We start from the raw sequence: 115,343 nt of genomic DNA on the forward strand, positions 1-115,343 counted from the left end.
TTTAGTCTGTTTGGAGAGCTTAATAAATTCAGAGGGCTGCAAAATCATTATCACATCGATGGATATTAGATCATAAATTTAATCAATTTGGTATTAGCAAATCAAAGTGGCAGTGTAATTGTAAATTTACAACCTCGGTTTAGCTTGCTTGATACGCTAATATTTCCTTTTAATAATTTAACGAGCTCGTTTGTGATCGCAAGGCCAAGCCCTGCATTGTGTTTGCGGTTACTTAGGCTATTTTTGGCCTGAAAGCTAGCGTCGAATATATAGGGAAGATCAGCGGCGCTTATCCCAATGCCAGTATCATTAACACTCACTAAAGCAATATCTTGTTGCTGCTGTAATGTGAGCTGTATTTCGCCACCAGCATCAGTGTGTCTGATAGCGTTATCGATGAGGTTTGATAGGATTCTGTCTAATTTCCCGATATCACTGTATACACTAACTTCGCTTGCTTTCGGGCTTATTGAGATGGTTATTCCGCGCCGTTTAGCTTGCAATGTAAATTTAGCCGCAACGTCATACATAAGTTCAAGTAGATTAAAGGATTCAATATGAAGTTTGGTATGTCCAGCTTCTAGGTGGGCGAGTTCAAAAATTTGCGCGATAAGATGATTGAGCTGATTTATATTTTTGCTGGCAATTTCGATGTGCGAAACGATATTTTTGTCACTCGTTTGTTTTTCTATCAGTTCAATGTAACCTTTAAGCGAGGCAAGTGGTGTGCGGAGATCGTGGCTTAGCTGTGAAAGTAGTTCTTTACGTTGTTCATCTTTGAGGTTAAGTGTGGTTAATTGCTGCTGAATTTTATCCAGCATAGCATTGACGCTGCGACCCAGCTGATGGATCTCGTCATGTTCTTCGGGCCAATTTATTTGGGCATCACGACTAATATTAAAATGGTTTTGGCTGACTTGATCTATATATTGAGTCAATCTGGACACGGGCTTGGTGATTTTATTAAGTAGTAGCAGGACAACAACCAGCAAAAAGAACAAAGTGCCTAATAACCAACTTACTCCAAGCATCACCTTGTCTGAATTTTTTAGTTGCTCAATAATGCTATCGTATTTTGACGAGCCGATGATGATATATAGGTAACCCTGTAAAATATCTTGATTAAATACAGGGGCCACAGAGAAAATTTTACTGCCGTTAACGCTTCTCGGATCATCTCCAAATACAGGTAGTTGGCTATTGCTCTTTAGGAGTTTTTTTAACGGGGTAACATCAATTTGCTGACGTTTAACCTCTCCAGGGGCGGCAGAGTAAGTTAATAACTTACCTTCAGGGGAGACGAAGTAAAACTCGAATGAGGGGCCTAAGATCATCAAGGTGTGAAATAGATTACTCAAACCGTCATAGTCGTACACTCCCTCTTTTATCAGGGGATTATCGTCAACAAGATGGGTCGCAAGTGCGAGGTGTAATTGTTGTTCTGCTTGAGACTTAGAGACTTGAGATAGCGCTTGAGTCCACCACACAAAAATCGCTGCAATGACAACGAAAGTGACAAATAAGATCAGTGCGAGTTTTTTGTAGAGTGAGAGCTTCATACGCTTTGCCCGCAAAGAGAGGCTGAATTTAATTTGTAACCAACACCCCATACTGTTTCTATCACCGTATTATTTGAAATCGCTTCAAGCTTTGCCCTCAGACGATTAATATGGGAGTTAACGGTATGCTCGTATCCTGAGTGTTGGTAGCCCCATACTGATTCTAATAACTGGGTTCGAGAAAACACGTGATTTGGGTGTTTAGCAAAAAACTGCAGCAGCTCAAATTCGGTTGCAGTAAGCTCTAATCTAACATTAGCCAACGAAATTTCATGACAACAGGCATCGATAACTAAGTTTCCAACTGCAATTTTATCGCGTGGGAAGTCCACATTTTCAGTCTGCATTGGTTGCTTAAGTTGCCTGACATGGCGTAGCTGCGCTTTCACTCTTGCTTGCAACTCTCTCGTATTAAAAGGCTTGCATATATAGTCGTCCGCACCAACTTCAAGTCCAATGATCCTATCGATATCACTACTTTTTGAGGTGACGATGATGACACTACTCATAGGGTAAAGCGCCTTAAGCTCTCGACAAAGGGTTAGTCCATCCATATTAGGTAGCATTAAATCCAGTAAAATCACCGCAAAATCGTTCGCTTTAGCAGTCGACAATACTTGGCTGCCGTCGGCAACATGCGTTACCTCTAAAGCTAACTCCTCTAAATGCACTTGGAGTAATCTCGCTATGTCTAAGTCATCTTCAACTAGCAACACGGTTTCTAACATAAATAGCCCTTTATGAAAGCGCAAACGCCTATGGCAGACGTTTGCGCATAGGCTATTTAATTCTCTCGATAGTGACTGCAAGCAGCGGGTTATCAAATTTATGGATACTAGTGAGCGTTGAACTTTGGAGTCCATCATCACTACCAACTACACCACTGTGCATCGTCACCATGTTGTGATTATCGTTGCGCTCTGCGTTAAAGCCCTCACCGCTATCTGCTGGGCCTGGTATGGTTCCCGCGGCTTCACTATTCAGCTCAGTGCCAGCATCGTAGGCAAGTGTTCGATACATTTGCACCTCATCTACGGGCAACGCAGAGACGTCTATAGCATTTAGACCGGAGAATCCATCATTGGTATTCACCATCATGGTTAATAGCGATAATTTAAGCTCAGAAAGGTCAGTAGTTTTGATGGAAAGGTTGGTTGTCGCACCGGGGCCTAAAGGTCCATCCGTTGAGACGGATGCTTGTGTCATCTCGTCGGCTATAATGTCGCTGTTATTTCCGCCTTCTGCAAGTTGCTCTAATGCTTCACTGGCTGGCATGCCAACAGTAAAGTAATGACCAGACTGATGAAGCAGCACTGCAATTGGTGACATAGGCTGAGCATGTGTAAGGTTCGTGATAGTGATGGTAAACTCATACTCAACAGGCTCTGGCTCAACCGGAGGCTCTGGCATTACCATATTATTGTCATTGTCTCCACATGCACTGAGTAGGAGCGCAGACATGGCAATTAATGCTAATTTCGCTTTCATAGCTCCCCCTTATTTTACGGTTATTGTTACTTTTGCCACAGGATTTAACCAACGGTGTACGGTATTATGCAGATCGCTATTACCGCCGACTTGCTCGTCGTCACCTACGTTGCCTCTGTGAATATGGACCATGGTGTTTTCTTCACTTGCTGTGACGCCAGCTCCTTGAGTGCCAGGAGCCGCACCTGGCGATGCTGGGATCCCTAAAATACCGGGTGCACCAGAGCCTTCGACAAGCAGTTCATTATTCGCTTCAGTACCTGCATCATAGGCATTAAGGTAAACTTCATAGGTGCCGGCAGCGCTTGGAATAGGCCATGCATTTAATCCTACAAATCCATCATTGGTAGGAAGTAGCATCGCCACAATTGAAAGATGCGTATTTCCTTCACTCGTTGATATCATCGCCATTGTAGAGCCTGCGGGTGCAAGTAGCCCCTCAGCTGGGTTGGCGATCATATTGGCGTTTGAGCTTTCGAGGATTTGTCCTAAAGCTGAAATGTCACCGCCTTCGGCCATGGCTTGCAATGCTTCAGAAGCTTGCTCGCCGAGTTTAAAAAGAGCGGTATCTTGATTATGAGCAGCCACCAGTAAAGGCGTATAGTAAATACCGTGAGTGAGGTTAGTGATTTTTACTTCAAGGTCTTGTGCCAGCGCAGCGCTTGATAAACACGTTGCGACTAATGTTGTCAGGATTTTTGCTTTCATGATGTACTCTTCTTATTAGGATTAACAGTCCCTTTATCATGGCCGCAAGATATTGAGATAGGCTCACGGAGTTATCACGTTTTTATCACAAAAGCGTAGAATACTTATCACAGGGCTCAGATCAGCGGAGCTGGATTAACTTGAAGTACGCCTGAACGGTTCTAGTTGATCGAGAACTACCAATTAGTTCTGCAAGGTGGGGATAATGAGGAGTAAAAAACTCCTCGTTACTAGGGAAGCGGGTTAGGGCTTATCGAAATAACTGAGGTTGACGCCAAGCACACTATTGGCATCAGCAAGTGTTACTTTGTCTTTAGTATTTGGCGAAAAATTAGGATCGATATATTCCATAATCATTTCATTAGCAATTTTTCGATAGGCGATTTGTATTGCTTCTGACGAGCTACAGCCTTGGTCTGTTTCAAAGACTTCGCTTAGTGGCGCTAAGCCAAACCCTTTTTGTAGCACTAAATCTGTCGAACGTAATGCGCCTTCTACCCAGCCCTGATAATCAGAGTAAGCTTCACCGCAGGTAAACAGATTTGGCAACGGCTCTACTAAATCTTCGATGACGTCTTTATCATTCGCTCCAATCGCCCATTGATGTACACCAAAACCAAATTGAAGATTTTCAGGGACATTGAAATTCACGTTCCCTTCCCAAATTCGAGCGCTTGTGAGGGTGGGCTGTGGAACATAATGTGTATTAAAAATGTCTTTAAAGAATTGTGTCGCTTGTCGTACAACCGCTTCCGAGGCTGGAAATATATCACTGGGAATAGATTCAACGAGTTCCGACTCACGAGGGTGATGATAAAGCTCACCTTTATTTTGCAGTGCACTCCAAAAATTAATATTTAAATAATCACAGTAAATAGTCAATGCGGCTGGGCGACTGTATTTAGCTGCTTCTATCCCTTCGAGTCTGTGTTGTGTTTCAGAGTTAGGCTCGGCATGACGCTCGTTATACATAAGCGCGGCTGCGAGTTCATCATCTAAAGCATAAAAGGGATAAACAGAACCTGTTGGTAAATCGGCAAAGTTAGGTCCAAAGCTGACAGCTGGGCGGCCTGTCATGCCGGTTCCCCACCATGCAGTGTCGTAATATAAATTAATCTTCAGGAGCGGTTGGTTGCTTGTGCTTTGCAATGTATCCCATAACGCATCGCGCCGCTGCTTTGGTAGTTGTTTGAATACATCTGACGCTATGAACAACTTTTCAAGCGCGAGCCTTGGCAGCCCTAAAATAAGCTTTTCAGCTTTAAATTTTCCTTCGCTTATCTGTCCGTCTTGCTCGGTTTTGGTGTACTTAAGTACATAAAGATTGTCTGCTTTATCAAAGGCGATGCTATTGATGCTCGTTTGCAGGTAAATCCTCTCTTTACCTATTTTATCCACCAGCGCGTTTGGCAGGGTGCTAAAGCCGTCTTTAAAGGTTCTAAATTCGACATCTGCAGGAAAGTCTTCCAAAAGCTGATAGGCAACCCCCGCATTCATTTTCGATAAGAAGGTGCCATTAAAGCCCAAAACACGATACAGCATGGTGATACATTCTTGGCTATAACCCATATCAGTGAGTAAATCCCACAAAGACCAATTATATAGTGGCTCACCTTGCCATTGACATTGCAGACGGAAATCCTGCCAAAACTCTGGGCCGCGAACCTCTGGCCTTGAATCGAACTGTGGATTCACTTGCAAGATACGATTAAAAACAACATTAATAATGTCTTTGGGGTTAACACCTTGCTCGTTTGGATCGAGGTTATAAAGTGCCGACCAAATATGATAGTCGTCTTGTTCAGCATCGTTTACCGAAAAGCTGGTACCGCGAAAGTAGAGCCGGTTATTGCCGCCGCTATTCATGGGGAACGGGACTATCTGATCTTCTAGGCCTAACTTTAGAAAGAGGGCCATTAGGTTATCCATACCCTCAAATAGAAACCGCATACCACCTTGTTCTTCTTTGACTGTAATGGTGCTGTCAGGCTTTGCTCCTGCGCGGTTATCTCTGAAATGGATAAGATCTGAGTCCAATCTTCCACCTGTGCGGTTGCTGCGCTCAAAAATGGCGAAGTCATCAACGTCTGTTTCGCACTGTAATCGCCAAGCGCTATACAAACCAGACATGCCAGCTCCTATCACTGCGACTTTGACCGCTTCTGGAATGGGTTTTTGACTAATATCTGTACCTATTTTGTAGTGAGTCATGTGAGTTCCTTAGTCGACGATGTCTCACACTTTTGAGGCTGACTGCTTTTATACCAATTGGTATTACTTCCTAGCTCGCTAAGTGATCTATAACGTATCTGTGCACTCCAACCTGTTGAGTGCACTTCCCAAAAATTTGTTGCAACAAGCAAAGTATTGCTTTCTCAGCCTGATGCAAAACCCAGATACTACTTTAGTACACTGGTTAAGTTTGTGTTAATTTTTGCGGCGGGTTTTGCCAAGTATTTATCTAAAAAGTACGAATGGCATGAATTTAATAAGCTTTTATTCTCGGCTGAACATTAATTTGAGAGATGGAACACGTTTGTTCCATACCGACTAAGTCTTTTAGTGTACAAAGAGTTTAGCCAACAATGATATGGGGTAAGAAACGGCTAAGATCTTGGGTGATCAGGCTTTTATCTTCACGAACACCAATTCCAACTGCTTTATCGCCGACAATCCATGAGCCGATGAGCGTATTGAATCCTGCAAATTTGGGTAAAGGTGAGTAAGCTTGATAAATATAACCTTCTTCGCCATATCCACCAGCAGACTGTGCAAGCAGTTGTTGATCTTTTCGGATCTCAATATTCGCGCCTTCGCGAGAAAATAACGGCTTCTTCACATAGCCGGACTCGCAATTTGCAATTTTATGCTTGTCCTGTTCAAAGTATGCCGGTAACAGATTTGGGTGATTGGGAAAGGTTTGCCATAGCAAAGGTAAGATTGCTTTATTGGATAAAATCGCTTTCCAAGCAGGCTCTAGCCATTGCACTTTTGCTTTTGATAATAGTTCACTATATTCATCTTGAAACATAAATTCCCATGGGTATAGCTTAAACATCCATTGAATTTTTGAATCATCAAGGTCGACAAAGTGTTGGTCATGAAATCCGATATCTTCGATAAAAACTTGTTTAGTCTTGAGTCCTGCTTCCATCGCGCAGCTGCGCATATACTGAATAGTGCCCAAATCCTCAACGCTTTCTTTGCAGCAGGAAAAGTGTAGGGGAGCACCACGGTGGAATTTATGTAGTTGATAAAAGCGCTCAATTAGCGCTTCTTGTAGGCCATTAAATTGATCCGCATTGCGAGGCAGTTTACCGGCTTTCACTTGTTCCTCAAGCCATAGCCACTGCCAGTAACCCGTTTCGAATAAGCTGGTGGGCGTGTCATAATTGGCCTCTAGCAGCTTGGCTGGTGACTTACCATCGTAACTAAAATCAAAACGACCGTAGAGTGCTTGGTCGCGGCGACGCCATGAGCGAGTCACTAATTCCCATTGAGATTCAGGAATAGCAAACTGTTGCAGAAGTGACTCATCATTACACACTAAATCGGCAAGGTGTAAGAGCATTTGGTGGAGTTCATCACTTGGGTCTTCCAAGTCTTGCTCAATTTGTTTCAATGTAAATTGATAATAAGCACTTTCATCCCAGTATTTTTCACCATACATAGTATGAAATTCAAAGCCGTGGGCTTTTGCTTGTTTACGCCAGTGTGGGCGTTCATCAATAGAAATTCTTAACATAAGTGTAAAATCGAACTGTCTAAGTCTAATATCAATTGCATAGATATTAAATTAACTAAAGAACACTCTATAAAAAGCCGAGTAGACCTCGGCTTATCTTTTATCAAGCGAAGGTTGGCTTAGCTGCCCCAACTGCCACTACTACGAGTAGCACTACGACCAAATCCACCGCGACTGCGTGATACGGAGCTGGCACGCGGCTTGTAATTGATGGTTGAGCTTTTGACCGAAGTTGTACCTGAAGACTTTGCAGATGCGACAAACCCGTTTTGCGCATTTCGATAGCTAAAGAAGTCATCACGAGAGCGATACAGCGGTTTTGCGCCAGAATAGTAAGTGCCGCCTAAGTAAGCTGCCTTTTTCTTCTTGCGCTTTTTCATCATGTCTAAGCCTTCATCGACGGCCTCCGCAAGCGCAGCAACCATAAAGCCCGCCATAATTGGACGCCAGATCCCACCAATTGAATGCTCACAACGGTCAAAGCCAAAGTCGCTTTCGCACAACTGCTCAGAGGCATATTTGGGGGCTTCTTGGTGGTGGCTGTCGAGTGCTTGTTGATATTGAAACTGGCATGCTTCTTCTTCAATGCCGAATGATGTGCATTCATCAATGTTTTTAAAAAGTAACGCCGATTCGTCGCTATCACCACACGCGGTCAACCCTCCTGTGGCGCCCATTAATAAAGTCAATTTGATTGTTCTACTCCTTTTCATCTTGACTCCTTAATAGGTCATGCAAGCGGCATTCAAAATTCCGGTCGCAAGCGACGCACCACCCAAGAACAAACCTGCGCTGATGTGATTATTTTCGATTTTCTCAGATAGCTTTGGCATATACAGTCTTACCGTGAAGAAGGTAATTAATTGCATTATTCCCGCAATAACACCCCAAACGGCAAAATCAATAAGAGATACCGCATTGACTGCGGCACTGGCGATAGGCAAGACAAAACCAATTAAGGTACCGCAAAACGCAGTTGCAGCAGCAGGATTGTTTTCTTTAACTAGTTTCCACTCACAATAAGGGGTAACTTTGGAGTAAATAAATAAAAAGACTAAGGTAAGTAAGTAGGCAAGGCCGAAGTAGGAAACAAAAGGGACAAATCCTTGTAAAGAATCCAAAATCATAATTTTCTCTTTGTTATAGCATCGAATTTGAAATTCGATAGATATTAATCATCATCATAGGTGAGCTGCTCCAGCTCGCGATGTAGTATATCATCATCTCCAAGGTTAAGTTCAATAAGACGTTTTAAATGCGTCACACTATCAAGATCGATTTGGCGGCAATGTACGCCTAAATGACCTTCTTCAACATGACGAACCTCTACCTCCATTGTAATTTGGATATCACTACCAGGTAGATAAAAGTTTAGACTTGCAGGATCGTTTTTAAGTGGTACATAGCCATCAGGCAAGGTGAGTAACGCGCCATTGATCGATAAATCCAAGATTTCGCAGCTAAAATCACCGCTTGAAGCCATAAACTGTGCCTCGTTTGAAAAAATAACTCTGGAAAAACGTCGACGTTCTTTCATTACTGATCCTAATAGTCCGTATAGATAAAGAATAGCTTATATCATTGTGCTCGCTACTAAAAAATGACAATAAATTACGCCGGCTTGATAGAATTGCCGCTGCAATTTTCTTTGCTACTTGTCTCCGCAGTGCGGCATGAATAAAGCTAAGTAAGTACTAAAAAATAATAAAGGCTCCTAACGGGGAGCCTCAGATTATCTATCGTTGATAGGCTTATTAGCCAATCTTTTTGTATTTGATACGCTTAGGCTCTGCCGCCTCAGCGCCAAAGGTCTTCTTCAGCCACTCTTCGTATTCAGTGTAGTTGCCGTCAAAGAAATTGATTTGGCCTTCATCGCGGTAATCTAGAATGTGGGTCGCGATACGGTCTAGGAACCAACGGTCGTGCGAGATACACATAACGCAGCCCGGGAATTCCAAAATCGCATTTTCTAGCGCTCGTAACGTTTCAACGTCTAGATCGTTGGTTGGCTCATCCAGCAACAGCACGTTACCGCCTGCTTTTAGTAGTTTTGCTAAGTGCAGACGATTACGCTCACCACCAGAAAGTTCTTTTACAAACTTTTGTTGGTCATTGCCCTTAAAGTTAAAGCGGCCAACATAGGCGCGGCTTGGTACTTCAAAGTTACCAATTTTAAGAATGTCTTGGCCGTTAGAGATCTCTTGGAATACGGTATTATTACCGTCCATGTCATCACGGAACTGTTCAACAGTGGCGATTTCAACCGTTTCACCAATAGTGATGTTACCACTATCTGGCTGCTCTTGACCGCTTAGCATTCTAAACAGCGTTGACTTACCCGCGCCGTTTGCACCGATGATCCCAACAATTGCACCTTTAGGTACGTTGAAGTTCAAATCGTCAATCAACAATCTGTCACCGAAGCTCTTACGTAAGTTGCTCACTTCAATCACTTGGTCGCCTAAGCGAGGACCAGGTGGAATGAATAGCTCGTTGGTTTCGTTACGCTTTTGATAGTCGTTTTGCTGAAGCTCGGTAAACTGCGCCATACGTGCTTTAGACTTAGCTTGGCGACCTTTCGGATTTGAGCGTACCCATTCAAGTTCTTTTTCAATCGACTTCTGACGTGCTTTCTCTGATTTTTCTTCTTGCTTCAAGCGTGCATCTTTTTGCTCAAGCCATGAAGAATAGTTACCTTCCCACGGAATACCGTGGCCACGGTCAAGCTCTAAAATCCAGCCAGCTACATTATCTAGGAAGTAGCGGTCGTGGGTGATCGCCACCACGGTGCCCTCGTAGTCATGAAGGAAGCGCTCCAACCACGCAACCGACTCGGCATCTAAGTGGTTAGTCGGTTCGTCAAGAAGCAGCATATCTGGCTTTTCAAGTAACAGTCGGCAGATAGCAACACGGCGTCTTTCACCACCTGATAGGTGCTCAATTTTTGCGTCCCATTCTGGTAAACGAAGTGCGTCGGCAGCGCGCTCAAGCGCATTATCTAGGTTATGACCGTCATGTGCTTGGATAATAGCTTCTAATTCGCCTTGCTCTTTGGCTAGCGCATCAAAGTCAGCATCTTCCATTGCGTACTCAGCGTACACTTCATCTAATCGACTTAGGGCGCGCTTAACTTCGCCAACCGCTTCTTCAATCGTTTCACGAACGGTTTTGCTTTCATCTAATACAGGTTCCTGCGGTAGGTAACCAATCTTAGTACCTGGTTGCGGACGTGCCTCGCCCTCGAATTCGGTATCCACACCCGCCATAATGCGAAGTAAGGTCGACTTACCTGCACCATTAAGACCTAAAACACCAATTTTAGCGCCCGGGAAAAAGCATAAAGAAATGTCTTTTAGAATAGTGCGCTTAGGTGGCACAACTTTGCTCACCCGCGACATGGTATAAATATATTGAGCCATGAGTTTCCAATCTCTCTTTTAAGTTAGATGTATTTTAGAGAAAGCCTTCCAGTGCTGCAATGTTGTGGACTACATGATATTAAAAATATAAGCTCCTTCACTAATTAACTTGAGCTGCGGATAATTGATGCTTTTCTAGCAGGCAGTGTCAGCGCAAACTAAAAGTAATGAGTTAGCTCATTCCTTATCCAAACCTCAGGTTAAGTAAAATATTTTCGTGTTTAAGTTGTAATTCGATGTAATGGTGTAAGTCGGAAATAGCTTCTACACTGCTGTAATGCTTCATGAATTGAACCACAGCAAAAAGGATTACAACATGTCACATCACTGCAATCAAAATCCCATTGTTTCAGCTGCGATCTACCCACCCATTGGTGTAATGCGGGTTGGTAACAGCCCAGATGAATTTTTTATTGGCCCTGAGGTCGATACCGCCATTCCAAGAGATATGAATTACTACCGCGATAGCACGGGGGCGTTGAAGCGCCAAGCTGCGCGATTTCGTATTTATGGGTTGGACGCTGAGGGCAACATCGTTAAAGAACTCACTTGCGATGACGGCGCTTCTATCACTTGGCATGCACGCTTGGCTAATCAAAAAGCGTCTTGGTATGAGTTTCAATTAGCGTTGGATATTCCAGAGGCGATGGAGGCCGAGCCGAGTTTACTGCGCAACCTCAATGTAAACGACCGTAACAGCTTGCTCATTGATGGTGGAGCGCAGCAGATCAGTGGTGTTGCTTCAGGGTGTGGTTGTAGTCGCTTTGAAGGATGCTTTGCCGGTAAAAAAGTGTACTTAGGCGAAATGCGTACCGATGATAAGGGCCGCTTACTGATGCTTGGTGGACACGGGGTGTCAGAAAATCCTCAAGGCCACGAGGCGATCACGTTCGGTAATAATGAAGGCTGGTACGACGATACCTCGGACGGCCCGGTAACTGCTGAGGTGAAATATCAAGGCAAAGCACTTGATGTGAAACCAGCATGGGTTATTTGTGCGCCACCAGATTACGCGCCAATGCAAAAATCTCCGCGAACCATGTGGGATTTAATGCGTCAGGTTGCAGTTGATGCCAAGATGCTACCTGCACCTGAGGGTAACCCCTCCTTTAGTAAAGATATTCTGCCAATTTTCCAAAGGTTAACCGATTTACAGTGGGTTAATGCGGGATTTGCCGCAGGGTTTGGCTGGAATAGCCCCTTTGATTTTACTTCAGAGACTTGGATCAGCCGTTTAAATGACAACTCACGCACATGGCAAGAAGCAAGACGTAATCTCTTTAATAACTTTAGACAGATAGAAAAAGTTACCACAGCGGATGAAAAACATAGTTGGAACCCTAAATTTGCCGCTACCGCACCGCAGCTGTGGCCTTGGTTGTACGGCGATGCGATGAGTGTAGATGCCGATGACTCGCCAAGGCAGTTTGTCACGCTGACAGAAATTCAGTTGAATATGTTACAGCAGTGGTCGAATGGCGAATTTGATTCTGATTACGACCCTTGTTATCGCCCCCCAACCAGCATTGATGAAATTCCGGTTGCTGAGCAACCAGAGATTTTAACTAAAGCGGCGATGGAGTTCTGTTTAGCAGATGCTTTCCACCCTGGATGTGAAATGACTTGGCCAATGCGTACAGCGGGCATGTATAGCGAGGCTTTCCGTCTTAAGCATTCAGAGGATACTGCACCGACCCACGGCACCAATTATGGCGTGGAAATGACATCAGAAATCGCGCTGCATTCGAGCGGCCCATTAAAAACGGGGCAGGTTGCTGGTGGTATTACACGTTGGATGGCCATTCCTTGGCAAACAGACACCGCAAGTTGTCGCGATGGCTACAACGAAGCGTACGACCCTTATTTACCAACCTTTTGGCCTGCACGAGTGCCAAATAATATGCTTAGCGAGCAAAATTATCACCGAGTAGTCGATGAAACAAAGCCATTTGCAGAGCGACAAGCAGCATTTAATGACCGGGATCTGTGGCTAAACGATTTACCGATAGGCCCTTCAACCAACTATATTGAGCAGATCAACAGTATGATCACTGGGTTTGGTCAATTGGCGGTGGTATTACCGAAAACAGAAAAAGGCGTAACTGGTTTTCCAACCACCATGCAAGTAGGATTAACACCAGTCAAAGCGGATCACAAAGCAGAAAAACTGCTGACAGCAAGTCGTAATGAAAGCATGCGAGATTGTCGTCCTGATTTGTCACAAACCGACAAAGCACATCGCCGGAATCGCAAATAATAAGGGCTAATATGGCTGAAAGGAAATCGGATATTGTCATTGTAGGTGCAGGCATTGCTGGATGCATTGCTGCATTTGCTTTGCACCCTCACTACCAGGTGATAGTAGTCGATAAGCTCGCTGCAGCCAAAGACAAAGTGGGCGAGTGTTTACCGCCAGCGGCGTCTAGAATTCTCAAAAAGCTTAACTTGTTGCACTTACTACAAAGCCCGGAACATCTCACTTGTCACGGTATGATTTCGTTTTGGGGCAGTGAATCGCCTACCATAGTGGATAACGTTAAAAACCCCGATGGTTTGGGATGGCACATTCATAGGCAGCATTTTGAACAGCAGCTTCGTGATCAATTAGTGCTTCGTGGTATCCCTTTGTTATCTTCTACAAAGCTTACAGATGTGGTGCAAACACAATCAAGTTGGCAAGTTAGGGTTGAAGGCTGCGACACTGACATGTCTATCACGACAACACTGCTTATTGATGCCACCGGTCGCGCCTGTCATCTGGCGAGGCGACTCGGTGCAAAACTACAACAGTTTGATAAGCAAATGGCACTGTGGCTTACCGCAGAGGTTGCCACGACGAAACAGTTTGCGGTGATAAGCGATGAAGAAAATGGCTGGTGGTATAGTGCGCCGAGCGCGGCATGCTCTTCACTCGACCCCAATATGCAGCCTCGGGTGTTTTCTTGGCAGGCTTGCGCTGATGCGATCAAAAAGTGCAACATTACCAACGCTCAAGATTTTTTAGCCAAAGTAAAGCAGGTGAGGGGATTTAACACCTTAGTGGACTTGGTGAATATAGAAACAGCACACCTGCACCCAATGGTAAGTGCAAATTCGGCCCGTTTGGATAGTTGCGCAGCAAAAGGCTGGTATGCGGTGGGTGATGCGAGCATGAGCTTTGATCCGCTCTCTTCGCAAGGCATGTTGCATGCCATGACCAGCAGCATGCAACTTGCGGATATGCTGCTGTTGCACGGTACGGATTACAAACATGGCGCAAAACTATATCAGTCGCAAATGGATAGAGTGTGGATGCGTTATCTTGAGCATCGGCAGCACTTTTACGAGGGCTCAAAGTTAATCGGTTAACACTTATTATTACTTGTTTGGACTAAAGCAAAGTTTGAATCGAAAGAATGCGACAACATCTATAGTGGTGAAACCAATACCATTGTCGCTGGCCGTCAGTTGATTGCGATGCTTAAAATGTCTGAATAAATGTCGTCTAGAAGTGGCGGTGAACACTCACCTATTCGCTACCGCCAATGGAAGCTGAATATGAGCAATTGCGCCTTGCGCATCCTTACGATTGGTTAAGCTCAGTTTTCCGTTATGCTGTTCAACGATATTTTTAGCTAAGATGAGCCCAATCCCTTTACCCGTTGTTTTGGTGGTATAAAAAGGTACAAATAGGTTGTCTGTGTTCTTTATGCCATGCCCTTCATCGAGTACTTCAATACCTGCGAATTTATGATTGTGATATGCTTTGACGCAAACAGCATTGCGCTCACTTTCAGCTTCCAAGGCATTTTTAATCAGGTTTACAAGTGCTTGCTCAAGTAAGCTTTGATCAATTTGTAGCGTAAAGTCCTGTTCAATGGTTAATCTCACGCGATTGTCAAAAAGCCCTACGAGCGGCGTTAGTAAGTCACTTATTGATATCGCTTCTATACGAAGTTGATGCTGTTTTGCAACGCTTGCATAGCGATTAACAAATGACATCAGGCCATCGCTGCGCTGCACAATCACGCCAAGCGCTTGTTCAAAATCGGCTTGATTTTCTTGCGTGGTGGGAATTTCGATCAAGGTTTGAGCAAGTGACTTAATCGGCGAGAGAGAATTATGAATCTCGTGGCTGAGCACTCTGATCATTTTTTGCCAAGCGTCGCGCTGAGCTTGACTGACAACCGCTTGCACATCGGTCAGGATCACTAAGTGCGCCTGCATGCCTGCAATGGTAAGCTCGCTATAGCGAAGTTGCCACTCATCACCGAGAGTAGGGTGGTTAAAGTGCCAATGACCACTATGATACTCAAGGCTGAACTTATGCGCTTTTAATAAACGTAGGCTTTGCCATGGTTTGCCAATCCAATTTGAGAAGGCTTCATTGGCATGCACCAGTGCAGTGTCGTTATCGAAAATTGCGATGGGGCTGGGCAGTTGTTCAATGAGTCTAAACAGTAATATTGCTTGGTGGTCTCGCTCTGATTTGAATGATTGTAGCTGCTGACATAATTGCTGTGTTTCTTGCTGCAAACTGTGAAGAGTGCCTGAGCTGTCAGAGGTGTAAAAGCGCTGCCCATACTCTTCGTTTTTGATCGCCTCAATGGTGGTTGAGAGGTGATAAAAAGGTTGTATCAGGCGCTGTTTAAAATGATACAACAGCAGTGCGAGCGGACAAAGAACAACGAAAAAGTAGGTGATAACACTGAGTGTTGAGACCTCAAGGGTGACCATAAAAAAAGCGCTGAGTACGGCGAACAGCAACCAAATAATCAGGCAAAAAATCTCGATAATCTGTTCAAAGTTAGGCTTTTTCATAGGCAAGCTCATCGCGTTTTGATATCGAATTTATCAAGACGGCGATATAGGGCACTTTTACTGATCCCAAGTAAAACGGCAGCATCTTCCACATTATCATGGCATTGGCACAGCGCCATTTTAATCAACTTTTGCTCGGCTTGTTCTAGCGTCATCATTTCAGGCTCGCTCTGCTCTGTGGTTGCCACAGATTTTAAAGAAAGCGCGCTTTGTTCAATTTCAGTGCCATCACACAGCAAAAGCGCACGTTCCATCATATGGCTAAGCTCACGGATATTACCTGGGAATGCGTAACTTTGTAGTCTTGTTTGCGCTGCGTGAGACAAGGGTTTTACGTCTAATTCATAGGCCGTTGCGTGCTTTTGAATAAAAAAGTCGGCCAGCGGAATTATCTCAGTGCGACGCAAGCGCAGTGGTGGGATCTCAAACTCCATTGTATTTAGTCTGAAATAGAGATCACTACGAAATTGACCTGCTTGTTGTTGCGATTCTAAATCTGCATTAGTTGCACTAATAATCCTACAGCTTGCATGCTGCGTTTTGCTTGAGCCAACGGCTTCATATTCCCCTGTTTCTAATATTCGTAGTAGCTTCGCTTGTTGAGACTCAGTGAGAGTGCCTACCTCATCTAAAAATAAAGTCCCTTGCTCAGCCATTGAGAAACGGCCTTGTCTATCCTGTTTAGCGTCAGTAAACGCACCTTTCACATGGCCAAACATTTCACTTTCAAACAATGACTCTGGAATGGCAGCCATATTGGTGCTCACAAAGTTGCCTTTGATGTTGCTTTGCTGGTGGATATAGTTGGCAATCTGTGATTTTCCTGTCCCATTTTCCCCTCTAAGCAATATATTCGCTTTGGTTTTGGCAATACGGTCAAGTTGGCTTTTTAGCGCTTGCATCGTGGGACTTAACCAGAGTAACGCTTCTGCTGGCTCTACATTTGACGCTATTTTAGCTATGGTTTGTTGGGAAGAAGCAGGTTGTTGTTTTGCAGCGATTTGCTTTAGCCCTAAATGCTTTTTCACCATCGTTACCACGGCGTGGTTATCCCAAGGCTTGGCAAAAAAGTCTTTGGCGCCGCACTGCATGGCTTCGACGGCGAGTTCGACGCTAGACCAAGCGGTCATCGCAATAAATGTTGTGCTACTTTGACTTGCATACTGGCTCAAAAAAGCGAGGCCTTCATCGCCGGATGTTGTATCGAACTCAAAGTTCATGTCTAGCAGTACAATATCAATGTCGTTCGTATTGAGCTGCTTAGCGGCACAATCAAGACTACTACTTTGGAAAATGGTAAAACCGTGGTTTTTTAGTAAAAACTGTAAGCTAAGGCGGATATCGGCCTTGTCATCAACAATTAAAATTGAACCTTGCATAGTGTGTTGTAGGCAAAGTGAGATTAAACGCCACGCTTTGCCTACGCATTCCTGTTGTTATTATTAACTTATTCGTTTCTTAGCGCTTTAATGGGATCTTGGTTTATCACCCTTTGCACAGGTAAATAGCTTGCGATGAGCGCAATCAGCAGCATGATAGGGATTGTCACGGTAACGGCGAACCAGCTCATGGAAATAGTATCTGTGCTTATCTTTGTCAAAATTCCATACCCGATTGCAATGGCTAATGCACTCACTCCAAGGCCAATCATTACCGGTGTTAGACTTTGCTTGAGCACTTGTGATATCAGTTTGTGTGTATGTGCGCCCAATGACAAGTGAATACCAAGCTCATAGCGACGCATTTGTACACTGTAGTTGAGCACGCCGTAGATCCCAGCGCCAGCTAGGCTTAAGGTAAGGGCTAATAGGGTAACAGTCAACATTGCTTGCAGCCAAGTTTGTCTTAACCTCTGGGTGAGCATGTCATCTACAGGCTCAAAGAAAGCAAAGTTTAGACTCGGATGAATGGCCTTGAGAGCATGAGTTAATTGGACTTTTGACAGTGCAGAATCCCCTTTGATCATAAAGGATGTGCTGCCTTCAGTGACAGGCAAGTAATAGCGCTCTAAGGTATAGCCTCGGTTGCCTGTAGGCACGTAAATATCACTTACAACCCCAACCACTTTTCTTGGCTCTTCTCTGTCTGCATAGAGGGTTTGACCGATTGGATTTTCATCTTTGTACAAACGCTTAGCGAGTGAGGCCGAGAGAATTATTTCATTGTTGTCTGAGCCTGATGCCATGATCGGTGTAAATCGGCTTCCTTGTTCAAGTGGCAGTGAAAGCGCAGTGAAACCGTCCTCGTCGTAAAAGGACAAACTGACGATACCGATCAGCGCAATATTTTGATCATACAAATAGTTTTGCCACCCCATTTGTAGCGGTGAAGTGTAACTTGCTGAGACCGATGCGATGCTTGCTTGATCGGCTAAAAGCTGTTTGATTTGTTTGCCAAGCTCAAAGCTATCTATTTCTGTGGCACTGCCATCAATACGGACATAGTACAAATGCTCAGTATTAAACCCTGTGGGATGAGTCATTTGCGCGTATGCGGGAATTAATTTGTTGGCTGCAAGAAAGAGTAAAATACTGGCAAAGCACACTTGTAATGCCACCAACACTTGACGAGTACGCTTGGAAATTTGCGCGCCAGTGCCTTTACCGCTGCTGTGTAGCGCATCTGTCAGTGCATGATAGTTTACTTGTTTACTGGTAAACCAGGCGATGAGAAGCGATATTATCAGACTCAGTGCACAAGCAACCACTATGGTCGGCCAGTCCAGAGTTAAGCTCTGCATGCGACTAAATAAATAGCTCAAGTCGTTTGCTAACCAAACATTCAACCACTCGGCAAGCAATAATCCGAGTATAGTGGCTGCGCCCACTAACAGCACGCTTTCACAAAACATACTGACAAAAATGTGAGTAGGCTTTGCCCCCAGTGCCGCTTGAATTGCTATGGTGCGCTGTTTTTGCGCAGCTCTTGAGAGAAATAAATTAACCACATTAGTCAGGGCAATGAGCACCAAAACTGCAGCTGAGAATAATAATGTAATTGCTAGTTCATCACTTCGTGCAACGATTTTGTCGCGCAGTGGTGTAAACTTAGCCCCAATTCGCGTGTCGGGCGCTACGTTTTCACGGGATTGGTAAAGCGTGTTAATTTGCTCGCCCAGCGCATGATTCATCTGCTCTATGTTTACACCCGCTTTAAGCCGAGCGATGCCGTTAAATTCACTGCTGATACTATTCCAATGCGAGGTAGTGGTGACAGGCTCCGGAAAGCTACTAAAGCCGCTAACGGGAAAGCCACCAAAGATCTCAGGCACTTCAAACGCTTCTCCCGTTATTCCGATAATTTGATAGCGCTCACGATTGATGCTCGTGTAGCTACCAACGATATCTGGATCGGTATTAAAGTGCGTTATCCAAGACTGATAACTCAGGACTAAAACTTTTTGTTCATCGCTGACGCCTTCGTCTTGTTTTAGCGTGCGACCAAGATGTAGTGGCGTGCCCAACAACTCAAAGAATTCGGGAGTCACTCGAATAATGTCTACCGTGGGCATATCCTTAATGTCCATAAAACGAGATGATACCAAGTGCATCATCGTCATTTTGTCGATAAATTGCTTATCTTGATATAGCTGAAACTGGGTCGAGAGCAGTTGGAATCCATATTGGGTTTCTCCATTAATGGTTTCGCTTTGATCGGTCACCCACAGCTTATCTGCATCAGGGTAGGGAAGCGGTTGCGTGATCAATCTATGGTTGATATTAATCACCACAGTTAGCGCTGCTAAGGTTAATGCTAGGGTGACAAGTACGGTAAGACTAAATCCCGGAAGCTTCCTAAGATTTGACAGTGCGAGCTTAAATTCCTCTTTTATCATCCCGCCATCTCCAAATTCATTTCATCTACCATCACCCCATCTAACAAGAATAGTTTACGTTTTGCCATGTCTGCATACCTAGGGTCGTGAGTAACCATACACATGGTTGTGCCTTGGGCGTTTAGGTCGCTCAGCATTTTCATTACGGCATCGCCATTTTTTGAGTCCAAGTTTCCTGTAGGTTCATCAATTAGCAAAATATCTGGCTGATTGGCGAGCGCACGGGCGATGGCGATACGTTGTTGCTGCCCGCCAGACAGTTGATTGGGCTTATGTTCTGCTCTATGGGTCATTTGTACTAACTCTAAGCAAGTCATTACCCGTTCTTTTAACGCAGTATTTGAGAGTGCAGTGCTACTGTACTTGATGGGTAAGGCGATATTGTCAAAGACGTTCAATTCATCAATGAGGTTAAATGACTGAAATACAAAACCAATATGTTTATTTCTTAGTGTGGCTCTTTGGTTAACGTCAAGGTTACTGACATCGTTACCCGCAATTGTGTAGGTGCCAGTGCTTGGGCTGTCTAATAAACCAAGAATATTTAGAAGTGTTGATTTGCCGCAGCCCGATGGGCCTGAAATTGACAGATATTCGCCCTGAGTCACATTGAGGTTTACGCCACGTAGTGCCAGTGTTTCCATTCCGCCGAGGACAAACTTTTTAGTGATGTTTTTAAGTTCAATAACGTGTCTATTATTCATTGTTCTTCCTTTGGTTTGTTATTTGCTCAAAGTCACTACGGGTGTGTCGGCATAAGATGCCATATCTGACAAAATAAACTGCTGATTTGTCGAAGCGCCACTGAGCAGCTGAATGTGCTGTGACGTTTCTGCGCCATAGTGTACTTGAATTGCACGGGCTTGTTGTTTTTCTTTATCAACAAGATATAAGGTTGCTTGACTATAAGGTTTTGCACCGACGGGTTTGTCGATAAACAGTGCGGAACTCAATTTGTCGATAGAGACTTTCCCCTCAATATTTAGTTCGGGACGAGCACTCGCGGGCAGACTTTTAGGCAGTGTCACCTCAACTTCAATATTGCCATTTTGTACCATTGGATTAATGCGCGACACTTGGCCTTCAATTAAGTCGTTACGAGTATTGATGCTCACCTGCTGAGCCAACTTTATTTGCTGAGCATAGGCTTGTGGGATCTGCAGTTGCGCATATAAATCGGTAGTGCTACCAACTAACACCAATTGAGTGCCAAGAGACACGCTTTGTCCAAGTTCCACATGAAGTTGCTGCAATACTCCTTTGATCCCAGCCCGTACAGTGAGCTTATTCACCCTATCTTGCACCAATAAAAATGCTTCATTACTGGCATCAATATTCGACTGCGCAAGCTGTAGATTGGCTTTGTGTAAGGTCTGTAATTGCGCTATTCGCTGCTGCTCTATATTAATGCGGCGTTTCAGCTGGCGATGGGTAAGTACCGCGCGTTGGTAGTCGAGTTTAGAAACAACTCCATCTTCAACCAATTCTCCTTGAGCGCTAACCTCCAGCTCGGCACTTTCTAACTCAGATCTCAGAATTTCTAAATCCGCTTGATGAGACAGCAATTCTCGTTGTTGATTGATATCGAGCTGTAGATATTGGTCTTGCGATTGCGCCAAACTGCGTTTGGCATCTTTTAAAGATTGGGCCAAGTTTGCATCTTGTAACTTCATGATGATGCTGTCGGGATTAACTTGTGCACCTGGGCGCAACACAATCTCTTCAACCGTGGCATCGCTTGCGGCACTTATCAAACGCGGCGTTTTCGATTTAAGCTGACCATATCCAGATACACTGACCTCTAAATCCCCTTGCTGTACCTCCGCAATCCATGTTTTTGCCACAGGCAAAGATGCCTGCGCTGAGGGCTGTATTAGCAGCCATATAATAACTACGGCGAAAATGGTTCCGCCGACAGCCCACAACCAGTTAACCTTGTTGCGCTTTTTATGTTTGACTTGTATATCCATGTTGATATCTCTAGTGGAATGAAGGTTGTTATTACTCAGTAGATAACAAGTCGCATGCCAAAATATAATTTACTGAAATTATTAGGTTTTTTCTTTTGTCTGTTTGCAGGGAAGGAGTGCTTTTTGCGGTTTCGAAAATAAAAATTGTGGTTTTGGGAAGCACGATTGTATTTGCAAGTGCGCAGAAGAAAGTAGGCTCGTCAATAGAGCCTATGAATTGCAGCGTTATTATTTGTTAAAACACGCGTTCTGGGTTGGTTGGTACGTCTTGTTGCTTTAGAGTCCATTTGGCTATGTCTATCTTGCGCATAAACTTAACCTTTGGGTGCGATTTAGCGTAACGAATAAAGTCGTCAAGTGCTTTTACCCGAGCTGGGCTACCTGCGAGCCTGTCGTGTGCGCTAATAGACATCATCCGGCGCTGGGATTTTCCTTCTTCATAAAGCACATCAAACTCGTCCTTTAACTCTTGCAAATAGGCTTTTGCTGTCATTGCGGAGCTGCCGCCGTAGCGCACGATATCGTTGTTTCTAAAGGTGTAGGGGACAACAACGAAAGGTTTACCATTGACCGGAGTAAACGAAGGTTCATCCCGAGATAAATCATCAATATGATAGACAAAACCAAGGGACTGCAAAATAGTTAATGTCTGCTGTGAATGACGCATCCAAAATGCATTAAAGCCTTGTGGTCTTTGCCCGGTGATCCTTTCAAGCACGTTTGCACTGTGAATATAAGACGCCCGTTCTTCTTCGGGTGTCATTGAGTATTGAGGCGTCCAGTTTTGTCCATGGCCTGAAACTTCATGCCCTTTTTCTGCCACCATTTTGGCAAGTTTAGGATTAAGCTCAGCAGCTTTTCCTACCATGTGGGACGTCACTTTGATGTTGTGCTTATCCCAAAGTTTAAGCAATCGTGGGATCCCTTCGTTCATACCATACTGATACCAAGTAGGAGCGACGGTATCGGGATCGCCCGCTTCTTGCTGAGGAAATGGCCCAGGATCGCTTGGGTCTTGCGCGGTTGCTTCAAACTGCATGGAGATAGAGATCACCAATTGAGCATCATCGGGCCAGTAATGGCCAGGCTCTACTTCGGCGCCGTGGGCTGTGCCTGTAAGCAGGGCGGTTGCTGTTAGTAGTGCTCGAATACTTGTGGTCAACGTGGTACGCATGGTTATTCTCCTGCGGCTCTTGGGCCGGCATACACAGAAAGTGTTGCCTGCGCTAAGCTATGCTGGTGGATAAAAAATCCAGTAAGTGGTGCCGTTGCACCAACTGGCACGGGGAGTGTATCTACATCTAGTGCATGCACGGTAAAGGTGTATTTATGTTTGCGGCCAATAGGCGGGCACGGGCCAAAGTACCCAGGCTTTCCTAAATCCGTATTACCTTCAATGGCTTGGCTTGGTAAAGTTTCTGCAAGCCTAGTCGTGTCTTTGGGCAAGTTATACACTTGCCAGTGCCAAAATCCGCTGCCAGTTGGCGCGTCTTGATCGTAAAACGTCACCGCAAAGCTCTTGGTTTGCTTAGGTGCATTTGACCAAACTAAGGTTGGCAGTGTGCTGTTTCCCTCGCAGCCAAATTGATCCCAGTATTGAAATGGTCGAATAGATTTTTCGGCAACAAGATCTGGGCTTTCTAGTGTAAACTCAGGTGCTGAAATTGCATTGGTTGTACCGAGTAATGCCATAGAGGCTAGGGATAAATGCAGTAATAATGGCTTCATATTGCACCTTTTGCTCTTAATTGTTGGAAATCTGCATAGTCGGTGTAGCCTTGCTCGCTACCACCAAACAAAGGCGCATCAGGGTTGATTGGACTCAAAGGCAATTGATGAGTTAGACGGTATACGAGGTCTGGGTTGGAGATAAACTTGCGACCAAAAGCCACAAAGTCAACTAGACCTTGCTCAATAAGGGCTTCGGCTTGCTCTGGTTCGTAATTTCCCGCCACAATAATGGCACCGTGGAATTTTCTTCTTAGTGCTTGCCTAAAACTCTCCGTCACGACTGGCGCATCATCCCAGTCCGCTTCTGCTAAGTGCACATAGGCAATGCCTAAGCGGTTAAAGTGCTCCGCGGCGAGCAAAATAGTATCAATGGCCTCTTCGTCTTGCATGCCACGTTGAGTAATAAAAGGCGCTAATCGGATCCCTACTTTTTCAGGTCCAATTGCTTGGCTAATCGCGGTGATAACTTCAACCGCAAAGCGAATTCGGTTTTCCTTCGAGCCACCATATTGATCATGACGTTGATTAGAGCTGCGGCGTAAAAACTGGTCAATTAAGTAGCCATTACCAGCGTGGATCTCGACGCCATTAAACCCTGCCATCATGGCATTCTCAGCCGCATGAACATAATCTTCGACTATGCTCTGTATTTCTTGGGTTGCCAGTGCGCGTGGTGTTGGGCAATCGACCATTTCACCCACTCCTTTTTCATTGACCACCCACACTTGTGCGTCGGGTGCCAGTGCTGAGGGGGCGACGGGTTGGCCATCTTCATGAAAAGTGGGGTGAGACATACGACCGACATGCCAAAGCTGACAGAAAATACGGCCACCTTTTTGCTGCACTGCATGGGTGATTTCTTTCCATCCAGCAACCTGCGAAGCAGTATAAATTCCGGGAGTAAATGAATATCCTTTGCCCTGACAAGAGATTTGTGTGGCTTCACTAATGATAAGCCCTGCCGAAGCGCGTTGGGCGTAGTACTTGGCCATCAACTGGTTTGGAATATCTCCCGGTTGTGTTGTTCGAGAGCGGGTCATTGGTGCCATCAAAATGCGGTTTGGTAAGATTAAATTACCGAGTTTTTTCTGCGTAAATAACAATGGATCAGACATAGTATTCTCCTAATTATTGGACAAGTGAGTTGATGTGGCGTGGGAACAGCACTTCAATTTTTAGAGATTCAGGTGCAAAGATAAAAACCTGATGCTCATTGCTAATAGGGACACCTCGTTCCACGTAACGAACGCCAAAATGCTCTAGTCGGGCGATTAACCCGGGGTAATCGTCACCACGAAATGCAATATGATCTATGTTGCTAGTACTCATGCTTGTGTTTTGCACAGAGCCAAGGTATTCAGCCTGTGCTTGGGTATGTGGTGATTGTTCAACCAGATGAATGAAAGGTTGCTGTTGGTCGCCATAAAACCACTTTCCTGGAAATGGAAAAGGTGGACGTAAGCCTTCTTTAAGCCTAAGCACCAGCTCAAAAAAGGTCGCCATTTTTGCCATATCATGGGCTCTAAACAAAAAGTGATCTAACTGCATGGTGTGTTACCTCCATTGGTGTTAGCGATTTATGCGTTGAGAACAGTCTATTTGTTTATTAATATTTGATAATTGGCTTTTATATAAAATTACTTTTCATAAAAGGTGAATAATGAAAAGCAAAGCAGACGATATGACGCTTTTTGTTCAAGTGGTGCGCTCTGATGGCCTGGCTGCGGCAGGGCGAGTATTAGGGCTTTCTCCAGCGAGCATGACCGCACGGATCAATGCACTTGAAGCGCACTATAAAACCCGTTTACTTACTCGAAACACCAGAAGTATTAAACTGACAGAAGCGGGAGAGCGGTTTTATCAGGGCTGTGTGCGAGTCATTGAGGAGGTCGCGGCGGCGGAGGCGCTACTGCAAGATGCCGATCCTGATTTGAGAGGCACACTCAAAATTGCAGCAAGCTCAGACTTTGGCCGTCAGTACGTGGTTCCCGCCGTTGCGGAGTTTGCCACACAGCATCCACAGGTGGTGGTTAACTTGAGCTTGGGGGAGGGCTTGGTCAAATTAGTTGAGTCTGGCACTGATATTGCCATTCGTTATGGTAATTTAAATGATAGCAGCTTGATATCTCGGTCTCTGTTAAACAACCGCAGAATGCTGGTGGCTGCCCCAAACTATCTCGAACGGTATGGTACACCAGATTGCTATCAAGCATTACAGCGCCATCGCTGTTTAGTACTGGAAAGAGCAGGACAGGCGCTAAACGATTGGTATTTTATCGACAGAGACACGCAAGCAACCATCATTGAAACTGTGCCTACTTGTTTAGTGAGTTCAGATGGAGAAGTATTGCGAAACTGGGCTATTCAAGGGCTTGGGATCACCATCAAGTCGTGGTTAGATGTTCACAAAGATATTAAAGCGGGGCGATTGGTGGAGTTGTTGCCAACTCAAACATTGGGATTTAGTCCAACGGACTCAGATAAAGTTGCGCTGCAAGCGATTTATCCATCTAGGCAGTTTCAACCTCGTCAAGTCAAAGCGTTTCTAACCTTTTTTAGCGAGTATTTACAACAAATACAGAATTGATTTTATTTCATTGAAGTCTAGCGAATTAGCCGTGCGTAAGTGATAAAGATATGCATAATAAACGCTCATATTTAAACTAACTAAAGAGGTTCAAGGATGGCAATTGGCAATATTAAACACGTAATTTTTGACGTCGGTAACGTATTTGTGAGGTGGTCACCGGAGGAGATAGTTCGGCTTACCTTTGGCAACCAATGCGACGTTGAGAGTCTAGCTAAGCAGCTGTTCCACAGTGAAATTTGGTTTGCGATTAATCGAGGCGAACTGACTGAAGCAGACACCAAGCACGCTTTTATGCAAACCTGTCACTTAACCTCTGAGCAAGCTGACGAACTGTTCTTTTATATCAAAGAATCACTGATCCCACTTTATGGCACGCTTGCACTGATGCAGCGTCTAAAGGCGGCTGGATATAGTGCTTATGCCCTAACCGATAATGTGCACGAGATTGTGAGCCACCTAAAAGCGCGTCATACTTTCTGGCAACACTTTGACGGAGAAATCATTTCTGCTGAGCTTGGCTGCATGAAGCCCGGCAAAGCTATTTTTACTCACTTACTGGAGCGCTATCAACTAGCGGCAGATGACTGTGTTTTTCTTGATGATGTCTTAGCGAATGTGGAAGGTGCAAAGCAGGTCGGAATGCATGGTATTCAGTTCTTTAATGCGGCGCAAGCTGAGCGCGAGTTACGTGAGCTAGGATTAGTGTTTTAATACAGTTAAAGCAGCTGTAATCGTTTTAGGACTATTTTGATTATTCACTCCAACGCATCGATATTGTTTGGTCTTTTTATTCATGCAACACTGCAATATGAGAATAATTAAAAAACGGGATGAAGATGCGTAAATTAACAGCCTTGGTGTGGTCTTGCTCTGTTTCCTTGTGCGTGAGTGTTGTGTTTGGTAACACGGCGCAAGCTGACGAGTCACCAATATTTAGTTCTAAAGCCACGGCACAGCCAATATGGGCTGAACACGGCATGGTATCTAGCCAAGAGGCACTTGCTAGTCAGGTTGGTATAGAGATTTTAAAGCAAGGTGGCAATGCTGTTGATGCGGCTGTCGCAGTAGGTTTTAGCCTTGCCGTGACCCTGCCAAGAGCCGGAAATATCGGTGGCGGTGGCTTTATGCTAGTGCATCTGGCAAAAGAGAATAAAACCATTGCGATTGATTATCGCGAAATGGCACCAGGCCGTGCGCACAAAGACATCTTTATTGATGAAAACGGCGAGGTAAACCCAAAGCTAAGCCTTCAGCACGGCCTTGCCGTGGGCGTTCCCGGAACGGTTATGGGGATGGAGTTAGCACTCGAGAAATACGGCACCATGACACTTAGTCAGGTTATCCAGCCTGCAATCAAATTGGCGCGTGATGGCATTAAAGTGACCTCTGATTTAGCTAATTCGCTTTCTCATAATTATATTAAAGAACGAATGCTCGATGTGCCGGCATCTAAGGCCGTGTTTTATAAAAAAGATGGTAGCAGCTATAAGCCAAATGAATGGCTGGTGCAAGCAGATCTTGCCCACTCTTTAGCGCTGATCGCTGAAAAAGGCAGCGCGGGCTTTTATCAGGGTGAGACAGCAAAGAAAATTGTTGCTGCGGTAGAAGCAGCTGGTGGCATTATGTCGCTGGATGACTTAAAAGGCTATAAAGCGGTAGAGCGTGAACCAGTAAAAGGTACATATCGCGGCTACGACATCGTTTCTATGCCGCCTCCTTCATCTGGTGGTGTGCATATCATAGAGATGCTAAACATGCTGGAGCAATACCCTATTGGTGAGCTTGGGCATAATAGCGCTGCTACCGTCCATTTAATGGCTGAGGTCATGAAGCGTGCGTATGCTGACCGCAGTGAATATTTGGGCGACCCTGATTTCTACGACGTACCCGTTAAAGCATTGGTGGATAAGCAATATGCAAAGCAGCGCAGTAAACAAATAAACGCAGACAAAGCGACGCCAAGTCGTGAGATTAAGCCCGGTAAATTATTACCTTATGAGAGTAACCAAACCACGCATTATTCTGTGGTAGATAAGTGGGGCAATGCAGTGAGTAACACTTATACGCTCAACTTTAGCTATGGCTCAGGTATTGTCGCGGCTGGCACAGGCATTCTACTTAACAACGAAATGGATGATTTCTCGGCAAAGCCCGGCACACCAAACGGTTTTGGCTTGGTTGGTGGAGAAGCTAATGCTGTTGAAGGAAAGAAGCGCCCGCTGAGTTCGATGACACCTACGATTGTAATGAAAGAGGGTAAACCCTTTTTGGTAACGGGTAGTCCAGGTGGCTCGCGTATTATCACCACCACGCTACAAATCATTATGAATGTTATTGATCATGGCTTAAATATCGCTGAAGCAACCGTGGCTCCGCGTATTCACCACCAATGGTTACCAGATGAAATTCGTATTGAACGTAGCTTAAATGTGGATACTCGACGTCTACTTGAAAACAAAGGACACACACTTTCAGAGCAGAATGCGATGGGTTCAACCCAGTCAATCATGCTTACCGATAAAGGTCTATTTGGCTCCTCAGATCCAAGGCGTGCAGATAGCGCTGCGGTGGGGTACTAATACCAATTGAATTAATTATCTAATCAATTTGAAGGGTGAAATAGCATATTAGCTTCGTTAAAAATTTCTCATTTAGAACAACTAAATAGCAAAATTCTTGCCTTGCCTATATGGATATAGGTACCTTAGCGGTAGCAGGACGCGAGAGCGGTGCTACTAAAGCTATTTCCCCGCTTCAAGATAGATCATTTACTTAATACAACTGGTATAATATCCTGATTTCCATTGAGTCTTAAGTGTAATTTAAATCGAGTAGGGGCGAGGTGCCCCTTTTCTATGCACTTTCTTTGATTAAATACTCTGGCAGTGGCCAATTCATGACGATGACTTCGCCTTGCCAAGTTTCAATCGTCAGCCAAACCTTGTCGTCTTTTGATAATGTTTTCTTTGCTAAAGCATGCACGTGTTGACCGTGTTTTGTGCCGTGAAGGATCCCGAGCTCATGCTCCATAAGCTGTGCAAGTGGCATCGCGTTGGGGCCGATATTGAGATAGCCTTGGCGCACAGATTCAACGTCACCTTTATTGAACAGTAGTAAGAAGTCTTTGACGTATAAGTTATCGTGGATGTATGGCGGCTTGTCGTCAAAAGGCATTGGTGTAATGCTGTACTCTCCAAGTGTTTGCTCCGCCAATGGAGCGGGAAACTCTGGATGTAATGATTGATAATAAAACCAAGCTGGCAACACCAGCAATAGGGCATTTAACCAATATTTATTGTGTTGTATAAAGCGTTTGACTGCATTCATGGCTATTTACCCTTGTTGTGCTTTTAGTTGTCTTGCATTGCTCCGTTCTTGGCTACGCGCGCGTTTGGTTCGAAGCTGATACATGATAAATCCGGTGATCGACATTCCAGATAAAATACAGCCAAAAATAAACCAGATAACTTTGGTCCAGATCCCTCCTATGGTGCCGTAGTGAAGTGGATCTGTGATGTGCATAACCGTTTGTAAACCTGTCATTGAATCAGGGTTTGCATGATGAACGACTGTATCATTCCAAGTGTTGTAGGCAATATTAATGCTGTAATCGTCATAGAGTACGTAGTCGTTTGCGCCACTGATTTTGAGCGTATCGCGGTTATGCTCAGGTAGCATGATGTAACTTGGGCGAAAGTCAGTGTACTGTTGTTGGATTTCAGCGAGCGCTAGGTCAACACTGGTTTCCACTGCATTCGCGTTTATTGTTGAGTTGGGTATATCCGCTGCATTTAATGTTTCATGATGTTCGAGTTCAACACCAGCATGCCACAGCACCGCTTGCGTTAAATACCACAGTCCGGTGAGGCTCATTACGGTCATAAACCAAAGCGACCATACTCCACTGAGTTTATGGATGTCAGCGGCAAGGGTACGACCTCCTTGTGATTTACGCAGCTTAAACTGAAAAAACGCCAACCAAAACTTTTTGTATACCACTAGGCCTGTGATCAACGCGCCCAGTAGGATCAGTGACATAAACGCCACTAAATAGTAACCAACACTGTAGCCGTTTTGCCATGGAAATAGCAGCCAGCCATGTAATGAACGCATAAAGTTAATAAACGTATTGCCGTCATTTATTTCCTGAACAGCCGCTGTGTACTGGTTTACGTATGCAAGCGCATAGGGCTTGTCGACGTCGGTAAACATCACCACATAGGTCAAATAGGGCTCTCTCACATTGAGCCCCATGACATCTGCACTTGGGTGCTCATCCTTAAACGCGCGTAACACTGAGCCCGCTGACATCTCACTTACTTGACTGGGGTTATGTGCCCGAGAATCAGGGTTGGTAAGCCATGTAAGTTCATGGCTGAAAACGGAAATGGTACCTGTGATACAAATAAAGCAAAACAGTAGCCATATTGGCAGTGAAAACCAACCATGCAACTGAAACCAAAACTTGTTGCTTATTTTCTTTGCCATTGTGTGTTCCTAGTTCTTTGAATGACGGCGACAAATTAAAGCTGAGGGAGTATTTGCGCAAAAATGTAAATAAAGTATATCTTTTTAAAAGTGTAAATGGCAATTATATTCATTTGGATGTGCGTTAAATGGCATGTTTTATTCGTTCAGCGGTTTATCTTTTTTGTTTCTTTTATGGGAAAGTTGTTTTAAATTAGTTGGTTACTTGTTTTGGGAACGTTCCTTAAATCGGGTTCGAAACTGGTTGTAATTCACCTTGATGTTATTGCTAATAGTTATCATCTGCATTACTATAATTTCGATTTTTACAATATTAGGATAAATCCAGTGAACACTCTGCCTCTCAAAATGCTCTCATTTGCTGTTATGGCAGCGCTCGGCACGTCAGCATTACAGGTGCAAGCAGCACAGCAAGATAATGAAGAAATTGAAAAAATAGTCGTGACGGGAAAATACACCGTCAATGAAGTGATAGACACTGCGACCGGCTTAGGGTTATCTCTTCTTGAGACGCCTCAATCTGTTAGCGTTATTACCGCTGCACGGATCAAAGAACAAAAACTCGATACATTAACCGATACTGTGTTAAATGCGATTGGGGTGTCAGCGAAAGAAATTGATAATGTTCGTAATACGTTGCAGTCTCGTGGCTTTGACATTACCAACTATCAAATTGATGGCGTTCCTTTGTCATGGAGTTTAGCGGGGGATTCAGGCGAAACCATCGCGGATGTTGCTATATACGAGCGCGTGGAGTTTGTGCGTGGTGCAACCGGGTTATTAACCGGCGCGGGCGATCCTTCAGCTTCAATTAACCTAGTACGCAAACATGCAAATAGCACCGACCTCACAGGTTTTGCTAGTGTCTCTTTGGGGAGCTGGAACAATAAAGAAGTGATGGTGGACGTTGCCAATGGATTAACTAACGATGGCAGTGTGCGTGGACGAGTGGTGGCGAAGTATGAAGAAGGTGACTCGTATTTAGATCTCTTCTCTGACGAAAGTACCGTGCTTTATGGGGTACTAGAAGCGGATTTAAGCACGCATTCGACAATCCGCGTTGGTGCTAGCTATCAACGTAACGACCCTACCAGTCCAACTTGGGGGGCATTACCTACTTTCTTTACCGATGGAAGTAAGACAGACTGGGAAGTCGAAAAAACCACAGCTGCAAATTGGACTGAGTGGCAAACTACTGGCACCAATGCTTTTGTGAACTTTAGCCACAACTTTGCAAATGGTTGGGAACTGGTCGCCAATTACAACAAGCTGAAATACGAGCAAGATACAGAGCTGCTGTATTTATTCGGCACGTTGGATAAAACAACAGGTGAGGGCTTAGCGTCTTGGCCCTATAAAAGTACAGGTGAAAGTAACCAAGACAGCTTTGATATCCAGCTTAAAGGTTTTTATCAACTCGCTGGTCGTGAGCATGATTTCGTAACTGGCGCGCTTTACAGTGAGCAAAGCGCCGATACCCTCACTTTTGCTGCGCTCGATAATGCCTTTTTGCCAGTTGGCAATTTTTACGAGTGGGATGGTAATTTTCCTGAGCCGACGTGGGGCACAGAAACCTCAGTTGCTCAAGATATGGATACCGAGCAAAAAGGGTTTTACGCCGCAACAAGGCTAAATCTTAGCGATGAACTTAAAGTAATAGCGGGTGGTCGTTTGTCGAGCTGGCAGCGCGAAGGCGAAAGCTATGGCGTCATCACTGATTTTGGCGACAATGGCGTATTTATACCATACGCTGGTGCCTTGTACGACTTGTCGGCAACGCAGCGAGTGTATGCAAGTTACACTGAAATATTCCAGCCGCAAAATGCCCAAGACCGTAATGGTGATTTCCTTGATCCAATCAAAGGAAAATCATACGAAGTGGGGCTAAAAAGTACCTATCTAGACGACACGCTGCAAACAACATTGGCGATTTTCCAAATCGAACAAGATAACCTAGCTCAAGATGATGTTGGATACATAGTTCCTGGTTCGGTAAATACAGTCGCGCAATATGCTGCTGAAGGCACAACCAGTAAAGGCTTCGAATTTGAAGTGGTGGGTCAGTTAACTGACGGTTTTGATGTGCATTTGGGTTATTCACAATACAAAGCTGAGGATGCCAACGGCGTTGAAGTGAATACGGATAACCCAAGAAAGCAATTTAAGTTGTATACGACTTACCAATTTGTGAATGCTTTACCTGAGTTGACGATTGGTGGTGGCGTGAACTGGCAGGATGACACTTATTCAGTAACGGGCAACGATAGGCTAGAGCAAGATGCTTATGCACTGGTTAGCTTGATGGCAAACTACGCACTGGCAGACAATATGGCGCTACAGCTCAACGTAGAAAACCTCTTCGATGAAAAGTACTACAGCCAAATTGGCTTCTTTGATCAGTATCGTTATGGCGCGCCGAGAAATTACAGCTTAAGTTTTAGCTATGATTTTTAGCAGACTGTAAACTAACTAAGCGTGGCTAGTGGGCCACGCTGTTGTTCATTGTCTATTTATTGTAAGTTGTGTATGCTTGCAACACATCATTTAAAAGGAATTTATAATGAGTTTATCCCCATTACTGCTGGTCGTTGGCTTATTGGTAAATATAAGTACAGCTTCAGCCACACTCAACAATCAATATGTGATTAGCCAACTACAACCGCTGACTGGTGAACTTCCCACGATACAGAGTGACGTTGATAGGCAAGCTCTTGCGCTGCAGGTTATGGCCGAGTTAGATGAAAGTAATCGCCGACTGCGCAGCAAACGTGAAGAATGCAACAAGGTTACGACTGTTCTAAACAACTCGCAATTTAGCACGCTCAACATTGAGGTAGACTACTATCTTCCTATACTCAGTTATTTTAACTATTTAAACAAATATCAATGTGAATCTGAGGAGTTTGATGATTTTTCACGGAGGTTTGCTGTCAGTTATGTAATGTTAAAAGATGAAAGGCGCTTCGATAGGCTAGAGTTAATGAGCCTAGTACCTTCTCTCAGTTACAAGGAGTTCATGGAAGCCGATGAAACATTCAATACCTTACCCCAATCCGTGAAAGAAGCTGCGCTGAAAGCTGATTTTCTAAAAAACAACTTTAATTATGTTGAAAGCTTATTGCCAGTTTTGACATTTAAGTGATTAAAGGTGTCTGTGGTGAAAGCTCATTTATTCGTTTTGATACTGTTTGGGTTTCACGAATAAGTTGTTGTAGCGTCAAAAATACATGGTTTATCATTGCGGCGACTATATTTTGAAGATCGGTCATTAACAGGAGGGAGTTTTGGAAAGTGACACCAAAAGGACACGAAGCTTAATAAAGCATCTAGTAATAGCGCTAGTATCAGTCGCTGCTATGGGTATTGTTAATGCCAAAACTTCAATGACTTACACTGAATTGTATAACAAGCTACCGTTAAGCGAATCGGAGTTTACTTCTTTACAGAGTGAGTTTGATTTAAAGTCGAGTGAGCACGCGACGATGATGGAGTTATTATCAAGCTATAACTCGCTACATAAAAGAAGAATGAGCTGTCGAGCTGTCGACAACATACTTACAGTAAAACAAATGGATGCATTGAGCATTGACAAAACACATTACGTAACAGTGTTATTTTACGTCGATAGTGTAAACAAAAGTCGGTGTGAGCGAGCAGCGTATGAGCACTTTTTGAGATTGCTTGCAGTCAATTTGGTTGTTCAAAAAGAGCCAAAAAATGTTGAGCTAATAAATTCCATGAACACTTTATCATCTCGCCTTTATGGTGATTTTAGGGAGTTTAAAGCCGAGTTTAATCTCTTACCGGAACAAGTTCGAGAAACAGCTCTTAACGCTGACTACTTAAACAAGAACTTCAATTTATTTGCTACGCTTGACAGTGTGATGGAATAAACCAGGGCTGCAGGCCATGCCTCTGCAGGGCCTGTATGCTGCAGAAACTATAATAATATGATTGAAAAGGAATTTTACAGTGAATTTATTCTCAGCATCCTTAGTCGTGGGCTTATTGCTAAATGTGAGCACAGTGGCCGCTACACCTGATTATCAAGAGATACTTAACAAGCCACCTGTGCAGCCCAGCGAACTCAACACGCTACTGGACAATTTTGGAATAGAAGGTTTTGAACGACAGGCAATGTCAGCGCTTATAGAGAGCTATAACCGATTACAGAGTAAGCGCAAGGAATGTGAGAACGTTGATAATGTATTAAACAAGTCGCAATTGAGCCCGCTAAAAATCAATATGAAGCACTACCCCTTAGTTCTTCATTACTTTGACGGTCTCAACAAAAATCAGTGCGAATCAGCAGAGTTTAGTGAGTTTTCAAAGTTACTTGTCGTCAATCATGCAGCGAAAGGGCAGCATAGTGATTTCACCTTTTTAGAGGCCATCAATGCTGCGTCTTCTTCTCGCTATGCACACTTTATTGAAGCTGAAGCGAGGTTTAATACCTTACCTGAGACGGTAAAAGAGGCCACACTAAAGGCGGGTTTTCTTCAGATCAACTTTAATTATCTTAAAAGCATAGAACAGATCTACGGATTCGAACGATAGAAGGAATAATTGATGAATCGCCAGTTATTCATTTCGATATTGTTTGGACTTGTATTCGCGCAACAAGCGAACGCTGAATCAATGTCAGTAGATCTTACGCCGCCTATTGAGTATCCAGTTGAACAATTAGCACCAGTTCAAAAGGCGCTGCTTAGTGAGCTGTTAAATAGCGTAACACAACTGGGTGATAGAAAAGCGGCATGCGAAAATGCGCGTGTTATTACACCAAAACAATTACACAGTCTTAATATTACCCCGCAGCAGCGAGGTATCGTTTTATCTTATTTTTATATTCACCAAAAAAGAGAATGTGAAGCCGAAGAGTATGGCGAATTCGCCAGACTTGTTGCCGCGAATTTAGCGGTGCAAAAGCAGTCAGATGTCTTAAGGTTCGTCAATGCGCTAAACACGGTAAGCTCCAGCGTTTATTTCGACTATGTTGAAACGGAGCTGGAGTTTAACCAGCTACCAGAAAGTGTTCGCAATAAAGCCTACCAAGCCGAGTTTTTACAACATCCGTTTAGTCTTATGCATACGCTAGAACAGTTTGAATAATTCGGCGCGTTGTTACCGATTAAGTAAAACCTAAGCTAACATAATACGGTTTAATAATTCGTATGCGGTACGCTTTGCATCATCTACGGCTTGATCGGGTACTTGATGATTTGCAATCCAAAGTGCGAGACTCGTTAATCCACCATTGATAAATTGAGCGCTGGTTTTATGCGCTTGAGAGCTCTGTTGCGGTGCGATTACACTTAGTAACTGTGTGATTGATGCCACACACCCTGACGCTGCCTTTTCGAGTTGTTCAGGTTCTAGTACCGACTGCGCATCACGTAATATAATACGTTGTATCTCGGGCTCCGTAGCCATATCCAAGTAAGTTTCTGCACGTTTCAAAAGCATTTGCTGAGGTGAGGTTTCACTACGTTCAATATCGCGGAGCCGGAGATCCATTTCACTGTCTAGTTGCTGTACGACCGCGTAAAACAACCCTTTTTTGTTGCCAAAGTGATGATACAGCGCTCCTCGAGTGAGTCCTACATCCGCTGTTAGCTCTTCTAATGCCGTCCCTGCAAATCCTTTACTTGCAAAAAGCACTCTGGCTTGGGCCAATAGCTCGCTGCGGGTTTTCTCCATCATGCTGCTTCTTGTTGTCATTTTGCGATCCTTATTAAAAAACTACGCAATTTATAATTGACATACAGTGTGTATGTCAATTATTTTTACATACACACTGTATGTGAAAATAATCTCAAGGAGAGATCAATGAATAATCCTTACTCCGAAATTTTTAAGATAAAAGGAACTAAGCATTTTAGCTGTGCTGGTTTTATTGCTCGTATGCCGCTCTCTATGATGGCGATTGGGTTAATCACCATGCTTTCGCAACTCTATGACTCATATTGGATTGCAGGTTCCATTGCTGCGCTATTTACCTTCACCATGGCATTTGCTGCGCCACAGTTGTCGCGACTGATTGATAGGGTAGGGCAACGCAAGGTTGTGATCCCTGCGGCCTTGTTTAGTGCAGTATCTGCGCTGGCATTGTTGCTATTAAGCTACTTGCAAGCACCACTTTGGAGCCTCTATGTTTTAGCCATGTGTGCGGGCATTATGCCAAGTGTTCCGGCTTTAGTTCGGGCCAGGTGGAGTGCGATACAATCAGATCAAGGCTTACTTAATACGGCATATTCTTTTGAGTCGGTACTGGATGAAATTACCTTTGTGATAGGACCTCCACTTGCGATTGCACTGAGCAGCTTGCTCTTTCCTCAAGCCGGTCCGTTGCTAGCGGTTATTTTGTTTGTGATAGGCTGTATCTGGTTAGTGTCGCAACAGGACACCGAACCAAAAATAGAACAAAGTGAAAATCAGACCCGAACTTCCGCACTGGCTAACTCCACGGTTAAGTTGCTTAGTTTGGTGTTATTGGCACTTGGTGTAATTGTTGGTGCTATCGATGTATTAAGTATCGCTTTTGCTCAGCAGCAAGGTATGCCAATTGCGGCCAGTTTAGTATTGTCGGTGTACGCGCTTGGTTCTTGTATCGCTGGGTTTGGATTTGGGGCCATTAAGTGGCGTCTGTCTATGCCAGTACTGCTTGTACGTTTTGCGATGTTCACATTGATCGCGAGCGTGCTATTACTCAGTGTTAACCACGTTTATGGTTTGGCAGTAGTGATGTTTATTTCGGGACTCGCGTTTGCTCCAACCATGATCATTGCCATGGGTCTGGTTGAGCAAAGCGTACCAAAACACTTACTCACTGAAGCCTTAACTTGGCTAATTACCGGGCTCGGTGTGGGGATTGCAGGTGGGGCTGCGTTGACCGGATGGGTCGTTGAACACTTTACCGTGGATCTTGGATTTGGGGTTGCAGTGGTCGCTGCTGCTACTGTGGTGTTACTCGCCTGGTATCAAAAACACGATGATACAAGGCGAGCAACTCAAGTTGTCAGTGATTAAGGATGTAAGAGTCGCGCTTACTTCGCACGACATACCGCTTGTTTATCTGCAGTTTCGCTGCTGCAGGTTAGAAAAGCGGCACCATCTACTTCGAAAGTAGTGAGGCTGTGTTAATATAGTAGATGTGATAACTATTTATTTACACTCGGTTTCGATGAAGATGCTAATGACCTCTTTAGATTGTTGAAAGTTCAATGGAGGAGAGTATTTTTTAACAAAATCGCCTAAGCTATTGATAGTAGTTTAAGGCTGGCAGCGCCGGTGGAAAGCCCCAACGGCATATTGAATTGTCACACCTTTTTCGGTTTGTTATATGTCAGGAAGTTAAGCTGCTAGTGTACTCTCTGTAGTTCTTTCTTGCTCACTCACAGCACCTATGAATCCCATCTACCCTGATAAGTTAGGGTTATCTTCAGCTACGAAAAATTACAATGTTAATTAATATTGATTTATGTTAACTGTTGTAGGTTTATCCTGTTTGGGATACCATTTTCTAAATGATAATTATTTTGATTCTATTTGTGGGTAAGGAACTGAGTGAGCTATTAATATAGGAGAAGTCCAACCAATGAGCTGTACAGTGGCGGCTGTATGCATTGCATTTGTCGCCGTTGGTGTGGCTATTTATGCTGCGGCTGCTGTCAATGCTGTTGCTGGACTGAATGTTGCAGCTGCTATTTCTGTTGCAGTCAGTATTGCAATTACGGTTGATGGGGGTGAGCATGATGGCAATTGCAATAGCTGTCACTCACAGGGGTTGCTCGGCAGAATAGAGCCAAAATTGATGGATAAGCTAACTGTAGTTGATACTTTTTCACGACATTTAAGTATACCTGAGTTACATAGCAAAGCAGTGGTTGATTTTAAACGAAGTGAAGCGAGAGCGGTCTTGAATGTTGTGATTAACGTGGGACTTATAGAGCTCAATGAAGAGCAAAAATCTGAAGCGCTTGAAGCGTTAGAACGCTTGGTTTTGAAATCTCTAGGTGCCAATAGTCTAGAAATAAAAAAGGAGGATGAACACTATGATTTTTAGTGTTCCACAGGAATTAAGTAATTTAGCAGTTCTAGTGATAGTGGTCTTGATTGTTCCAGTACTGTTGACGAGTGGCATAGAGTTCTTGTTAACCAAAAAAGTGACTTGGCTGCTAGCTGGGTTTGTTTTTTCGGTCAGTGTTTTAATATTAACCTTGTTGCTTATTCAACTTAATTCATCCAAGGTTCTTGTTTCTAAAAGCTCAATAAAGTTTGAAAGTCTATTTTATTCCAGAACCATTGAACACCAGCAGGTTGAGCAAGTTTCTCCGCTTTATGAGCATGGCTTGCCAAATAGATATCAGCTGAGTATTAGAACGAATGGTGTTAGCTTAAACGGCTACCATGCTGGAAGCTATCGACTTAAAGATAATACCGAAGCATTTGTGTTGATGTCAGCCCCACCATACGCAGTTGTAGAGGTCAAAAACAAGCAATATATATTCTCGCTTAATGAGGATATGTACAAATTAATTGTAGAAGAATTAAGCAATTAAGCGAAATACATGGCTAGAGAATGGCAGCAGCTAAAATAGTGGCTGCCAAAATCAAATTACAAGCGCTACCTATGTAATGTATATCCTCAGTTCCGGCGGCATACCGCTTGTTTATCTGCAGTTTCGCTGCTGCAGGTTAGAAAAGCGGCACCACTTTCATCCAAAAACTCTCCTTGCCACGCGCCATCTTTGCCAAGCTTAATTGATAAAAAGCCAAACTTACCTTGTTCGTTAACGATTGCGTTTTGGCTATCAAGTGCATAATCAAATTCGCTAAAGGCATTGGTATCACTGAGGCTGACGCCGCTATTGCCGACAACGATTTGCGCAGGGCGCGCGGTACTGGCTGTAAAGGTTGAAGACTGATAAATATGCATGTGTCCTGCGAGTGATAAAGTTACGTGAGCAGGCAACTTACCTTGTCTGGTGTTCTTCAGGGCGGTTTGCAACATTACGTTTAATGTGTCTTTGGTTGTCGGGTCTTCAACGCCCCAAATGGGTCTGTGGCTCATAATCCACATGGGTTTGGCTTTGAGTAGTTCGCTTCTGACATTAAGTCGTTGATATTGCTGTTGGTAGACTTTTGTCAGGCCATTATCAGCACTGGCATCACAGGCATTGGCGCTATCCATTACCCAAATACTGAGTGGTTTTAAGTTGATGGTATAGGAGTTTTGCACAATGATATGGGCACTTGCAGATTGTGGCGGTTGATTATAATCCCCCTGTGCAGGACATTGCTTTTGCTCAATGGCATCAGGAAGGTTGGCTCCCGGACCAAAAAAATAAAACCAGCCAATTCCTGCGCGGCTACAAAGTTCATGATTGCCTCGTGCAAAAATCCATGGTGCGGTTGCTGAAAGATCCGTTGTTGCGGCAAAAAAGTCGGCTTGCCAGTTGCTCCATGTATCTGGTCTTGGGCTATTTAACGCGTTTTGACTGTAGTAGGTATCGTTAAGACCGCAGCTAGTACCGCCATATCCACCATCGCCTGCGTCATAAGCATAGGTATCACCGGAAATCGCACCTCCGGTACCTCGATAGTTGAAATCCCCCATATGGAGCAACAATTGTGGTTGTTGCTTTGCCCCTTGCTCTGCGAGGGTCTTAAACGGCTCGGCGGCAGTGTTGTTTTCGCAAACTGATGATTTACAACCCGTGTCGCCAAAAACCGCAATTTTATTCGGATCGAATGTCACTGGCGCTAACGAGAATTGGCTGCCACTGACGGTATAAGCCGTNATTTTCGCTTCGCATACAGAGATTGGAAAATGTGTTTGGTTCGGACGCATTGCTCGCAACTGCATCGGCATAGATTTTTTACCAAAGAGCAAGCTTGGGCATTGGTTGGCGTCGCTGAGCACGCCGTCAACAACGACGCGCGCGTAGATATTTGGGGCTTCTGTAGTGGAAGGCGCGAACATTGAGTAAGCGCCTAATACTTTGGTATTCGCTTGTTGGACTGCAAACGTGCTGCTACAAGCAATTAAATTGAGCGTCGCAATAGCGATGATGATGCGCATGACTTCATTCCTTTTTGAACAGTTGAATGAAGTTTAATGCATTGTTAACAATTTGCGAGTTTCGAATACGAATATCTTGCTTCTGCTGGTTATTGGTGGCTGCAGCGGTAGAAGCCGGTGACTGTGTCTTGGCTAAAGCGTGTGCCGTTAACATAGGTGTCTTGGTTGATTTTACCAAACTGCGCTAGGTTAAATTGCAATCGTGCAAGCATTTCAGCACTCGAGGCCTGTTCAAAGATTTCTGTTACTGGTGGATCGCCAACAAAGTTGGTATACCAAGGAAACCAAGAATTATCCTGCCCACTGACTGTTTGATTCGGATAATAATTCCCTCCTTGCTAATGGTCGAAGGTAAGATCTTCGAGGCTAAATAGACCAAAACTTGGCTGTGTCATACAAGCATCAGCTGTAATTGCTGCCGCTTCCTCAACTCCAAGTTTTTTGTGTTTATTAATATGGTGACAAGTATACATAAATTGAATAAATAACTTGACGTAATGGTCTCCTTCCACACTCGACATCGCAAAAAATATTTTTCATTTTATTGGATGTAACCTATCCAGTAAAATTGTAGTAAAGAAAGCTATTAAAGGTAGTCAACTACTGACTTATTTGGCACAAATGCCAAATTGTAATTTAGTCATGGGAGCGTGTGGCACCTTTAATTATTGGGGGTGTGAAATTAGCCAATTAGGTTTTCAAATTGAACTTATACCACCACAACACGTGAAGCCATTTTTGACGGGGAATAAAAATGATTACAACGATGCGTATGCAATTTTAATTGCATCACAGCAGGCACATATTCGCTCAGTTCCAGTGAAAACATTAGAGCAGCAAGATAGTCAAACAATCCATAAAATGAGAGAGCTTGCAATTGGTCAACGAACAGCACTGAGTAATCAAATTCGAGGTTTGCTACTTGAGTACGGTATTGCCATTACTAAAGGTATCGAAAATGTTCGCAAAGAAGTGGCTGCTTTGTTAGGTGAGGAGCGAGTATTGACCGCGAGCTTTAAACAAGTGCTTAGCCAACTCTATAAACTCCTACAAGTGCTTGATGAAAGTATTGAAACGTACAATCAACAGATAAAAGAGCAAGTTAAAAACAATGAGATATGCGTCAATTTACAGAGTATTCCGGGCATAGGGCCAATAGTTGCAAGTAGCTACTTTAACGAAATGGGTAATGGTAGTGGTTATACAAAAGGGCGAGATGTTTCAGCCTCATTGGGGCTAGTGCCTAAGCAACGCAGCACGGGTGGAAAATCAGTTTTGCTCGGGGTAAGTAAGCGTGGTAATCGATATTTGAGATGTTTACTGATTCAAGGAGCTACATCGGTTGTATCGAGAGCAAAGTATAAAACAGACCAACTGAGTCTTTGGATAAATCGACTTGTACAAACGCGAGGGCATGGCAATTACAGTATCAAAATAGGCATATCAAGCAAGATAAATAGATTTCTTTCACCGAATTGCGAAAGTGACTGAAGTAGATGACATAACAGGTCAAACCGACATATTGAAAACCTGTCGAGTTCAGGGGTAGCTAAATACCGATAACCTGATTAGGACAATATGCGCGATTTACATCTAGGTTAGAGTTTGTAATAGAACTCATTAACAGACCGTATATATGACAGCAATCCTGTCCCTGTTATTTGCTAAAGAAACCTTGCAATAAGGGAGTAATTTAATATGTTTTTAAAACAATTAGTTAGATAATTCCTTATTCAAACTTCGGGTTAAATAATGAATTAGGGGTGAGATATAAAATTATTACCATGAGGTTTAGACGTCCATACATCTAGAGGTTGAAATTTTCTAGTTTTTGTCCATAATAATGCCATTCGATTAGTCTGGAGCAGCGCATGCCAATCACCGTCACCGACGAACTCCCAGCCATTGCCCAATTGCGTCATGAAAATGTGTTCGTGATGCCACAAAGTCGTGCATCAACTCAAGAGATCCGCCCAATGCGGCTCGCCATATTAAACTTGATGCCGAATAAGGTGGAGACTGAGGTGCAATTTATCCGATTACTGGCAAATACCCCTTTGCAGGTGAATGTTGATTTGTTGCGACTAGACACGCACCGTAGCTCTGAAAACTCAGAACAACATCTAGATATGTTTTACCGCTATTTTTCGGATGTGAAAGATCAAAACTATGATGCGTTGATAGTCACCGGCGCGCCGCTGGCGCATCTTGAATATGACGATGTGGTGTATTGGCAGGAATTGCAAGCGTTTTTTGATTGGGCTGAGCACCATGTTACTTCAACCCTGTTTTCCTGTTGGGCCGCACATGCCGGCTTGTATCACCATTATGGGTTAAAGCGAGCGCTCAAAAATGACAAACTTTGCGGCGTATTCAAACACCGCTGTTACTTTGACCACGGGGCGCTCACTCGCGGTTTTGATGATGAGTTTTTGGTGCCACACTCACGCTATGGCCACATCGACATCGATAAAATTAACGGGTGTAAAGATCTCGTGGTATTAGCAGGCTCTGAAAAAGTGGGCGCTTACTTAATTAAAAATCACTCAGGCAGCCAAGTCTATATTACCGGTCACCCTGAATACGACGCCGATACGCTACAAAAAGAATATCTTCGCGATTGTGAAAAAATGGCCAACGCACCGCAGCCTGAGAACTATTTTCCTGAGAATGACACCAGCAAACGTCCATCTAAGACATGGCAAAGCCATGCATTCTTGTTATTCTCAAATTGGTTAAACTACTATGTTTACCAAACCACACCTTATGATATTAACTTAGTTAGCCAAGATGTAAGGACTAACAATTATGCCGAATAATGTAGCCGTAAACGGTGAGCAAATAGCAGAGCAGCTTAAGCAAGCAATGCAGCAACGGATTCTGATCTTAGACGGTGCAATGGGAACCATGATCCAAAAGCACAAATTAGAAGAACAAGACTATCGTGGTGAGCGCTTTAAAGATTGGCATGTCCTTATCAAAGGCAACAACGATCTACTAAGTTTGACGCAGCCTGAGATAATCAAACAGATCCATCGCGATTATCTAGCTGCTGGCGCGGATATCATTGAAACCAATACTTTTAACGCTACCACCATCTCGATGGAAGATTATGACATGGCAAGCCTAAGCCGTGAGATTAATCTTGAATCGGCGAAGCTTGCACGTGCGGTGTGTGATGAATTTACCGCCAAAGATCCCAGCAAGCCTCGCTATGTGGCAGGTGTACTTGGCCCAACGTCAAAAACCTGCTCGATTTCTCCAGATGTAAACGACCCTGGTTTTCGCAATATCACTTTCGACAAGTTGGTTGCAGCTTATGTTGAATCAACGCTTGCCCTTATTGAAGGCGGTGCGCACCTTATTTTGATTGAAACTATTTTTGATACGCTCAACGCCAAAGCCGCGTCTTACGGCGTAGAAGAAGCATTTGAGCAAGCGGGTGTCACTCTGCCTGTTATGATCTCGGGCACAATTACCGATGCTTCCGGTCGCACGCTTTCAGGGCAAACCACAGAGGCGTTTTATAACTCCATTCGTCATATTAAGCCAATCTCTATCGGCCTCAACTGCGCGCTAGGCCCAGATTTATTAAGACAATATGTAGAAGAGCTGTCACGCGTTTGTGAGACGTTTACCTCAGTGCATCCAAATGCAGGGCTTCCTAACGAGTTTGGTGAATACGACCTAGAAGCCGACGACATGGCAAAAGAGATTATCGATTGGGGTAATGAAGGATTTATCAATATTGTTGGCGGCTGCTGTGGCACCACGCCTGAACATATTCGTGCCTTCGCGATAGGCCTTGCACAAACCCAGCCGCGTAGCTTGCCTAACATCGAAGTGCGGATGCGTTTGGCAGGTCTTGAAGCCTGTAACTTAAATTAGGAATTCACCATGACACAAACAGCAGTATTTACCAATGTCGGTGAACGTACCAATGTAACGGGATCGGCAAAATTTAAGCGCTTAATTTTAGAAGAAGATTACGAAACCGCGCTGGATGTTGCCAGAGAGCAGGTTGAAAGCGGCGCGCAAGTGATTGATATCAACATGGATGAAGCCATGTTGGACTCAAAAGCTGCGATGGTGAAATTTCTCAATCTGATAGCGTCAGAGCCAGATATTTCAAAAGTCCCCATCATGGTTGACTCGTCTAAATGGGAAGTCATTGAAGCGGGCCTGAAATGTATTCAGGGTAAAGCCATTGTAAACTCAATTTCTTTGAAAGAGGGTGAGGCACCATTTATCCATCAAGCTAAAATCATCAAGCGCTTTGGCGCTGCTGTGGTGGTGATGGCATTTGATGAAGTTGGTCAAGCGGAAACCGCAGAACGAAAGTTTGAGATCTGTCAGCGCTCTTACAAAATCTTGGTTGACGAGCTAGGGTTTCCGCCAGAAGATATTATTTTTGACCCCAATATTTTCGCGGTCGCAACGGGTATCGAAGAACATGATAACTACGCCGTTGAATTTATCGAGGGTACGCGCAGAATTAAGCAAAACCTGCCGCATTGTAAAGTGTCAGGGGGCGTGTCGAACGTGTCCTTCTCATTCCGTGGTAACAACCCGGTGCGTGAAGCGATCCACTCTGTGTTTCTTTACCATGCGATTAAAGCAGGCATGGATATGGGGATCGTCAATGCCGGTCAGTTAGCCGTGTATGACGATATTCCAAAAGAACTCCGTGATGCCGTTGAGGATGTGATCCTCAATACCGACGCCGGTGCTGGCGAACGATTGGTTGAGATCGCACCGAAATACTCGGGTATGGCGCAAGCCGAAAAGCAGGAAGATTTAGAGTGGCGTTCTTGGCCGGTTGAAAAACGCTTGGAGCACGCCTTAGTTAAAGGGATCACCGAGTTTATCGACGAAGATACCGAGGCCTGTCGCCAACAGTTTGATAAGCCAATTCAAGTGATTGAAGGGCCTCTGATGGATGGTATGAACGTAGTTGGCGACTTGTTTGGCGCAGGCAAAATGTTCCTGCCTCAAGTGGTGAAATCTGCTCGAGTGATGAAGCGCGCAGTTGCCTACCTTGACCCTTACATTGAGGCCGAAAAGGAAGAAGGCTCTAGTAACGGTAAAGTGATCATGGCCACGGTTAAGGGCGATGTACACGACATTGGCAAAAACATTGTGGGCGTGGTACTGCAATGTAACAACTACGAAGTCGTGGACTTGGGTGTGATGGTGCCAGCAGAGAAAATTCTGCAAACGGCCATTGACGAAAACGCTGATGTCATTGGTCTGTCTGGCCTTATTACGCCATCCCTTGATGAAATGGTGCATGTTGCGAAAGAAATGACGCGTCGCGGCTTTGATATTCCTCTACTCATTGGTGGTGCAACCACATCGAAAGCGCATACGGCGGTTAAAATTGAACCTCAGTACGACAAAGGTGTGATTTACGTCAATAACGCCAGTCGTGCGGTTGGTGTGGTATCTAGCCTGCTAAGTAAAACCCAAAAGCCAGAGCTTTTAGCAAAAACAGCGGACGAATACGTCAAAGTACGGGAGCAGCAGGCGCGTAAAAAGCCACGTTCAAAACCGGTTACCTTGGCGCGTGCTCGCGATAATGCGGTAAAACTTGATTGGCAAAGCTACACGCCACCGGTGCCAAATAAGTTGGGGATCACCGAGTTTAAAGACGTGAGCATTAAAACGCTACGCGATTATATCGACTGGACGCCATTTTTTATGACCTGGTCATTGGCCGGTAAATATCCACGTATTCTACAAGACGAAGTAGTTGGTGAAGAGGCGCAAAAACTGTTTCATGATGCCAATGCCATGTTAGATCAGTTAGAACAAGCGGGCACTTTACAGCCACTGGGTGTGATTGGATTGTTTCCTGCTAACCGTGTGGGTGATGATATTGAAATTTATACCGATGAGTCGCGCAGCGAAGTCTTGGTTACGTCATGTCAGCTGCGTCAGCAAACCGAAAAAACCGATTTCCCTAACTATTGTTTGTCGGATTATATTGCACCTAAAGGCACACCTGATTATTTTGGTGCATTTGCGGTCACTGGTGGCCTTGAAGAAGATGACTTAGCAGATGCATTTGATGCCAAGCAAGATGACTACAACAAGATCATGATTAAAGCGGTCGCAGATCGTTTAGCCGAGGCATTTGCCGAATACTTGCATGAGCAAGTGCGTAAAGTGCACTGGGGATTTGCAGCGGATGAGGCGCTAAGTAACGAAGAGCTTATCCGTGAAAACTATCAAGGGATCCGTCCAGCGCCAGGGTATCCTGCGTGCCCTGAACACACCGAAAAACAAAAAATTTGGCAGCTGTTAGATGTCGAAAACCGTATCGGTATGAAGCTGACTAGCTCATACGCCATGTGGCCGGGAGCAGCGGTGTCGGGTTGGTATTTCTCGCATCCAGATTCTAAATACTTTGCCGTTGCGAGTATTCAAAGAGACCAAGTAGAAGACTATGCAGCGCGTCAAGCGATGTCGCTAGAAGAAGCGGAGCGTTGGCTTGGTCCTAACTTAGGATATGAACCCGCATAATAGCTGAATTGAAGCCTAGCTTACCTTAATCTAAGGCTAAGGTAAGCTAGGCTTTTTATTGCTTTCACTTTGTGAGTTTTAACGTTTATTTGCAGGCTGATAAATTTCAAATCCAAATTCATTAGAATATGTTGTTTAGTGGTTAACAGAGCGCGCTAAATTCAAGTATACTGAATTGAATAACTGTTAATAATAAGGCTTTACTCAACAATGAAGATGAAGTGGCTGTTTTCACTCCTTTTTATTTCCAATCTCGGTTGGGGGAGCAATCAGCTGGTTGTTGATATAATCAGTAGCGAAAATTTCAGTCAGCGTTATGAGCACTTTCTTGCGGGTCGTGACGCCTTAGACGTTGATTCTTTCTTTCCTACCACCAAAGGTTCCCATATTGAAATCATCGAAATGGTGCTATTACAGCAGGCTCTGTTTCTTGGTGGTGAAACACGTAAAGTCGTATTTAATCCAAAACCTTCGGTTAATATTCTAGAGTTTTCTGATCTGATCGCTGGGGAAAGCCTCATCCTTGCTCGCAGTGTTTGGCATGAAAACATCGTGGACTATCGCGGCTCATTATTTATCTCAGATCCGATTGTTGAAGTCGGAGATTACGCAGCAGGGTTTTACGTCACCAAGCGTAATGTCGCACTACAGCAAACACCGCTTTCACAGCTTCGGCAGCTAAATGTGGTGTCGAATCCGCAATGGGAAGTGGATTGGCGTGCGTTGATGAATACAGATTTACACATGGTGAGCTTTATTGGCCCGTGGGAAACCATGTTGGCAATGGTAGAAAGCGATGTAGTAGACACTATGTTGATTAATTTTAGCGTGAGTGACTCTTTAACTTTAAATTTTGAAGGTAAAGAATATGTCCCAATCGAAAATATTAAGGTTGTCTTGCCAGACTCTCGGCATTTTGTCGTCAGTAAAAACCATCCTGAAGGTGTGCAAATATTTGCGGCACTCAATCGTGGGTTAAAAATACTTAAACGACGAGGTGTGATCAAACAGGCGTTGACAGAATCTGGCTTTATCAACAAAAAAGTGGCGAATTGGCAGGTGGCTAACGCTGAAATGCTGGTGGGAGGAGACTAATGCAGCCAGCTGTGGTATCGCTTTTCATATTGGTGAGTACGCTAATTACATTTTGTGGGTTTGCTTACGAATCATCGGAACAAATACAGCGCAATTTAAATGCGCTACAAATGTCGGCTGAACAAGATTACGACTTGTCTTTATTACCGGACATCAGAGCACTTCGAGAGCAAGCGCGTGCACAAGGCAATAAGCCGTTGCAAATCAAAGCATTACTGTTGGAGGGGAGTATAGTTCAACACTTTGGTGAGTTTGAGGTTGGTCTCGACTTGCACCAACAAGCGTTGCAGTTGGCCGAAGCCGATGACAATACATTTTTAAAGGCGAACACCTATCTCGCTATCGCTCACCTTGATATTGACTTAGAAAGCTATGAGTTAGCACAGCGCTATTTAGATAAAGCGTCATTGCTGGCTGAGCAAATTGATGATAATGCCCAAATAAAAGCTGATATCAGCTTATGGCAGTCGCGCTTGAATATGGATAGGGGCGCGTATCGTTTAGCGCTTAAGTCTTCTTTAGTTCCAGAAATTTCAGGTATTCGCCAGGAGACGCTTGCACAGCTAAAGCTGACGCGTTCTTGGGCTCATTTACAGCTTGGTGAATACTTACCAGCCAAGCAAATTCTAGATGAGTTAGACGATGCGGGTTATCTGGTTCAAAATCGAAGAATGCGGATAATGTCGACGGTGCAGCGTGCCAGGGTGGCTTTACAAAGCGGTGATTTTGCCACTTCAATTGATGTAGCTCAGGCTGGGCTGAGAGATACGCTTGGTACACGTTTTTTACTTTTTCAATCTCAGTTGCAGTGGATATTGGCTTCAGCCTATGCTCAGCTTGGAGACTATCAGCAAGCGCATCGTTATTTAAAACGCTATGCCGTTACCGAGCAGTCACTGAATTTGCAAAAGCGTAATAACAAACTACTTAAGCTAGAAGCGCAATATTCTCTTGCCCAACAAAAGCAGGCACTGAACGAGCTTGAGCGAGACAATGCCCAGCAGGCAAAGCAGATTATGGCGCATCAGCAACAGATAGAAAATGCAAGATTAAGCCAGCAGCGTTGGTTGTTGATAGCCTTGCTTGCATTTACTTTGTTGCTGGTTTTTTATTGGCGCTGGCAGAATCGTCGATACACTAAACTGTTAGAAAGTCAGGTTGCGCAACGTACCGAGGAACTGGCGGAGCGAAATAAGCGGTTACAAACCCTCAGTTTCACCGATAGCTTAACTGGGCTGAGCAATCGGCATCACTTTTTTAGCGTCATTGATGGCACAATTGAAGTATACAAACAAAGATGGAAAGCACCTGAATTACAACAGAATACTGATCTGATTTTTGTGATTATTGATATCGATCACTTTAAAAATATCAATGATAATTTTGGTCATGCAGCAGGAGATATCGTGCTGCAAGATTTTGCTGAAATCCTTAAGCAATGTACACGTGAGTCAGATATTATAGTGCGCTGGGGTGGAGAAGAGTTTCTGCTGGTGATGCCAGATATGGACAGAGCGGCTGCGCACGAAGTGACAGAACGGATCCGTCGCCAAGTGGAGAGCTATCCATTTGTGGTGAACGATCAATCTATCAACTGTACTTGCTCAATCGGTTTTGCGCCATTCCCGTTTGACCCAACACAACCAGACAAGCTTAGCTGGGAGCATGTGTTAGAGTTAGCTGATGGTGGCTTATATCTTGCGAAAGAATCTCATCGCAATGCTTGGGTTGGCGTGCACACTGGAGACGAGGAAGTACAGAGTCCAGCCGATCACGTGGTGCAAAATCTACGCTCATATTTACAAGCAGGCAAACTAAAAACGTGGTCAAATCTATCCGATCTTATTTATGCTCGTAATACTCGATAAGCGAATTCGGCTATTTGGAGACATCCAGTTTAGGTGTATCATATTGAGCAAGATAGAATAATAAAGCGCTATAGTTTTGCTGCCGATTGAAGCCTTCATCCCCGAGATTATTTCCACCTTAACCAATGATAACCGTCTGGTATTACAGGCCGAACCCGGCGCAGGTAAATCGACCTTAGTGCCGCTGCGTTTACTGCAAGCTGATATTTTTTCGGGTAAAAAAATAATTATGCTTGAGCCACGTCGTGTGGCGGCAAAATCTATTGCGACCTATTTAGCCAAACAGCTGGGAGAATCGGTCGGCGAGCGAGTAGGCTATCAAATTCGAAACGAGCAACGTGTTTCATCCAACACCCGCTTGGAAATCGTCACCGAAGGCGTATTGACTCGCCGTCTTCAAGCGGATCCTGAACTCAGTGATGTTGCGCTTATTATCTTCGATGAATTCCATGAGCGTTCGATTCATGCGGATTTAGCTTTAATGCTCGCGTTTGAAGTGCAACAAGCATATCGCGACGACCTCAAATTGCTGGTGATGTCCGCCACCATAGACACTGAGCTATTATCGAATTATCTGGATGGCGCACCAAGGTTATCTTGCCCTGGTAAAACCTATCCTGTTGAAATTGAGTACGTCGGTAAAGCGAGTCGTTACTTGGCAGATCAGGTGTTAAGTGCGCTGCGCCATGCTTTCACTCTACAAAGCGATGGCGATGTATTGGTATTTCTCCCCGGGCAGGCTGATATTCAGCGCAGCATTCAGGCGTGCCAAGAGCTTGAACAAAGTAATATTGAGCTTCTGCCTTTGTACGGCGGATTACCCCTATCTGAACAAGAAAAGGTGCTGAGTAAAAGCGCTAGTGCATCAAGACGTGTTATTTTTGCGACCAATATTGCTGAGACCAGTTTGACTATAGCCGGGATCACTATGGTTATAGATTCTGGCCTTGAAAAACGCTTAACCTATGACGTTAAAAGCGGTCTCTCGCGGCTCGATACGGTGATGATCTCAAAGGCATCAGCAACACAACGCGCCGGGCGTGCTGGTCGTCTACGCGCAGGTCACTGTTTACGTCTTTGGCGCGAAAGCGAGCATAATAATTTACGTGACTTTCAGCCAGAAGAAATCACCACCACTGACCTTTGTGACTTAGCGTTAGAGCTCAGCGCGTGGGGAGTGACACAATACAAGGACGCGAATTGGCTAACACCGCCACCGATGCAACATTTTTCGGTGGCCTGTCAATTGAATCAGTCGCTTGGCTTGGTAGATGCGCATAATAAAGTGTTAACTGCTGGGCAGCGTGCACTACAACTGGGTGTTGCGCCTCGTCTTGCCAGCATGCTGCTGCGGTGTGAGACGCCAATTTCGCAACAACTAGCTTGTTTTTTGGCGGCGATATTGAGCGAGCGAGATATTGTAGTACAAGCCAACACAAGCGATATATGTGAGCGAGTATTGGCATTGATTGAGTTTGTTCAAGACCGTACCCGTGCCGCCAAAGCATATCGCTTGCACAGAGCTGCCGCAGAGCAGGTCGTAAAATTGGCCAAATCATTTGCACACAAACTGGGAATTAAGCTCAAGAGTGAAGCAATCACCCTTGTAGATATTCAAACCTTAGTACCTACTTTATTGCTCCATGCCTTTCCTGACAGAGCTGCACAAAAACGTCCTTTAGGGGACAACCGCTACTTGCTTGCGAATGGTCGGGGGGTGACATTACGTGACGGCGATCCGCTGCAAGGTCAGGCTTATTTGATTGTTTGTGATGTGGATGGCAAAAATAAGGATGGCTTGGTATTTCTGAGCTGCGCAATCGAAAAGAGCACATTACTTGAGCAGCTAGCGCCATATTTGAGTGAGGTGGTGCAGTATCAACTGGATAGTAAAAAAGAGGCGATTCAGGGCCGGCAACAAGTTAAATATCATGCTCTGGTATTAAAAGAGCAAAATTTGAGTCAAATCCCCAAAGAAGCGTTTGCCCAATGTGTGAAGGATATTCTCACATCGGAAGGGCTTGGTCTGCTCAATTGGTCGGCAAAAAGTCACGCTTGGCTCGCTCGAGCTAAATGGTTAAGTGAGCAGCTGGATACCTTCCCACAGCTATCTGAGGCAAGTTTGATAGCGCAGCTTGATACTTGGTTATTGCCCTATTTGACGGGCGTAAACACTATCAAACAACTGAAGCAAGTGGATATTTTTAACCTGCTTCAAGCAATGCTCACGTGGGAGCAGCAACAGCAACTTGAGGCGCAAGCACCTGAGTTTTACATTACGCCAAGCGATAAGCGAGTCGCGATCCGCTACGATGAGCACCAAGGGCCAACCGTTTCTGTGGTGTTACAAGAAATGTTTGGTCAATTGACGTCGCCAACGCTCGCCAACGGCCAAGTCCCAGTGCGATTCGAGCTGTTATCTCCAGCGAAAAGGCCAATCCAAACTACCAGTGATTTAAACAACTTTTGGCAAACTTCTTATTTTGAGGTGGCCAAAGAGATGCGTGGTCGATATCCAAAACTTGTGTGAAGTATTTTGGTTGACAACAGTGTGGGAATAAATATTTCTGTTGACAATTTCATTTAANAAGAAGGTGAACAAAAATTAGTTGACATTTTCTGTGCGAACTACGATTCTGTTGACAGCAGTTCAAGTTTTAGGATCAATAAAATTATGGAATTATCCAAATCACAGCGAATTACCTTCATTAGAAGAACTGCAAATGTAAGTGCTGATTTATATTTTGACAGAGCACCTTTAAATGCACTTACTCATATCGTCTCACATAAGTTTAATGGTCAAGAAAAAAAGTACACATACTCATATACACCTGTAGAGTCACGAGTTGCTCATGATGACTCCATATATAACTTCCCATTCCTTTTACACAAAAATGGACAGCCTTGGAAAGAGGCAAATATGTATCTTTGGAATATTGCTTCTGGTTTTAAAAAACTAGGTTCGGAAACCGACGATATTCAATCCACAGCCACTCAGCTTCTCGATTATCTTATTTTTTGTGAAGATAAAGGAATAGATTACTTAGATTTTTCAGCACGCAGGGCTGTAAATCGACCATCTTATAAATATTTTAACTGGCTAGTTGAAAGTGGAAGAGTAGCCGCAGGATCAGTCAATATAAAGACAGGGAAGGTTTATTACTTTTTTGAATGGTTATTTAAGCAGCACGGATATGAAAATGATATTGACAGGGTAGATCTCGCTGAAGATTATAATCATTTTTTTGATACGAGTACTGGTTCTGGCTCTGTTACAAGAAAAAAAAGGTCTCAAAGAGTACCTGTAAGTAAAGAGGCTGCACCTATTTCCTTCGGCAAAGTAAGAGATGAAGGTGAAGATTTAAGACCTCTAACAACAGGTGAGCGCCAAGAATTAGTTTCTATATTAAAGCAACGTGAGTTTAATGTAGATGAGCGGCTGATAGCTCAATTGTCACTATACACGGGCATACGTAAGCAAACAGTATTAACAATTCGAATGAGACATCTCGAATTATTCAGACAAGAAGCTTTAATTGAAAAAGATGGAACTTATCTGATTACAGCAGGTCCCGGCACTGGAATCGACACAAAATTCGATAGAAAGTACAAGTTTTACATCCCAGCTAATTTAGCAGACGAATTGAGAGTCTATGCACATAGTAAAGTTGCTAAAAAACGCAGACAGAAATTTCAAGAAAACTATTCAAAAGAGCATCCTGATTTAGAGCCAATTTCAGAAGATGATATGTACGTTTTTATTTCTGAAAGAGGTAATTGTCATTATATGGCTAAAAATGACCCTAGATATAAAGTAACGAGGAAGGATGCAAGACCGAAAGGAAAAAGAACTGATGTACTATGCAGGAAAATTGAAAAGTACGCATCAACCAATTTCCCAAAAGATTTCGTGTTTCATTGGCTAAGAGCAACATTTGCACTTCGTTATTATGACAATTTGATAATGATTGAACAGGCAAAGGTTGAAGCTGGAATTCAAGAGCGACCAAGGCGTTTTGACATGATACTGCGTGATGTTATGAGAAGGCTTTGCCATAAAGACATTACAGTTACTCAGTCATATCTAAATCTTTTTGAAAATTTTGACGAACGTCAAGAAGCCCAAAATGCATTTGAGGACTACATTTTTAGAGATTTTGATGATGAATTTTTTAAAGATGGAGCGGAGCAGTAGTAGTGTCGGTAAACGAAGAAAATATGGTTGTCCGAGAGACAGTTTCACTAACTCCCGCACAGTTGAGAGAGGATATTGAACATCCTGAAAATGTAAGAATTAAGTTTGATGATTCTGTAAGAAAAGCTCCTTTCGACATTGGCAGCTTAAGCTATATTAGAAGACGGTTCTCATCAATAACGTGGAAGGATGCTGAAGAACCTACTCCGGTTATTTTAAATTCATTTAGGAAAGAAAGGCGAGATATGTTGATTAATATATTTGATCACATATCAAGCAGTAAATATACCGATTATTCTAGGCTTACTAAATTAAATGATGTTAAATCTGTCGTTGATGAGTGTGACCAATTTGGGTGTTCAGAATTTATGGAGAACCCTGAAAAATGCCGTTTCGCATACAAGGCATTAAGTATTGAATGGCGACATCAAATCAAAATAGGTAAAATTTCTAACAATAAAGGCGCAATTTTACAAAGGACTTTTGCATCACTAATTGCGTTATGTTTTAGCAGAGAGCAATCGACTTATATCTTAGAGCGGATCAATAGAATTAAATACCTGAGAAATCCATCTAAGCCACCTAAAGAGCAGCATTTTAACCAATATATTAAAACGACAATAGCTTTAGCAAGACAACTTAAATCATTTGTAGTTGAAGAAAACGATTTCCCCATAAAGCTTAAAATGCCAGATTATGAAACATTCGTATTTCATTCTCATGGTGGAAACCTAAAAACACCATACACATCGAAACAACAAAATATTTACAACTTTGAAGAAGGGCGTTTAGCAACGTTTGATGAATGGAAAGGGACTGTAAAAGGGGGACTGAAATCAGATTATGATGCGTCCGTTTCCAATTTTGAGGAAAAAAATAGAAATAAGAGGCATGAAAGGCGAATCGATTTTGCAACCTTGAGTATGCAAGCTTATATGAAAATATTTATCCTTTTGACGGGAGCGCAACCAACAGAAGTTAAGCAACTAGAGTACTCAGACTCATTTGTGTTAGAAAAAGACAGTTTCAAGAATGATTTTAGGGCGATTAAGTTTCGGGCTAGGGGAAGAGAAGTTTCCTATAGTTTGGGTGATAGCTACGGGTATGCGCTATTTAAAGAATATCTTGATCTACGCAGTTGGATTTTGAATGGTACTAAATGTAAGTATTTATTCTTTAGTGTAATTCATAAACAAAATGAGCGTAAAGAGAGGTCATTAGTTTTTAGGCAGGTTGGATCAGGACGAAATTTCTATAGATATTTTGATAGAATCAAAGGTGTCTATGTTCCAAAAGATTTCGGGGATATTACTTCGTGCCCTGCACGTAAATATAAAAACCTCATACTTAGTGAGCTAAAAGTTAGTATAGAAACGAGAGCGTCTGTTCTTAATCATACCGAAAACACTAATGCATCAGATTACACAGAAACCACGCCTGAAAGACAAGCTGAAGAATTTCAAGCGCATTGGGATGCAGTTAAAAAAGCACGACAGCATCTTGATTTAATTGGTAAGGAAAATAAAAACATCACAACGGGTCACTGTGTTGAAGAAGGTGAGCCAGAATCTGAAATAGACAATCCTCCAATTGAACCTGATTGCAAAAACCCATATGGATGTCTTTTTTGCACAAAGTATAGTTGTCATGCAGACGAAGAGGATGCTCATAAACTCTATAGTCTTCTGTTTGTTATAGAATTAGTAAGAGATGAATCAACTAACTTTGCTCATGCTGAAAAAACTTTTCAGATACTCGCTATTCGTGCGAAGGAAATTTTGAAATCAATGGCAGATAAGTCTGAAGTCCACCAAGTCATGATAAATAAAATAGAGAAAAAAGTGATGGTAAATGGGGTATTAACTACGTTTTGGGAGCGCAGATTAGACCAATATGAACGGATGGGGATAATTGCTAGTGCCTAATTCGACTAAAAACCTCATAACTCTTGAAAGTACTTGCTTTAACGAAGATGAGTTAATAGGGGCGCTAGCCCCGGATTCATTAACATTTAACAAATCAGAAGAGCTTGACGTACCGCATGATTTTGTATTGTGTAGAGATGAAAATAACAATGTTACGGCCATGTATGGTGAAAACAAATGGGACTTTAACCCTTATCGTTTAAGTGCAGATAAGATAAGTACTTTCAACTTTGAAACGATTTCTGAAGACAATTCTTCACCACAGAAAAGCGTAATTATTTCGGAAATGAAAAACATTCTGTTTCACCTGATGTATTCAAGACCTGCTGGACATACTGGAATGCTTGCTGTCAGCACGTTGTATAATTATTACATTGTTTTATCTAAAGCGGCTAAATACTGCTTTAGCTTAAGTAATACATTATCCCTTGATAAAGTGACATTAAAAGATTTGTTTTCAGATGAGCGATTGTTCACAGCATTTGTTATAAAACATCAGAAACCTTCATTTAATAATAAAGCGAAAGCATTAGTTGGTGGTCTATTCTATCTTGGGGAGCCAATACTAAAGTTTGATGTTTCAGGGATAGTAGATGTTGATATTGAGCGATTGGATAATGATCAAACAGTTATTATTCCACAGCGCATTTATATGTTGATTGGAGATCATTTAGAAAGCAGTATTAAACACATATTCGAACACTCTAAAGAGCTACCTAAGTTCCTTACTAAGTTAAAAGATCCATTTTATGGGTTAAGCCATGAAAGACAAAAGTCTCAAGGTGTCGGTGGTAAGGCTTTTTGGCGGTCAGATATGCCTCAAGCGATCAAGGAACATGGTTTGGATAAGCTATTTAGCGGTGAGTACAAAGTATTAAACCGTAATAGTCTCCAATTACAACTAACTAAAATACAGTATCTTTGTAAATTAGCGCTTCACTATTACACTGGAATGCGTAATCAGGAAGTACAGCGCATGAAGCCTAATGCAATTAATGAGACAATTGCATCAAAAGAAGTAAAAGACCAAGATGGTAAAGTAATAGACAAAGCTAAAATCGTGGAGGTAGTTTCATCAACTACCAAGTTTACAGGCCAAAGAATAAAAGTTTCTTGGTTTGCGCCAAAAGAAGTGAAAATGGCTGTCTCAGTATTGGAACGAATCCACAAAGGTTTAAGTGAATTACATAACTTACAACTTAAAGATGATTGGTTGTTTGTATCTTCTTCAATTCTGAAATTAAATAAAACCTATGATGGCACTCCCGTAACCTTTAAGACGAAACATAAACCATCTTGGCTCAAAGGTCTTCTCATAACCGAATTAGATTTCAAGGAGTTAAATAATAGTGATGATGAAAGGGACTTTTTATTAGAAAAAAAGTATCAAATAGGTAACGTTTGGCATCTTCACAGTCATCAATTTAGGCGCTCATTGGCTTATTATGCCAGTAATGCTGGATTTGTATCAGAAGCTTCTCTCAAGTCACAGTTGAAACACATTACAAGAGCAATGTCACGCTATTACAGCAATAATTTTGAAAAAGCTGAATCTATATTTGGTTATTTTGATGAAAAGACTGGTAAGTACCTATTACCTCCTGAACACATAATTCATGAATTCCGTACAGGTATTCCTTTTAATATGGCTGACCATGTACTCAACGATATTCTTGGTAGTGAAGAACCGCTATATGGAAAAACCGGCTCATACATAGAAAGACAAAATGAACAACTCCGAAAGGGTGAAGTGCTTATTGACAGCGTAAGAACTGAAACAGCTATGAAAGTGGAAAAAGGGGAGTTCGCGTATAGAGAAACCCTGCTAGGTGGTTGTACCAAAGTCGGTGATTGTGACAGTTTTATGCTAGGTGATTTCACAAGTTGTTTGCCGTGTGAAGGAGCAATCATTAAAGAAAGTAAAGTTGATAGAGAGATCAAATATACCCAAGAAGAGCTAGCTTTATATGAGGAAGGATCAGGAGAGTACCAGATAACTAAAGCAAATCTAGACGCACTCTTAAAATACAGAGAACACAGAATGAATAGAAAACCTTCAGAATCAGAAGAGATAGTTTAATGGCAGTAGATAAGCTCAAATCTTGCGAAGAAGCTCTTGATCGCCTAATTAATCGTGAACCAAAGATAATTGAAGTTGATAGCTACGGTGATATCACTTATGGTCTGATAGAGCGCGAGGCTGGAAATGTTAGTAAAGGCTATATCAAACCAGAAAGAAACAAATTCAAATCAATAGTAAATAGACTTGAAGAGCATAAATCTTCAGTTAAACGTAAACCTACTAAAAGTGTTATTGAGCAACTAAATGAACAACTACAGAAACAGAAGGAAAAAGACAAAGCTCAAATAAAAGAGCTTACCAACAAGCTTCATATCATGATGGCTGACAACTTAAAACTAGTAGAGCGCTGTAGAGAGCTTGAACAAGAAAATCTGGAATTAAACAGCGGAAAGGTAGCCCATATACAAAACATATCAAAGCACTAAAAGTACAATTACCGATAATGATTTTTAATCTATCAATATTTGAAATTTTAATGCTTCTCTTAATAAGTCATTTCAATTAGTGGTAAATAGTAACGTTATTTCTATTAAAGTTACTTGGTAACGATAAATGATCGACTATAATGCTTTGGCAAATTTTAATAAGGAATACCCATGAATAGTAGTAGCAAACGTGGTCGCCCAGCACGCCAGATGAGTGAAGATAAAATCATCAATATGCTTGAAGATATTTATCTTAACAAAGAGTACTTTGAAAAACTCTTCAGCGTATTAGATTCTGAAGAGGAAAAATTCTTTACTGATTTTTTTGAAAACTTTCATGAAAAAATAGCAGAGACAACTGTTAAGAAATCTAAATTTTTAATAAGTGCTTCTGAAGCAGAAAGCAGAATAATGGAACTTAAAGGTTCTAATTTAAGTGAATCTGAAATAAAGAAAAGAATCGAAGAAGTCGAGGCTAAAGTAGCCGCATTTGAGGATGAGGATATTAAAGAATTTCAATCTGTGATCGAAAAGCTTCCAGAACAGTTATGGAGACGTTATAACAATCGTTTAAGACAGCAAGCGTATAAAAAAAATAACAGATGGTCGAGACAAATTGAATTTAGTGAAGATGCTTATTTAGATCTTAAAATTTTAAAAGACTCCTTGAATGCAAAAACTTGGAATGACCTGCCACTTCAATTGAAGCGTGACTACTTACAGATAGAAAATATTTGTGCAGCATTACGAGTTGATAGTCTTGATGAGGCTTTGGTAAAAATTAAAGAAGATAAACTCATGATGAGTAATAAATAATGACTAACCCTAAAGATGAAGAATGCTCTGCTTGTCATAAGGAACATATTGATGTCAGAACAGAGGTAATCACACCACCACTGAATTCTGCACCGGGCCATATCAGGAAAGCTATCTTTTATCGTTGTGAAGCTCACATAAACTGCGATGCTGATGAAATGGAGTACTTAGGCTTATTGAAATCAATGAATGTGAAAGCACAGGATTTACAGTTTGATACATGTGTATCACCTCATGACATACTAGGAAACGCTCAGAAAGGCGTTACAGTTACTCATAAGCCTACGGGGAAAACTGCTAGCTATAACAAAGAAAAGTATCAGTCGTTTAACAAGGTTAGAGCTGTTCAAAAGCTTAAACACGAACTTAATTGTTCGAGCATTAATTAGTATTACCACATAACAATAAATATTGGAGTGATTATGACAAGAAAAGAAGTTAGACAATTAACATTTGAAGATTTAAAAGAACTTTTAAGAAACCCTTTTCAAGCACTTGTTGAAGAAGGTGACACGACTCATATATGTGAATACGGTGACGAAAAAAATAAAGTTATTGAAGAAGTATCTTTAAGTTCTGAAGTTCATAAATTACTTAGACATTTAGGCTCTAGCAATATTATTCACAAAGGAAAATGGGGCAATAACATCGTATCGGATCTTCCTGACTTTGCTAGTTTCTATGACATCCATCGTGGCGATATCTACTCTAAACAGACGGATGAACAGTATGCGCTAGCCGTATCTCTTGATTTAGCTGAATCAAAATAATCTTGAGGTCACAATCTGAGTATTAAAGTTTCAATTCACAGCCTTTGTGCTATTTAATTTTACTAAGTAACAATATGATTTAATTCGATATGAAAACTGTTAAATCTGGTGATAATAGCAAAGCAATATGTCATAAATGCGAATGTGTTGTTGAGACTACATTTATGAAACGTGACGTAGCACTAAGTGATAAATCAGCTATGGTTGAGAATGTATTAGTGTCTGTTTGCAATAACTGTGATTCGGTTGTCGCATTACCTCATCAGTCTTCTAAGCATGTGAATAAAACTATTAAAGCGAGTGCAATTGTGGCTAGAAAAGATAGAACAGATAGGAAGTTTAAAGGTGTAACATTGGCTCATGAAAATGTCAGTAGGCTACCTCCCGAACTAGAAGAACTTAAGGTTGGTGAAGTGGCATTTATAGATGATAAAGCATTTATGCGTGTTGACGTAGAGATTGATAAAAATGATAAAGAATCAAATTAAATGTTACCTACTAACAATAATTAAATGGGGGAATAATGAAAACTTTAGATGTTCGAGATGTTGAAAAATACTTTTGATGAAATGCTATCTAAAATACACAATGAGCATGTTCAAATTATGGAAGATGGTAAACGTGTTGCTGTTATGATTTCTGCTGAAGAGTATAAAGAAACTATAAAGTTTTTGAGTAGCCACAACATTATCACGAGCTTGCATAACAATTAGCGTTAAGTGGTAACATTAAATGTTATTATCATTCCTCGCTTGGCCTTTTGGAGCCAAGCTTCAATTTTGCTATGGTTTTTATACAGCCCTAACCATTAATTGAATTTATTCATACTTATAAAAGTTTCTGAATTAAAATTACTGTTACCACGTAACATTTAATTCCGAGATAGTTTTACTCTTTATCGGCACTCGACTTTAAATTTGGAAAGTCTTGCTTAACCTTTTCTTCAAACCACTCTTTTAAAGTCTTGCCCTGCATCTTTATTGCTTTATGCAATTGCTCTTTTAGTTCAGGGTCAATTTCGACAACTACGCGACCTGATTTACCAACAGCCATAATAAGATCTCCAATATTATTAATTTTATTAAATATATTTGTTATGTTACATAACATCACTTGACATAACAAGATTAATTTTGTAATGTAATTGGCAGTAAAAAAGAATTTAAGTTACTGTGACTTAATAAGATTAAATCGGATTTAATGTCATAGCACAAACAAAAGGTAAAGTTTCTTATGGTAAAAAATATAGGCGGTAAAGATTTCTTCGAAATGCTTTGGCAATCAGCCGTTAAACTGCGCGGTGCATTAGAACCGGGCGAATACAAGCATCCCGTTTTAGGTCTTCTTTTCTTAAAATACGTTTCAGATTCTTTCGTTGAAATGCAAGAAAACTTAAAGCAGTGGACAGCAGATCCAAATAATGAAGATTATTACGAAGAAGATGAAGAAGACCGCCTAGCGATTATTAATGATCGTGATGAATACAACGCTGAAAACGTATTTTGGGTTCCTGAAAATGCTCGCTGGGAACATGTCGCCAAGCAAGCTAAAGATACCAACATTGCTAAGATCCTTGATGAAGCAATGGGTGAAATCGAAAAATCTAACCCTAAAGTTAAAGGCTTGCTATACCGAGGCTTCAGTCTATTAAAGCTTCCTCCTGCCAAATTCGGTGAGTTAATCGAATTATTCTCAAAAATTGGCTTCAATAGCAAAGATCACAAAGCGGCTGACGTACTAGGGCAAGCTTACGAGTACTTCTTAGGTAAGTTTGCATTAGCAGAAGGTAAAGGCGCTGGTGCGTTCTACACTGTTGACTCAATCGTGAAAGTACTTGTTGAGATAGTCGCACCACATAAAGGCCAGTTATATGAGCCAGCCATCGGTTCGGCAGGTATGGTTGTATGGTCTGAAAAGTTCATGGAATCGCATGGTGGTCAACGCGGTGACATTTCAGTATACGGTCAGGAATACACTCACACCACATGGAAGCTGGCTGCGATGAACTTGATCATCCGTGGCATCGACTTCGACTTAGGCGAATCAAACGGTGATACCCTTTTAAATGACTTACACAAAGATTTAAGAGCCGATTATTGTATGGCGAATCCACCGTTCAACCAAGATGATTGGGGCGCTGAGAAGGTTCGTGGCGATGTTCGTTGGAAATATGGTGAGCCATCTAACGGCAATGCTAACTATGCATGGATTCAACACATGATCCATCACCTTAACGATAAAGGTAAAGCTGGTATCGTTATGGCGAATGGTGCTATGACTTCGAATAACAGCAATGAAAACGTTATTAGAGCTGGTATCGTTGAAGATGATTTAGTTGAGTGTATGGTCGCTTTGCCGCCAAAACTATTTATCAATACTCAAATCCCGTCATGCTTATTCTTCTTGAATAAAAACAAGAAGCATAAAGGTAAAACACTATTCATTGATGCGCGACACTTAGGGCGTTTAGAAACAGCAGCTCAACGTGTATTTGATGATGAAGATATTAAAAAAATCGCTGAAACCTACCATGCTTGGGCTGAAACAGGCGAAACTGATAAAACCTACGAATGCATTCCGGGTTTTTGTAAAGCTGTAGATAAAGAAGATATTGCAGCTCAAGGCTACAACTTATCTCCGGGACGTTACGTTGGTGCAGCCGAAGTTGAAGAAGATGAAGCCGAATTTGAAGAAGAAATGGCATTATTAACAGAAGCTTTGTCTGGTCAAATAGTTAAGTCAGTTAAACTTGATGTTGAGATTAAAGCCTCTTTGAAGGAGGTTGGGTATGACGTTTGATGATTTAGATATCCCAGATGGTTGGAGTGTCTGGACCGTAGAAAGTCTAATAGAAAAGGGAATCATAGAAAAGCCCCTTGATGGTAATCATGGAAATATTCATCCAAAATCAAAAGATTATGTAGATAATGGTATTCCATTTGTCATGGCTTCTGATATGGAAAATGGAGAGATAGATTTTAAAGGATGTAAAAAAATAACAATCGAGCAAGCTAAAACCCTTAAAAAAGGATTTGCGAAAGCAGGTGACGTTTTACTTTCTCATAAGGCCACTATTGGCCGTACAGCCATTTTGCAGGAGCATAATCACGATTTAGTTCTTTTAACTCCTCAAGTTACTTATTATAGAGTTAAAGATTTTGAAAAATTAAATCCCATTTATTTAAAAACTTATTTCGATAGTCCAAAATTTCAAGCATTATTTAAACTTTGGGCAGGGGACGGTTCTACCAGATCATACTTAGGAATAACAGCACAGCGGAAATTACCAATTGTTCTGCCCCCAGTGGATGTTCAAAATGATATCTCAAAAGTTATAGATAACTTTAACCAAAAAATATCGACGAATCTTTTAATGAACGCAACATTAGAAAAGATCGCCCAACGTATCTTTAAATCATGGTTTGTTAATTTCGATCCCGTTAAAGCTAACGCAGAGGACTTACCATTTGATGGGCTTTCACCTGAGATTCAAGCTTTGTTCCCAAACGAGCTTGAAGAGTCAGAGCTAGGGATGATTCCGAAGGGGTGGGAAGTTAAGAGTTTAGATGAAATTGCACATTTTCTTAATGGATTGGCCTGCCAAAAACATCAACCAAAAGATGGAGAGACACCATTACCAGTAATTAAGATTGCTGAGATGAGAGCTGGCTATCAAGAAAAAACGAATGAAGCATCTCCTAGCGTCGATCCGAAGTACATAATTCAAGATGGTGATTTTTTATTTTCTTGGTCAGGTTCATTAACAACATGCTTTTGGAGTCATGGTCCCGGTGTATTAAATCAGCACTTGTTTAAAGTAACATCTGAAGATTATCCAAAGTGGTTCTACTCAATGTGGGTAAATAGACATTTGGCAGAGTTTATTCGTATCGCAGCCGATAAAGCTACTACTATGGGGCACATAAAAAGAGAGCATTTATCTCAAGCTAAAGTAGTTGTTCCAAATCTAGAAGAATTAATTTCAAAAGGTAATGATATATTTGGACCATTAATTGAACGTAGCAATCTATGTTTAACTCAGGCTAAAACATTGATGAAAGTAAGAGATAAACTACTACCTCATTTAATCTCAGGCAAGATTACAATTCAAAAAGCAGAGGAACTACTCGAAGAAGCGAGTTAACGCACAGGGAAATAAAAAAATAATAAGGTGTAAAAATGGTAAACGAAGATCATTTAGAAACAGAATGTATGGAGTGGTTTGATAGCATCGGCTATCAAATTCTTCATGGTTCTAAAATAGACCCAACGAGTGCATCACCAGAGCGTGATTCGCTAAGTGAAGTCATGCTGCTAGGCAGACTCAGAAAAGCAATAGAAGACATTAACTCAGGGATACCTGAGTCGGCTCGTGAGGATGCCATAACGAAGTTAAGGCAGTATCACGCCAATACTGCTGTTGCTAACAAAACATTTCATCGTCAATTAATCGAAGGCATTCAGGTTGAATATCATAATGATAAAGGCGAACTTGTTGGTGATCGCGTTTACCTCATTGACTTCAAAAACAAATATAACAACGACTGGTTAGCCGTTCAGCAGTATTCTGTTGATGGTGTAACCCACGGTGAAAAAGATAATCGCAGACCTGACATTGTTGTTTTCATCAACGGTTTACCCATATCAGTAATCGAGCTTAAGAATCCAAAAGACGAAGATGCTGATGTGTGGGCAGCGTATAACCAGCTTCAAACGTACAAGAACACGATTAAAGACCTCTTTGTATGTAATGAGGCAATGATCATCTCTGATGGCACAGTAGCGCGTATAGGCTCTCTAACGGCAGATCGTGAACGATTCATGCACTGGCGTACTATTGATGGCTCAAAAGACGATACAGAGACCATGCTAGAGCTTGAAGTAATGATCCGTGGTTTCTTTGATAAAGATTTACTGCTCGATTACCTTCAATTCTTCGTGACCTATGAAGCAACTAAAGATTCATTCATTAAAAAACAAGCTGGCTATCACCAATTCCACGGTGTTCGAGATGCAGTAGTCAATACTGTTAAGGCAACAAGGCCAGATGGCGATCAACGCTGTGGTGTTTTCTGGCATACACAAGGCTCTGGTAAATCATTATCAATGGTTTATTACAGTGCGAAGCTAATGGCTACGCCTGAGCTAGAAAACCCTACAATCGTTATCGTAACTGATAGAAACGACCTAGACGATCAGCTTTTTGAAACCTTCTTAGCAAGTGAAGATTTATTAAGGCAAAAACCTATTCAGTGTATGGATAGAGACGATATCCATCTGCATCTAAATAATAAACCAGCAGGTGGTATATTCTTCACCACAATGCAGAAGTTTCAACCAAAGAAAGGTGAAACTGAATTTAAGGCATTGTCAAATCGCCACAATATAATCGTTGGTGCTGATGAAGCGCATCGTTCTCAATATGGTATGAAAGCGAGAGTTGACCAAAAAACAGGTCAAATGAAATACGGCTATGCCCATCACCTTCGTACTGCATTACCAAATGCAGGCTTCATTGGTTTTACAGGTACGCCAATAGAAACTGAAGATAAAGATACTCAGCATGTATTTGGCTCTTACGTTTCAATTTACGATATTGAACAAGCACAAAAAGATGAAGCAACTAAGCCACTATATTACGAGAGTCGCTTAATTAAGATAGATCTTAGTTCACTAGTGAATGAAGAAGATATCGAAGATGAAGTTTATGATGCGACAGATGGATATGATGAATTTGATCAAAGTCGATTGAAGTCAAAAAATGCTGCGCTCGAAGCCCTAGTTACTGAAGATAAACGAATTGAGACATTAGCAACAGACTTTATTCAGCATTTTGAAAAACGTGAAGAAGTCATGCTTAGTAAGGCCATGATGGTTTGTATTAGTCGTGAAGCTTGTGTGAAAGTTTATGATGCTATAAGAAAACTTCGTCCTGATTGGCATGATGAAGATCCACAAAAAGGCTCAATGAAAGTCATTATGACGGGTAGCTCATCTGATAAACAATCATTTCAAGAGCATATCCATAAAAAGCCTATACAAAGAAAGATTGCAGAGCGAGTTCGTGATCCTGATAGCGATCTCAAGCTAATTATTGTTTGTGACATGTGGCTAACCGGGTTTGATGCACCTTGTCTTAACACCATGTATATCGACAAGCCACTTAAAGGCCACAACCTCATGCAATCTATTGCTCGTGTTAACCGAGTATTTAGAGATAAAGAAGGCGGTTTGATTGTTGATTATTTAGGTATTGCAGAAGACCTTAAAAATGCATTAGCAAATTATACCGCTAATGATGGTAAAGGGAGACCAACAGTAGATATTGACGAAGCTATGTCAGTATTTAAAACGAAACTAGATGTATGCCGCAGCATTATGCATGGTTTTGACTACTCAGACTTCGAGAAAAGTACGTTGAAGTTATTAGCTGGGGCGATGAACCATGTTCTTAAAGGTGATGATGGTAAGAAACGCTTTGACCGGGCTGTATTGGCGTTAAGCAAAGCGTTTAGCTTGTGTAGCACTCATGATGAAGCTAATGATTATAAAGAAGAAGTCGCTTTCTTTGAAACGGTTAGAGCGGCAATAAAAAAATCAACGATGGCTAAGAAAAAGCTTGATGCAGATACCGTCCAACACGCCTTGAGACAGGTTGTGTCTAAAGCTATTGTGACGGGTGAAGTTGTTGATGTATTTAAGTCTGCTGGCCTTAATAAGCCAGAAATAAGCATTTTAGACGATCAATTTTTAGATGACGTTAAAAAGATGGAGCATAAGAACTTAGCCGTTGAAATGCTGCAAAAGCTTATTGAAGACGAGATAAGAGTCAGAACAGCGAAGAATGCAGCTAGCCAAAGATCGTTCATGGATATGTTGTCAGCTTCTGTTGCTAAATATAAAAACAAAGCAGTGCATACAAGCCAAGTAATTGAAGAACTGATTAGGTTGGCTAAAGAACTTAGAGAATCAGCAGATCGTGGTGAAGAAATTGGGCTAACGAAAGAAGAGTTGGCCTTCTATGATGCACTGCTTGAGAATGAAACGGCTAAGGAAGCAATGAAAGACGAAGATATCGTTTTAATTGCTAAAGCACTAGTTCAAGAAATTAGAAGTAGTTCGCAGCCGGATTGGGAAAAGCGTCCTAATCTTCGCTCAAAAATGCGTAGAAATATTAAAAAAATTCTTAAGCGCACAGGCTATCCGCCTGATCAACAAGCCGAAGCTGTTGAGGCGATATTAAGGCAGGCTGAGGTGATGGCTTAGGCTCGTATTGAAAGGATGCAAAACGATGACAATAAAAATTAGAGAGCTTAAACAGGCAGCCAAGCGGTCCGGTAGTGTTGCTATTGCAAAATCGTTTAACGAAGCTTCAGACAAGAAGTTAAAAACTGCGTTTTTATGTCATAGTCATCTTGATCAAGAGTTAGCAAAAGGACTTCAAATTTTTCTTAAGGAACAGGGCTTAGAGCTTTACATAGACTGGGAAGATTCAACTATGCCCAGCGAACCGAACAAGGCCACAGCAGATCAAATAAAAAATAAAATTAATGAAAGTGATTTATTTTTCTTTTTAGCGACTAACAACTCAACACGTTCTCGTTGGTGTCCGTGGGAGATCGGAGTTGCTGATCAGTTAAAGGGTTATGAAAACATAATAATTGTCCCCACAATGGAAGATAACGGCAGTTGGTATGGGAATGAATATCTTCAACTATATAAGCGTTTAGATGAAGGCACACATCAACTAACTGGACTAGATATGTTTGGTGTTTTCGAAGCTGGGACAGATAAAGGTAAATGGATTAAATATATTTAAAGGGCAATTAATATGGCGAAAATACCAGTATTTTACAGTTTCCACTTTAATAATGACGTAATGCGCGTGCAGCAAGTTAGGAATATCGGTTCCATTGAAGGGAACTCGCCAACAACTCCTAATGAATGGGAACGATTAAAAAGAACGGGTGACAGTGCAGTCAAAACTTGGATTGACAATAACATGAAATACAAACGCTGTGTCATCGTGCTGATAGGTTCTGATACATCGACACGCCCTTGGGTTGAGTATGAAATCAAAAAAGCTTGGGAGGATGGCAAAGCATTACTAGGTATTTATATTCACAATCTTAGATGTCCAAGAAGTGGTACATCGAGGAAGGGTGCTAACCCTTTTGACAACTTTACTTTCAACGATGGAAGCCGATTATCTTCTGTAATTCCTTGTTATGATCCAAATCCTATCACTGCATACGCTGATATTGCAGCCAATATTCGTGGATGGATAAATTCAGCTATTGCGAATAAAAGGAATTAATACATGCCTGATGAATATATCAATATAGAACCAGAATCAGTATCAATTCAGGCTCATCTAAATATTATACAAAATGTGATTCAAAGAATGTCTGCCAATAGTGGCAGTTGTAAGGCTTGGTGCGTTACTCTAGTTTCAGCAGTGTTAGTAATTGTAGCTGATAAAGGAAAGCCAGAATATGCATGGATAGCATTACTCCCTACCTTTGTATTTGGTGCATTGGATGCTTACTACTTGGCTTTAGAAAAAGCGTTTAGAAATTCGTACAACGAATTTATTTCAAAAGTGCATAAAAAAAAGCTTAAAGAGGCTGATCTATTTTCAGTAAATCCTTCTGGCGATATTAATAAGTTGCAAATAGAGGCATGTAAATCTTTTTCAGTATGGGGGTTCTACTTATCATTGATTGCTCTAATAGCGATAACTAAGATGGTGGCGCTGGGATAACTCTTTATTTAAATTGGAGGTATTGGATGAACCCTGAAAAATATAACAGAACAATAAGATTATTGTGCCCAACGTGTGGATGTCCTGATTTTTCATATGATGAAGGTGTAGACGAAACAATTCAGATAATGACTTGTGCTTCATGCGAGAGAACATTTAATAAAGATGAACTAATCCACGAGAATAGCGAAAATATTGACGAACATCTTTCAGAAATAAAGAAAGAAGTTACTAAAGATTTCACTGACGAAATTCGTAAATCGCTTAGAAAAGCATTCTCTGGTAACAAAAATATAAGGTTTAAGTAATGTCTTTGACTATTGATGCGGGAGATATTATTGCTGGTTTGGCATTTTTGTTATCAGGCTATGCCACTTGGCAAACAGTTAGCTTTAACAAGAAACAAAAAACGCTTGTTGAAAGCCAAGAAAAGCTTAATAACCTACTTTTGGAAAAAGAAAATGAAGATGCAGTAAGAGAAAAAAGAGCTGACCTAGGGGCATCTTTCATTAAATTGGGCAGCAGTAAATATCGTTTAAAAATATGGAACAAAGGCTCTGCTACAGCTAGAAATGTAAAAATTGAATTTCCAGAAGGAAATGAGTTAATTGTTGATTCTGAACTGAATGATAAGTTTCCAATGGAAAGTCTAGAAAAGCATCAATCAGTCGAATTGATGGCCTCTGTTCATGCGCAGACAAAACGTAAACATGTTGTTCGCCTCATATGGGAAGACGATGCTCAACATCATAACGAAAAGTTGTCATATCCTACGCTTTAAGTGTAGTAGTGTGATTACCAAGGGATTATGTCGGTCTAATTACCGAGCGACTTTGTCGTAAATAGCATATCAGCCAGTTGCTAAACTGGCTACCTTTTATGCCGATTCAGCCAGAGCATTAGATTTTTCGACTCGCAATGCGGTGGTATTCATATTGTTTCTTAGCCACATGCTGCGCACACCGCCCGCGCTAATATCAACACCTAGGGCTTCACTGAGCTTTATCGCGACTTTCTGCTGACCAAGGTGAGGGTGTTCAATTGAGAATTGCACAACGGCGTCTTCTATCGCCTTATCCACACAGTTTTTGTGCCGTAGATTAGGTGTTTCTTGGCGTTTTAATGCTTCAGGGCCACCTTGCTTAACCAGTCTTAAGTGCCGATGAATAGTGTCTCGTGATACGCCACTTTGGCGTGATGCAGCGCTGACGCTTCCGAGTTTTTCGATTAACGCTAATACTTCAAGTTTCTTCTGTACTGCCAAGTCTTCTGATGCCAGTTTGCTTGGTTCATTAACTTCCGAGATCTTGAGTTTGCGACCAGCGAAGTGAGCGGTAAACCCTTTTTTACTCGTGTTCCTTATCTCGATTTTCTGATTGGCAATGGAGTGCTTGAGCGGTGAATCTATTAGGTAGAACTTGTTGCCATAACTGAAGGTATGGTCGTTACGTATTTTACGATGGTCTTTAATGACGCAGATATCATCAAGGTTGATGTGTTTCGACAGAGGCGTAAATTCAGGTACTTGCTTTGATTTCACTTGAACTTTCGACTGCCAGAACTGCGGAATGAAGACATGCTTAAGGTAGGCATTGGCAGCGGCAATATCGTTAATATTGTTCAACCTAAGCTCGGGAACAAGACGGTCTTGGAAGGTATCGAATGCTCGCTCAATACGGCCTTTGCCTTGGGGTGAATTGGCAAAGATGATTTCAATGCCCAGCTCCTCACAAGCCCTCTGCATCTGTGAGAAGTTGCAGCGTTTAGGGCCGCCGAAGATACCGGCTCTGTCCACATAAAGCGTTTTAAACACACCTTTCGTTTCGATACATTCTCTCATGACTTTCAGGCATCCAACGGTGGTCTCTGACGGGAAGAACTCAGCATATACTTCACTGGTCGCATCATCAATCATGGCAATTAAACAGTGCTTTTTATCCCCAAACCAGCGATGTGGACTGCCATCCATTTGCATCATTAGACCCGGTGCTTCCATCCGCTCTCTGCGCTTTCGAACATTGCTACGTCTTCGTTTGGCTCGTTTAACGTGATGAATATCATGTGCCCAACTGCGAAGGGTTTCACGCTTAATAACAATGTTCTCATTCGTAGCTAATTGTTCAGCCAAGTGCAACAGATTCAAATCGTAATATTTTTCCTGAATCAATTTTTGAACCGCTTTTTTTATTGATACCGGCGTTTTGTTGGGTGGGGCTTTGCCACTGTTACCATGAACAGCGAATTGAATACCGACTTGCTGATATTGCTTTACGTAGCGTTCAATAGTGCGTCGAGACTTACTGAGTAACTTAGCAGCATTGGCAATTGTTATCCTGCCTTCAACCACTTTAGCTATGATATCAACGGTGAGTTGAGCTTTAGAATCCATCACAATCATCCTCAACATGCCTTCTAGTATTCCAAAAACAAAACACTAACAGACACGTAAAAAAGTGACCGACAAATTTCCTTGGTAATTAGCGATTACGACAGAATCGCTTGGTAATTAAGATACGACAAAGCCGCTTGGTGTTAACAGCTTTAAGTGTAGTAGCTCATATCTGATCTTACAGTTTTTATGAATAGGTTTGGAATTAACCTGACAGGCAGTTATGAGCTAAAAACTGACAATCGAAATACCGTATGTTAGTTTGGGAAACGTTCTCTATCGACTCAAGCCTAACTTTAAAGGGAACTTCTTTTTAACACCACTGGTTAATATTTCTATAGGGAAATGAAATGGCAAAAATTGTTGAGCTTGAAATACATAATTACCGGGGGATTCATTCCTTCGTCCAGAGATTTGATCGTGATGTTGTTTGCCTTGTTGGTCGAGGGGATAGCGGTAAAACTACTATCCTTGAAGCTATTAAATCAGTTCTTTCTCCTGCATGGAACCTTCCTTTTTATGATACGGACTTTTATAAACTTAATTCTGAACAGCCTATCGAGATAATTGCTTCTATTGCGTATGTTCCTGAAAGTTTAATTTCTGAACACAAGTACGGGTTATGGATTAGAACACTTTGTCGTGACACTGGGATTGTTACTGATGAAATTACCGCTGGGGACGTACATGTACTAACAATTAAGTTGACTGTAGGTACTGATTTAGAGCCTAAATGGACCATCGTTAACGGCAGAAGAGAGCAAGAGGCTGAAATTACCGCTGGTGATCGCTCGAAACTTAACTGTTTTATGATTTCAGATTTTATTGATAGTCATTTTTCGTGGAATAAAGGAAATCCACTTAATTCGCTTCTAAAAATGCATGAAGTTGAAGCTGGTAAAGAAAAGGTTGTTCTAGATGCAATCCGTGAAGCTAAAGAAAAAATAGATAAAGCAGATTATGCTCACTTTAGTGGAGTGATGGCAGCCATTAAAAATCAGGCTGCGAGCTTAGGGTTGAATTTGGATGGAATACAGACAACTCTCGATTTTAAAGATGTTAGCGTTAAAGAAGGGAAAGTAAGCCTTCACAAAGATGATGTTCCTTTTCGCTTGATGGGGAAAGGCTCTAAACGTCTTGCGTCTATGGCTATTCAAACAGCAATTTCAAGAGATGGTGGAATTGCGTTAATAGATGAAATTGAGCAAGGGCTTGAGCCTGATAGGATAAGGCAAGTGGCTAGAACACTTAAAGATGACAATAAAGGACAAGTATTCATTACTACTCACTCTCGTGAGGTAGCAACAGAGCTGGAAGCTAAAGATCTTTTGGTTGTAAATGGCAATCGGGACACTGGAGATATTAGAACTGAGTTTTTAGATCTTGATGATAGTGCATTACAAGGTGTTATTAGGGCGTGTCCAGAAGCGTTCTTCTCGCGAAAAGTTATTGTGTGTGAGGGAGCAACAGAGGTCGGGGTATGTAGGGCTTTAGATGCTTATAGGCGCCAACAAGGTAAAGGGCCTATATCTTTTAGTGACTGTGCATATGTTGATGGTACAGGGCATTCTTTTACCGAAAGGGCTTTAAAGACCCGACAAGCTGGGCTAAAGGTATCTGTCTTGTGTGATTCTGATGTTGATGATGACTTAAAACCTTCTAAAGATGAATTAGTTGCTGAAGAAGTGGTGATCTTTGATACTAGCGAAAGAAACTCATTTGAGGATCAAGCTTTTAATGATCTTCCGTGGAATGCTATCAATGAATTGCTTGAATATGTCGCTAAGGTTCATGGAAAGACAGAAGCTGCTCTGACTGATGCTGTAAAGGCAAAATACGAGGGAGACTTTCCTGAAAATTGGCAACAGGCCGATAATGAGGCAATGAGGAAAGCTCTTGCTAAAGCCTCCGTTGTTAAAAAGAAAGAATGGTTCAAGAGTGTCGGTCATGGTGAGATGCTAGGTCAGGTAATATTTAAGTATTTTGATGAAATAACAGATACAAGGCTGTATCAGGCATTAAATGGGCTGGCTGAATGGATTGACTAGATATGGATTATGGAACATTCATAAATAGTGAGAAAGCGCTGCTCATATCTCCTGCTGGGTATGGAAAAACCTATACGTTATCGCGATGTCTTCAATATGCTGAAGGAAAGAGCTTGGTGTTGACGCATACTCATGCAGGGGTTGCTTCGATAAAACAGAAACTGAAAGATGTTGGTATTCTTTCCAGCAAATACTCTGTAGAAACCATTACTAGTTTCGCTCAAAAGTATGTGGATTCTTTCTATATAGGTGATGAAAAGCCGCAGCAAGAAGACACCACTAATTATTATCCTTTTATCATCAGGGAAGCGACATCAATCCTTTCGAATTCGACGATAAGAAGGGTTTTGCGATCCTCGTACTCAGGAATGTTTGTAGATGAGTATCAAGATTGTTCGCGTGAACAGCACTTGATGCTTAGGGAAATGATGAAGTGCTTTCCAACTAGGATTCTAGGTGATCCCCTACAAGGAATTTTTGATTTCAATGGCGAATTAGTCGATTTTGATGATGATCTTTCTGATTTTAAAGTTTTTCCTCCGCTGGATGTTCCTCATAGATGGAACCAAGTTGGTGCTAATGACCTTGGGGAGGCCCTAGCAAGGATCAGGCTGAAGCTTGAAAAAGATGAGCATATAAATCTTTCTGATTTCACTGATTCAATTGATGTTGTCGTTGCAAAAGAGCAAGACTTATATGATTTTCGGTCAGAATATTTCCGAACCCTTAATGCAGTGCGACGTGAAGAGAGCTTGTTGGTTATACATCCTGACTCGATGAATAAGGCTCCTAGGATAAACTTCTCTAAAAGGTTTAAAGATATTCGCTCTATTGAGAGCATTGATGATAGGGATTTTTATAGTTTAGCGAAATCAATTGATTTGCTTGATAGAAATAAACTCGTTTTGGAGATACGAGATCTCGCGTACAAGTTGTTTAGTAAAAAAGGATTAAATGACTGGTTCAATGATAATGGCTTTAAAAATAAAAAAGATAAAGATTCTAAAGAGCGTGTTTTGGCGGTATTGGATTTAATTGACGGGTGTAATTCTGTAAATTCCGTAGGAGAAATTCTAGGCGAGATAGAAAAACTCCCTAACGTGAATTGTCCAAGAAAGGAGCTGTTTAAGTCACTTTTGAAAGCTATTGAAATTTCCTCGCTGAATGGTATTTCTGTGCTAGAGGGCATGAGGGAACAAAGGAACAATATAAGGAGAGCTGGCAGGAAAGTTGAAGGTAGGCATATTGGAACAACTTTGCTAACTAAAGGTTTAGAATTCGATGTTGTTGTAATCCTTGATGCTCACAAATTTAACTCTCCTAAACATTTATATGTGGCTTTGACTCGATGCCGGAAAAAGTTGGTGGTGATTACCAAATGTTCTGAGTTGAAGCCTTATGAGTAAATAAGGCTTCAACTGGAAATTCAGGTATTTTAGGTCCTTATCTTAGGATATGCTTTATGGCCGATAGAGGAAGCTTGCATTTAATGTGTTAAGTTATTTTGTTAAGTTTATTTGTAACCTTTCTAGCAACAATAATACTAATTCTCTTTGAAAATACTGATATTTGTCTTCAATGTCCAAATTAGAAATTTTATGAAGATTTTTTTCGCCAGTATGTTTTCTGATTCTGTCTATATGTTTTTTCTCAAAGACATAGATTTTGTCAGCCCAGTCTAACAACTCTGCGCTACAAAGACTTGTGCCTGCCTTGCTTACATATTTTTCACTTAAACCTGCTGATTTATAATTGTTCGACTTATCAATCGCTAGAAAAAGTTCTTCAGCGGTTTTACTGCGCTGAACATTAGCTGTACATAGAAATAATATGTTCATCTAACGTCCTGCAAAATATTCATTGAATTCATTTGCTGAAAAAATTTTAAAGTTATGCTGATAGCCTTCGTCTAATTCAATTTTTTGCCAACATCCAAAGCTTAATCTCGATATTTCTTGATCATTAGCTAGCCTCTTTGCTGAATAAAATGATTCACGATCATGGATGTTCACAGCAACAAATAGTTTTTGGCATAAATGTGAAACTAATTTTATTTGTTTTTTCAATTTTGAACCTGCGTTTGAACCACTCGCAAAAATCACTATACAACTTGCTCCCACTAAACCGACTTCGTGCAATAAATTCTTAAGGTTGGATGGCTCTGTCCAGTCGAGATTTATGATACCGCCTTTCACGTTAACTAACTCATCTATTGAAACCATCTGTTCGATGGGACTAGGGTAATTTTCACGAATAAAACTAGGGCAAGCTAAAAATTCATTTTGATAGCAAATGAAAACTTTAATAAATGGAGGGATTTTATTTATTATTTGATTTATTAAAAGCTGTTCGCCTGATCCTAAAGCATTGCCAAGAATTACGTACCCTCGTGAATTTGGCGGCATTTTTAAATCAGCGTGAGAAAGTGTTGAGTTATGGTATTCAACATGGTTGTTAAGGTCGTTTTTAGACTTTTCAAAATTAGCAATAGAGGACGGCTCTACCGCAATGCTACTGTTTGTCATGCATTAATCATATTGTTTATTATCACGTTATAGGGGTTTACTATAACTAATTGTTTTATAAAGTAAATAATACACAATGAGCACTGACTTTGAACAGGCTAAACATTCTGGAACATAACATTCTAATTTTATTGAAGTTAGTAAATTTAAGACCAATTAGAATTAAATATAAAAAATGTTCAATTATTAAAAATAGTATTTACAGGATGGAATTAACTGCTTAGTTGCGAAAATGTAAATTAGCAATTTGGTGGTATGGGAAAGGAGTTAAGGAACGCAACTGTGGAATGCTAGATCGTGATACAATCGAAAAACGCATTAAACCACTCTACAGCTTGCTATCAGACAAGCGAAAATAGTTTGAAAAGGCAGAAAATTGGAACAACGAGATAAATCATTGCCAATCTATTCGGTGTTGGCAAGCTTATTAGAAAAATTAAAGAACAATAATAATGTTGTCCTGCAAGCTGATCCCGGAGCTGGGAAGTCAACAGTCATCCCTCTTGAGTTATTAGAAGCAAATGTTTTGAAAGCCCAAAAAATTGTAATGCTTGAACCAAGACGAATGGCTGCAAAATCAATAGCCCGTTTTCTGTCTAAGCAACTTTCAGAAACAGTTGGTCAAACTGTCGGGTATCAGATAAAAAATGATACCAAGCTCTCGAACTCAACTAAGATAGAAATTGTTACTGAAGGGGTTTTACTCAGAAGGTTGCAAACTGATCCTGAATTAACTGACGTTGGAATTCTTATCTTTGACGAATTTCATGAACGATCTATCAATGCCGATTTATCTCTAATGCTTTCTCTAGAGTCACAACAAGTACTCAGAGAAGATTTGAAAATTCTAGTTATGTCAGCAACTATTGATACTAGCTTTATATCTTCTTATTTGCATGGAGCACCAGTGATTAAATGCTCTGGAAGATCATTCCCTGTGACAGAAACTTATATGAAGCCTGTGAATAGCAGAATCGAAATTAATGTTCTAAAAGCAATTCAAAATGTTATTGATGACGAGGGAGATATTCTAGTTTTCTTGTCGGGTATTGGTGATATAAAGCGTTGTATAAACAAAGCTGAGGAGTTTTTTGGTAGCAGGGAAGATATAGATTTGCTACCCCTTCATGGCTCCCTTCCCGCAGAACAACAAGATAGAGCTATAACAAAAACGTTTAAAAAGAAGATTATTTTCTCCACTAACATCGCTGAAACAAGTTTGACTATAGAAGGTGTGACTTGTGTTATTGATTCAGGCTTGGAAAAAGTACTCGCTTATGATCCATCTAGTGGCATGTCTAAACTTGTACTTTCCAAAATATCAAAAGCTTCGGCAGAGCAGAGAAAAGGCAGAGCTGGAAGGCTTAAAGAAGGTAAATGTATAAGATTATGGACTGAAACCGAACATGCCTCGCTTATCGACTACCAGCGAGAAGAAATTTTGGTTTCAGACCTTTCTGGAGTCGTGTTGGAGTTAGCTAACGCAGGTTTTCATAAATACAGCTCGATTAATTGGCTAACACCTCCCCCGGCCTCACATTTTGATTCAAGCCAGAGTTTACTAATTAAATTAGATCTTTTAGATGATGAAGGACGGGTCACTTCTTTAGGTAAAGCAGCCTCTTCATTGCCAGTCCACCCTCGGTTAGCCAAAATATTGCTGTCAGCGAGAAATAGCTTTGAATCTCAAGTTTCTTGTTATTTAGCAGCGATGCTACCTGAAAGAGATTTAATAAAAGATTGTCATAGTGTTGATTTATTATTGAGATTAGAGGCTTTAATAGAAGCCATTCAAGGCAATGGCGTGCAAAGCGGATTAAACCAACAAGCTTTAAAGGTGGTTGGGCAAGATTTTAAAGTTTTACGTAATAACATTCCTAAAGTCGATGAACAGTTTAAAGCTGAGGGGATACAGGACTCTGTGGGGTATTTATTGTTATCAGCTTTCCCTGATAGATTGGCAAAGCGCAGGGGCTTAAACAGTTGTCGATATAAATTAGCAAATGGTAAAGGTGTTACTTTACAAGAATCAGACCCACTCACTTCATATGAATATTTAGTAGTGATAGATAGTGACGCACAAAATAAAGAAGGAAGGATCTATTCTGCGGCTCCCTTTGATATCAATATTCTATCTAAGCACTTCTCAGAGCAAGTAGTTACAGACACCGATTATGAAATTTCCTCTAGTAATAAGATATATGCACACCAACGAAAGAAGTATGGGCAACTTATAATTGAAGAAGACAAAAGTGAAAATGTTCCACAAGAGTTTATTCATGATTCACTGGTTAAACTTATTCCAAAGGATTATAAAAAGATCTTAAACTGGACTCCAGAATGTGAAGATTGGCTTAATCGTGTTGCTTGGCTAGGTGGAAAGCTAGATGGATTTCCTTATTTGAATATTGATTTGATAATGGGGGATGTTGCTAACTGGTTATTACCTTATTTGCCAAATATCCGCAGTATTTCTGAATTGAAAAGCATTAATTTGTTTCCATTACTTTCATCTATTTTAACCTATAGAGAGTCTAATTTACTTGATTCAGAAGCCCCTCAGTTTTACCTAACTCCGAGCAATAAAAATGTTCGAATTATCTATTCAACAGTGCAAGGTCCCACAGTTTCAGTGATTTTGCAGGAGTTATTTGGTGAAGTTAGATCTCCAATGTTAGCGGGAGGCACCATTCCTTTGCGTTTTGAATTACTTTCACCTGCCAAAAGGCCAATTCAAATCACTTCTGATCTGGAGAAATTCTGGAGTGGGTCTTATGTTGAAGTTGCAAAAGACATGCGTGCTAAATATCCTAAGCATAGATGGCCTGAAAAGCCTCTTGAAGAAAAGCCGGGAAGGTCAATTAAGCCGAAGTAAAAATTTGTGCTTATGTGAAACCTTGCTTTCTAATTAACTTGTTTAATTGTCAACGTGAGATCGTATTGATTTGTCAACATGGTAATATAAAGTGTCAACCATAGGGCAAATAAGTGTCAACAAATGCTATGAGATTGACTTGTCAACGAATGGAAGTCTAATTAAATTTTAGTCATTGAATTTAATAGGTTTATGATGCTGTCAACGAAATATATAGTTCATATTACNGAAACACCGATGGCCAGATAAACCGCTTGAGGAAAAGCCTGGTCGCTCCATAAAACCGAGAGGAAAGTAGGCTGGTGGAGCAATAGGCTTGTAAAGAAGTCATAATGGCTATAACGTGAGCAATCTAATAATATAAAGGAGTGTGAAATGCGGTCTATTATGGCGTTCATCTTGTTGGGCTTAATTGTTGCTCAGCCAACTTATAGCGGCGAGTTTGAAGTGCTTTATCAATCTGACACAGCAAAAGTCGTTAGAGATAAAAGTTATGGCACAAACATTGGGATCTTTGCAACGAAAAGGGGAGTGGTGATCATTGACCCCACCGCTGAAGATATAGATTTGCCAAAGCTCAATGATTTGATACAAAATAGCTTTCAGACCGAGAAAAAATACCTGCTAAATACGCATAGTCATTCGGATCACACAGGTGGTAATGCTTTTTTCCAACAGCAAGGTTTTACACTTATTGACAGCCCGCGAGGGTTAAAGGAGCTTGGGGTGATAAAGCATACTCAAGCCGTTTCACATACCGCCAATGACAACATTTTCTATCATCCCACGAGCAATATTTTGTTCACCGGAGACATTTACACCACAAACTGGCATCCAACATTTTATGCTGGGGGCTTAACGGGTTTTAATGAAGCAGTCGATTTGATTTTGTCGATTGGCGATCAAAATACGCTGATTGTGCCAGGTCATGGCAAACCCACAACGAAAAGAGAACTCGAACAACATAGAATTCAAACATTCGCTTTAGTTGAGCGGGTGAAGATTTTGAATCAGGCGGGTAAGTCGGTTGAGCAAATAAAGAACGATGAGGAGATTAAGCGCTTATTGTCACTGTTTAATCTTGAAGGGCGACAACCTTTTCTGCCAGAGCGGGCGCTTACCCGCTTCATTGAGCGCACTATCACCGTGCTAGAGCGAGCAAACAAAGCTTAATAAAACTACTAAAAGGCTGAGGTTGATATGCAAACAAAAAGTGGAAAAATAGCATTATATTTTCTGTTAGCCATCCTTATGGTAATAAGTTGGTTGCCAGAGTTTAACACCGCTATGATGACGTTTATTGATGATGCGCTACTACAGTCTTCGCTTGTCTATGCTTCAGCACGTACGGTAAATGGCGCTATTTCTTTACTGCAATCTGCCGAGGTTGGGATTGGTGTTGCAAGCATTCAGCCTGCGCAGCTACTCGACCCTATCAATGATTTAGCCGAATACATTTCTGATGTGATGCAATTAGCCATTGGCTCTTTGTTTATCCAACGTATTCTCTACACTATTTCTACTCATATATTATTCAGTGTTGCTTTTACCGTCACCGTAATTGGATATTTCGTGTGTTGCTATCTAGGATTTTGGCAAACGGTAAGGACTAAAATATTAGCCACGATGCTACTGATCCGTTTTGTGGTTCCCTTTGTAATTTTATCGACGGGTCTCACTAGCCAACTGTTACTGGACCAAGAAATAAATAAACAAAGTGAAGTGGTGTCGAGCAGTGTTGACCTCTTTCAATCTCAAGCAACAAAGACCAGCACGCAAAGTGCAAAAATAAAGGCCCAAATCACCGGTCAAAAGCAAAGCCATAGTGAACAAATAGCGTTATTGACAAAACAACAGATCCGTCTTCATGGTGAAGCGACTGAGCTACATGCTGAAATTACCGCTTTGGAAGGTGATATTGAAGCGGCTCAAGCGAACCGAAGTTTATCCGAGTGGTTAACATTTACCAAAAGTGAAGAGGCAAAGCCACTGATTGAAAAGCAACAAAGGTTGGCCAGCGATAAAACAAAACTCGACACTCAAATAGCGCTTATCAATAGAGAAAAAGATCAACATCAACACGCAATCGAAAAGCTCAATGAGCAGCTTCACGGTAGCAATGAGGGGACACTAAGCCGAGCAGTAAAAGCCGTTTCTAGTGGTATTAACGATATGCTCGACGCTGCTGAGTCACTCTTTATCGACTTCTTAAACGTGGTATCGCTTTTGCTACTGAAGTTAGTATTGATGCCGCTGTTATTTTTCTATTTGGCGAGCAAAACCTTTAAAGCGATTTGGCGAATTAAATAGGTACCTAAACCAGTTGTTCTTTACTGAGCGGCGGGTTTCCCATAACTGATATTGCGTAGTCCCAAGTTAGGGAAATTTCATAAAGGCTAATTATATTAACTTGATAAAAATCAAAAGGTTAAATTTGGCCTGAATATCGTATTGCCGTATAAAAATAATAATATGGTAATTCGATGGATATTCACACTAGCCTTACCAAAACGACTAAAAAGCCACTTCGTCGCTGGTGGCTGTTAACGACCCTTATTGTGCTCGCTGCAATGGGCGTATGGATTGTGCCTCTTGACCCGCAAATAGATGCTGAAAAGCTTAAATTTGCCACCGTTCAATCCGGACCGATACAGTTTAGTGTTAAAGGTTATGGCCGATTACGCTCAAAGATCAGTAGAGAGATCACGACCGCATTTGCTGCCCAAGTTGAAACCGTACTGCACCTTCCTGGCAGTAGGGTAGAGCCAGACACCATTATTTTACAGTTAACCAATCCTGAGTTAACTCAGCAACTCCACCGAGAAAGACTCGTACTCGCTAGGCAAAAAGCCAATGTTGAAGCGTTAAGGCTAAGCCAAGAAAGTGAGCGACTAGCATTGAAAGGACAAAATACCCTACTCAGCAGTGAGCTTGAAAATGCCAAATTGCGAGAACAGGCTGAGCGCCAATTAGTTACTCAAGGCATAGTTTCAAGCTTAGACCATCAGCGCTCAATCTTAACGGTCGCTCAGTTAAGCGAGCGAGTAAAGCTCGCTCAGCAGCAATTTAGCCAAACCAGTGCATTACACAAGCAAAGAATTGAGATTGAGCTAGAACTATTAAAAGAATATGAGCTGAGCTATCAGGTCGCGCTTCAGGCGGTGGAGCAATTACAAGTCACTGCGGGGATCAGCGGCATGTTGCAGCAAGTACATGTCAGTCAAGGTCAAGCAATTACACGCGGGCAGGCGCTAGCTGTGGTGGGCAGTGAGCGAACTTTGGTAGCCGACTTACTGGTGCCAGAGCGAGGGGCAAGCGAGATTATCTTAGGTCAACGAGCAGTAGTAGACACCTTTGTTGGTCAGGTTGAGGCAAAGGTTAGCCGCATTGTGCCCATCGTACAAGACGGGCGTATTGCGATAGAGCTGGCATTGCTTGGGGAGCTGCCAAGCAATGCTCGCCCACTTTTGACTGTTGAAGGGCAAATTTTTACAGCAAAAAAGACCGCCGCACTTTCACTTATTAAGCCACCGCGTGCAACTCCACAATCTCAGAGTCAATTATTTGTTTTAGATAAACAAAACAACATGCTTATCAAAAAAAGTTTCAAGTTTGGTAAACTAGCCGGCAATGCCATAGAAGTACTCGAAGGCGGTGTATCCGGTGAGCAAGTGGTGGTGTCAGACATGTCTGACTACCAACACCTAGAAAAAATAACAATTAAATCACTCAATCGGTAAAGGAAGAACAAATGGACAAGACAATTTTGGCATTACATCAAGTGAGCAAAGTGTACTTTGGCGAGGATGTTGAAACTCACGCCATTAGCAACATTAACCTTGAAATTGAAACGGGCGATTACGTTGCGATAACTGGCCCGTCAGGATCGGGAAAATCCACTCTATTGAGCATTCTTGGACTATTAGATGACATCACTTCGGGCAGCTATCGCATCCAAGATATAGAAACCAGTACGCTAGACGCAGACACGCAAGCAGAGCTGCGTAATTTGCATATCGGTTTTGTCTTTCAGTCATTTAATCTACTGGATGGGTTAACGGTATTTGATAATGTGGCTTTACCGCTTCAATATCGTGAGCCTGCGCTTGCGACTGGCGAAATTGAGCGCCGTGTGATGGGCGCGCTTAAGCAAGTTGAAATGTCCCACCGAGCAAAACATAAACCAAACCAACTATCTGGTGGACAGCAGCAGCGAGTGGCTATTGCGCGTGCGCTTGCAGGCGAGCCAAGTATCTTATTAGTCGATGAACCAACTGGAAACCTCGACTCTAAAAATGGTGATGCGGTAATGGCCTTGCTGGGGGAGTTGAATAGGCAAGGTACAACCATTTGCATGGTGACGCACGATATTCGCTATGCAGGTTATGCCAAGCGGCAAATTCAGCTTTTAGATGGGGTACAGGTTTCATCAAGCGTTGTAAAACGTGATAGTTGTACTGCGGAGGTGGTGTAATGGGGTTTTTGCAACTTCGGCGTCAATTAGGGCTGGCAATTAAAAGTTTGCTTCAGGTGCCGAATTTTTGTATCACGCTAGTACTGACGTTGGCACTCGCGTTAAGCTGCTTTTTTGTCGCATTGAGTCTGTTTAGTGGCTTTTTTATTAAGCCGCTTGAGATTGAAAATGAATCACGATTTGTGGTGGTAGAACAAAAAAACGTATACCAAGATAGGGCGTCTGAAGGGCTGCAAAGCTTTCAAAATATGCTGAACTGGTATCAGATCCCCTCCATATTTGAAAAACGAGCTTTGATCAGTAGCTTTTCCGATGTGGTTGAAAATCTAGCTGGCAAGCCAAAGCTTACGCTGACTTTTGCAAGTTCGGATTATTTTAGTATGGTGAAAATGCCGCTAGCACGGGGGCGATACCTAACGCCGACGAAAAGCATTAGCCAGAAAAATCCAGAGGTCATTATTTCCTATAAACTTTGGCAACAATACTTCAATGGTGATGACAATGTGCTTGGGGAGAGTTTGCGGATTGTTGGCAGACTGTACACCATCGTCGGTGTTGCTGCGCGTACGCATATTGACCCTTACTTTTTAAGTGAAGGAAATGGGGCGCTGTGGCTTAGTTTCTCTGAAGATGAGCGATTTTTTGGTGATCAGCGCGGCGAGTATCATCCGTGGAGTAGCAGACTAAACAACTTGAAGTTACTGGCGATATTACCAGTCAATAGTGGTCAGGATATCCTCGTAGAGCAGCTATATCAAAATGCTCAACTGCACCAAAGCGAATGGAAATCGGCTGACGAAGCGTTACTTGATATTGAACCTATAGTACGTTCATATCGAGAAGTAGAGCTGGCGGGACATGACAAGCTTGCCATTATCGTGTTGTTGAGTGTGTCATGCTTGGTACTCATCGCAATTTTTAATGTGAGTAATTTGTTTATCTCTCGAGCTCACACTATCCAACAGCAACTAGCCTTACAAGCTATGCTCGGTGCGAAGCGTAAGCTGTTGTTTCGTGGCATTTTGCTAGAAGCGCTGTTATTGGTGTCAGGCGCGGTGCTGGTGGGGTTATTTATCGCGGCGTGGGAGCTGAGATTAGTTAAAGCGCTTACCAGTGGTTATTTGCCGCTGATTGATACCTTAACCTTAGATGCCACAGTGCTGCTCAGTGCTATCCTAACCGTACTGTTATTGGCTTTATTGTTTGCGTTTGTCACCTCACGCATGATTGATTTTAGCCAGCTTAAGCAAAGCATGCAGTCGTCAGGTAAGGGCAGCGTAAAAGCGGTACGCATAGCGACGACAAAAACACTGGTTGCAGTACAGCTGTTTTTTACCACAGTGTTGGTGCTTGGGGCGACTTTGGTGTTGTGTAAAAGCGCCGATACCTTGCTTAGACCGCTCGGAACAAAGTTGGACAATATGTATAGCGTGATGCTACATATTCCCGCAGATCCTACTCCATTTCCCGCGCGTTACGCCAATATTGAAGGATTCAAACTCGCGTTGGCTAACATTCCGGGCGTGTTAGGCGTCGCCCATGGAGAAAGTCCATTACAAAGCGATGTCCCTGTGGTTGCTATGCAAGATATGGCGGGTGAATGGACACCGAGTATGGTTAGAGGTAACGTTGGGCCGGATTATTTTGCATTAACCGGGCTTGAGCTCGTTGCCGGACGCACTTTTAGCGAAGCTGCAATTCGAGGCGAAAAGGAAGAGGCTATTGTTTCTTGGGCTGCGGCGCAGGCGTTAAAACCAGATGGTGATGTGATTGGTGAAACATATTTTATTTTTAACCCAGATGTACCTGCTGAAATCGTAGGTATTTCAAAAAACTTCAATCACCCTAAACGTCATCATGAACTTCAAGGTAAAACCGTTTGGCTACCCGCGCTGCCTTTGGGATATCCATTTATGATAGAAATGGAACCGGGAGCATCACTTACTCGCGCTCAGATCCAAAATGCCATCAGCGCCGTGAATGGTCAGGCGGGAATATGGCGTTTTTCAAACTTAACAAAGACATATCAGAGCATTACCTATTTGGAGCGCCTGACTTTACTGCTAAGCTTTGCGCTTTGTGGTTTTTGTTTGTTGTTATCTGGGGTGGGCATTTACGGTGTGCTTAACTATAGCTTTCAGCAAAGACGCTACGAGTTTGGGATGCGAATGGCACTTGGTGCCAAACGACACCGTTTATATCGGTTGTTATTGTCAGATACCATCTCGCCTATGTTAGTGGCGATGTTGGCTGCCATTATGGTTGTTGCGGGATTTTATATGAGTGTTTCGTCAGATTGGTTGTTGGCAAAATCTAGCTGGTTGCTTGTGGTGATTGTTACCATGTTGGCTTTTGCGTTAGCCACGGCAATTTACCCAATGAAACAGTTAATAAACTCGACACCAATGCGAGCATTAAAACATTAAAGTTTGGGCGTAAGCCCAAACAGGATATAAGTAGGAAGTGATGACGCCAATTTTAATCATCGACGACAACCCTGACGTGCGAATGTCAGCCACCATAGTGCTACAAAGTCATGGTTTTATGAGCCTTGAAGCCGCACACCCTGATGAAGCTAAAGCTATTTTATCGCAGCAGCCCGTTGCGCTTATTTTGCTTGATATGAACTTCAATAGAGATACAACCTCAGGAAAAGAAGGGCTGCAACTTCTTAGTTGGCTGAGACAAGCGCAAATAAGTGTGCCTGTGGTGGTTATTACTGCGTGGGCCAAAGTTGAACTTGCGGTCCAAGCAATGCAGTTGGGCGCATGTGACCTCATTGAAAAACCTTGGCACAACCAGCGACTGCTGAAAACCGTTAGACGCTACACTAAAAGTGCCGAAGCACTATCGTCATCACATGAACCACACGCGGACAATAACGCAACCTCTCAGTTATTTCAGCAAGCTCAGCGCGTTGCAAAAACCAATGCCAACGTACTTATTCTGGGAGAAAATGGCTGCGGAAAAAGTCAGTTGGCTAAATATATTCATGATAATAGCGGTCGCTCTGAGCACGCTCTTGTGAGCGTGAATATGGCCGCTATTCCAACGGAATTATTCGAAAGTGAGTTATTTGGCCATCGCAAAGGCGCATTCACCGATGCAAAAGCAAACCGTACTGGGCGGTTTGAAATGGCTGAAAATGGCACTTTGTTTTTAGATGAAATCGGCAGCTTGCCGCCGCCACTGCAGGGCAAGCTATTACGCGTGCTCGAAACGGGTGAATATGAAGTCGTGGGAGATTCTGAAACGCGCCGCAGTAATGCGCGGATTGTTTCCGCTACTAATACGGATTTGTCAGAAGCGATTAACGCTGGGCAGTTTCGCCAGGACTTACTTTATCGCTTAAATACGGTGGTGCTAAGGGTACCGCCACTGAGAGCGAGATTAGCAGAGCTTCCAAGCTTAGCAGCCCATTTTTTAACAAAGCACACCCAGCGCCATGGTAATGATACCGGGCGGGAGCGCACGCTAACTGCTGCGGCGCTAGACAAATTATTGAGTTACAGTTGGCCTGGTAATATTCGTGAGCTATCTCATGTCATTGAGCGGGCAGTGATCTTAGGGCTTCAGCCTGAGATAACTGCGGATGATATTGAGCTTGAGGAAGGTGTACCAGAGCAAGAGCTCCCACTTTTGAGCCTGGAAGAAGCCGAAAAACGCATGATTGCAAGAGCGATCCGCCATTTCGATGGCAATGTAGTGGCCGCTGGAGAATTTTTAGGTTTGAGTAAATCTGCAATTTATCGACGCCTAGAAAAGTACGATATTAGCCCGAAGGCAGAGCTTGATGGCTAAGCTGGTATCACTTGAGCACAAGTTACTGGTGGGCTTTGCGATACCTATAATTACACTTGCTATGCTCGCGCTTGGGATGATCTACTATTTTGAGCTTACGCTGTTAAGTGCAATCACTTTGTTGCTCGGTATGATGCTCCCCTCTGTATTCGCACTGAGTTACGGCTATCGGGCAGTAATGCAGGTACTTGAAAATTTGGCTGTCCAGTTGGACGGTGTGACCAACGAAGAGTTTGGTGTATGGCAGTTAGCGCAATACCGCAAGGGTCGGGTTGAATTGCTCAAGGTTGAGCTCAAGGAAGCCGCCAAGCGATTACGGCAAAAGCGTCAAGAATATGGTCAGAATGAAGCTTTTGTATTTAATTTTATTAGCGAACTCTCCCTGCCAACTGTGGTACTTGATGCGCATCATCATGTGTATTTTGCCAATCATGCCATGAATACCGTGTATCCAGAACAGGTGTTACATGGTGCACATGCTAAAGCTCTAGCGCTTCAGTATGTGGATGAACAATGGCAGCATACGCAGCACATCTCTCGATTTAGCATTGCGGCTCATAAACTATATCGGGGGCAGCGAGTCTATCAATTATTGGTGTTTTTCTCGGTGGAGCAAGCGCTGCGAGATAATGAAAAGCAGGTATGGCAAAAGCTACTATCGGTACTCAATCATGAAGTGCGAAACGCCTTAACTCCGGTGTACTCAATGGCGCAATCCCTACAACAAGATGGCAATATCATTTCACCTGAGATGCAGCAAACTATGCTCGGTGTAATAGAAAGTCGTGCAGCTCATTTACAGCAATTTGTTGCAAACTACGCACAAGTAGCGCAGCTTCCACCCGTTGATATGCAAAACATTGAGGTAGAGTTGCTGATATCGCGCTGGCAAGCTTTGTTTCCTAATGTTGAGATAAAGGCGCTTAATAAGGGCTTGGTTTATTGTGATGAAGATCAGCTAACGCAGGCTATGATCAACCTTGTCAATAATGCTGAGCAAGCAAATCAATCTGCGGGGAATGATGGCATAACACTAACCATAGATAGACCAAAAAATTGGCGCTTTACCCTAGAAGACAACGGCGCTGGTATTGCCAATCCAGAGAACCTTTTTGTACCATTTTATTCTACTAAACCAAAGGGATCGGGTATCGGCTTGGTGTTGAGCCGAGAGCTTATTCGTAATCAGCAAGGGGAGTTGCATTTAGCCAATTTACCGGACAATAAAGGGGCTCAAGCTGTGGTTACTTTGCGTTTCTAGTAAATTGAGAACAACTTCGCAATATTTGAATATTTATCTTTGTTTGTAATTTGTAACCTCAGGTTAAGTAGTTTTACCTTGCCATATTATGGCAACTGAGGATTCGTTTACATGAAAGATAAAAATCAATTAGGACTCGAGCAGCTCGCCGAGATGCCCATATTAGCGCTGTTTATTCGAACCTGTATTCCCATTTGTATCGGTTTACTCGTTGTGGGTTTATATGCCTTGGTCGACGGCTGGTTCATTAGTCGCTATGTGTCAGAAATGGCATTTGGTGCCGTGGCAATGATTTACCCGCTACAAGTGTTAATGATAGCGCTAACTGCTATGGTATCTGCAGGCATGGCGGCCACAATGACAAGGTTAATCGGTGCAAAGCAAGTAGATAAAGCCGCAGAGGTTATCGGTCATGGACTGATAATTGGCGGTATAGTCAGCGTGGTATTCTTGGTACTTGGTTGGCTTTATCCACTTGAGCTCTTATCACTTTTGCAAGTGGAAGCGGTTTTTGTAAAGGATGCGCTTAGCTACTTACAGCCACTATATCTTTGTGCCATTACCGGAGTTTTATTACCTATTGTGGCAGACATGTTCCGTGGTCAGGGTAAACCGCAGTTGATGATGCTGTTGTTATTAGTCTCCGCTGTGCTCAATATACTGCTTGATTATCTATTTATCGCGCAATTTGGTTTGGGGGTTGCTGGTGCGGCATATGCGACAATCGCAGCGCAATTGGGGGCATTGATTATTGCGCTTCAGCTCAAAAGAAAGCGTACTGACTTGCTTGCGGTTAAGGTGTGTTGGAAACCTCGAGCTTGGCTACCGATCCTCGCAATCGGGATGCCTATCTTGATCACGCAATTTTGCCTTGGCGTGCAAACTGCGGTGGTTAACTGGCAGCTGTTGTCGTTTGCAAACGAAAATTGGGTAGTCGCCCACGGCATGCTGGGACGTATTATTAATTTCGCAATTTTACCCGCGATTGCAATGTTGATCGCATTTCAAACTATTGTTGGCTATAACTTAGCGGCAGGACATAGTGGGCGAGTAAAAGCGTGTACGCGTGTTGCTTTTTTAGGTATGACAGGATTTGCGCTGTTATTGACGCTAGGGTTGATGGGATTGCCGAGGCTATGGCTGAGCCTGTTTACCGAAGCGAGTGAATTTCTCGAAATAGGAGAGCGCGTTTTTCGCTCAGCCCTTTGGGGGATGCCGCTATTTGGCGTGGTAATTTTAGCATCTGGATTTTATCAAGCAAAAGGTGATGCCAAACGCGCTTGTTTTTACAGCGCCTTGAAGGTGATGTTTATTCTAGTTCCATTAATCGTTATTGCACCGCACTACTTTGGCTTAAATGGTGTATTTATGGCACTTGTAGGGGCTGATTTTATAGCCGCAGGGTTAACACTGATACTGTGTTGGCGGCACTATCAACAGGCTAAGAGCCAATCGGGAGAGATACAGCTTGCATCAATCAACTGAGCAAAAGTTAAGCGCTGAAGAGATATATTTAGGGCGGTTACAACCTGTCATTGAGTGGGTGCATAGTAATCCAGAGTCGCCGCTTTCGTTACAGCAAGCGGCGAGCCTGAGCCATTTTTCTAAGTTTCATTTCCAGCGCATTTTTGCAGCTGTGATTGGTGAATCTTTGAGCCAGTACACTAATCGCGTGAGGTTGGAGCGCGCGGCCAATATGTTGTTGCTAGCCGAAGAGTACAATGTGACAGATATTGCGCTACAGTTTGGTTTTTCTGGTAGCGCAAACTTTTCGCGAGCGTTTAAAGAGCACTTTGGTGTGACTCCTTCAAGTGTGCGAAAAACAGAACAGCTAAGGAAGCTGGTGGCAAAAAATAACATTGAGCCTGCCCTTAACACGACACAACTTACCCGGATACACGCATTAAGAGCTGAGCGACACAGTGTTATTCAGCCTGTTAAACTACACTCTATTTCACAGCTATCCTTATGTACATTACGTGCGTCACAAGGCTACCAATTGCAAGGAATTAGCGCCTGTTGGCAGCAGCTTGCAGCGTGGGCTAGTGCACATGGACTGGATTATAGCCAAGTACAAAAGTTTGGTTTTGGTCATGATAATCCCGTTTTTACGCCACTAGATAAAGCGCGTTACGATGGCGCAATTGTGATTAACGACAAGTTAAAATCTGCGGTGACTCGGCCATATCAACTCAATGTGCTCAGCGCGGGAATATACGCAATTTTTGATTACCGTGGAGCAATTAAAGACTTGTTGAGTTTCCAATTAGATATTTTTGCAAAGTGGCTGCCACAAAGCGGATACGNCCTTAATTGAACATTATCCGGAAGTAATTTCACAAGAAAATGGAGGCTCGCCAAGTGAAAAGGTGATTGCGCTGGAAATCTGGCTAAAGGTCAAGCCGCTAAAATTTACTAAATCAATCTAAAAACTTCACAATTCGCCCACAAACTTTAAGCATGATCAACCGTACACCTAGCGGGAGATTAAAAAAGTGGTTGAACTAGAGTTAATTCGAGTTGATAAATACAGCGAGCAGACTTTTACACATTTGCTAGAAGCGAGTCATTATCAAAAGCAGGTGGGCTCGTTTGAACTGTGTAGCGCAACCAATATCGCTTATCTTTTTTATGCTGATGGTAAGTTGGTTGGCTTTACCGTAATTGGTATTTCAAACCGCCGAGAGTTTGAAGTCAGTGCACTGTATATTACTCCTGCCGAGCGCAGAAAGCGTTACGCCACCGAGTTTATGGCACACATTTGGTCGGTATACAAAGGTCGTTGGAAAGTGCGTATGCAAGATAAGGTTGAAAGCTCGTGTGGCTTCTGGTGCAAAACCTTGGCTGACATGACCAATCGCATGGACGAGAAAGCGAGTTTGAACGTTTAGTACCATTCCTGTTTTTCTAACCAAAATGCACGGCCAAAACCGCCTACATATCGAACCCTAGCCACTTCAATTCGCCATAGGTGAAAATCACCGAGCATGGCATATTGCTGAGCTTTTTCGTGTTTTATTACGAATTGTGCAATCAGGCTTTCGCTATCTGCTCTTGGCAGTTTGTGTGCATGCCCAAGAATAGTAACTCGCGCATTTTCAACGTCTTCAACCGTACCATCACCGAGCACCATAAACGAAAGTGCCGGGTGCTTGGCTAAATTCTTGGTGTGCTGGGCGATATCACTAATGAAGAAGTAAAAGTGATTATCTTCAAGAAAAACATATTGAGCGATAGAAGAAAAGGGAAACCCCTTTTGGTTGTTAGAAAGGGTAGATAAAAATGCGCTCTTATGGTTTTGGCATAGGGCCTTTGCTTCGTTGATTGCGGTTTCTCTCATCTTGTTATGCGCTTAAATAGTAAAACACCTAACTGCTATGATCGCTAAAACTAAAAATAAAATCAAAAACTGAGTAAGCAAAATCGCAAATTTGAAGCTACCTTTTTAAAAGGTATGTTGGTAATTTTTAGAGTATTTACTTGGTTTTTTATCTCGTTTGTAACATAGTTTGTTTACTCAAAACAGAGCAATGACATTATGCTAAGTAAACTAACAATAAAACAAAAAATTACTTTAGGCTTTAGTGCATTAGGCGTGCTGCTGCTACTTGCGTGCGCGCTTGCTTATTTAGCATTGGCGCAAATAAAGTCCGCTAATCAAAATATGGGGCAAATTACTTTGCCTATTCAGCGCAGTGCTGACGCCTTGCAACTTGAGCAGCTTAAGCTCAGCAAGTTGGTTTCTCAAGCTTATACCCTCGAAAGCGAGCAAGATATCAATCGGGCGCGACAGCAATTTACCACACAGCAGCAACTGTATGTTGAGCGCCAGCGGCACTTAACGTCATTGACGCAAGCCATGCCTGAATTTGTCACACCATTAAAGCAAACTCTGGCGCTGGGTGAGCAGCTCAGTCGTGCCGCAGAACAAATGTTGCAGGCTAAGACAGATGTTGTACAAGCGCAGCAACGGATCCAATCACAATATCAAGCACTTAAACAGGATAAAGAACAGGCCAGCAATGCCATGCTGGATCTTGAGTTAATCGAGACAGACAAAACACGGCAGTTGGAAGAAATGGTCGGGACTGGCGTTCGTATTGATGACATGTTGTTTACTTTGGAAAACAACAGTCAGCGGATCAGCGGGTTAACGCTAGAGCAAGTAGAACAGCACCAGCAAGACATGCTGTTTTTATTAGATAATATTGAAAATAACCTAACGTTTTTGAAGCGCCAAGCCTATGGCATGGATGCAGATGATTTGTTAAATCAGTTTAGTGAGGGCATGACTAAGCTCAGGGAAAAGCTGGGTGAGCCAGGTCATCTTTATGTCGCGGTACAAGAGAAACTGCGTCAGCAGCAGCAAGCGGCGATGTTATACAAGCAGTCAGAGCTGCATGCGTTTGCCATTTTAACCGAGCTTGAGAAAATGCAGCAAAGCGCCAATGCGGCGTTTAATCGTTCTCAAAATAATGCTGAAACCCTTATCGAGCGGGCGCAAAATACCGCCATCTTATTGGTGATTGTCTTTATCGCTTTAGGTGCGTTTATCTCGGTTTCAACCAGCCGGGCAATGCTTGGGCCGTTGGCTGCGGTGAATAAAATGCTTAAATACCTTGCTGCTGGAGACTTTTCGAAGCAAATGAGTAAGCGCAGTGATGATGAATTTGGTCAGTTAATTGATAATATCAATCAGGTTAAAGACAATCTCCGTGCTTTGCTAGAGTCAATCAATAATCAGGTTCATGAGTTAGAAGGACTATCGGAATCATCATTAAGCGAAAGTAAACAAATAGCCCATAATGCGACTGAGCAAATGCGCCGCATGGATAATGCCAATCGCTTAGCACAAAGTATATCAGCTAGTGCTTTGGCGGTTTCTAAGCGCTCGTCAGATAGCCTCGCGAGCATCCATACCGCTAACCAGCATAAAACCGAAGTCAGTAAATACACACAAGACAATAAAGAACATATTTTATCGCTCAGCACGCGCATGAGTGAAGCGGTAGAGAGTATGACTCAATTGACCACACATAGCGAAAATATCGGCAGTATCTTGGATACCATTGTTTCTATCGCTGAGCAAACCAATCTGTTGGCGCTAAACGCAGCAATAGAGGCGGCTCGAGCTGGTGAGCAGGGAAGAGGGTTTGCGGTGGTCGCCGATGAGGTTAGAACGCTTGCGTCAAGGACGCAAGAGTCGACTAATGAAATTAACCAAATGATCGCAGCACTGAGACAAGATACACATAGCGCCTCAGAGGCCATTAATTCCGGCCAACGTGATGTTGCCTCATGTGTTAAACAAAGTGAGGCGCTTGCCAGTGCCATGGATGAAATTGCCAACGCTATTTTACAGGTTACGCAGTTGAGTGAAGAAGTCAGCCAAGCCGCTGATCACCAAGCGACGGATTGTCAGCAAATTGAGCAGGTGATGCTAGATGCACAAAGTACCGCAAATGAGAATGCTCAGGCGATGCAAAGCTTGGCGAAAGGCAGCGAGTCACTAAGCAGCTTCTCGCATCGTCTAGCAACACTGGTTGAGCGTTTTAAATTGTAAAAGTGTAAACCGCTATTCAAATACGCTTTGATGGTCTGGAATAAATATAAGACATTACTGCGATTTTTATACTGCCAACTACACAGGCTAACCAGGCCGCTGGTGAGAGCAAAATAAGTAACGCATAGCTTGCTGTCATGCCCACTGTTGCCATGACTTTGGCCTTGAGCGGAATAACCTTGTATTGCTTCCATTGCGTTAATGAAGCGCCAAACCTTGGGTGATTTAGCAGCCACAAGGCAAGCCTAGGAGAGGCTTTTGAAAAGCACGCCAAAGCCAGAATAAAAAACACAGTGGTTGGCATGACGGGCAAAACAATACCAATAACACCGAGGGCTACAAATAGGTATCCGCATAGCAGTAGGGCTATTTTTTTATAGTTGGCTAAGGCGGCTTTAAACATCATGAATAAACGTGTGCCTGGAATGCTTGGAAACGGGTGAATGCCTGACGAGCACCTTCAATTAGCGCCTGTTCTTGCTGTTCGCTCAATTCAATTGAGTCTATGATTTGCACAAGCTCTCGCCAAGCGCTGCCGCGGCCAGCTCCTGGGCCTGCTAAATATCGAGCGCCGTGCTGCGCATTAAAACTAAGCTTGGCCCCAACTTGTTTACCTAGCATGGCTGCACCTACCTTTGAGCCCTCAACCACATACAGCCAGCCGAGCGCTTTGGCGGTGTCGGTATTATTGGTTACTTCTGGCATTAAGTAGGGAGTAGGGATGGCGGTTTCAAGGTCGATAAAGTCTTGCTCAAGCAAGCCTAAGCGGCGACGCTCAGCCAAATCAGGAATAAGCCCTAACAACTCTGGGTGTTCATAAAGGGCGCTCACATCTTTTAAAAAATAAAACTGTAATCGCAAGAAATCGAGATAGCTTTGTGTATTGACGAATGGGTTTTGCGCCATAATGGATTTGTCTACATTGTCGTGGGTATCTGCAGTTGCATGTTTTAAGTTTTGCGCTCGAGAAAGTGCAGAGGTAACAGTAGTCATTAATGCTCCAAGGTGATGTAAAAATATAGCGCTGTCTTTAAGCAAAAGTACAGCGCGTAAGTGTTTATTAAAGTTTGATTTCTAAGCCAATCGACATGGTTTGCCCAGGTTCCGGCATTGCGACGATTGAGCCGGTTGAAACCTTATATTGATCGGTCAAGTTGGTGATCGCTAGGCTGCCTTTGATGCTGTCGCTAAAGATATAATCAAGATAAAAGTTGAGCTGATAGCCTGCTGGAATATACTCAAGTGCAGTTACCCCAGTCCCTGCCAAAAAGCCGCCCGGGTGATGTTTCTCAGAGTGCTTTTTGTAAGTAAAGCCCATATCAATTGTGTCGTTAAAGAGTGTCATGCCAAGCGTAGCGATATAGCTTTTTTCAGGGGGCACACGAAGTGGTGTTAAGCTGCCTGAAAAGCCCGTTGTGTTACAAGTCGCGGTGCCTTCAGCCTGTGCAATTAAACGTGAACACATCTCTACATTTGTGTACTTGGTGTAAGATAACTTGCTGTAAAATAGGTCGCTTTGGTAATGAATACCAAACTCTGTGCCAGGCAGTTTAAACTTGTCATAGTTGGTAAAGGTAAATGTTTGTTCCCATGAAGGTGCATCGGGTTTAGGTAAAAAGCCGGTGGCTAGCATGTCTTCAATATGGGTGTAGAAGTACTCCGCCGAGATAATTAGCTTATCCCCGTGGCTGAGTAAGTTGCTAAAGTCACTCTCAAAGCCAATATCATACGATTTCGTTTTTTCAGGGGTGATCGGGTAGTCACTAGAGTAGGAAAACACCTCATTAGAAACCGTTGTTTCGTACAGGTTTGGCATACGATATGCGTTGCTGTATTTGGCTTTAATGACTGTATTATCAAGCAATTGGTAATTTGCTTGCACAGTCACATCCGCTTTGGCATCAAATGTAAGCTTCTCGCCTGCTTGATAGTCCTCGTTTGCCGAGTCATGAAGATTTAAGTTCAGTGCAAGCTCTACTGGCGCAAGATCGATAGTGGCATTGGCAAATAACGCTCGTTTTGTTTGCTTGCCATGTCGTGAAGTCGCTTTTAAATTGAAGTCAGCAGGGTACCAGTCTCGATTAAAGTTGTCTTTCCAGTCTTTATGTGGGCTTAATTTTTCAACTTGCCAGGATAGGCCATAGGTCAAAATAATCGGTGTACTTGCCAGAGATAATGCAGAGGTATTGAATGCACTTATCCCATGACGCTGATTATTATAACGGTGAAAGTATTGTCCCGCATTTGCTCCTAGGTTGCTACCTAGTGCATTATATTGCTGTAATCTCGCGCTGGTACGCCAAACGTTAATACTGAGATCAACTAATGAGTTATTACTCGGTAAAAAATGGTATAGCGCACTGGCACTATTTACCAAAGCAGAACCCGGAGCCCACTGCGGCATGGTTTCTACACCTTCTGGAATTTCTTCGGACATCCATTGTTCTTGGCCACTTTCATCGATCACCTTCCAAAACTTGGTGTCACCGGCTCGTTGTTTGTACCAGTAGGTGGCTAACATTTCTCCCGCTTCTTGCTTATGGTAGCGTGTATTCACCTCTAACGATTGTTCATCCGTAAATGCATAAGTTAGTTTGGCTAGGTATGAGTCGCTTTCAAAGCTTGTATTGACGACTTCTCCATTTTGATTAACCGGCGGTGGAATAAGGTCGACTACTGTGACTTCGTCATATTGCCCTTGGTGTTCAGTTGAAGGCTCCCAACGCACGTACTCCTTGGCTTCAACAAAGTCGTTAAAACTATTTTTACCAGCAAAATAGTTACCAACCTTTTTCTTACTGTAAGCGAGTACCACTTGCAAATTATCTTGTTGATAAGCGGCCGCTAGCGTAAACCCACCGCCTGCAAAGTCGAGTGTGTCATTGTGGTTGCTGATTTCGTAATAACTTTGCAGGCCAAAGCTCTCAGGTACTTCAGGTGTTTTATTATTGTTGTGCGTATTTATCTTAACTAAAGCGCCAAGATTCTGACCGTCTTGGAGAATATCTTGCGTGCCTAAGGTACGGATATTGACTGTTCCGCCGATTGCGCCTGAGCCAAAAGGAGATGCTTTGGCTGATGCGCCTTTTTCGACATTTACCGAGCTTATCAAGTTTGAATCGATATAGGTTCTGTCAGACGAACCCATATAGCCTCGGTTTGTGTGCGTTGATTGCAAACTTCCGTCGATGAAAATCGGCACTCGGCCTTCGCCTTGAACGCCACGAATACCGATATCAAGTGCACCCGCTTCATTTCGAATATTGTTTGCCTCTACACCAGAAAACGTTGAGAAGATATCCGAGTTAGATAAGCCCTTGGTTCGAGCAATCTGTTCACGATTAAGGTTGAGTTTATCGCCTTTGACAGTGATAACTTCAATATTATCTTGCGGATTTGGTGTTTGGTTGTGCTTAGCCAGAGTGTTATTGAATTTGCCTTTTGCTGGCGTTAACCCGCTAATCGCCGCTTTAATAACAATGTTATTGTCGATAATGCTCGCTGTTAACTGGCTACCTTTTAGCGTACGCTCTAGTGCTTCGGTTAAACTGATTTCACCTTTAAGTGCAGGGGCTTGCAGGCCATTTAATAGTTTCGCATCGGCAATTAGATTCATGCTCGCAGCCTCAGCTACCTGCGTTAAGGTATGACTAATAGGTTGCTGTGCAAGATTAAATTGATATATAGCAACTTGACTCTGCGCGGCTGCAGGCAGGCTCAGGCCAAGCCCGAGTGCAAATGCTAAGGGAGTGAGTTTTGTGTTGAAAACAGAGCGAGTTCTCATTGTTATGCGTCCAAATAAATTACCTAAGGTGAAAACGAATGAGAATGAGAACTCCTCAATAAAAATTTAAATGTTTTTATCTTGTCATCGAGAATTAACTATAACTATATGATTATTAGACTCTTTAACTTCTACAGGGAGAACATGTGGAAGTAAGTTTAAAAAGCTTTTTAGCTCTGATGCTAAAAAAGTACCCGAAATTACTAATTGCTCAGTTGATTGAGCGGTTAAGGTGTAACTTATCGCATGATGTCGTTTAAATTCCTCAAATACTTCGTTGAGTGGCGCATTGTCGAACACGAGTCGTCCTTGTTTAAACGCATCAACGAGATTGAGGTTTGGATCAAACTCAGTCTTGACAATGCCGTCACTGCCCACGACCGCCATTTGACCTTTTGTTAGCGTTATTTGCTGATTTTGGCTTTGCACGTTTACACGGCCATGATCCACCACAATGCGAACGCTATCGGCTTTTTTATCAACGGAAAAGCGGGTACCTAATACGGTAATTTTTGTGCTGCCGGCACTGATAACAAATGGTCGGCTTTTGTCACTGGCAACGTCAAACAGCACGCGACCACTGAGTAGCTTATTACTGCGCCGGTTGCCATCAAAATCAATAGCGAGGGAAGTTTTGGCATCTAAGGTCAGTAGCGAGTTATCGGGCAGTGAGATATTGCGCAATTCGCCTCGTGATGACTGATAGCTGGCGTGAAAGGTGTCGTTGTTTACTTGAAAGAACCACGTTTGATAGCCAAAGAAACTCAACGTAAGAAGTGCAAAGCATGCAGCAATGGCGAAGTACCGCTGAGTTGTCTTTGATTTAAGCTTAGAGTGTGTAACTGGGTTCTCTAATTGTGCAATGTCTTGCTCTGAAAATTGCGATAACAGTCGCTCAACCTGTTTACTTTCTTGATAGGCTGTTTGGTGCGCACGGCTTTCACCAAGCCAACGATCGAGCGCTTGTTGCTGCACTTTATTGAGCCCTTGCCCTTCGAGTTTCAGCCAGTGGTTTACTTGCTGTTGTATTGATACATTATGACGGTCCATTGTGATTCTCTTATTGTTTTTGTAATGCGTTACGGCAAGTGAGCATGGCAGTTGCCAAGTGTTTTTCGACCATGCTGACAGATATCCCCATTTGCTCTGCTATTTGTGGCTGATTTAAGTTTTTAAATTTATAGAGCACAAATGCTTGTTTGGTTTTTAGGGGTAAGGAGTCGATACTTCGATTAAGTAATGCCAGTTGCTGTTGACTTGCAAGCTTAGCCTCGGGCTCATAATGACTTGGCGCGACTAATTCGACGTCGTCGGGCTCTGCAATGGTTTGATTCTTTCGATACTGATCAATCACAATGTTTTTCGCGGCTTTAAAAAACAGCGCGCGCTCTTGCGTGTTATCCTGCTTTGGATTGCTGCTTTTATAACTTAGTATTCGGGTATACGCCTCTTGAACTATATTTTGAGCCTTGTCTTTGCACCCCACTGAACGAGCGATATAACTTAATACTTCTGAGTAATAACGTTCCAAAATACACCAGTTTGCTTTTCAAAAGTCGCGCATACTAGCATTAAAAATTGTTATTGAGAATTGTTTTTGTTTGCGTTTGCTGGCTTTGAACTGTTCGTTAATAGATTTTATGTTTTTAGTGTTTTTACTTGAAAGTTGATTGTAAGATCATGAAACAATTAGCTTTACTTTAATTTTGTGGATCCAACCACCAAGCGCAGTGCTTATTAAGGCGTAGGAGCGATACCTTTGATAATGCGCTGGCAGGCGCTGGGATCCATAAAATGGGGCACCGGATAATCCGGATGTGCTTCTTTTAACGCCAGCTCTGCGAGTAGTGCTGCATCATCAGGGAGTACTTCGGCGAGCGTGGTTTGGATTTGTAAATCAAGCAGTAAGCGCTCAATGTGCTCTAAAAGATCATCTGCTTGGCGCTCGACGGGATAGTCTAACGAGGTTAATCCACAGTATCTGGCGATGAGCGCGAGTTGCTGGTTAATGCGCTCGCCATACCAGGTTAGCACGGGCATGAGTAACACTGCGTTGGCAAGCCCGTGCGGCGTACCATATTGAGCGCTCAATTGGTGTGAAATTGCATGCACGTAGCCGACAGAGGTTCTGGTAAAAGCTTGTCCTGCGTAATGAGAAGCGAGTAGTAGCTGTGTTCTTGCTTCTAAGTTTTGTGGGTCTTGTTGCGCTTTGGGTAGATATTCAAAGATGGCTCTACAGGCTTCAAGAGCACGTTCGCGGCTAAACTTAAGACAGTTAATGCTCAGTAGCGCCTCAATGGCGTGGGTTAGTGCATCAATTGCCGTTGTCGCAGTGATATGTGCGGGCATACTTGTGGTTAATTCTGGTAATAACACGGCATGGTGTGGCACTAAACAAAAATCAGTCGCGGCATATTTGGCGTGATTAGTAGGATCGTTAACGACGGCGGCAACGGTGGTCTCCGAGCCGGTTCCTGCGGTTGTTGGGATCGCGATATTCGGCGGTAGGCGTTTTAATACTTTAAACAACCCTTTGAGTTTAGTCACCGGTTTGTTCGGCTTGACAGCCCGAGCACCGATCAGCTTGCCCGTGTCGAGTACCGAGCCACCGCCAAGCGCGATAATTGCTTTACACTGATGCTGTTGGTAGACCTTTAGACCATCTTCAACGTTTGTTATGGTTGGGTTGGGTAAAACATCTGCGTAATAATGCGTGACTAACTCTGACTCACGTAGTGTGTTTTCCACAACCTGATGCAAGTTGAGCTTGAGCAGCACTTGGTCGGTCACGACTAAGACGTTATCTCCACTTTTTAACCCCAGCGCCTTAATGGCGTCTAACAGCCCCGTTTTTCCCTGATGTAATTTGGGATTCGGGATCCCGATAAAAATAACAATGCACTTTAGGGCAAAATGGTAAATACGGTAAAACCAACTCATTGCGATCCGTCTAATTTTGTTTTTGTATCATTTAAAAAATGTAGACGGATCATCACTGAATTGCTAGCAAATTTTCGGCTAGTTTGTAGTGATTTGCTGTGAAACTGGCTTTTCTTCTTTAATTGGTGCTTTGGGCTTGTCCATCTCAAATGCTTCTATCATTAGCAAAATATGGGCCGCGCTCCATGAAAAGTTCGGAGCACCTTGCTGCTCGCCGGTGAGTGGATTATAGTTTTCGCGAATAGGCGCGTTTTTCATCAGACCATCCGCATTTTGCATAAATCGATCAAGCAAAGTGTTCGCTTCAGTTACATAACCATAATAACTTAGTCCCATCAAGCCAAAATACAATTGGTCAAGCCAGACACGACCACGCCAATAGATGTTTGCGCCAAATGCAGGGTTGGTCTGGGATGAAGAGCCTAGAGGAATATAGGTGTTGAATTCACTGGGGCTGAGCATTACTTCAGAGACGCGTTTAGCATGATACGCTGTTGCGACCTGATTAAAGAGCGGAGCCCAACCCTCCGGGCCGCGACCACGTTCAACGATTGGTTTTCCTGCACAGCCATTTTCAAGCGGTGATGGGGCAATGCGAATGTCGTAGTAGTATCCGCTGTGATCGTCGAACATGCAGCGGTTAATATAATCGGCGATCTGCTTTGCTTGTGCTGAAAATGCTTTGGCTTCTTGTGGTTTTGCTAAGATATCGGCGATGGTACTCAAGTTTTTGGTATCAGAATAAAAATAACTGGCCCCATCAACCGATTCTTGCATCAAAGAGTAGCCTAGTAGATGGCCTTGGGCGTCCTTATTGCTAGCAAATTCGACTTGCCAGTCTTTAGCATCACCACCTTGCTTCACATAGGTCTCAAGCTGCTGTGGTGAGATAAAACCAAAGTTAGCAGCATCGTCTCTTCCAGACTCCCATGACGCTGCGGTCTGGGCGGGAATACTTATCTGTTTACCTTGCGCCTGCGCATCGCGATAGGCTTTTAGCCCAAAGTGGGCATGCTTTTGTTTTCCTTCATGTAGATAAAATAACAGCTCACCCGCTTGATTATTATGGTGTTTATCTATGGTTGCACCAAATTCAGGAATGCCATTTTGGTTGTGATCGCGGTTGTGCAGCCACCAATCACGATAGGCGACAAGTTTAGGGTAAATTTGTGCAAGCCAAGCTTTATCTTTGCTGGCATGGTAGGTATTCAACACCGCCCAAGCGGCCAGCGAGGGTTTTGAATTCCGTTCACTCCAATTGCCCCCATCGCCACCGCGTTCTGGTGGCAGGTTATAACCAATTAAATCGGGTAATAAGCCTTTATCTTGGGGTCGCACAGGATCGTTAGCTGCTATTTGATAGGAAAATACGGCATCAATGTTGGCCTTGGCTAAATCTGGTGCAAATAGTCTCAGCGCTGACGCTTGTTTCCAGCTGTCCCAAGGCCAAGTTAGATTGCCGGAAAACCAACGGGCAGTAACCGAAGGCGATACGGTATCAAACGCGATTGCCCCTGCGGGAGATCGCCAGTTACCAATAAGGGTTTCAACGGCTTTTATCGCCAATGTTTGTTTATCTCGTGGTAAGGTTTGATAGCGTGCTAAATAGCCCATCCAGCGAGCTTTAGAGCGTTGCCAATACGTAACAGGGGATGAGAGAATTTCGGCAACGGCCTTTGCTGTTTGTATGCGTTCCTGTTGATTGTGTACATAACTTATGGCGGTATAAAACTGCAGATCACCAGAGATTTGCGTCTCGCTATAATAACGGTTTTTTTCCACCACATTTTTGAAAGGGATTGTGCGAGTGAGTGAGTACTCGTTGCTACCAGAGGTCAGAAGCGCCCACGGATCGCGAACACGACCAAAAGTGGTACTAATACCACTTTCATTGGCAACCATGGTTGGTGCGAGCTTAGGGTATTGTTGGTCCAGTGTTTGTTGTTCATTAAGCTGGTGGAGTAATTTGCCGTCCAATTTTAAAGTCAGTTGTTGCTTTGTATGAATAGTGGTTTGAATAAGAGAAACACGCTCACTTACAAAGCGTAATCGGATTGTGACCGTTGCCAGTTCATGTCTGAGTGTTTGCACCAGCTCTCCGGGCAGGCTGTACTGCGCTGCATCAAATTGCAACTTGGTCTTACCATGAAAAACCTGTAGACGCTCAATACGTTCAAATAAATACGTTAAATACTCTTCGGTGATAATCGCGTTACCCGTGAAGCCGCCAAACTCCGCAGCGCTATGAGGAAGTAAGTGACCATGCCATGCGCCGTTATCAAAAAGTGGTGAATATGGACTATGGCCAAACTTGTCTGCGGGCTTCATCACCTGAGGATGACCAAAGCGTGAAACCGCATTGATGATCTTTGGGCTTGCGTGTGTTTTGCATGCTACAAAGAGCACGAGTAATAACATTCCTGTGAGTACTTTCATTTGTTATTTTTGAATAAAGTATACAATTTTGGAGATGCTATCACAGCGACGTGCAAAGTTCAGTAGCAAACGATGAATTACTCGTCAATGGGGCAGCCGACATCAACCTTTTTGCGTTGCACCTGTACTCGTTCAGCGGCGGCGCGTAGCCGACTTATATATTCTGGAGGGGCGCTGGGATTGGCGGTTAAATAAAGGGTTTTACTTAACTCAGGGACTTCTAGCACTTTGTCCCATTGCTCCACTAAACCCATTCTAGCAGCCATTCTATCTACAAAATTTTCGGCACCAAAAATAAAGTCTATTCTGTCTCTTTCAAGCAGCTCACCTGCACGACTCAAACTGGTTACTGATAGCATGTTCTTATCGGCGACAAAGCCTTGTGCCTTTAAGTAGTTTTCGGAGAGTTGATCAGCCGCAACAGCGACAACATGTTGTTTGATTTTCCATATTTCCCATACTTGTTGATTGGCAATATCAGCACGCTTATAAAATGCGACCTTTAGCTCACAAAGTGGCGCAATCCAGATGTGGTTTTCTTCACGTTGTTCTGTTCTGGCGATCGAGTAGAGCAATGAGTACGGGGATTTTTTGGAAAAGGCTTTTGCGCGAGCCCAAGGCAACATATAAATTTGATAACTTAGCTCTGCTTCCCACATAATGAGGCGCACAATATCCGTAGCAGGCCCTGTAATGGTGCTGTTCTTTTGCTCTATCTGGTACGGAGGAAAATGCTCTGTGTAGATATCTACTTTTGTTGGTGCTGTGGCTAAGGCACTGAATACACTAAATATCCCTATAACGCTCCCAATTATATACAGCATATCACATTCTCAAGATCGTTTTTAACAGTATAACTCATAATGTGTTATTGGTTTTGGGTAAATTAATGTACCAGTTTAAATTCTATATTGGTGTGTTATTGGAAATTATTATATGGTTTTTTGGTGTCTTTTAAGAATCAAATAATGGCGTAAAATTGCTCTCGTTGTAGAGGAGTCGTTATGCGCTTAGTTTTATTCTTGCTTATGTTGTTTGTGTCTACTTACTCACATGCTAGTGAAGTTGCAGTTGATTATGTGATGGGAGAGGGGGATGTAAAAGGGTTGCGGCTTGGGTATCGTCCCTTGCATTATAGTTTAGCGGATTATGGTTTTGGAGAAGGGGCCTATGTTTATTTTGAACTAAGCACCAACTATTGGGAATATGGCAAACCAAAACGCTCAGACACGACGTTTGCCATTGCATTGTCACCAGTGCTTAGTGTTCCACTGACCGAGTTTGCTGGCAAGCCGGTAAATTTTGAGTTTGGGATTGGTATGACCTACGTCAGTGATACCCGATTTGCGGGCAAAGACATTGGCGTTCACTATCAGTTTGAAGACCGTATTGGACTTAGTGTTAATTTGAACCCCAGTACTAAAGTTGGGATCCGATATCTGCATTATTCTAATGCTGGTTTGAGCGACCACAATCCCGGTCTTGATTTTTTTAATGTGTTCTACGTTAAGCGGTTTTAACGCTTAATTTCATTGAGTTAGTTTTATCTCCCTTTGTGATTTCAAGGATGAAATTTTTCTTACTAAATAACCTGAGCTGCGGATAATTAATGCTTTTCTAGCAGCCAGTTTTAGCGCTAACTGCGTTGAATTCACTTCCAATAGCCAGCTATTGGTGCGTAAATTCGCCTTGCCTACAGGATGTAGGTACCTTAGCGAGAGCAGGACGCGGAAGCGGTGTTTTCCCTAAAACTTGCTGGCTAGACAAGGAAAAAACTAAGTTGTGCTTTAGCAACAATGAGTTGGAACATTCCTTATCCAAACCTCAGGTTAAATAACGTCATTTTTTCTTTATAGAGTTCCAGTTTCCGAGATAATAGAATGCAGTTAAACGCTTGACCTAAACTAAGGTTTAGGAGTTAGGGTTCTGCGTAAATCAATAATAATCAAGGAACATCAATGGAGAATAGCTCTGCAATTGAACGGTTAAAGCGTTTTACACCTTTAGTTTGGGTCATGCTTATTGGTAACTTTTTTGTTCGCGCTAGTTACTACATGGTATGGCCTTTTTTGGCTGTTATTCTGTACGAGAATTATGGACTGAGTGCAACTGAGGTCGGTTTATTGTTGACGGTGTCCGCTACTTTTGCCGTATTTTTGGGGTTTTATACGGGGAATCTTGCTGACCGCTTCGGTCGCACCAAAATGCTCTACACGGCAGTGTTTGTTGGTGTGATTTCTTTTTCACTGTTGGCTGTGGCTGAATCGTTGTGGCTGTTTGCAACGTCAGTGTTCTTAGCTTGTCTACCCAGAACGCTGTGGGATGCGCCTAGTAAAGCGTTACTTACTGAAGAGCTTGCCGACGCAAAAGACAGGGAACTTGCACTGCATTTACTCTATTTTCTCGTGAATGTGGGAGCGGCTTTAGGACCATTGTACGGTCTATGGGCGGGGCTTAATGGCGAGCAGTTTAGCTTTATTTATACTGGCATTTCGTATATTGGTTTGTTGCTCGCGTTGCTTTACTTTAGACCTAAACAGAGTAAAGCGCAGACTTTTGCTTTGCAATCTGCCGCTCAGTCAGTGCCGAAGTTTGCACAGTGGCTGGGTATCTTGCGAAAAGATAGGGTCTTTTTAATTGTGCTAATTGCTACAACTTTAGTGTATTTGGTCTATGCGCAATGTGACTCTAGCCTAGTGCAGTATTTGACGCGTGCAGAGGTCCCCGATTTGGCTTGGCTAATTTCTAGCTTAATCATCGCAAATTCTAGTGTGATCATCGTTTGTCAGTTTCCATTACTACATCTGATGCGTAATTGGCGCATTGAAAATAGGCTTTATGCGGGTGGCGTGATATTGATTATTTCACAAGTCATGATGGCCTTGAATGATGTACAAAATATTTGGGGATGGATTGCAGCCATGATGGTGTTAAGTCTGAGCGAAGCAATTATGTTTACTAACATCAATGTCTATATTGACAGATTGGCACCAGATAATCTGAAGGCTAGTTATTTTGGTGCTGCTGGCTTATGTTCATTAGGGTACGCATTAGCGCCTATTTTAGGCGGACTTATTTTAGATTTTTACTCCGGCATGATGCTGTTCATCATCATGACCTTAGTATCTATCACCGCACTTGGGTTTTATCGCATCGCTGAGCTGAAGCCTAAGGCGACGTCAGAAGCGATATAGCTTAGCTAACTCGGTGACCTAGAAAGGGTCACCGACTGTTTGCTTTTATATTAATGATCCTAAGCAAAGGTTAGTTACTTTACTTCCCCGCCATTTTTTGCAAGTAATCCAGACGTTGACGCTCCGCAGCCGAGGGCTGATATGGGCGCTTCTCTAGCGCATCAAAGTAGAAATCAGTGATGTGGTATTCGGTTATTTTGCTATCACCAAACTGCGCGAGCTCTCCAGGCATTGGCGACATTCTCTCAATCACAAATGTCTTTAGCTTGAACTGGGACGGGCCGGACTTTTCTGAAAAAGGAGCAAGCACCGACTGATGTGCTTTTAAGTTGAATACCTGTTTCCCTTCGCTTAGCTTTTGCTTTTCAACCAAATGACTGATTGGTGTGCCATCGGAAGTAAATAGGTTTGCACGGATACGATAAGTACCACTTTGCTTTACTTCAAGTTGCAATGGAATTATCAGGTCTGCTTGCTCGGGGTAAGGTTCAGCAATGGCGAGCAGTGTGGCGCTAGGTTGGTAATAGCGGATACTTGCCGTTAATGCAACGGCCTTAGCCGAGCTTGGCTTAGCACGCACGACGACATTCAGCTCTTGAGGCCATGTTGTCTCGCCATCGACTGCACCAAGCCAAATACCATCAGACTCTTTGAGGCGGGTGGTAGATAGGGTTTGCTGTGATGTAGGGTTAAGTATCGTTGCGGTTGCGTTAGAAAATTGACTACCAGATAAACTTATCTCGATAGTAGCAGGGTGCACAAAGCGATATTGATTCAGCGACAAAGACACTTGTTCGTTGTTTTCTTCAATTGGCATTTCGATGGCATAGAAATGATTTGGATTGAGCCTATCAAAATCACCTTTGCCAAGGGGCTGTGAATAAGGAGGTAGAGAAATACTATACTCATAATGTGCCGCAGCTGATTGCGCAGCTTGTGCCAGTGGTAGCGATTCAATCAGTGATTGTTTTTGTGCTATCGTAGTCTTAGGTATGGCTGGTGGCGTCAAAATAGGAGTGGTGACTTGTGGTGTTGTTGCTAACGCAGGTGAGGGCAGAACTTCGCGCTGCAAGGCAAAATATCCTGCAGTGATACAGATCACAATAAGAATGACACTAATCAACAAAAACTTTTTCATAGCAATACTCGGTTAATATAAGGAACTGCATGGAGCAGTTCCTTGGGTATAGAAATTAGCAAAATAACCGTTAAGTTATAGTGAGTTCAGTATTAACTGTGAAAAACTTTGTGAGTTAGACTCGCTAACATAACGGTAAGTCTTTTTCCAAAACCAGCTACCCGTTGTTTCTTCATAGGTGTTGTAGCTAATCGTTTTATAACCCGCGTTAAACTGAGTACGAGCCGCTGTTACTTTGCCTTGGTATCCTGCATCTGGCAGGTTACCGTGGCTATATTCCGCGCTCATTAGTAGTGGATAGTGATATGGCATAAAGCTAGTTACAGCATCATCTTGAGCGGCTAACTGACCGTTGATAGCAACGCTTGTGCTACAACTACCAAAGTCACCTTTTGTCGATGCACCACAAGAAGAGTGTGTTGACACAACACCATCATCATTTCCTGGTAAGAAACCTGAAGTGAGGCCGTAGTAATCGCTTGCATCAGCAACAAAACGTAGGCGAGGCGCATTGTCACTTGGGTACTGAGCAACTTGTCGCGCGTTATTTACTTTTAAATCCCACATGATACCAAACTCTTCAGGCATACTGCCAAGCCATGCCTCAACTGCTTGGCGAGTAAGTTCACCGACTACACCACCAGAAGTCGCAGCGTTGATAGCAGTGTCTGCGAGTTCGCTTCCGCCACCTGCACCTGCAAGGTCAAAAGTAGCAATGATATTGAGTGGTTGAAGACCCGCATTTTCAAGCCAGGTTGCTTGGTTATCTAAGATATAGCGCGCAACCAAATCACCCGTTGAGTGGGTAATAAAGACACAGCCAGAATTACAAGTTCCATTTTCTGCAAATGCTTTTAGTTTTGGCCAAATATAATCTGTTGCAATTTTGCCTTGTAAGCGTTCATAAGAAGGCCAATCAATACGCTCATCAGCGTGGTTTATCCAAAAAGATGACCAGTATTCTTCACCCTCAAGCTCGACATTAGTACTGTTAGGGCGATTAAGTTGGTCCGCTTGAAAGCCATGAATTAGAATTGTTTTATATTCATCGGCCTGCGCGGGAGTTGCAAGTGCAGCACTTGTTAATAACGCTGAAAGTGCAGCAGTGTATACAAAGTTAGTTTTCATTGTCTAAGTCCTTTAAAGCGCCAAGTGCTACATCTATGGTCGGCCTACAACAAAATTCCCTACTTTGTTTAATCGTCAATTCGGGAAACTATAGGCATCGCACAACTACTTTCACTACTACTGAAACGCATCTTTGTTAGTATATTATGTGGCGTGAAAAGCTATTCCCACGCCGGTCTAAAAAGCTAAAATCACGCCATTTCAGGGTTGTTATGGAGTTCAGATAGCAGGTTCAGGGTTTTCTCGCTGCGGTTTACAAATGGATTAGTCTCATCCCATACATAGCCCGCAAGCACAGAAGTGATTTGGCTCTTAATTCTTTCAGGCTTGTTGTCTGAGAAAAATAGGCGGCGCAAACGCCCGTCGTACCAGCCTTCAATGTAGGTGCGCATGACAGCAATCCCTTTAAGCATATGCGCTTCATAATCTTGCTGCCAATCGGCTTCCTCGCCATTTAACTGAGCGACAATGAGATCAGCTGCGCGAGCGCCTGACTCAATCGCAAACATAACGCCGGCTGAAAATACGGGGTCAATAAATTCACTGGCGTTACCGGTTAGCACAAAATTTTTGCCGAACAGTTGTTTAATACCTTTTGAGTAGCCTTTGATCTCCTTTGGCTCCATACACAGCGTCATTCCTTCCAGCATTGCTAACACATGTTGATCGCGAGCAAGGTAGGTTAAAAAGCGCGCTTTAGCATCGCCCTCTGCACTTTCCAAATACTCAGGGTTACCAACAAAGCCGACTGAAACACGACCGTCAGAGAAAGGTATTAGCCAAACCCATACATCCTCTTCGTGAACCAGAATCGTTACTTTATTGTTTTCAGTCCCAGTCTCCATGCCATCAACTGGTTTAAATTGCGCGAACAAAGTTGCCCGAGTCGGTGCGGACGAAGGTTCATTTAAGTCAAGTAGATTTGCTAGTACTCGGCCATAGCCGCTTGAGTCAACAACGAATTTGGCTTGTATCTCCTGCACATCACCGACCTCATTGGCTACCTTAATGATAGACTCTGCTAGATCCATGTTGGCATCGACTACGGAAGTGCCAAATTCGATAGGGACTCCCATTTTTTGCACTTCTTCAGCCAGTACATTGTCAAAGTCATCTCTCGGTACTTGCCATGTCCACGTCCAGCCATCGGTGTAATTTTGAGAGAAATCGAAAAACTCTTGGAAGTCATCTTGTTTAAAATTAGCACCAATTTTCTTTTGGTAATTGCGTGCGACTAATGCATCCATAAATCCAGCATCTTCCAGATGCTGCATACTTTGTGGTAGAAGACTTTCACCGATCACATAGCGTGGAAAGTGGCTACGTTCAACGATCTTCACGGTTAATCCTGCTTGGATTAGCTTTGCAGCGGTCATTGTCCCAGCAGGTCCAGCGCCGATAATAAGTACATCTACATTTTCCTTAGCCATTTTGTAATTCCTTAATCATATATTGTGAGAAAATGTGGCAATTAATTAATTCTAGAGTGAAGAGGGAAGCTCCCTTTAATGTCCCACTTTAGAAATGTAATTTAACATTGTATTAACGAGTAAAATGTTAAAGAGTGTTCATAATTTCTGACATTTTTATTAAGTCGTCCGGTGTTTTTATCCAGCTGTTATGCGACCCTTTCATGGTGAACACTTGAACCTGACTGGGCTGCATTACTTTTTCTATAAGGTTTTGATTCTTATCAAGGTAGCGGTTGATTATGTGACTGGAAAGTTGCAACTCTAGGCTATCTGACTGAGCCACTTCAACCGCACAACCAGCACTAAATAGCGTCACCTTCGCGGTGCTAGAAAATACCGGAGCATTTTGATAGTTGTAATTAATTCTATCAGGCTCAAGATGACTGAACTCTGGATGTAGAGCAAAAATTTCATCATGCATCGCGGCATAGTCAAAGCAAGGGTCGACGAACACGAGATGTTCGACTGTCTCTCCCTCATTTTGCAGCAGTTTGGCAACCTCAAGCGCCAGCGTTGCGCCAAAACTCCAACCAAAAATCCGATAAGGACCACAAGGCTTTAGCTTTTTAAGATGAATAGCATACTGCAACGCCAACGTCTGGAACTGATAATAGTCATAGGCGAGCGAACCCTTTGGTTTTTCCTGTGCGGCATAGATGTTATTGAAACAATAACAAGGCGTGGAAATCTTGGGAGCAATGGATTGCAAGTAACTTTCAGCACCACCGCCACCTGGAGGGAAGAAAAACCATTCAATAGGTGCATCGGCTTCATTCACCAACACGCCGATTTCAATATCGCTCAGGGTTTTTATCCCTTGGGGGTTTGCTGCTGTAATTGAATGTGAAACGATGGCTCGAAGGGCTGCATCGAACTGATCGATGAACGCAGTGGTTTGCGTCTCATCTAACTGACTCGCAATGCTCACTTGCAGTCGCATTTGACGCACTTCGGCGTTCACGATGAGTGCCATTTCATCGTGATTCTCTTTGCTGCTGGCATCGCCTGAGTGTGTATTTAGCATTCGGATGCCCTGATCTTGTGCATCACTATTGCTATCAAGTTGTCCCAAATAATTAAAGCTAACTTTAGGTAATTGATTGAAGGAAAATTCCCCACGTCTGACCAATTCGCTGAAGCCCAACCCTTTATCTGGAATGGCGCGAAGCGTTTCTTTGCTTCGAATAATCAGCGTCGATAAATCCGTGTCATTTTTCAGAGCAACCGGAAACATACTAGTAAACCAGCCTAGTGTTCTTGAGGTATCAATATGGTCATTCAGATGTTCTCGGCCGTGGCCTTCTAACGTAAGGTGGCAATAGTTTGTAGAGAAGGTATTGCACCAAGCCCGAGTAAACGCGCTCATTAAGAGATCATTGATTTCTGTATTAAACCCAGCAGGAGCAAGGCGTAGCAATTGCTCAGTAAGCTGAGTATCAAATTGATGAGTAAGGCGCTGTTGTGATTTACCGTAAGGTACGTTTTGCTGTGTGCTTAGCACGTTTTGCCAATACGGTATTTGTTGTTCAAAAGGATGTAGGGCTAAAACGTCTGACCATTGGCGATAACTGCTGGTTTTGTCGCTTAAGGTGTCGCCTTGTAGCAAGCGACTTAAGTCTTCGACCAAAATACGCCACGAAACACCATCAATAACAAGGTGATGAACGATAAGTACGAGCCTAGTTAGCGGCGTCTCATCGCTGAGTAAAACCGGTTGCCACAAAGCACCTGAACCGAGTTCAAAACGGGCGTGTATTTTACTCAACGCCAGACCGGTTTGCTGCTCATCAAGCCCCGAGGTGTCCAAATGGATAAGCTTTGGTGTTGGACAAGCAGCAACACTTTGATATTGGGATTGCCAAGTCTCGGTTTTGCTAAACTGAGCGCGCAACATGTCATGTTGTTGATGCAGCTGCGCAAGTGCACGCTCCAAATTATCTAGCGCGATATTGTGCGGAAGTGCGAGCATGACCGACTGATTAAAATGCGCTTTATGACGGTAATGGGAGTTGAGGAACCATTGCTGGATAGGTAATAAGTTGATTTTTCCGCTGAGCTCACCTTGTTCAGCCTCGATTTCTACCTGTTCATTATTTGCCAAAAATGCACAAAGCGCTTCTAAAGTTGGATACGTAAATATGTCTTTGGTCGACAATGAATAACCAGCACGTTTGAGAGCCGACATGAGCTGAATACTCATAATTGAGTCACCACCAATATGGAAGAAGTTATCTTCCAAGCCAACTTGCTTAATCCCCAATACAGCACACCAAATTTTAGCGATATGCTGCTCCAGTTCTGTATTTGGAGCATGGTGAGTCTCAGTTTGGCTAAAATCGGGCTGCGGTAGTGCTCGGGCATCAATCTTGCCATTAACCGTAACGGGTAGGGCATCTAATGTGACGTAAGCACTTGGCAGCATATAACTCGGCAGTATTTGAGAGAGTGTTTGTTTGAGCTTTGCCTCATCTAGTGACTCAGTTTTTGCCATGACCAAGTAGGCCACGATACGTTTAATTCCATCTTGTTCACTTACGTTTACAAGAGCTGTATGAATTTGCGGTTGTTGCTTAATTGCAGTTTCAATCTCGCCAAGTTCGATGCGGTAACCACGAATTTTCACCTGAAAATCATTACGACCAACATACTCTAATAAGCCATCTTCACGCCATTTAACTAAGTCTCCCGTTTTATACATTTTGTTCCAACCGCTTGCGAGGTATCTATCCGATGCGAACGGATTAACTAAGAATGCTTGTTCGGTTAGATCTGGACGGTGTAAATAGCGTCTTGCCATACCCGCGCCGCCAATATAAAGCTCTCCCGCCACGCCCGGTGGAAGTATTTTGCCAGCGGGCGACAACACGTAAGCAGATTTATTGGCAATGGCGCGGCCAATAGGTGCTCCGTGATTTACAGTGTTGAGTAAGCAGCAAGTTGCATAAACGGTGGCCTCTGTTGGGCCATAGGCGTGGTAAAGCATCAGCTCTGGCGCTTGATGCTTTACTCGCTCAACCATAGCTAAGTCGACCGCCTCTCCACCAAAATTAATCTGTTTAAGTCCGGCGTGTAAGAAGAAGTCTTCGCTAGCTAAACGATTAAATAGCGCAGTGGTTACAAAGCACGTATCAATCTGCTGTGCTTGGCAGTACTCAATCAGTCGTTCTGGATCAAGTTGAGTCTGTTTATCTATCAGGTGTAGCGCTGCGCCGTTACTGAGTGTGACAAAGCAGTCAAAAATAAATGCGTCGAAGCTAATACTCGATAAGCTAAGTATTTTGTTCAGCTGTGATGGGTCGATAAAGTGGTCATCAGTGGCATAGTTTAATAGTGCCTCATGGCTGATTTCCACGCCTTTAGGGTTACCTGTGGTGCCGGAGGTATAGATAATATAAGCTAAATCAGACGGACTCACCGATACCGCTTGGTCTAAGCTTGGTCCCTCTATTGGTGTATCGCTGAGTACATGTGTCAGGGATGCTAGTGTTGTACTCGCAACTCTATCCGCTAATCCCGATTGAGTGACCACGATTTTCGCGCCACAGTCCTTGGCAATATATTCAATCCTTGAGTCAGGAAATTCCGGTGATACAGGAACATAACCACCGCCTGCTTTAAGAATAGCGAGGATCGCAACGATAGAATCCAACTGTTTTTCATGCAGCAATAGGACAGGGAAATCACCTTGATACTCGTTGCCGTAAACCTCAGCCTTAATCACCAATAATTGCTGGGCAAGCTGGCAAGCCTGGCGGTTGAGTGCTTGATAGCTTAGTGCTTCATCTTGCCAGACCACCGCGGTTGCATCGGGGGAGCCGGCGACTTTTTCACTAAATAAGTCGTTGAAGTTCCCGAAGCCACATGACTCGCGCTCAGTTTCATTCCAATCGTTGAGAATACGAACCTTTTCCACTGTATTGGCAATTTCAATGTGCTGATGAGGTAAGTGAGTATTGTCAGCGACTTGCTTGAGGATAAGTAGCAGTTGAGATTGCAGTTGTGCGGCACGTGCTGGCGAAAGCAAGCTGGCGTCGTACATCAGCTCAAGCTGCAGCTCTCCTTGCTCTTTTGCTATCAATGCAAGTGGGTATTCAACTTGTTCTGGTGCTGCGTCAAACTGCCAGCGAGCTTGTTGTGCTTCTGCTTGTTCATTTTCAAGGCTTGGGTAGTTTTCGAAAACAACTAGGCTTTGGAATAGCCGATTAGCACCTTGTTGCAGTGACGCAAGTGACACATTTGCATGGCTATTTAAGTCCAAAATGGCAGTTTGGATCTTCTCGAGCTGCTGCGCGATGGTGGCATCTGTAGGCCAATCAAGATACAGCGGTAGCGTATTGATGTAAGCACCAACGCTTTGCTCTATGCCGTCAATTGGTAAGTCACGACCTGCGATAGTTGTACCTACTAAAGTAAATTCGTCGCGAGTATAGATCTGGATAAGCTTATGCCAGGCAAATTGTACCGCAGCATTGAGCGTGACAGAATGTTGCTGACACGCTTGCTGCAACTTACTTAATGTCTCGCTTGGTAGAGCAAAATACAGCGCCTGCGGGTCATGATTATGACGGAGCGTTTCTAAATCTGTTGAGTGACTAAACAGGGTGTTAAGATCGTTTGCTTGTGATAAATCAGCGACATGATATTGCCAAAATGCTTTGGTGGCGGCCTGATTATCTCTTAGGTAAGCATGGGCATCTAAATAGGCGTTGTCCACCTGTAAAACAGGTTCTTGACCTTGTAGTAATTGCGTATAGTTCTGGTGAACGGTCTGCATAACTAACGGGCCACTCCAGCCATCACAAATACTGTGATGCTCTGTTTTTATTAGGTGATAATGCGCTTCACCGCGTTTTACCAAATGCAGTGTAAATAACCCAGGTCTTGCAAAATTAAATGGCTGATTTAACATTTGGTTTGCAAGCTTTTCTATGTGTGCTTGTTGTTCTGCTTCGGCGTATTGGCTGATGTCAATCACGCTAAAGTTATCTTCATCAACACAGGTGTGATCTACGATAAGTTGCAGCATGGTTTCTTCAACATCAAAAGCGCAGCGCAGCGCTGGATATTGCAGCGAGGTTAGTTGCCACGCATGTAGGTAGAGTGCGGGGTCAATTTTATCGAAATACTGCATCTGTGACTGCACGCGATAGGCTGTATCTTCTGGACTATTAAGCTGGTGGAAGATAAAGCCTTGCTGCAAGTTTGTTGCGGGATAAACCGCGGCTAGGTCGTAACGTGTACGCAGTGCATCTAAGTGGGCGAAGCTGACGCCTGTCAGGTTATAGTCGCTTGGCGTTTGTTTGGTGCCTTGCGCTTTGGTATGCAATGCGGTGTCCAGCACCGCTTGCAGACTGGCGGTGAACTGGCTTTGGAATAGGGCGAATTCGGTTTTAGACAACGCCGTGGTGCAATTTAAGACAAGCTGACCATGA

93 protein-coding genes (1 of these 93 running past the window's edge) are annotated in these 115,343 nt (G+C 42.8%); 52 read left to right on the top strand and 41 right to left on the bottom strand.

The window, feature by feature from the left end; translation table 11 throughout:
• Positions 1-101: 101 nt before the first annotated feature.
• From CKO50_RS22565 to ettA, 10 genes are all read right to left on the bottom strand, one after another.
• Complete coding sequence (locus CKO50_RS22565) at positions 102-1,559, bottom strand: HAMP domain-containing sensor histidine kinase (RefSeq protein ID WP_095729997.1); 1,458 nt, start codon at positions 1,557-1,559, stop codon at positions 102-104.
• Positions 1,556-2,287 (bottom strand): response regulator transcription factor, encoded by a 732-nt coding sequence (locus CKO50_RS22570; RefSeq protein WP_095729998.1) that lies wholly within the window; start codon positions 2,285-2,287, stop codon positions 1,556-1,558. The genes CKO50_RS22565 and CKO50_RS22570 overlap by 4 nt, the downstream gene beginning before the upstream one ends.
• Positions 2,288-2,339: 52 nt before the next feature.
• Entirely contained in the window at positions 2,340-3,047 is a 708-nt protein-coding gene (locus CKO50_RS22575; RefSeq protein ID WP_095729999.1) for a spondin domain-containing protein, read from the bottom strand.
• Positions 3,048-3,056: 9 nt separating this feature from the next.
• Positions 3,057-3,755: a spondin domain-containing protein gene (locus CKO50_RS22580; protein ID WP_095730000.1), complete on the bottom strand. Its 699-nt coding sequence runs from the start codon at positions 3,753-3,755 to the stop codon at positions 3,057-3,059.
• 243 nt (positions 3,756-3,998) lie between these two features.
• Positions 3,999-5,966, bottom strand: coding sequence for an FAD-dependent L-amino acid oxidase (locus CKO50_RS22585; protein ID WP_095730001.1), 1,968 nt, complete (start codon positions 5,964-5,966; stop codon positions 3,999-4,001).
• Between the two features lie 364 nt (positions 5,967-6,330).
• Complete coding sequence (locus tag CKO50_RS22590) at positions 6,331-7,500, bottom strand: glutathionylspermidine synthase family protein (protein WP_095730002.1); 1,170 nt, start codon at positions 7,498-7,500, stop codon at positions 6,331-6,333.
• A gap of 119 nt (positions 7,501-7,619) precedes the next feature.
• Positions 7,620-8,213, bottom strand: coding sequence for a DUF1190 domain-containing protein (locus CKO50_RS22595; RefSeq protein ID WP_095730003.1), 594 nt, complete (start codon positions 8,211-8,213; stop codon positions 7,620-7,622).
• A 9-nt stretch (positions 8,214-8,222) separates the two neighbouring features.
• Positions 8,223-8,627 (bottom strand): DUF350 domain-containing protein, encoded by a 405-nt coding sequence (locus tag CKO50_RS22600; RefSeq protein ID WP_095730004.1) that lies wholly within the window; start codon positions 8,625-8,627, stop codon positions 8,223-8,225.
• 44 nt (positions 8,628-8,671) lie between these two features.
• Positions 8,672-9,037 carry a PilZ domain-containing protein gene (locus tag CKO50_RS22605; protein ID WP_095730005.1) on the bottom strand — a complete coding sequence of 122 codons (366 nt, stop codon included), beginning with the start codon at positions 9,035-9,037 and terminating at the stop codon, positions 8,672-8,674.
• Between the two features lie 217 nt (positions 9,038-9,254).
• On the bottom strand, positions 9,255-10,919 hold the full coding sequence (gene ettA, locus CKO50_RS22610) for an energy-dependent translational throttle protein EttA (RefSeq protein ID WP_095730006.1): 1,665 nt from the start codon (positions 10,917-10,919) through the stop codon (positions 9,255-9,257).
• A 316-nt stretch (positions 10,920-11,235) separates the two neighbouring features.
• On the opposite strand from ettA, the gene CKO50_RS22615 reads away from it, so the two are divergent.
• Both CKO50_RS22615 and CKO50_RS22620 read left to right on the top strand, forming a co-directional pair.
• On the top strand, positions 11,236-13,176 hold the full coding sequence (locus tag CKO50_RS22615; RefSeq protein ID WP_095730007.1) for a LodA/GoxA family CTQ-dependent oxidase: 1,941 nt from the start codon (positions 11,236-11,238) through the stop codon (positions 13,174-13,176).
• Between the two features lie 11 nt (positions 13,177-13,187).
• Positions 13,188-14,267, top strand: a complete 1,080-nt coding sequence (locus CKO50_RS22620; RefSeq protein ID WP_095730008.1) for an NAD(P)/FAD-dependent oxidoreductase — start codon at positions 13,188-13,190, stop codon at positions 14,265-14,267.
• A 156-nt stretch (positions 14,268-14,423) separates the two neighbouring features.
• On the opposite strand, the gene CKO50_RS22625 is transcribed toward CKO50_RS22620, so the two are convergent.
• The 9 genes from CKO50_RS22625 to CKO50_RS22665 form a co-directional block, all read right to left on the bottom strand.
• Positions 14,424-15,719, bottom strand: coding sequence for a PAS domain-containing sensor histidine kinase (locus CKO50_RS22625; RefSeq protein ID WP_255231149.1), 1,296 nt, complete (start codon positions 15,717-15,719; stop codon positions 14,424-14,426).
• A gap of 8 nt (positions 15,720-15,727) precedes the next feature.
• Positions 15,728-17,098 (bottom strand): sigma-54 dependent transcriptional regulator, encoded by a 1,371-nt coding sequence (locus CKO50_RS22630; protein ID WP_095730010.1) that lies wholly within the window; start codon positions 17,096-17,098, stop codon positions 15,728-15,730.
• A 68-nt stretch (positions 17,099-17,166) separates the two neighbouring features.
• Positions 17,167-19,554 carry an FtsX-like permease family protein gene (locus CKO50_RS22635; protein ID WP_095730011.1) on the bottom strand — a complete coding sequence of 796 codons (2,388 nt, stop codon included), beginning with the start codon at positions 19,552-19,554 and terminating at the stop codon, positions 17,167-17,169.
• Entirely contained in the window at positions 19,551-20,258 is a 708-nt protein-coding gene (locus tag CKO50_RS22640; RefSeq protein WP_095730012.1) for an ABC transporter ATP-binding protein, read from the bottom strand. Before CKO50_RS22640 ends, CKO50_RS22635 begins: the two co-directional genes overlap by 4 nt.
• Positions 20,259-20,276: 18 nt before the next feature.
• Positions 20,277-21,524, bottom strand: a complete 1,248-nt coding sequence (locus CKO50_RS22645) for an efflux RND transporter periplasmic adaptor subunit (protein ID WP_095730013.1) — start codon at positions 21,522-21,524, stop codon at positions 20,277-20,279.
• Positions 21,525-21,759: 235 nt separating this feature from the next.
• On the bottom strand, positions 21,760-22,698 hold the full coding sequence (locus tag CKO50_RS22650; protein ID WP_095730014.1) for a polysaccharide deacetylase family protein: 939 nt from the start codon (positions 22,696-22,698) through the stop codon (positions 21,760-21,762).
• 2 nt (positions 22,699-22,700) lie between these two features.
• On the bottom strand, positions 22,701-23,252 hold the full coding sequence (locus CKO50_RS22655; protein ID WP_095730015.1) for a YbhB/YbcL family Raf kinase inhibitor-like protein: 552 nt from the start codon (positions 23,250-23,252) through the stop codon (positions 22,701-22,703).
• The gene (locus CKO50_RS22660; RefSeq protein WP_095730016.1) at positions 23,249-24,370 is read right to left on the bottom strand and encodes an alkene reductase; all 1,122 of its coding nucleotides are present in this window, start codon (positions 24,368-24,370) and stop codon (positions 23,249-23,251) included. Before CKO50_RS22660 ends, CKO50_RS22655 begins: the two co-directional genes overlap by 4 nt.
• Positions 24,371-24,383: 13 nt before the next feature.
• Positions 24,384-24,803, bottom strand: coding sequence for a lactoylglutathione lyase (locus CKO50_RS22665; protein WP_095730017.1), 420 nt, complete (start codon positions 24,801-24,803; stop codon positions 24,384-24,386).
• A gap of 112 nt (positions 24,804-24,915) precedes the next feature.
• Between CKO50_RS22665 and CKO50_RS22670 the strand changes: the two genes are divergently transcribed.
• The 3 genes from CKO50_RS22670 to ggt all read left to right on the top strand — a co-directional run bounded on the left by CKO50_RS22670 (position 24,916) and on the right by ggt (position 28,424).
• Positions 24,916-25,842: a LysR family transcriptional regulator gene (locus CKO50_RS22670; protein ID WP_095730018.1), complete on the top strand. Its 927-nt coding sequence runs from the start codon at positions 24,916-24,918 to the stop codon at positions 25,840-25,842.
• A gap of 96 nt (positions 25,843-25,938) precedes the next feature.
• Positions 25,939-26,556, top strand: a complete 618-nt coding sequence (locus tag CKO50_RS22675; RefSeq protein ID WP_095730019.1) for an HAD family phosphatase — start codon at positions 25,939-25,941, stop codon at positions 26,554-26,556.
• 125 nt (positions 26,557-26,681) lie between these two features.
• A complete protein-coding gene (ggt, locus tag CKO50_RS22680; protein ID WP_095730020.1) occupies positions 26,682-28,424 on the top strand; it encodes a gamma-glutamyltransferase in 1,743 nt (580 codons plus the stop codon).
• A 274-nt stretch (positions 28,425-28,698) separates the two neighbouring features.
• On the opposite strand, the gene CKO50_RS22685 is transcribed toward ggt, so the two are convergent.
• Both CKO50_RS22685 and CKO50_RS22690 read right to left on the bottom strand, forming a co-directional pair.
• Positions 28,699-29,172: a hypothetical protein gene (locus tag CKO50_RS22685; RefSeq protein ID WP_010604112.1), complete on the bottom strand. Its 474-nt coding sequence runs from the start codon at positions 29,170-29,172 to the stop codon at positions 28,699-28,701.
• Between the two features lie 6 nt (positions 29,173-29,178).
• Positions 29,179-30,333, bottom strand: coding sequence for a PepSY domain-containing protein (locus CKO50_RS22690; protein ID WP_095730021.1), 1,155 nt, complete (start codon positions 30,331-30,333; stop codon positions 29,179-29,181).
• A gap of 327 nt (positions 30,334-30,660) precedes the next feature.
• Between CKO50_RS22690 and CKO50_RS22695 the strand changes: the two genes are divergently transcribed.
• From CKO50_RS22695 to CKO50_RS22715, 5 genes are all read left to right on the top strand, one after another.
• Positions 30,661-32,787, top strand: a complete 2,127-nt coding sequence (locus CKO50_RS22695) for a TonB-dependent siderophore receptor (RefSeq protein WP_095730022.1) — start codon at positions 30,661-30,663, stop codon at positions 32,785-32,787.
• A gap of 106 nt (positions 32,788-32,893) precedes the next feature.
• Positions 32,894-33,475: a hypothetical protein gene (locus CKO50_RS22700; RefSeq protein WP_095730023.1), complete on the top strand. Its 582-nt coding sequence runs from the start codon at positions 32,894-32,896 to the stop codon at positions 33,473-33,475.
• 214 nt (positions 33,476-33,689) lie between these two features.
• Positions 33,690-34,226, top strand: coding sequence for a hypothetical protein (locus tag CKO50_RS22705; RefSeq protein WP_141240173.1), 537 nt, complete (start codon positions 33,690-33,692; stop codon positions 34,224-34,226).
• Between the two features lie 79 nt (positions 34,227-34,305).
• Entirely contained in the window at positions 34,306-34,890 is a 585-nt protein-coding gene (locus CKO50_RS22710) for a hypothetical protein (protein WP_095730025.1), read from the top strand.
• Between the two features lie 12 nt (positions 34,891-34,902).
• Positions 34,903-35,445, top strand: coding sequence for a hypothetical protein (locus tag CKO50_RS22715; RefSeq protein ID WP_095730026.1), 543 nt, complete (start codon positions 34,903-34,905; stop codon positions 35,443-35,445).
• A gap of 30 nt (positions 35,446-35,475) precedes the next feature.
• On the opposite strand, the gene CKO50_RS22720 is transcribed toward CKO50_RS22715, so the two are convergent.
• The gene (locus CKO50_RS22720) at positions 35,476-36,054 is read right to left on the bottom strand and encodes a TetR/AcrR family transcriptional regulator (protein ID WP_095730027.1); all 579 of its coding nucleotides are present in this window, start codon (positions 36,052-36,054) and stop codon (positions 35,476-35,478) included.
• Positions 36,055-36,162: 108 nt separating this feature from the next.
• On the opposite strand from CKO50_RS22720, the gene CKO50_RS22725 reads away from it, so the two are divergent.
• The 3 genes from CKO50_RS22725 to CKO50_RS22735 all read left to right on the top strand — a co-directional run bounded on the left by CKO50_RS22725 (position 36,163) and on the right by CKO50_RS22735 (position 38,894).
• On the top strand, positions 36,163-37,362 hold the full coding sequence (locus CKO50_RS22725) for an MFS transporter (protein WP_095730028.1): 1,200 nt from the start codon (positions 36,163-36,165) through the stop codon (positions 37,360-37,362).
• 568 nt (positions 37,363-37,930) lie between these two features.
• On the top strand, positions 37,931-38,398 hold the full coding sequence (locus CKO50_RS22730; RefSeq protein ID WP_095730029.1) for a hypothetical protein: 468 nt from the start codon (positions 37,931-37,933) through the stop codon (positions 38,396-38,398).
• Positions 38,388-38,894, top strand: coding sequence for a hypothetical protein (locus tag CKO50_RS22735; protein WP_095730030.1), 507 nt, complete (start codon positions 38,388-38,390; stop codon positions 38,892-38,894). The genes CKO50_RS22730 and CKO50_RS22735 overlap by 11 nt, the downstream gene beginning before the upstream one ends.
• Before the next feature lie 86 nt (positions 38,895-38,980).
• Here the strand turns inward: CKO50_RS22735 and CKO50_RS22740 are convergent, their stop codons facing one another.
• Both CKO50_RS22740 and CKO50_RS24990 read right to left on the bottom strand, forming a co-directional pair.
• Positions 38,981-40,417, bottom strand: coding sequence for a metallophosphoesterase (locus tag CKO50_RS22740; RefSeq protein WP_095730031.1), 1,437 nt, complete (start codon positions 40,415-40,417; stop codon positions 38,981-38,983).
• An 89-nt stretch (positions 40,418-40,506) separates the two neighbouring features.
• Positions 40,507-40,629: a hypothetical protein gene (locus CKO50_RS24990; RefSeq protein ID WP_255231159.1), complete on the bottom strand. Its 123-nt coding sequence runs from the start codon at positions 40,627-40,629 to the stop codon at positions 40,507-40,509.
• Between the two features lie 307 nt (positions 40,630-40,936).
• On the opposite strand from CKO50_RS24990, the gene CKO50_RS22750 reads away from it, so the two are divergent.
• The 15 genes from CKO50_RS22750 to CKO50_RS22820 all read left to right on the top strand — a co-directional run bounded on the left by CKO50_RS22750 (position 40,937) and on the right by CKO50_RS22820 (position 60,607).
• Positions 40,937-41,908, top strand: a complete 972-nt coding sequence (locus tag CKO50_RS22750) for an IS110 family transposase (RefSeq protein WP_255231185.1) — start codon at positions 40,937-40,939, stop codon at positions 41,906-41,908.
• A 380-nt stretch (positions 41,909-42,288) separates the two neighbouring features.
• Positions 42,289-43,236 carry a homoserine O-succinyltransferase gene (metA, locus tag CKO50_RS22755; protein WP_095730032.1) on the top strand — a complete coding sequence of 316 codons (948 nt, stop codon included), beginning with the start codon at positions 42,289-42,291 and terminating at the stop codon, positions 43,234-43,236.
• Positions 43,226-44,305 carry a homocysteine S-methyltransferase family protein gene (locus CKO50_RS22760; RefSeq protein ID WP_095730033.1) on the top strand — a complete coding sequence of 360 codons (1,080 nt, stop codon included), beginning with the start codon at positions 43,226-43,228 and terminating at the stop codon, positions 44,303-44,305. Before metA ends, CKO50_RS22760 begins: the two co-directional genes overlap by 11 nt.
• Positions 44,306-44,314: 9 nt before the next feature.
• The gene (gene metH, locus CKO50_RS22765; protein WP_095730034.1) at positions 44,315-46,942 is read left to right on the top strand and encodes a methionine synthase; all 2,628 of its coding nucleotides are present in this window, start codon (positions 44,315-44,317) and stop codon (positions 46,940-46,942) included.
• 210 nt (positions 46,943-47,152) lie between these two features.
• Positions 47,153-48,037 (top strand): hypothetical protein, encoded by an 885-nt coding sequence (locus tag CKO50_RS22770; RefSeq protein WP_095730035.1) that lies wholly within the window; start codon positions 47,153-47,155, stop codon positions 48,035-48,037.
• A complete protein-coding gene (locus CKO50_RS22775) occupies positions 48,037-49,905 on the top strand; it encodes a GGDEF domain-containing protein (RefSeq protein WP_095730036.1) in 1,869 nt (622 codons plus the stop codon). Before CKO50_RS22770 ends, CKO50_RS22775 begins: the two co-directional genes overlap by 1 nt.
• Positions 49,906-49,981: 76 nt before the next feature.
• Positions 49,982-52,435, top strand: coding sequence for an ATP-dependent helicase HrpB (gene hrpB / locus CKO50_RS22780; protein ID WP_095730037.1), 2,454 nt, complete (start codon positions 49,982-49,984; stop codon positions 52,433-52,435).
• A gap of 144 nt (positions 52,436-52,579) precedes the next feature.
• A complete protein-coding gene (locus tag CKO50_RS22785; protein ID WP_095730038.1) occupies positions 52,580-54,100 on the top strand; it encodes a site-specific integrase in 1,521 nt (506 codons plus the stop codon).
• A 2-nt stretch (positions 54,101-54,102) separates the two neighbouring features.
• Positions 54,103-56,025, top strand: coding sequence for a hypothetical protein (locus CKO50_RS22790; RefSeq protein WP_095730039.1), 1,923 nt, complete (start codon positions 54,103-54,105; stop codon positions 56,023-56,025).
• Positions 56,018-58,105 carry a site-specific integrase gene (locus CKO50_RS22795; protein ID WP_095730040.1) on the top strand — a complete coding sequence of 696 codons (2,088 nt, stop codon included), beginning with the start codon at positions 56,018-56,020 and terminating at the stop codon, positions 58,103-58,105. The genes CKO50_RS22790 and CKO50_RS22795 overlap by 8 nt, the downstream gene beginning before the upstream one ends.
• Entirely contained in the window at positions 58,105-58,533 is a 429-nt protein-coding gene (locus tag CKO50_RS22800; RefSeq protein WP_095730041.1) for a hypothetical protein, read from the top strand. The genes CKO50_RS22795 and CKO50_RS22800 overlap by 1 nt, the downstream gene beginning before the upstream one ends.
• A gap of 171 nt (positions 58,534-58,704) precedes the next feature.
• The gene (locus CKO50_RS22805; RefSeq protein WP_095730042.1) at positions 58,705-59,349 is read left to right on the top strand and encodes a hypothetical protein; all 645 of its coding nucleotides are present in this window, start codon (positions 58,705-58,707) and stop codon (positions 59,347-59,349) included.
• Positions 59,349-59,738 (top strand): hypothetical protein, encoded by a 390-nt coding sequence (locus CKO50_RS24135; protein ID WP_176474735.1) that lies wholly within the window; start codon positions 59,349-59,351, stop codon positions 59,736-59,738. The genes CKO50_RS22805 and CKO50_RS24135 overlap by 1 nt, the downstream gene beginning before the upstream one ends.
• Before the next feature lie 33 nt (positions 59,739-59,771).
• Positions 59,772-60,119, top strand: coding sequence for a hypothetical protein (locus CKO50_RS22815; RefSeq protein WP_095730043.1), 348 nt, complete (start codon positions 59,772-59,774; stop codon positions 60,117-60,119).
• Between the two features lie 89 nt (positions 60,120-60,208).
• Entirely contained in the window at positions 60,209-60,607 is a 399-nt protein-coding gene (locus CKO50_RS22820; RefSeq protein ID WP_095730044.1) for a hypothetical protein, read from the top strand.
• 400 nt (positions 60,608-61,007) lie between these two features.
• Here the strand turns inward: CKO50_RS22820 and CKO50_RS24140 are convergent, their stop codons facing one another.
• Positions 61,008-61,172 (bottom strand): hypothetical protein, encoded by a 165-nt coding sequence (locus CKO50_RS24140; RefSeq protein ID WP_176474736.1) that lies wholly within the window; start codon positions 61,170-61,172, stop codon positions 61,008-61,010.
• Positions 61,173-61,352: 180 nt separating this feature from the next.
• Between CKO50_RS24140 and CKO50_RS22825 the strand changes: the two genes are divergently transcribed.
• Genes CKO50_RS22825 through CKO50_RS22860 form a run of 8 tightly spaced genes read left to right on the top strand, consistent with a single transcriptional unit; the run spans position 61,353 to position 69,664 of the window.
• The gene (locus CKO50_RS22825; protein ID WP_095730045.1) at positions 61,353-62,918 is read left to right on the top strand and encodes a type I restriction-modification system subunit M; all 1,566 of its coding nucleotides are present in this window, start codon (positions 61,353-61,355) and stop codon (positions 62,916-62,918) included.
• Entirely contained in the window at positions 62,908-64,263 is a 1,356-nt protein-coding gene (locus CKO50_RS22830) for a restriction endonuclease subunit S (protein WP_095730046.1), read from the top strand. Before CKO50_RS22825 ends, CKO50_RS22830 begins: the two co-directional genes overlap by 11 nt.
• A 35-nt stretch (positions 64,264-64,298) precedes the next feature.
• On the top strand, positions 64,299-67,385 hold the full coding sequence (locus CKO50_RS22835; protein WP_095730047.1) for a type I restriction endonuclease subunit R: 3,087 nt from the start codon (positions 64,299-64,301) through the stop codon (positions 67,383-67,385).
• Between the two features lie 25 nt (positions 67,386-67,410).
• Complete coding sequence (locus CKO50_RS22840; protein ID WP_095730048.1) at positions 67,411-67,938, top strand: toll/interleukin-1 receptor domain-containing protein; 528 nt, start codon at positions 67,411-67,413, stop codon at positions 67,936-67,938.
• Positions 67,939-67,950: 12 nt separating this feature from the next.
• Complete coding sequence (locus CKO50_RS22845) at positions 67,951-68,436, top strand: TIR domain-containing protein (RefSeq protein WP_095730049.1); 486 nt, start codon at positions 67,951-67,953, stop codon at positions 68,434-68,436.
• A 3-nt stretch (positions 68,437-68,439) separates the two neighbouring features.
• On the top strand, positions 68,440-68,883 hold the full coding sequence (locus CKO50_RS22850; protein WP_095730050.1) for a hypothetical protein: 444 nt from the start codon (positions 68,440-68,442) through the stop codon (positions 68,881-68,883).
• Between the two features lie 26 nt (positions 68,884-68,909).
• Positions 68,910-69,191, top strand: a complete 282-nt coding sequence (locus CKO50_RS24995) for a hypothetical protein (protein WP_095730051.1) — start codon at positions 68,910-68,912, stop codon at positions 69,189-69,191.
• Positions 69,191-69,664, top strand: coding sequence for a hypothetical protein (locus CKO50_RS22860; protein ID WP_095730052.1), 474 nt, complete (start codon positions 69,191-69,193; stop codon positions 69,662-69,664). Before CKO50_RS24995 ends, CKO50_RS22860 begins: the two co-directional genes overlap by 1 nt.
• A 96-nt stretch (positions 69,665-69,760) precedes the next feature.
• Here the strand turns inward: CKO50_RS22860 and CKO50_RS22865 are convergent, their stop codons facing one another.
• The gene (locus CKO50_RS22865) at positions 69,761-71,281 is read right to left on the bottom strand and encodes an ISNCY family transposase (protein ID WP_095730053.1); all 1,521 of its coding nucleotides are present in this window, start codon (positions 71,279-71,281) and stop codon (positions 69,761-69,763) included.
• A 341-nt stretch (positions 71,282-71,622) separates the two neighbouring features.
• On the opposite strand from CKO50_RS22865, the gene CKO50_RS22870 reads away from it, so the two are divergent.
• Both CKO50_RS22870 and CKO50_RS22875 read left to right on the top strand, forming a co-directional pair.
• Complete coding sequence (locus CKO50_RS22870) at positions 71,623-73,320, top strand: ATP-dependent endonuclease (RefSeq protein WP_095730054.1); 1,698 nt, start codon at positions 71,623-71,625, stop codon at positions 73,318-73,320.
• A 2-nt stretch (positions 73,321-73,322) separates the two neighbouring features.
• A complete protein-coding gene (locus tag CKO50_RS22875; RefSeq protein ID WP_095730055.1) occupies positions 73,323-74,726 on the top strand; it encodes a UvrD-helicase domain-containing protein in 1,404 nt (467 codons plus the stop codon).
• A 93-nt stretch (positions 74,727-74,819) separates the two neighbouring features.
• On the opposite strand, the gene CKO50_RS22880 is transcribed toward CKO50_RS22875, so the two are convergent.
• Positions 74,820-75,158 carry a phosphotyrosine protein phosphatase gene (locus tag CKO50_RS22880; RefSeq protein ID WP_095730056.1) on the bottom strand — a complete coding sequence of 113 codons (339 nt, stop codon included), beginning with the start codon at positions 75,156-75,158 and terminating at the stop codon, positions 74,820-74,822.
• On the bottom strand, positions 75,159-75,845 hold the full coding sequence (locus CKO50_RS22885) for a hypothetical protein (RefSeq protein WP_095730057.1): 687 nt from the start codon (positions 75,843-75,845) through the stop codon (positions 75,159-75,161).
• Positions 75,846-76,221: 376 nt separating this feature from the next.
• On the opposite strand from CKO50_RS22885, the gene hrpB (CKO50_RS22890) reads away from it, so the two are divergent.
• The 11 genes from hrpB (CKO50_RS22890) (at position 76,222) to CKO50_RS22940 (ending at position 91,147) form a co-directional block, all read left to right on the top strand.
• Positions 76,222-78,720 (top strand): ATP-dependent helicase HrpB, encoded by a 2,499-nt coding sequence (gene hrpB, locus CKO50_RS22890; protein WP_217989664.1) that lies wholly within the window; start codon positions 76,222-76,224, stop codon positions 78,718-78,720.
• A gap of 375 nt (positions 78,721-79,095) precedes the next feature.
• Positions 79,096-79,893, top strand: a complete 798-nt coding sequence (locus tag CKO50_RS22895) for an MBL fold metallo-hydrolase (RefSeq protein WP_095730058.1) — start codon at positions 79,096-79,098, stop codon at positions 79,891-79,893.
• A gap of 27 nt (positions 79,894-79,920) precedes the next feature.
• Entirely contained in the window at positions 79,921-81,030 is a 1,110-nt protein-coding gene (locus CKO50_RS22900; RefSeq protein WP_095730059.1) for a hypothetical protein, read from the top strand.
• Positions 81,031-81,203: 173 nt separating this feature from the next.
• A complete protein-coding gene (locus CKO50_RS22905) occupies positions 81,204-82,460 on the top strand; it encodes an HlyD family secretion protein (RefSeq protein ID WP_095730060.1) in 1,257 nt (418 codons plus the stop codon).
• An 11-nt stretch (positions 82,461-82,471) separates the two neighbouring features.
• Positions 82,472-83,194 carry an ABC transporter ATP-binding protein gene (locus tag CKO50_RS22910; RefSeq protein ID WP_095730061.1) on the top strand — a complete coding sequence of 241 codons (723 nt, stop codon included), beginning with the start codon at positions 82,472-82,474 and terminating at the stop codon, positions 83,192-83,194.
• Positions 83,194-85,620, top strand: coding sequence for an ABC transporter permease (locus tag CKO50_RS22915; protein ID WP_095730062.1), 2,427 nt, complete (start codon positions 83,194-83,196; stop codon positions 85,618-85,620). The genes CKO50_RS22910 and CKO50_RS22915 overlap by 1 nt, the downstream gene beginning before the upstream one ends.
• A gap of 40 nt (positions 85,621-85,660) precedes the next feature.
• Positions 85,661-86,995: a sigma-54 dependent transcriptional regulator gene (locus tag CKO50_RS22920; RefSeq protein ID WP_095730063.1), complete on the top strand. Its 1,335-nt coding sequence runs from the start codon at positions 85,661-85,663 to the stop codon at positions 86,993-86,995.
• Complete coding sequence (locus tag CKO50_RS22925) at positions 86,988-88,256, top strand: PAS domain-containing sensor histidine kinase (RefSeq protein ID WP_095730064.1); 1,269 nt, start codon at positions 86,988-86,990, stop codon at positions 88,254-88,256. Before CKO50_RS22920 ends, CKO50_RS22925 begins: the two co-directional genes overlap by 8 nt.
• Before the next feature lie 111 nt (positions 88,257-88,367).
• On the top strand, positions 88,368-89,741 hold the full coding sequence (locus tag CKO50_RS22930; protein WP_095730065.1) for an MATE family efflux transporter: 1,374 nt from the start codon (positions 88,368-88,370) through the stop codon (positions 89,739-89,741).
• On the top strand, positions 89,725-90,573 hold the full coding sequence (locus tag CKO50_RS22935) for a GyrI-like domain-containing protein (RefSeq protein ID WP_255231175.1): 849 nt from the start codon (positions 89,725-89,727) through the stop codon (positions 90,571-90,573). The genes CKO50_RS22930 and CKO50_RS22935 overlap by 17 nt, the downstream gene beginning before the upstream one ends.
• A 178-nt stretch (positions 90,574-90,751) precedes the next feature.
• Positions 90,752-91,147 carry a GNAT family N-acetyltransferase gene (locus tag CKO50_RS22940; protein WP_255231176.1) on the top strand — a complete coding sequence of 132 codons (396 nt, stop codon included), beginning with the start codon at positions 90,752-90,754 and terminating at the stop codon, positions 91,145-91,147.
• On the opposite strand, the gene CKO50_RS22945 is transcribed toward CKO50_RS22940, so the two are convergent.
• A complete protein-coding gene (locus tag CKO50_RS22945) occupies positions 91,144-91,596 on the bottom strand; it encodes a HugZ family protein (protein WP_095730066.1) in 453 nt (150 codons plus the stop codon). The genes CKO50_RS22940 and CKO50_RS22945 overlap by 4 nt on opposite strands.
• 198 nt (positions 91,597-91,794) lie before the next feature.
• On the opposite strand from CKO50_RS22945, the gene CKO50_RS22950 reads away from it, so the two are divergent.
• On the top strand, positions 91,795-93,819 hold the full coding sequence (locus tag CKO50_RS22950; RefSeq protein WP_095730067.1) for a methyl-accepting chemotaxis protein: 2,025 nt from the start codon (positions 91,795-91,797) through the stop codon (positions 93,817-93,819).
• A 16-nt stretch (positions 93,820-93,835) separates the two neighbouring features.
• On the opposite strand, the gene CKO50_RS22955 is transcribed toward CKO50_RS22950, so the two are convergent.
• From CKO50_RS22955 to CKO50_RS22990, 8 genes are all read right to left on the bottom strand, one after another.
• Positions 93,836-94,225 (bottom strand): YbaN family protein, encoded by a 390-nt coding sequence (locus tag CKO50_RS22955; protein WP_095730068.1) that lies wholly within the window; start codon positions 94,223-94,225, stop codon positions 93,836-93,838.
• Entirely contained in the window at positions 94,222-94,812 is a 591-nt protein-coding gene (locus tag CKO50_RS22960) for a biliverdin-producing heme oxygenase (RefSeq protein ID WP_095730069.1), read from the bottom strand. The genes CKO50_RS22955 and CKO50_RS22960 overlap by 4 nt, the downstream gene beginning before the upstream one ends.
• Before the next feature lie 67 nt (positions 94,813-94,879).
• Positions 94,880-97,603, bottom strand: coding sequence for a TonB-dependent receptor (locus CKO50_RS22965; protein ID WP_095730070.1), 2,724 nt, complete (start codon positions 97,601-97,603; stop codon positions 94,880-94,882).
• A gap of 84 nt (positions 97,604-97,687) precedes the next feature.
• Entirely contained in the window at positions 97,688-98,653 is a 966-nt protein-coding gene (locus CKO50_RS22970) for a FecR domain-containing protein (protein WP_095730071.1), read from the bottom strand.
• A 10-nt stretch (positions 98,654-98,663) separates the two neighbouring features.
• A complete protein-coding gene (locus tag CKO50_RS22975; RefSeq protein ID WP_095730072.1) occupies positions 98,664-99,134 on the bottom strand; it encodes a sigma-70 family RNA polymerase sigma factor in 471 nt (156 codons plus the stop codon).
• Between the two features lie 206 nt (positions 99,135-99,340).
• A complete protein-coding gene (locus CKO50_RS22980) occupies positions 99,341-100,543 on the bottom strand; it encodes an iron-containing alcohol dehydrogenase (protein WP_095730073.1) in 1,203 nt (400 codons plus the stop codon).
• A gap of 78 nt (positions 100,544-100,621) precedes the next feature.
• Positions 100,622-102,979 carry an alpha-glucosidase gene (gene ygjK / locus CKO50_RS22985; RefSeq protein WP_255231181.1) on the bottom strand — a complete coding sequence of 786 codons (2,358 nt, stop codon included), beginning with the start codon at positions 102,977-102,979 and terminating at the stop codon, positions 100,622-100,624.
• A 77-nt stretch (positions 102,980-103,056) separates the two neighbouring features.
• Positions 103,057-103,803: a transporter substrate-binding domain-containing protein gene (locus CKO50_RS22990; RefSeq protein WP_095730075.1), complete on the bottom strand. Its 747-nt coding sequence runs from the start codon at positions 103,801-103,803 to the stop codon at positions 103,057-103,059.
• 180 nt (positions 103,804-103,983) lie between these two features.
• Between CKO50_RS22990 and CKO50_RS22995 the strand changes: the two genes are divergently transcribed.
• Both CKO50_RS22995 and CKO50_RS23000 read left to right on the top strand, forming a co-directional pair.
• Positions 103,984-104,499 (top strand): acyloxyacyl hydrolase, encoded by a 516-nt coding sequence (locus CKO50_RS22995; RefSeq protein WP_010604071.1) that lies wholly within the window; start codon positions 103,984-103,986, stop codon positions 104,497-104,499.
• A 438-nt stretch (positions 104,500-104,937) separates the two neighbouring features.
• The gene (locus tag CKO50_RS23000; protein ID WP_095730076.1) at positions 104,938-106,173 is read left to right on the top strand and encodes an MFS transporter; all 1,236 of its coding nucleotides are present in this window, start codon (positions 104,938-104,940) and stop codon (positions 106,171-106,173) included.
• A gap of 79 nt (positions 106,174-106,252) precedes the next feature.
• Here CKO50_RS23000 and CKO50_RS23005 read toward each other — a convergent pair whose 3' ends face one another.
• The 4 genes from CKO50_RS23005 to CKO50_RS23020 form a co-directional block, all read right to left on the bottom strand.
• Positions 106,253-107,311, bottom strand: a complete 1,059-nt coding sequence (locus CKO50_RS23005) for a hypothetical protein (protein ID WP_095730077.1) — start codon at positions 107,309-107,311, stop codon at positions 106,253-106,255.
• Positions 107,312-107,386: 75 nt separating this feature from the next.
• Positions 107,387-108,439 carry a hypothetical protein gene (locus CKO50_RS23010; protein ID WP_095730078.1) on the bottom strand — a complete coding sequence of 351 codons (1,053 nt, stop codon included), beginning with the start codon at positions 108,437-108,439 and terminating at the stop codon, positions 107,387-107,389.
• Between the two features lie 191 nt (positions 108,440-108,630).
• Positions 108,631-109,869, bottom strand: a complete 1,239-nt coding sequence (locus CKO50_RS23015; RefSeq protein ID WP_095730079.1) for an NAD(P)/FAD-dependent oxidoreductase — start codon at positions 109,867-109,869, stop codon at positions 108,631-108,633.
• 127 nt (positions 109,870-109,996) lie between these two features.
• Positions 109,997-115,343, bottom strand: the 3' portion of a protein-coding gene (locus CKO50_RS23020) for a non-ribosomal peptide synthetase (RefSeq protein WP_095730080.1). Its footprint extends 2,375 nt past the window's final position; 5,347 of the gene's 7,722 nt are visible here — the last part of the coding sequence; its start codon lies off the right edge, out of view; it ends in the stop codon at positions 109,997-109,999.

Origin of the sequence: Pseudoalteromonas sp. HM-SA03, assembly GCF_002289345.1 — a bacterium.
GTDB lineage: Bacteria > Pseudomonadota > Gammaproteobacteria > Enterobacterales > Alteromonadaceae > Pseudoalteromonas.

What these genes read in the sequence shown, in the direction of transcription:
- CKO50_RS22900 (WP_095730059.1), top strand. Translation starts at nt 79,921, where the DNA reads ATGCAAACAAAAAGTGGAAAAATAGCATTATATTTTCTGTTAGCCATC.
- CKO50_RS22735 (WP_095730030.1), top strand. Translation starts at nt 38,388, where the DNA reads ATGATTTTTAGTGTTCCACAGGAATTAAGTAATTTAGCAGTTCTAGTG.
- CKO50_RS22835 (WP_095730047.1), top strand. Translation starts at nt 64,299, where the DNA reads ATGGTAAACGAAGATCATTTAGAAACAGAATGTATGGAGTGGTTTGAT.
- ygjK (WP_255231181.1), bottom strand. Translation starts at nt 102,979, where the DNA reads ATGAAAGTACTCACAGGAATGTTATTACTCGTGCTCTTTGTAGCATGC.
- CKO50_RS22995 (WP_010604071.1), top strand. Translation starts at nt 103,984, where the DNA reads ATGCGCTTAGTTTTATTCTTGCTTATGTTGTTTGTGTCTACTTACTCA.
- CKO50_RS22830 (WP_095730046.1), top strand. Translation starts at nt 62,908, where the DNA reads ATGACGTTTGATGATTTAGATATCCCAGATGGTTGGAGTGTCTGGACC.
- CKO50_RS22850 (WP_095730050.1), top strand. Translation starts at nt 68,440, where the DNA reads ATGCCTGATGAATATATCAATATAGAACCAGAATCAGTATCAATTCAG.
- CKO50_RS23010 (WP_095730078.1), bottom strand. Translation starts at nt 108,439, where the DNA reads ATGAAAACTAACTTTGTATACACTGCTGCACTTTCAGCGTTATTAACA.
- metA (WP_095730032.1), top strand. Translation starts at nt 42,289, where the DNA reads ATGCCAATCACCGTCACCGACGAACTCCCAGCCATTGCCCAATTGCGT.
- CKO50_RS22815 (WP_095730043.1), top strand. Translation starts at nt 59,772, where the DNA reads ATGACAAGAAAAGAAGTTAGACAATTAACATTTGAAGATTTAAAAGAA.
- CKO50_RS23000 (WP_095730076.1), top strand. Translation starts at nt 104,938, where the DNA reads ATGGAGAATAGCTCTGCAATTGAACGGTTAAAGCGTTTTACACCTTTA.
- CKO50_RS22775 (WP_095730036.1), top strand. Translation starts at nt 48,037, where the DNA reads ATGCAGCCAGCTGTGGTATCGCTTTTCATATTGGTGAGTACGCTAATT.
- ggt (WP_095730020.1), top strand. Translation starts at nt 26,682, where the DNA reads ATGCGTAAATTAACAGCCTTGGTGTGGTCTTGCTCTGTTTCCTTGTGC.
- CKO50_RS22700 (WP_095730023.1), top strand. Translation starts at nt 32,894, where the DNA reads ATGAGTTTATCCCCATTACTGCTGGTCGTTGGCTTATTGGTAAATATA.
- CKO50_RS22665 (WP_095730017.1), bottom strand. Translation starts at nt 24,803, where the DNA reads ATGCAGTTAGATCACTTTTTGTTTAGAGCCCATGATATGGCAAAAATG.
- CKO50_RS24995 (WP_095730051.1), top strand. Translation starts at nt 68,910, where the DNA reads ATGAACCCTGAAAAATATAACAGAACAATAAGATTATTGTGCCCAACG.
- CKO50_RS22905 (WP_095730060.1), top strand. Translation starts at nt 81,204, where the DNA reads ATGGATATTCACACTAGCCTTACCAAAACGACTAAAAAGCCACTTCGT.
- CKO50_RS22600 (WP_095730004.1), bottom strand. Translation starts at nt 8,627, where the DNA reads ATGATTTTGGATTCTTTACAAGGATTTGTCCCTTTTGTTTCCTACTTC.
- ettA (WP_095730006.1), bottom strand. Translation starts at nt 10,919, where the DNA reads ATGGCTCAATATATTTATACCATGTCGCGGGTGAGCAAAGTTGTGCCA.
- CKO50_RS22615 (WP_095730007.1), top strand. Translation starts at nt 11,236, where the DNA reads ATGTCACATCACTGCAATCAAAATCCCATTGTTTCAGCTGCGATCTAC.
- CKO50_RS22595 (WP_095730003.1), bottom strand. Translation starts at nt 8,213, where the DNA reads ATGAAAAGGAGTAGAACAATCAAATTGACTTTATTAATGGGCGCCACA.
- CKO50_RS22925 (WP_095730064.1), top strand. Translation starts at nt 86,988, where the DNA reads ATGGCTAAGCTGGTATCACTTGAGCACAAGTTACTGGTGGGCTTTGCG.
- CKO50_RS22805 (WP_095730042.1), top strand. Translation starts at nt 58,705, where the DNA reads ATGAATAGTAGTAGCAAACGTGGTCGCCCAGCACGCCAGATGAGTGAA.
- CKO50_RS22580 (WP_095730000.1), bottom strand. Translation starts at nt 3,755, where the DNA reads ATGAAAGCAAAAATCCTGACAACATTAGTCGCAACGTGTTTATCAAGC.
- CKO50_RS22605 (WP_095730005.1), bottom strand. Translation starts at nt 9,037, where the DNA reads ATGAAAGAACGTCGACGTTTTTCCAGAGTTATTTTTTCAAACGAGGCA.
- CKO50_RS22895 (WP_095730058.1), top strand. Translation starts at nt 79,096, where the DNA reads ATGCGGTCTATTATGGCGTTCATCTTGTTGGGCTTAATTGTTGCTCAG.
- CKO50_RS22725 (WP_095730028.1), top strand. Translation starts at nt 36,163, where the DNA reads ATGAATAATCCTTACTCCGAAATTTTTAAGATAAAAGGAACTAAGCAT.
- CKO50_RS22625 (WP_255231149.1), bottom strand. Translation starts at nt 15,719, where the DNA reads ATGAAAAAGCCTAACTTTGAACAGATTATCGAGATTTTTTGCCTGATT.
- CKO50_RS22730 (WP_095730029.1), top strand. Translation starts at nt 37,931, where the DNA reads ATGAGCTGTACAGTGGCGGCTGTATGCATTGCATTTGTCGCCGTTGGT.
- CKO50_RS22945 (WP_095730066.1), bottom strand. Translation starts at nt 91,596, where the DNA reads ATGAGAGAAACCGCAATCAACGAAGCAAAGGCCCTATGCCAAAACCAT.
- CKO50_RS22590 (WP_095730002.1), bottom strand. Translation starts at nt 7,500, where the DNA reads ATGTTAAGAATTTCTATTGATGAACGCCCACACTGGCGTAAACAAGCA.
- CKO50_RS22675 (WP_095730019.1), top strand. Translation starts at nt 25,939, where the DNA reads ATGGCAATTGGCAATATTAAACACGTAATTTTTGACGTCGGTAACGTA.
- CKO50_RS22770 (WP_095730035.1), top strand. Translation starts at nt 47,153, where the DNA reads ATGAAGATGAAGTGGCTGTTTTCACTCCTTTTTATTTCCAATCTCGGT.
- CKO50_RS22865 (WP_095730053.1), bottom strand. Translation starts at nt 71,281, where the DNA reads ATGATTGTGATGGATTCTAAAGCTCAACTCACCGTTGATATCATAGCT.
- CKO50_RS22785 (WP_095730038.1), top strand. Translation starts at nt 52,580, where the DNA reads ATGGAATTATCCAAATCACAGCGAATTACCTTCATTAGAAGAACTGCA.
- CKO50_RS22660 (WP_095730016.1), bottom strand. Translation starts at nt 24,370, where the DNA reads ATGTCTGATCCATTGTTATTTACGCAGAAAAAACTCGGTAATTTAATC.
- CKO50_RS22720 (WP_095730027.1), bottom strand. Translation starts at nt 36,054, where the DNA reads ATGACAACAAGAAGCAGCATGATGGAGAAAACCCGCAGCGAGCTATTG.
- CKO50_RS23005 (WP_095730077.1), bottom strand. Translation starts at nt 107,311, where the DNA reads ATGAAAAAGTTTTTGTTGATTAGTGTCATTCTTATTGTGATCTGTATC.
- CKO50_RS22650 (WP_095730014.1), bottom strand. Translation starts at nt 22,698, where the DNA reads ATGCGTACCACGTTGACCACAAGTATTCGAGCACTACTAACAGCAACC.
- CKO50_RS22565 (WP_095729997.1), bottom strand. Translation starts at nt 1,559, where the DNA reads ATGAAGCTCTCACTCTACAAAAAACTCGCACTGATCTTATTTGTCACT.
- CKO50_RS22880 (WP_095730056.1), bottom strand. Translation starts at nt 75,158, where the DNA reads ATGAACATATTATTTCTATGTACAGCTAATGTTCAGCGCAGTAAAACC.
- CKO50_RS22950 (WP_095730067.1), top strand. Translation starts at nt 91,795, where the DNA reads ATGCTAAGTAAACTAACAATAAAACAAAAAATTACTTTAGGCTTTAGT.
- CKO50_RS22825 (WP_095730045.1), top strand. Translation starts at nt 61,353, where the DNA reads ATGGTAAAAAATATAGGCGGTAAAGATTTCTTCGAAATGCTTTGGCAA.
- CKO50_RS22885 (WP_095730057.1), bottom strand. Translation starts at nt 75,845, where the DNA reads ATGACAAACAGTAGCATTGCGGTAGAGCCGTCCTCTATTGCTAATTTT.
- CKO50_RS24135 (WP_176474735.1), top strand. Translation starts at nt 59,349, where the DNA reads ATGACTAACCCTAAAGATGAAGAATGCTCTGCTTGTCATAAGGAACAT.
- CKO50_RS22760 (WP_095730033.1), top strand. Translation starts at nt 43,226, where the DNA reads ATGCCGAATAATGTAGCCGTAAACGGTGAGCAAATAGCAGAGCAGCTT.
- CKO50_RS22670 (WP_095730018.1), top strand. Translation starts at nt 24,916, where the DNA reads ATGAAAAGCAAAGCAGACGATATGACGCTTTTTGTTCAAGTGGTGCGC.
- CKO50_RS22930 (WP_095730065.1), top strand. Translation starts at nt 88,368, where the DNA reads ATGAAAGATAAAAATCAATTAGGACTCGAGCAGCTCGCCGAGATGCCC.
- CKO50_RS22630 (WP_095730010.1), bottom strand. Translation starts at nt 17,098, where the DNA reads ATGCAAGGTTCAATTTTAATTGTTGATGACAAGGCCGATATCCGCCTT.
- CKO50_RS22915 (WP_095730062.1), top strand. Translation starts at nt 83,194, where the DNA reads ATGGGGTTTTTGCAACTTCGGCGTCAATTAGGGCTGGCAATTAAAAGT.
- CKO50_RS22575 (WP_095729999.1), bottom strand. Translation starts at nt 3,047, where the DNA reads ATGAAAGCGAAATTAGCATTAATTGCCATGTCTGCGCTCCTACTCAGT.
- CKO50_RS22585 (WP_095730001.1), bottom strand. Translation starts at nt 5,966, where the DNA reads ATGACTCACTACAAAATAGGTACAGATATTAGTCAAAAACCCATTCCA.
- CKO50_RS22705 (WP_141240173.1), top strand. Translation starts at nt 33,690, where the DNA reads ATGGGTATTGTTAATGCCAAAACTTCAATGACTTACACTGAATTGTAT.
- CKO50_RS22635 (WP_095730011.1), bottom strand. Translation starts at nt 19,554, where the DNA reads ATGATAAAAGAGGAATTTAAGCTCGCACTGTCAAATCTTAGGAAGCTT.
- CKO50_RS22990 (WP_095730075.1), bottom strand. Translation starts at nt 103,803, where the DNA reads ATGCTGTATATAATTGGGAGCGTTATAGGGATATTTAGTGTATTCAGT.
- CKO50_RS22965 (WP_095730070.1), bottom strand. Translation starts at nt 97,603, where the DNA reads ATGAGAACTCGCTCTGTTTTCAACACAAAACTCACTCCCTTAGCATTT.
- CKO50_RS22910 (WP_095730061.1), top strand. Translation starts at nt 82,472, where the DNA reads ATGGACAAGACAATTTTGGCATTACATCAAGTGAGCAAAGTGTACTTT.
- CKO50_RS22960 (WP_095730069.1), bottom strand. Translation starts at nt 94,812, where the DNA reads ATGACTACTGTTACCTCTGCACTTTCTCGAGCGCAAAACTTAAAACAT.
- CKO50_RS22845 (WP_095730049.1), top strand. Translation starts at nt 67,951, where the DNA reads ATGGCGAAAATACCAGTATTTTACAGTTTCCACTTTAATAATGACGTA.
- CKO50_RS22620 (WP_095730008.1), top strand. Translation starts at nt 13,188, where the DNA reads ATGGCTGAAAGGAAATCGGATATTGTCATTGTAGGTGCAGGCATTGCT.
- CKO50_RS22820 (WP_095730044.1), top strand. Translation starts at nt 60,209, where the DNA reads ATGAAAACTGTTAAATCTGGTGATAATAGCAAAGCAATATGTCATAAA.
- CKO50_RS22640 (WP_095730012.1), bottom strand. Translation starts at nt 20,258, where the DNA reads ATGAATAATAGACACGTTATTGAACTTAAAAACATCACTAAAAAGTTT.
- CKO50_RS23015 (WP_095730079.1), bottom strand. Translation starts at nt 109,869, where the DNA reads ATGGCTAAGGAAAATGTAGATGTACTTATTATCGGCGCTGGACCTGCT.
- CKO50_RS22955 (WP_095730068.1), bottom strand. Translation starts at nt 94,225, where the DNA reads ATGATGTTTAAAGCCGCCTTAGCCAACTATAAAAAAATAGCCCTACTG.
- CKO50_RS22840 (WP_095730048.1), top strand. Translation starts at nt 67,411, where the DNA reads ATGACAATAAAAATTAGAGAGCTTAAACAGGCAGCCAAGCGGTCCGGT.
- CKO50_RS22875 (WP_095730055.1), top strand. Translation starts at nt 73,323, where the DNA reads ATGGATTATGGAACATTCATAAATAGTGAGAAAGCGCTGCTCATATCT.
- CKO50_RS22800 (WP_095730041.1), top strand. Translation starts at nt 58,105, where the DNA reads ATGGCAGTAGATAAGCTCAAATCTTGCGAAGAAGCTCTTGATCGCCTA.
- CKO50_RS22870 (WP_095730054.1), top strand. Translation starts at nt 71,623, where the DNA reads ATGGCAAAAATTGTTGAGCTTGAAATACATAATTACCGGGGGATTCAT.
- CKO50_RS22645 (WP_095730013.1), bottom strand. Translation starts at nt 21,524, where the DNA reads ATGGATATACAAGTCAAACATAAAAAGCGCAACAAGGTTAACTGGTTG.
- CKO50_RS22690 (WP_095730021.1), bottom strand. Translation starts at nt 30,333, where the DNA reads ATGGCAAAGAAAATAAGCAACAAGTTTTGGTTTCAGTTGCATGGTTGG.
- CKO50_RS22570 (WP_095729998.1), bottom strand. Translation starts at nt 2,287, where the DNA reads ATGTTAGAAACCGTGTTGCTAGTTGAAGATGACTTAGACATAGCGAGA.
- CKO50_RS22685 (WP_010604112.1), bottom strand. Translation starts at nt 29,172, where the DNA reads ATGAATGCAGTCAAACGCTTTATACAACACAATAAATATTGGTTAAAT.
- CKO50_RS22920 (WP_095730063.1), top strand. Translation starts at nt 85,661, where the DNA reads ATGACGCCAATTTTAATCATCGACGACAACCCTGACGTGCGAATGTCA.
- CKO50_RS22970 (WP_095730071.1), bottom strand. Translation starts at nt 98,653, where the DNA reads ATGGACCGTCATAATGTATCAATACAACAGCAAGTAAACCACTGGCTG.
- CKO50_RS24140 (WP_176474736.1), bottom strand. Translation starts at nt 61,172, where the DNA reads ATGGCTGTTGGTAAATCAGGTCGCGTAGTTGTCGAAATTGACCCTGAA.
- CKO50_RS22655 (WP_095730015.1), bottom strand. Translation starts at nt 23,252, where the DNA reads ATGAAGCCATTATTACTGCATTTATCCCTAGCCTCTATGGCATTACTC.
- metH (WP_095730034.1), top strand. Translation starts at nt 44,315, where the DNA reads ATGACACAAACAGCAGTATTTACCAATGTCGGTGAACGTACCAATGTA.
- CKO50_RS22980 (WP_095730073.1), bottom strand. Translation starts at nt 100,543, where the DNA reads ATGAGTTGGTTTTACCGTATTTACCATTTTGCCCTAAAGTGCATTGTT.
- CKO50_RS22715 (WP_095730026.1), top strand. Translation starts at nt 34,903, where the DNA reads ATGAATCGCCAGTTATTCATTTCGATATTGTTTGGACTTGTATTCGCG.
- CKO50_RS22860 (WP_095730052.1), top strand. Translation starts at nt 69,191, where the DNA reads ATGTCTTTGACTATTGATGCGGGAGATATTATTGCTGGTTTGGCATTT.
- CKO50_RS24990 (WP_255231159.1), bottom strand. Translation starts at nt 40,629, where the DNA reads ATGCTTGCACGATTGCAATTTAACCTAGCGCAGTTTGGTAAAATCAAC.